Raw genomic sequence first — 112300 nt, forward strand, 5'->3', positions numbered from 1 at the left:
CAATGACCGAACGCGTGATCGCGCCGCCACCCCAGGCGGCGGCCAAAAAAGACCCCAAGCTCGCCAACAACTGGAAGACCAAATCCGCCGAGCAGCTGACAGACGACGAAGTCAAGGCCATGCCCGACTCCGAGTACATGAATGAAAAGCAGCTGGCCTTCTTCCGCCACAAGCTGTCGGTGCTCAAGCAGGACATCCACAACAGCGCCGGCGAAACCACCGAGCACCTGCGCGAGGACACCGTCGTGGTGCCCGACCCGGCGGACCGCGCCACCATCGAGGAAGAGCACGCCCTCGAATTGCGCACCCGCGACCGCGAGCGCAAGCTGCTCAAGAAAATCGAGCAATCGATCGCCCGCATCGACTCCGGCGACTACGGCTACTGCGACGAAACCGGCGAGCCCATCGGCGTGGGCCGGCTGATCGCCCGCCCGACGGCCAACCTGTCCCTGGAAGCCCAGCAGCGCCGCGAACTCAAGCAAAAGATGTTTGGCGATTGACGCCAGGCTGCCGAATGAAGTATTTTTAGTCGTCCTCCCATGTCCAAAGAAGATACCGCTTCAGGCCTGCTGTCCAAGATGGTGAAGTTCGTCCGGAATCCGGCCACGAACTGGGCCGACCTGGACGCGGCCCCCACGGACCGGGACGAAGCCATGAGCAAGCAGTTGCTCAAGGAAATGATAGAGCGCAAGCGGCAGAACGACTTCGTGCGCAAGCGCGAATTTGACATGCTGCGCAAGATGCGAAAGCGCGAAGCCATGGTCGGCGTCGGCCAGGATCCGGGCGGGCGGCCTTCGTTCTTCCAGAGCAGCATGCCGTCCAAGCCCGACGACAGGGCCACCACGCTCAAGAAGATCGACGAGATCGAAGCGCAGATGTCCATGCAGTGGTGGAAAACCAAGAATGGCGGCATCCCCGACAGCACGCCGCCGCATGCCTCGCCTACGGGCGCCAGGAATCCCTCGGTCCAGGCGCCCCTGCTGGACAACGCCTTGCCGACGGCCTACAGGGCCACGGCCCCGGCGGGCCTGAGCCATAAAAAACCCGAACCAACCACGGAGGCCTCTCCGCTGGACGCCTCGCCTACCGCGCCCGACTCCCTGTCCATCGCTCTCGCGGAGGCGCGCGCCGGCGGCGCGCCGGCGGCCAAGCCGCCCGCTCCGGCGGTCAAGCCGCCCGCTCCGGCGCCGGTGGGCTTGCCTGGCGGGCTGGCGGGCATCAACCGCAGCGACGAAGGCGGCAGTTCCGGCTTTTCGCATTCCAAATTCAGCGCCGTCGATGTGGACGAAGGGGTCGAGCATGACGCCGAACTCGAAGAGGCGGCCATCCGCTTTGCCAACGGCGACGATGCCGGTGCCGAAGCCGGCCTGCTGGAAATCCTCGCCCCGAACGGTTCGCGCACCGGCCATGCGGACACCTGGCTGACGCTGTTCGACCTGTACCGCGCCACGGCCCAGCAGGACAAGTTTGAAACCGCCGCGATCCAGTTCGTCGAGCGGTTTGACCGGTCGGCGCCGCAGTGGTTCTCCATGCCCGACATGGTGAAAAAACTCAGTGAGCCTGCAAGCGGCAAAGCCGCCAATGGGCCCGCGGCCGACTGGGTATGCCCCTCGGTGCTGGGTATACAGACGGTGGCCGCGCTCAAGGCGGCCATGGCCAAGGCCCCGATGCCGTGGCGGCTGGACTGGAAAAACATCAAGTCCATTGAGGCCGCTGCGGTGGAGCCGCTGTACAAGGTTTTCAGCGGCTGGGCCGCCCAGCCCGTCCAGCTGCGCTTCATGGGCGATGCGCAGCTGCAGAAGGTATTGCAGGACGCCACACCCTCGGGTAGCCGCGACACGGCCCAGAACTGGTGGCTTTTGCGCATGGAGGCGCTGCGCGTCACGCACCGCCCCGACGACTTTGAGCTGGCGGCGCTCGACTTCTGCGTCACCTATGAAGTTTCCCCTCCGGCCTGGGACAGCGCGCGCTGTGAATACAAGCCCATAGACGCCCAGGGCGGCGTTATGAGCGGCCAGGCCATCATCGGCGACGTCTACCGTGACTCGATGTCTTCCAGCCTCAGTTCCATCGAAGGCGACACCCAGATGGATGCGCCGAGCTCTCAGATGAGCAACCTGTTGTCGGTGGAACTGTCCGGCCAGGTGCAGGGCGATGCGATCGCGGTGCTCGACAAGCTCGAAGCCAAGCTGATGGGCGCCGACATGATGCTGATCTCCTGCTCCAAGCTGATCCGCGTGGATTTTTCCGCCGCGGGGACGCTGCTCAACTGGGTGTCGGCCCGCGAGGCCGAGAACCGCGCGGTGCAGTTCTCCGACGTTAACCGCCTCGTGGCCGCCTTCTTCAATGTGATCGGCATCACCGAGCACGCCAGGGTCATGGTCCGCGTCGACTGACGCGGTCCGCGCCCACTTCGGCCCCGTGCAGCGGGGCCGTTTTCAATCGGTTTTTACCTCCCGCATTTCATCGGCCAACGGGCGCATCACTGCCCATGGTCCACCGCCTGCGCACGCCAGCTGACGTGAGCGTGCTGTTGTGCCCTGTGCGAATTGGCCAGATCGCTATGGTTTCTATAGCGAGCCCTGCCGTCATGCGCGTGGCGCCGATGTGAGAAGAGGGAAATAGTCCCGCTTTTCACCTTGCCTTCACCGGCCAGGCACTGTTGCCTTAAAGCAATACTTTCATTGCATCGTCTAAGTGCTTAATTTAGAACGCTTTTTGATTTTCCCTTTTGCATCCACAGACGCTTCTAAGTCCTTGATTTCATTGAAAAAATTTGTTTCAAATCCCTTGTTTGCAAATGGTTTCCTGCTAAAGTGGGAGGAAGTGCAATTTAGTGGTGAAAAGTGTTCTCTAAAGGTTTTTAGCAGTGTTTCAAGGCGCCTCATCGTTAGCTCTCGATACCAAAGGTCGGCTCTCCGTGCCGACCCGGCATCGTGACGTGCTGAGCGCCACTGCTTCCGGCCAACTCACCATCACCAAACACCCACACGGCTGCCTCATGATTTTCCCTCGCAACGAGTGGGAAAAATTCCGTGACCGCATTGCCTCCCTGCCGATGCAGGCACAGTGGTGGAAACGCATCTTTCTCGGCAACGCCATGGACGTCGACATGGACGCCACCGGCCGCGTGCTGGTGTCGCCCGAACTGCGCGCGGCGGCGGGCATCAGCAAGGACACGGTGCTGCTCGGCATGGGCAGCTACTTCGAACTCTGGGATGCCGCCACTTACGCGGCACAGGAAGCCGAACAGATGAAGGGCGAGATGCCCGATGTCTTCAGAGACTTTTCGTTCTGAAAGAAGACGGTGAACGGCACATGGATACACCGCACCGTCCTGTTGAACGAAGCCATAGAGGCGCTTCTTGTCAACCCGGACGGCCACTACGTCGACGCGACCTTCGGGCGCGGCGGACACTCGCGGCTGTTGCTGTCGCGGCTCTCGCCCCAGGGGCGGCTCACCGCCTTCGACAAAGACCTCGACGCCATCGCCGAGGCGCAGACCATCACCGACCCGCGTTTTTCGATACGCCACGAGGGTTTTATGCACCTGGGCCAGCTGCCCGCCGCCAGCGCGGCCGGCGTGCTGATGGACCTGGGCGTGAGCTCGCCGCAGATCGACAACCCGGTGCGCGGTTTTTCGTTTCGGCAGGAGGGGCCGCTCGACATGCGCATGGACACCACGCGTGGCCAGAGCGTGGCCGAGTGGCTGGTGGATGCATCCATAGAAACCATGGCGGAGGTGATTCGTGAATATGGCGAAGAACGGTTTGCTCAACAGATTGCAAAGGCGATTGATCGTCGCCGACAGGAACGGGGCCCTCTTCGAACCACCGCTGAGCTGGCCGAAGTCGTGGCTGGCGCGGTCAAAACCCGCGAGCCGGGCAAGGACCCTGCAACGCGCACATTTCAGGCTCTTCGGATTTTCATCAACGCCGAGCTTGAAGAGCTGCAACAGGCGCTAGCCGCGTCACTGAAAGTTCTCCAACCGGGAGGCCGTCTGGTGGTGATCAGTTTTCATTCGCTCGAAGACCGCATCGTCAAGCAGTTCATCGCCACGCATTCGCGCGAGGTGTTCGACCGTCGCGCGCCTTTTGCCGAACCCAAGGCCATGCAGCTCAAGGCCCTCGGCCGCACCAAACCCAGCGAAGAGGAAGTCGACGGCAACCCGCGCTCGCGCAGCGCCGTGATGCGTGTCGCCGAGCGCACAGAGGTGGCCGCATGAATGCCGGAGCACAGTCATGGCGCGCTTGAACCTCGTGCTGCTTCTTGCTGTGCTGGCCAGCGCGCTTTACCTCGTGCGCACCCAGTACGAGTCGCGCCGCTTGTATGTCGAGCTTGAGAAGGCGACGGCCGAGGCACGCAAAATCGAAATGGACAACGAGCGCCTGCAGGTGGAAAAGCGCGCGCAGGCCACGCCCCTGAAGGTCGAGAAACTGGCCAAGGAAAAGCTGCAGATGCGCACGGTGACGCCCGCCATCACGCAGTACGTGACCCACAAGGACGCCCCGGCCGCACCGGCTTCCGCGGCTGAGGGCGCCAGGCCATGAGCCGCAGCGTTCTTTATTCGTCCAGCCCCTTGCTGGCCAGCAAGACACCCGTCTGGCGCAGCAAATTCATCGTGGCCGGCATCGCGCTGGCCTTTGCCGGGCTGGCCGGCCGCGCGGCTTATATCCAGATTTTCGGCAATGAATTTTTCCAGCGCCAGGGTGAAGTGCGCTTTGCCCGCACGCTGGAGCTGCCCGCCAACCGAGGCCGCATCCTGGACCGCAACGGCCTGATCCTCGCGTCCAGCGTGCCGGCATCCAGCATCTGGGCCATTCCCGAAGACGTTGAAGCCAGCAAGCCGCAACTGGCCGAACTGGCCCTGCTGCTGGAAATGCCACTGGCCGAGCTCAGCAAGAAACTGGGTGACGAAGACAAGACTTTTGTCTGGCTCAAGCGCCAGGTCGACGAGCCGGTGGCGAAAAGAATCCACGCCATGGGCATCAAGGGCATTTACCAGCGCAAGGAATACAAGCGCCAGTACCCCGAAGGCGAAACCGTGGCCCACGTGGTCGGCTTTACCAACGTCGAGGACCGCGGCCAGGAGGGCATTGAGCTGGCCTTCAACAAGGACCTGGCGGGCAAGGCCGGTTCGCGCCGCGTGATCAAGGACCGCCTGGGCCGTGTCGTCGAGGATGTCGGCGAGCAGATGCCGCCCGTCGAAGGCAAGGACATCCAGCTGAGCATAGACAGCAAGGTGCAGTTCTTCGCCTACCAGAAGCTGCGCGACGCGGTCATCGCGCGCAAGGCCAAGGCCGGCAGCGTCGTCGTGCTGGACTCCACCACCGGCGAGGTGCTGGCGCTGGCGAACTACCCGAGCTACGTGCCCGACCGGCGGAAAAACCTGACCGGCGAGCAGTTGCGCAACCGGGCGCTCACGGACACCTTCGAGCCCGGCTCCACGATGAAACCGATCACGGTGGCCATGGCGCTCGAGGCCGGGCGCATCAAGCCGCAGACCATCATCGAAACCGGGCCCGGCCGCTACAGCATCGGCGGCTTCACCATCAGCGACACCCACAACTACGGCACGCTGACGGTGGAGGGCGTGATCCAGAAGTCCAGCAACGTCGGCGCGCTGAAGATCGCGCAAAAGATGAGCGCGCAGGAAATGTGGGACACCTACATGGCGTTGGGCTACGGGCAAAAACCGCAGATACAGTTCCCCGGTGCCGTCACGGGGCGTGTGCGGCCCTGGAAAACCTGGCGCCCCGTGGAGCAGGCGACGATGGCCTATGGCTACGGGCTGTCGGCCTCGCTGTTCCAGATGGCGCACTCCTACACGGCCTTCGCGCACGACGGCCAGATCATTCCCGTGACCATGCTCAAGAGCAGCGAGCCGGCCGTGGGCGTCAAGGTTTTTTCCGCCGAGAACGCGCATGCCGTCCGCCGCATGCTGCAGATGGCCGCCGCTCCCGGCGGCACGGGTCCGCTGGCGCAGACCGTCGGCTATTCGGTAGGCGGCAAGTCCGGCACAGCGCACAAGCAGGTTGGAAAAGGTTACGCCACCAACAAATACCGCGCCTGGTTTACCGGCATGGCGCCCATCGAGGCTCCGCGCATCATCGTCGGCGTGATGATCGACGAGCCCGGCGACGGCAACTACTTCGGCGGCGTGGCCGCCGCGCCTGTTTTCAGCGAGGTCGTGCAGCAGACGCTGCGCATGATGGGCGTGCAGCCCGACATGAGCGTGAAACCGCAGATCACCACTCAGGCCGTGGAGGAGTCGTTTTGAGCACGCAACTCCATACCCCTGAACAAGCGGCCGGCTGGTTGCGCGAACGCGTGAGCGGCAGCCTGCGTACGGACAGCCGCAGGCTGGCCCCGGGTGACGGCTTTATCGCCTGGCCCGGTGCTGCGACAGACGGGCGCAAGTTTGTGGGCGGCGCGCTGGATGCGGGCGCCACGGCCTGCCTGGTCGAACAGGAAGGCGCGGCCGCCTATGCTTTTGAAGACGGAAAAGTCGCCGAATACGCCGGCCTCAAGGCCGCGACCGGCCCCATCGCCGCCGTCTATTTCAAGGAACCGAGCCGGCAGCTGCGGATTTCCGCCGTCACCGGCACCAACGGAAAAACCTCGACCGCCTGGTGGCTGGCGCAGGCCCTGGGCCGGCTGGGGCGCAAGTGCGGCCTCATCGGTACGCTGGGCATTGGCGAGCCGGGCGCCATGGTTTCCAACGGCCTGACCACGCCCGACCCGGTGCTGCTGCAGCAAGAACTGCGGCGCTTCGCCGACGAGGGCTTTGTCGCCTGCGCGCTGGAAGCCTCCTCCGTCGGCGTGGTCGAGCACCGCCTGGACGCGACCGCCATCGAGGTCGCCATCTTCACCAATTTCACGCAGGACCATCTCGACTACCACGCGTCGATGCAGGCCTACTGGGAGGCCAAGGCCGCGCTGTTCGGCTGGCCGGGGCTGAAGGCGGCGGTCATCAACATCGACGACGCCAAGGGCGCCGAACTCAGGGACACCCTTGCCGGCAGCGGCCTGGATGTCTGGACCGTCTCCTGCGTGGAACCGGCGCGCCTGCAGGCGCGCAACATCGAGCACGGCACCGATGCGCTGAGTTTTGAAGTGGCCGAGGGCGCCGAAAGCCACACGCTGGCCGCCCGGCTGGTGGGTCAGTACAACGTGTCCAACCTCCTCGGCGTGCTGGGGGCCTTGCGTGCCATGGGTGTGCCGTTGGCCGATGCGGTGAAGGCCTGCGCCGGCCTGCTGCCCGTGCCCGGCCGCACCGAGACCCTGGCCGTTCCGGGGCGGCCGCTGGTGGTCATCGATTACGCCCACACGCCCGACGCGCTCGAGAAAGTGCTGCTCGCCCTGCGGCCGGCGGCGGCGCACCGCGGCGGCCAGCTGTGGTGTGTGTTCGGCTGCGGCGGTGACCGCGACGCGACCAAGCGCCCATTGATGGCGGCAGTCGCTGAAAAGAACGCCGACCAGGTGGTGGTCACCAGCGACAACCCGCGCAGCGAGAACCCGCTGGCCATCATCTGCCAGGTGCTGCTGGGCCTGAGCCACCGCGATGCCGTGCATGTGCAGGCGGACAGGGCCGCCGCCATCACGCACGCCCTGAGTCTGGCCGGCCCCGAAGATGTGGTGCTGCTCGCGGGCAAAGGCCACGAGAGTTTTCAGGAAGTGGGCGGCGCCAAGCTTCCCTTCTCCGACCGCGAACATGCGCAGGCGGCGCTTGATGCTTTGGCCGCGCCCCGGCAAGGAGCGCAATCATGATGCGCCTGCAGCAAGCCCTCGATTGGCTGCCCGGCGCCCGCCTCGTGGGTGACGGCGGTGTGCAGGCCTTGCGCGTCAACACCGACACGCGCAGCCTGCAGGCCGGCGACCTGTTCGTGGCGCTCAAGGGCGAGCGTTTCGACGCCCATGATTTCCTCGCGCAGGCCAAGGTGCAAGGCGCGGTCGCGGCGATTGCCCACCACGGGCTGGCGCAAGCCGGCCTGCCGGGGCTGGAAGTGGCCGACACGCGCCTGGCGCTGGGGCGGCTGGCGGCAGGCTGGCGTTCGCAATTTCGCCTGCCGCTGGTGGCGGTCACGGGCAGCAACGGCAAAACCACCGTCACGCAGATGATCGCCTCGATACTGCGCGCCTGGAAGGCCGACAAGGCCTTCGCCACCGAAGGCAACCTCAACAACGACATCGGCGTGCCGCTCACGCTGCTGCGCCTGTTGGCCGCGCATGAAGTGGGTGTGGTCGAACTCGGCATGAACCACCCCGGCGAGATCGCCTACCTGGCCGAACTCACCAGGCCTGCCGTCGCGCTGGTCAACAACGCGCAGCGCGAGCACCTCGAATTCATGGCCACGGTGGAAGCGGTGGCGCGTGAGAACGGCTCGGTGTTCCAGTCGCTGGATGCGGCCGGCACGGCGGTCTTTCCGGCCGACGACGACTACACCCCGCTATGGCGCGAGCTGGTCGGCAAGCGCAAGGTGATGACCTTCGCGCTCTCGGGCGCCGCCGACGTCACCGGCACCGCGCAATGGGAGGGCGGCTGCTGGAAGGTGGCCGCATCCACTCCGGCGGGCAGCACCGATTTCTCACTGCACATCGCCGGCCGGCACAACGTCAAGAACGCGCTGGCCGCCGCCGCCTGCGCACTGGCGGCGGGTGTGCCACTGGCCGCTATCTCCGCGGGCCTCTCGGCCTTTGTGCCAGTCAAGGGCCGCTCCCGCGCCATCGCCGTGGCCTTGCCGGGCCGGGTGCTGACGCTGGTCGACGACAGCTACAACGCCAATCCCGACTCCATGCGCGCCGCGCTGGAAGTCCTCGCCGAACTACCCGGCCCGCGCCTGATGGTGATGGGTGACATGGGCGAGGTCGGCGACCAGGGCCCGCAGTTCCACGACGAGGCCGGGCGCCACGCGCGCGCGCTGGGCATTGAAAAACTCTTCACGCTGGGCGAGCAGTCCAGGCAGGCGGCGGCCGGTTTCGGCGGCGCGCAAATTTTCGGCGGCATGGACGAACTCGCCGCCGCCGTGCTGGCGGAGCTGCCCCACACCGGCAGCGTGCTGGTCAAGGGTTCTCGCTTCATGAAGATGGAACGTGTGGTCCAGGCCATCACGGCCCATGCACAAGATCAAGATCAAGATCAAGCTCAACACAAGCAAAACCATAAGGAAGAGCCTCATGCTGCTTAGTCTGGCCCAGTGGCTCCAGTCGCTTTCCCCCGAGTTCGGGTTCTTCAGGGTGTTCCAGTACCTGACCTTCCGCGCCGTCATGGCCGCGCTCACCGCGCTGCTCATCGGCCTGCTGGCCGGGCCCTTTGTGATCCGGCGGCTCATCTCGCTGAAGATCGGCCAGCCCATCCGCCAGTACGCAATGCAGACGCACTTGAGCAAGAGCGGCACGCCCACCATGGGCGGTGTGCTGATCCTGCTGGCCATCGGCATCTCCACGCTCCTGTGGTTCGACCTGTCCAACCGCTTTGTCTGGATCGTCCTCATCGTCACGCTGGGCTTCGGCGCCATCGGCTGGGCCGACGACTGGCGCAAAGTGGTGCTCAAGGACCCGGAAGGCATGCGCTCGCGCGAGAAATACCTCTGGCAGTCCCTCATCGGCTTGGTTGCGGCGCTGTACCTGGTATTCAGCATTTCCGAGAGCTCCAACCTGCGCGTGCTCGAGCTGTTCTTCAGCTGGGTGCAGTCGGGCTTTGACGTGAACCTGCCGCCCAAGGCCGGCCTGTTGGTGCCTTTCGTCAAGGAAGTCAGCTACCCGCTGGGTGTTTTCGGGTTTGTGATCCTGACCTACCTCGTGATCGTCGGCTCCAGCAACGCCGTCAACCTGACCGACGGCCTGGACGGCCTGGCCATCATGCCGGTGGTCATGGTGGGCTCCGCGCTGGGCGTCTTTGCCTATGTCACCGGCAGCTCGGTCTATTCCAAGTACCTGCTTTTCCCGCACATCCCTGGCTCGGGCGAACTGCTCATCTTCTGCTCGGCCATGGCCGGCGCGGGCCTGGCCTTCCTGTGGTTCAACACACACCCGGCCCAGGTCTTCATGGGCGACGTGGGCGCGCTGGCGCTGGGCGCAGCGCTGGGCACCATCGCCGTCATCGTGCGCCAGGAGATCGTGCTGGCCATCATGGGCGGCATCTTCGTGGTCGAAGCGCTTTCCGTGATGATGCAGGTGACCTGGTTCAAATACACCAAGAAGCGCTACGGCGAAGGCCGCCGCGTCCTCAAGATGGCGCCGCTGCACCATCACTTCGAGAAAAGCGGCTGGAAAGAAACGCAGGTGGTCGTCCGTTTCTGGATCATCACCATGCTGCTGTGCCTCATCGGCCTCTCCACCTTGAAACTCAGGTAACAGGCATGCGGCATTTACAAGACCAAACCGTGTTGATCCTGGGCCTGGGCGCGTCCGGCCTGGCCATGGCGCGCTGGTGCGCCCGCCACGGAGCGCATGTGACGGTTGCCGACACGCGCGAAGCACCGCCCCTGCTCGCCACGCTGCGCGAGGAACTGCCGGGCGTCGCTTTTGTCGGCGGTGCGTTCACGCCGGAGCTGGTGCAAGGCACGGCCGTGCGCGCCGTCTACCGTTCGCCCGGCCTGGCGCCGGCGACCATCGCCCACGTGGCCGATGCCGCGCGCGCCATGGGCCTGCCTGTGGGCGGTGAGCTCGACCTGTTTGCGCGGGCGTTGGCGGATTTGCGCGAGCCGCCGGCTGCCGAAACGGCCGAGGCAACTGCCGAAGCACCTGCATCGCCCGAGGTGCTGGGCGAAGCAGCTTTGCCTGACGCACTCGACGCGCCCGATATGCCTGAGGCGGTCGACGCGCTTGACGAAAGCGATGCGGCCCTGGATGGATCTGATGCCTCTGGTGTGTCTGATGCACCGGAAGGCGAAGCCGCCCTGGCGGCCGATGCCTCTGGCGATATTCATGAAGCAGTCGCAGCGCTCGTCCCGGACACCGCGCCTGTGCCCGACGAAGCCGGCGAAGAATCGGCGCTGCCCGCCTTGCTGGCGCTGGCCCAGGCCGAACCCGAGCCGGGCTACCGGCCGGCAGTGCTGGCCATCACGGGCACCAACGGCAAGACCACGGTGACTTCGCTGCTGGGCCAGTTGGTGCAGCGCGCCGGCAAAACCGTTGCCGTGGCCGGCAACATAGGCCCGACGCTGCTGGACACGCTGTCGGCCCACATGGATGCGCAAACCCTGCCGCAGGTCTGGGTGCTGGAACTGTCCAGCTTCCAGCTGGCCGACGTGCAGGGCTTTGAGCCGACGGCCGCCGTGGTGCTCAACATTACACAAGACCACCTGGACTGGCACGGCGACATGGACGCCTACACCGCGGCCAAGGCCAGGGTGTTCGGCGCCGGCACCTTCATGCTGCTCAACCGCGACGACGCGCGTGTGATGGCCATGCTGCCGCCGCCCGTCAAGGTGCGCCTGAAGCCGCCGCAACTGCGCCCGCACGCCACCTTCGGCGCCGGCGAGCCGCAGCGCCCCGGCGACTACGGCATTGAAACCGTCAACGGCATGACTTGGCTGGTGCGCGCGGCCGAGGCCGACGAAACCATCAAGCGCCGCAAGGATGAAGAGGTGGAGCTGCATGTGCAGCGCCTGATGCCCATCGAGGCCTTGCGCATACGCGGACGCCACAACGCCACCAACGCCCTGGCGGCGCTGGGCCTGGCCGTGGCCGCGGGCTGCACCCTGGCGCCCATGCTGCACGGCCTGCGCGAATACCGCGGCGAGCCTCACCGCGTGGAGTCGGTGGCCGTCGTCAAAGACGTCGAGTACTTCGACGACAGCAAGGGCACCAACGTAGGGGCCACCGTGGCGGCGCTCACGGGCCTGGGACTGGAGCGCAAGCTGGTGCTGATCCTGGGCGGCGAAGGCAAAGGGCAGGATTTTTCGCCGCTGGCCGACCCGGTCCAGCGCCATGTGCGGGCCGTGGTGCTGATAGGCCGCGACGCGCCCCTCATCAAAGAGGTCCTGCCGCGCAACATCCCGATGTTTGACGCCGCTTCGATGGAAGAAGCCGTCACCCTGGCGGCGCAGCAGGCCCAGACCGGCGACGCCGTGCTGATGTCGCCGGCCTGCGCCAGCTTCGACATGTTCGACAACTACGAGCACCGCGCCCGCGTCTTTTGCGAAGCGGTGCAGGCCTTGGCCCGCGACCAGGGGGAGGTGCTGTGACGGTAGCCGCGCGTCTTTCAGGCTGGTTCGCCGGCTTCGGCAAGGCCGCGGCCGATGTGTTGCCCGTCCGGCTGGGTGGGCAGAGCCTGTCGCGCACGCTGGCGGCGCCGCCCGTGCGCATGGCCGGGTTCGACCAGGCACTGCTCTGGGTCACCGTGGCCTTGCTGATGTGGGGCCTGGTCATGGTGTATTCGGCCTCGGTGGCCATGCCCGACAACCCCAAGTTCGCGCGTTATGCCCACACCCATTTTGTGACGCGCCATGTGCTGTCGCTGGTGGTCGCCTTCATCGTCGCCGTGCTGGCCTTCCAGGTGCCGCTCGCGACCTGGGAAAAGCTCGCACCCTGGTTGTTCGTCATTTCCCTGCTGCTGCTGATTCTGGTGCTGGTGCCCTTCATCGGCAAGGGCGTCAACGGCGCCCGCCGCTGGATTTCCATCGGCATCATGAACTTCCAGCCCTCGGAACTCGCGAAGTTCGCGGTGTTGCTGTACGCGGCCGACTACATGGTGCGCAAGATGGAAGTCAAGGAGCGCTTCTTCCGCGCCGTGATGCCCATGGCCATCGCCATCGCCATCGTCGGCCTGCTGTTGCTGGCCGAGCCCGACATGGGCGCTTTCATGGTGATCTCGGTCATCGCCATGGGCATACTTTTCCTGGGCGGCGTCAATGCGCGCATGTTCTTCGTCATCGCGGCCGTGGTGGTGGTCGCCTTCAGCCTGATGGTGATGCTCAGCGAATGGCGGCGCGAGCGGATCTTTGCTTACCTGGATCCCTGGAGCGACAAATATTCCATGGGCAAGGGCTACCAGCTTTCGCATTCGCTGATCGCCTTCGGCCGCGGCGAGATCTTCGGCGTCGGCCTGGGCGGCAGCATCGAAAAACTGCACTGGCTGCCAGAGGCGCACACCGACTTCCTGATGGCCGTGATCGGCGAGGAGTTCGGCCTGCTGGGCGTGCTGGCCGTGATCGGCCTCTTCATGTGGATGACGCGCCGCATCATGCACATAGGCCGCCAGTCGATCGCGCTGGACCGCCTCTTCGCCGGCCTGGTCGCTCAGGGCGTGGGTATCTGGATAGGTTTCCAGACCTTCATCAACATCGGCGTGAACCTGGGCGCCTTGCCGACCAAGGGGCTGACCTTGCCGCTGATGAGCTATGGCGGCTCGGCGATTTTGATGAATCTGATTTCGCTGGCGGTGGTTTTGAGAATCGATTATGAGAACCGCTTGCTGATGCGGGGAGGGCGCGCATGAGCGGGCAACGTTGCGCCCTGGTCATGGCTGGTGGAACCGGCGGCCACATCTTCCCCGGCCTGGCCGTGGCTGAGGCCCTGCGCGAGCGCGGCTGGCGTGTGCACTGGCTGGGCGGCCTGGGCAGCGCGAGCCGTCCCAGCATGGAAAGCCAGTTGGTGCCGCCGCGCGGCTTTGCTTTCGAGCACATCGATTTTTCCGGCGTGCGCGGCAAGGGCCCGGCCACGCTGGTGTTCCTGCCGCTGCGCCTGCTCAAGGCCTTCTGGCAAAGCATCCAGGTGGTGCGCCGCGTCAAGCCCGATGTGGTGGTCGGCCTGGGCGGCTACATCAGCTTTCCGGCCGGCATGATGAGCGTGCTGCTGGGCAAGCCGCTGGTGCTGCATGAGCAGAACTCGGTCGCGGGCATGGTCAACAAGGTGCTGGCCGGTGTGGCCGACCGTGTCTTCACCGCTTTTCCCGGCGTGTTCCGCAAGGGCGAATGGATAGGCAACCCGCTGCGCCCGGCCTTCACGCGCCAGCCCGGCCCGGTCGAGCGTTTTGCCGACCGCGGCGGGCCGCTCAAGCTGCTGGTGGTGGGCGGCAGCCTGGGCGCGCGCGGGCTCAACGACATCGTGCCCAAGGCGCTGGCGCTGATTCCCGCCGGCGAGCGCCCGCAGGTCCGGCACCAGAGCGGCGCCCAGCAGATCGACGCGCTGCGCGCCAACTACGCGGCAGCCGGCGTGCAGGCCGAACTCACGCCCTTTATTGAAGACACCGCGCAGGCTTTTGCCGATGCCGACCTCATCATCTGCCGCGCCGGCGCCAGCACCGTGACCGAGATCGCGGCGGTCGGCGCCGCGGCGATCTTCGTGCCTTTCCCGGCAGCCGTTGATGACCACCAGACCAGCAATGCGAAATTCCTGGTGGACCAGGGCGGCGGCTGGCTGATCCAGCAGCGCGACCTCACGGCGGAGAAGCTGGCCAACATTCTGACAACAACCGGGCGCTACACCCTGCTGGAGCGCGCCCTACAGGCCAAGACCATGCAAAAAACCGATGCCACCGCACGCGTGGTGGCCGCCTGCGAGGAGCTGGCGACATGAAACACGCCATCAAGAACATCCATTTCATCGGCCTGGGCGGCGCCGGCATGTCCGGCATTGCCGAGGTGCTGCACAACCTCGGTTACGCCATCTCGGGTTCCGACCTGTCGGACAGCGCCACGCTGCAGCGCCTGGCAAAGCTCGGCATCAAGACCTTTGTCGGGCATGCGGCGGGCAACCTGGCCAAAGTCGACGCGGTCGTGACCTCCACCGCGGTGCAGGCCGACAACCCCGAGGTGCTGGCGGCTCGCGAGAAACGCATTCCCGTGGTGCCGCGCGCGCTGATGCTGGCCGAACTGATGCGCCTCAAGCAAGGCATCGCCATCGCGGGAACGCACGGCAAGACCACCACCACCAGCCTGGTCGCCAGCGTGCTGGCCGAAGGCGGCCTGGACCCGACCTTTGTGATCGGCGGTCGGCTGAACAGCGCGGGCGCCAACGCCAAGCTCGGCTCGGGCGACTACATCGTGGTCGAGGCCGATGAGTCGGACGCTTCCTTCCTGAACCTGCTGCCCGTGATGGCCGTTGTCACCAACATCGACGCCGACCACATGGAAACCTACGGCCATGATTTCGGCAACCTCAAGAAGGCCTTTGTCGACTTCCTGCACCGCATGCCGTTTTATGGCACGGCGATCCTGTGCACCGACGATCCGGCCGTGCGCGACATCGTGCCGCAAGTCTCCTGCCCCATCACCAGCTACGGTTTCGGCGAGGACGCGCAGGTGCGCGCCGTCAACGTGCGGCCGGTGGGCGCGCAGATGCATTTCACGGCGCAGCGGCGCAACGGCGTTACGCTGCCCGACCTGGAGGTGGTGCTCAACCTGGCCGGCGAGCACAACGTGCTCAATGCCCTGTCGGCGATTGCCATCGCGGTCGAGCTCAACGTGCCCGACGCGGCGGTGCAAAAAGCCCTGGCCGATTTCCGCGGCGTGGGCCGGCGCTTCCAGAGCTACGGCGACATGCCTGCCAAGGGTGGCGGGCACTTCACCGTGATCGAGGACTACGGCCACCACCCGGTCGAGATGGCCGCGACGCTGGCCGCCGCGCGCGGCGCATTTCCGGGCCGGCGCCTGGTGCTGGCCTTCCAGCCGCACCGCTACACGCGCACCCGCGACTGCTTTGAGGATTTCGTCAAGGTCATAGGCCAGGCCGACGCGGTGCTGCTGTCCGAAGTCTACGCCGCGGGCGAGCCGCCCATCGTGGCGGCCGACGGCCGTTCGCTGGCGCGCGCGCTGCGCGTGGCCGGCAAGCTCGAACCCGTCTTCGTCGATGAGATCGAGGCCATGCCGCAGGCGATCGTGGACAACGCCTTGGGCGGCGACGTCGTGATGTGCATGGGCGCCGGCTCCATAGGCCAGGTGCCCGCCCGGGTGGTCGAGATGCTGGAACAGGCAGGACACCCCAAGACCACAGGAGCCCCGGCATGAAACAGAACGAGAACACCTCCCAATTCGGCAAGGTCGCCGTCCTGATGGGCGGCATGTCGGCAGAGCGCGAAGTTTCGCTGATGTCGGGCAGCGGCGTGCTCAAGGCCCTGCGCTCGCGCGGTGTGGATGCCCATGCCTTCGACCCGGCCGAGCGCGACCTTTCCCAGCTCAAGAAAGACGGTTTTGCGCGCTGCTTTATCGCCTTGCACGGCCGCTTCGGCGAAGACGGCACGGTGCAGGGCGCGCTGGAGCTGCTGGGCATCCCCTATACCGGCTCCGGCGTCATGGCCTCCAGCATGGCCATCGACAAGGTCATGACCAAACGCGTGATGATTTCCGAGGGGCTGCCGACGCCGCAATACCGGCTGCTGCGCCGCGGCGCTTATGGCGCGGCCGACATCGCCGCCGTGCCTGACGCGTTGGGCCTGCCGCTGATCGTCAAGCCCGCGCGCGAGGGGTCTTCCATTGGCCTCACCAAGGTCACCAGCCGGGAGGGCATGGCCGAGGCGGTGGCACAGGCTGAAAAGCTCGATGCCGACGTGCTCTGCGAGCAGTTCATCAGCGGCGACGAGGTGACCTGCCCAGTGCTGGGGACCGGCGCCGGGGCGCACGCGCTGCCGGTGATCCGCATCGTGGCGCCTGACGGCAATTACGACTACCAGAACAAATACTTCACCGACACCACGCAATACCTGGTGCCCTGCGGGCTTCCCGAAGGCGAAGAAGCCGTCATCCAGCAGCTGGTGCTGGACGCCTTCCGCATCCTCAACTGCCGCGGCTGGGCGCGCGCCGACGTGATGATCGACAAGGCCACGCGCAAACCCTACCTGCTGGAAATCAACACCTCGCCCGGCATGACGGGCCACTCGCTGGTGCCCATGTCCGCGCGCGCGGCCGGCATCTCCTACGAAGACCTGTGCGTCGAAGTGCTCAAGACCGCCACGCTGGACCACCAGAAACAGGGGGAGGCGTAATTTGAACCGCAGAACGCCCAAACCCATCGCCATGCCGCTGGACGTCAAGCTCATGAACACCTTCTCGGTGGTCCTGGGCCTGGCGTTTGCCGCCATGGTCGTGGCGTTGGGCGTCGCCTGGGTGTTGCGCCAGTCGCTGTTCAGCCTGAGCGCGATCCGCGTGCAGGGCGACCTGATACACAACAACGCGGTCACGCTGCGCGCCAACGTGGCGCCCCGGCTGGCCGGCAACTTTTTCACGGTGGACCTGGCCGCCACGCGCGCGGTGTTCGAGTCCGTGCCCTGGGTGCGGCGGGCGCTGGTGCAGCGCGAGTTCCCGAACCGCCTCAAGGTGGTGCTGCAGGAACACAAGCCGGTGGCCTTCTGGGGCGCCGAAAGCGACGCGCGCCTGGTCAACAACTTTGGCGAGGTGTTCGAAGCCAACCAGGGCGAGGTCGAGGCGGAGGTCCTGCCGGTGCTGAACGGCCCGCAAGGCCAGGCGCCGCTGGTGCTGCAGGCCTACCAGGTGCTTTCGCCCCTGTTTGATGAGACGGATGCCTCGCTGGAGCAACTGCAACTGAGCGGCCAGGGCAGCTGGCGCGCCCAGCTCGACAACGGCGCCGTGATCGAACTCGGCCACGGGTCGCCGCAGGAGATCGAGGCGCGCACGCGCCTTTTTCTCGCCACGGTGACGCAGGTGTCGTCGCGCTACGGACGGGACCTGGAGTCCGCCGACCTGCGCTACGGCAACGGCTATGCAATCAGGCTCAGGGGTGTCACCACGGGAAACCCCGCTGACAAAGACGACGGAAAGAAAAAAAGGTAAACATATGGCCAAGGAATACAAAGATCTGGTGGTTGGGCTGGACATCGGCACCAGCAAGGTCATGGCCGTGGTGGCCGAGGTCATGCCGGGCGGCGAGCTCAAGCTCGCGGGCCTGGGCATCGCGGCGAGCAACGGCCTCAAGCGCGGCGTGGTGGTCAACATCGACGCCACGGTGCAGAGCATCCAGCAGGCCTTGAAAGAGGCTGAATTGATGGCCGACTGCAAGATCGCCCGCGTCTACACCGGCATCACCGGCAGCCACATACGCGGCATCAATTCCAGCGGCATGGTGGCGGTCAAGGACAAGGAAGTCACGCAGGCCGACGTGGCGCGCGTGATCGAAACCGCCAAGGCCATCAACATCTCGACCGACCAGCGCCTGCTGCTGGTCGAGCCGCAGGAGTTCGTCATCGACGGCCAGGACGTGCGCGAGCCCATAGGCATGAGCGGCATACGCCTGGAAGCCAAGGTGCACATCGTGACCGGCGCGCAGAGCGCGGCCGAGAACATCATCAAGTGCGTGCGGCGCTGCGGCCTGGAAGTGGACCAGCTGATGCTCAACCCGCTGGCCTCCAGCCTGGCGGTGCTCACGCAGGACGAGCAGGAGCTCGGCGTGGCGCTGGTCGACATAGGCGCCGGCACCACCGACGTCGCCATCTTCACCGGCGGCGCCATCCGGCATACCGCGGTGATCCCGATCGCCGGCGACCTGATCACCAGCGACATCGCCATGGCGCTGCGCACGCCCACCAAGGACGCCGAGGACATCAAGGTGGAAAGCGGCTATGCCAAGCAGTTGCTGGCCGACCCGGACCAGCAGGTGGAGGTGCCCGGCCTTGGCGACCGCGGCCCGCGCATGCTGAGCAAACAGGCGCTGGCTGGCGTGATCGAGCCGCGCATCGAAGAGATTTTTTCACTGGTACAGCAGGTGATACGCGAGTCGGGCTATGAAGAGGTGTTGTCGTCCGGCATCGTCATCACCGGCGGCAGCGCCGTCATGCCCGGCATGGTGGAACTCGGCGAGGACATTTTCCTCAAGCCGGTGCGGCGCGGCATACCGCGCTACTCCAGCGCGCTGTCCGACATGGTGGCCCAGGCCCGTGCCGCCACCGTGATGGGCCTGCTCGAAGAGGCCCGCCTGGCCCGCATGCGCGGCTACAAGGTGTCGCAGAAGGCGGGCAGCGTGCACAACGCATTCGGCAAGGTCAAAGACTGGTTTGTGGGGAATTTCTGACCATGAAAACCTATTCCACTTTTATCGGCAGGCCCTCGCGTTGCATGCATTCCGGCGGGGCGGACCCCCCTGCGTGAGAAAGCCATGTCAACCATAAATACAAATTTCCGATTATTGGCAACTGCAGTTTATTGATTAGGAGGCTCCCAATGAGCATCGAAATGATTGAAATCGAAGAATTCAACCAGGGCACACAGATCAAGGTGATCGGTGTCGGCGGCGGCGGCGGCAATGCCGTCGGGCACATGATCGAATGCGGCGTGCAAGGCGTCGAATTCATCTGCGCCAACACGGACGCGCAGGCGCTCAGCCGCGGCAGCGCCCACAAGACCATCCAGCTGGGCAGCAGCGGCCTGGGCGCGGGCAGCAAGCCCGACAAGGGCCGCGATGCGGCCGAGCTGGCGGCGGACGACATTCGCAGCGCGATTGACGGCGCGCACATGCTGTTCATCACCGCCGGCATGGGCGGCGGCACCGGCACCGGCGCTGCGCCCGTGATCGCGCGCATCGCCAAGGAGATGGGCATCCTGACGGTCGGCGTGGTGACCAAGCCCTTCGAATTCGAAGGCGGCCGCCGCATGACCAACGCCGACCTCGGCCTGGCCGAGCTCGAAGCCAATGTCGACTCGCTGATCGTGGTGCTGAACGAAAAGCTGCTCGAAGTGCTGGGCGACGACGTGACGCAGGACGAGGCTTTTGCGCATGCCAACGACGTGCTGAAAAACGCCGTGGGCGGCATTGCCGAAATCATCAACGTGCCCGGCCATGTGAACGTCGACTTTGAGGACGTGCGCACCGTGATGGGCGAGCCCGGCAAAGCCATGATGGGCACGGCCAAGGCCAACGGGCCGGACCGCGCGCGCATCGCCGCCGAGCAGGCCGTGGCCTGCCCGCTGCTCGAAGGCATCGACCTGTCGGGCGCCAAGGGCGTGCTGGTGCTGATCTCGGCGGCCAAGGGCTCGCTCAAGCTGAGCGAATCCAAGCTGGCGATGAATACCATCCGCGCTTATGCCTCGCCCGATGCGCACGTGATCTACGGCACGGCCTATGACGATGTGCTGGGCGATGAGATCCGCGTGACCGTGGTCGCGACGGGTTTGTCGCGCCAGGGCGTGCGCCGCCATGCGCCGCCGCTGCAGGTGCTGCGCACCGGTACCGACAACGTGCCTTTCAACGTACCTACGCTGAATACAACGGCCGGCGCCGGCGGTGCAACGCAGATGGGCGCGGGTTCGGCCCAGCCAGACTACGGCAATATGGCGGTACCTAGTGTTTGGCGTACCAATCGGACGCAGGCTGCGGCCAAGGTGGATGCGCTGGCTTCCGGCGGGATGGACGACTTCGAAATCCCGGCCTTTCTCCGCAAACAAGCCGATTAATCGCTTAATGGGTGTAAAGCTACTGCGCAACCCGATCTTGAGGCTGTGGTGCTCACCGTACCTGAGTACGGTTCCGCTCCTCGCCTCAACCTCGGGCTGCTCGCTACGCTTTCCATCCCATTAATCTCCGTTAAGGGGCACGCTTCGCTTCCCTTGCTTGCATTCGATTAATCGCCGTTGGGTAGTGGAGCGGGCGCGCGTCGCTGGGTTGCTGGTTTGCGCCCTAATTCACTCTGCCTATGCCCGGCATTGCTATCCCCTACCCTTGAAATGGCCTTGCGCCAACTAAAATAGAGCCCATGCTTGCCCAAAGAACCCTTAAATCCCTGACCAAAGCCGTGGGCGTGGGCCTGCACAGTGGACAGCGGGTGGAACTGACCTTGCGCCCCGCGGCGCCGGATACGGGCATTGTGTTTCGCCGGGTCGATTTGCCGCAACCGGTGGACATTCCTATCTCGGCGCAGGCGGTGACGGACACGCGGCTGGCGTCGACGATTTCCAGCGGCAGTGCCAAGGTGCACACGGTGGAGCATTTGATGTCGGCCTGTGCGGGCCTGGGCATCGACAACCTTTACGTCGACATCACGGCCGAGGAAGTGCCCATCCTGGATGGTTCGGCTTCGTCGTTTGTGTTCCTGCTGCAGTCGGCCGGCATCGAGCTGCAAGCCGCGCCCAAGCGCTTTATCCGCGTGATCAAGCCGGTGGAAGTGCGGGACGGCGAGGGTGCGAACACCAAGTGGGCGCGCCTGAGCCCCTATGAGGGTTACAAGCTCAGTTTTGAAATCGATTTCGACCACCCGGCGGTGGACTCCACCGGCCAGCGCGTGGAGTTCGACATGGGCTCGGGCGCTTACTCGCGCGACATCGCGCGGGCGCGCACCTTCGGCTTCACCAAGGACGTCGAAATGATGCGCGCCAACGGCCTGGCCCTGGGCGGCGGGCTGGACAACGCCATCGTGATGGACGACTACAAGGTGCTCAACAGCGACGGCCTGCGCTACAACGACGAGTTCGTGAAGCACAAGATCCTCGATGCCATGGGCGACCTGTATCTGCTGGGCAAGCCGCTGCTGGCCGCCTACAGCGCATTTCGCTCCGGCCATGCGATGAACAACAAGCTGCTGCGCGAGCTGCTGGCGCACAAGGACGCCTACGAAGTCGTCACCTTCGCGGACGAGAAAAAAGCGCCCCGGGGCTTTGCCACGCTGGCACGCGCCTGGTAGCTGCAGAACAGGGCATCTCCATGCTGCTGTTTCGCTGGCTCATCCTGCTGTTTTTGCTGGCCGCTGTGGTGGCCTTCATGTTTTACGCCGGCACCGGCCAAGCGCGTTACAAGCGCTTTGGCCTGATCATCCTCAAGTGGACGCTGATCTCCGCCTTCGGTTTCTTCGCGGTGCTGATTCTCGAGCGCGTGGCCTAACGGCCTTTCACATTCCCAGCCGCGTCAGCGGCTGCGTCCGCCGCGGTAATTCTTCGTCATGCCTGCACCCGTGCCGCCGGCTGCTTGCGCCAGCCGTGCCATGGCACTGCCCACGTGGGCGTGGGTGATTGCCAGGCCTAGCGCGTCGGCCGCATCCTTGCCGGGCAGCGAAGGCAGCTTGAGCAGTCGCATCACCATTTCCTGCACCTCGGCCTTGCCGGCCTTGCCGTAGCCGGCCACGGCTTTTTTGAGCTGCAGGGCCGTGTACTCGGCCACCGCCAGTTCGCGCGAGACCAGTGCTGTGATGCAGGCGCCGCGCGCCTGGCCCAGCAGCAGGGTCGCCTGCGGGTTGACGTTCACGAAGATGATTTCGACCGAGGCCGTGTCGGGCTGGTAACGCTCCACCACCTCGCACACGCCTTCGAACAGCACCTTTAGGCGGCCGGGAAGGTCGGCGCGCTCCAGGTGCGTGGTCTTGATGGTGCCGCTGGCGACATAGCGCAGGTGCGAGCCGTCCACGTCCACCACACCGAAGCCGGAGGTTTGCAGGCCGGGGTCTATGCCGAGGATGCGCATCGATGCTGCCCGGCCTCAGAGGCCGAAATACCAGCGGACCGAATGGAAGAAGATGGGCGCGCCGAAGCACAGCGCATCGACGCGGTCCAGCAGGCCGCTGGCGCCGGTCACGCCCACGCCGCGCTTGCCCCAGTTGGGAATGCCGCGGTCGCGCTTGAGCGCTTTCATCACCAGGTGGCCCAGCGAGCCGGAGACGCAGGCGATAAAGGCCATGGCCACGGCCTGCGCCGGCTTGAAGGGTGTCAGGCCCGCCAGCAGGCCGCCCAGCAGGCTGGCCGCCACGACGGCGATCAGCCAGCTGGTCCAGTTGAAGCTCTTGCTCACGTTGGGCGCGCTGGGCGGGCGCTTCAGCCTGCGGCCGACCACGTACTCCACGATCATGCAGCTTTGCACCACGAACACCAGGAAGAACACCAGGAAGGCGTTCTTGCCTTCATAGTTGGGAAACTTCAACAGCATCAGCGCGGGCACATGGCTGATGCCGTAGACGCAGACCATGATGCCCCATTGCAGCTTGGCATTGCGCTCCAGGAAGCGCTGCGGGTCGTCGGCCAGTGCGCTGACCACCGGAATCGCCAGGAACACGTAAACCGGGATGAACACGGTGATGAGGTCGAAGCGCTGCGCGATCACCAGCGCGAACTGCACCGGCAGCACTACAAAGAAAGCCAGCACCAGGCTGCGGTGGTCGCCCTGGCGCGTGGGCGAGAGCGTGATGAACTCGCGCAGCGCAAAAAAAGCGACCAGCCCGAACAGCACGGTGGCCACGGTTTCGCCCAGCGTCCAGCCTATCCAGAACACGGTGGACATCAACCAGGAGGTGCGCAGGACGCCGTTGAATTCCTTGAGCTTCTCGGTGTGCAGGTCGTCCTCGTGGGTGTCCCTGAGCGACATCACGAAGGCGGCGACACTGATGGCGGCCAGGATGCCGAAGACCAGCACGAACAGCAGGCCGACCTGGTGCGAAGGCGAAAGATTGCGCAGGAAAGTGTTCATCAGGACTCTCGCAGATCCATCACGGCCTGGCGCGCGCGGGCCAGGAATTCGCCGCGATCTTCACCGGCGCCCAGGGCGATGGGCGCGCCGAAGGTGACCGAGCACAGGATGGGCACCGGCACGACCTCGCCCTTGGGCATGACGCGCTGCACGTTGTTGATCCAGGCGGGCACCAGCACCACGCCGGGGAATTTGAGCGCCAGGTTGTAGAGGCCGGCCTTGAATTTCTGCGGCTCCTCGTGGTTGCCGCGCGTGCCTTCGGGGAACAGGATGATGGAGTCGCCGTTGGTCAGTGCCTCGATCAGCGGTTCCAGCGGGTCCTGGTCGCCGGTCTTGGCGCGGTCCACGTAAATCGCGTTGAACACCGCCGTGGTGATCCATTGCTTGAAGGGCGTCTTGGTCCAGTAATCTTTGGCCGCGATGGGCCGCGTGATGCTGCGCAGCTCTTCGGGCAGGGCCGCCCACATCAGCACCAGGTCGGCATGGCTCTGGTGGTTGGCGAAATAAATCCGCTGCTCGGCCTTGGGCGGGCAGCCCTGCCAGCGCGCCTGGGCGCCGGTCAGCGTGCGGATCAGGCCCAGCAGGAACAAGCCCATGAGCTTGGCCAGCACGGGAGAAAGCTTGTCATTCATGGGCCGCTTGCCTTTTTTGCCTCAAGGCAGTTCGACGCCGCCCATGCGGGCCGCGATGGTGCCGGCGCGCGAAGCTAGGTAGCCTGAGCCGGGCCGGGTTTCGAAATACTTGGGCCGCGGCAGCATCACGGCCAGGCGTGCGGCCTCATAGGCACCCAGCTTTGCCGCGGGCTTGCGGTAGTAATGCTGGGCCGCCGCCTCGGCGCCGAACACGCCTTCGCCCCATTCCACGTTGTTGAGGTAGATCTCCAGGATGCGCTCCTTGTTCAGCAGCGCTTCCAGCAGCAGTGTCAGCACCAGTTCCTGGCCCTTGCGCAGCAGCGTGCGCTCGCCCGACAGGAACAGGTTTTTGGCCAGCTGCTGCGTGATGGTGGAACCGCCCACGATCTTCACGGGCCTGGCCGCCGCTTTGGCGGGCGCCAGCCGGCTGGCCGACTGCGCGGCGCGCTGCTCGGCCTTGGCATTTTTGTCCCAGGCTCTTTCCAGCGCCTCCATGTCCACGCCGTCGTGCTCGGCAAAGCTGGCGTCCTCGGACGCGATGACCGCGCGCTTGAGGGTATCGGGCAGTTCGTCGTAGGGCACCCATTGCTGCCGCCATTTGAGGCTGCCGGTGTTACGCGCGACCAGGTAGGCCTCCGAGCGCTGGAAGGCGGTGGACTCCGGGTCGACCACGGCCATCACGGCGATGCGCGCCACAAAAAAGAGTTGCAGGGCCAAGCCGGCCAGCAGGCCCAGGCCGACCAGCCTGAACAGCGCTTTCATGCCAGCAGCGCCCGCATTTCCCGCAGCACCTGCGCGGAAGGGGGGCGTACCTTGCGCCACAGCTCGAAGGCCTCGGCGGCTTGCTCCACCAGCATGCCCAGGCCGTCGCGCGGCGTGGCGCCATTTTCCTGGGCCCAGGCCATGAAGCCGGCCGCGGCCGGGCCGTACATCATGTCGCAGGCCAGCGCGCCGGGTTTGAGCACACTGGCGGAGACCGGCACGCCGGTGCCCGCCAGGCTGCTCGCGCTGGCGTTGATGACCACGTCGAAAGCGCCTTGCAGCCCTTGCAGGTCTTCGGCCAGAAGTTCGGTTTTCTGGAGCAGGCCCTGCAGGGAGGCGTGCGCCTTGTGCCGCGCGACCAGCGCGTCGGCCTTGGTTCGCGTGCGGTTGACCAGCACCAGCCGGCGCGGCCCGGCGGCCAGCAGCGGCGCCAGCGCACCGGCGCCCGCGCCGCCCGCGCCTATCAGCAGCACGTCACGACCGGCCAGTGAAACGCCGGCGTTGTTCTGGATGTCGTTCACCAGGCCCACGCCATCGGTGTTGTCGGCGTGGACGGCGCCGCCTTGCAGCACCAGGGTGTTGGCGGCCTGTGCCAGCTGGGCCCGGTCGCTGCGCGTGGCGGCGGCGCCGAAGGCGTCGAGCTTGAAGGGAACGGTGACGTTGCAGCCCTTCACGCCATCACGCAGCAGCTGGGCCAGGGTGGCGGCGAAGGATTCCAGCGGCACCAGCAGGCGCTCGTAGCGCAGCGCCTGCCCGGTGAGTTCGGCAAAGCGCGCGTGGATCAGCGGCGACTTGCTGTGCGCGATCGGGTTGCCCAGGACGTAATACTGATCCATGACGCTTGTGCGGGCTTCAGCGGCTGGTGAGCTTGGTCTCTAGCGTGTCGTCGCGTGTGAACTTGAAGCGCGACACCACGACGATCTGGTCGGCCTTGCGGCGCATGGCATCGCTGAATTTTCCGAAGGGCCCGGTGCCGCGCACGATGCTTTGCGCGCGCCGGTCCAGCGTCAGGTTGCCCGAGGTTTGCACCACTTCCGTGTCCAGCACGGTGCCGTCGAAGTTGACGGTGACGATCATGGTGAGTTCGCCGTAGAGCTTTTTGCCGGCCTGCTCGGGGAAGTTCACGGTGCCCCGGTCTTCAATCCTGCGGCGCAGCTCGTCGTAATAAACGGCGTAGACCTCTTCGCGCGTGGCCGGGCTGATGTAGCGTTTTTTGGGCCGGGCGTTTTCTTCGTTGATGCGGCGCTCGATCTCGGCCAGGATCTTGACCAGCGCCTTGCGCTTTTCCTCGCGCTCGGCCTGGGCCGGGCTGTTGGCGGGCTGGGTCAGGTCGGGCGGCGGCATGGAGGCCAGCTGTTTTTTGATCTGCGCCAGCAATTGGGTCTGCTGCTCCTGCAGCGATTCGACCTTGCGCTGCGCGTCTTCCGTCGCGTCGCCGAGTTCCATCAGGGCCGAAGGCGGCAGGGGAGAGGTCGCCCGGCCTTTTTCGGCCTCGCCGCCGCCGGCCAGCGAGGCCTGGGCGATGGCCTTGGCGAAGTCGGGCTTCTCATTGGACTTGGCGTTGACCAGGATCACCTCGAGCGGGGTGTCCTGGAACACGCGGTTGAAGCGCTCGGGGTCGACAAAACGCACCGTCAGCAATACCACGTGAACGGCGATGGAGACGCCGAGGGCGATTTGCAGTGTGCTGGGGTTCTTCACAGAAAGAGATTATCGGTGTTTATGCGCGAAATACGGCGTCAACCGGCCACCGGAGCCGCGGCGGCGGCATCGGTTTGTGGCTCATTGACATCGACCGCGATCGAGATCGGGCCGGCGGCCATCTCGGTCTCGCCGTCGTCCTCGCCGAGCGGGTCGGGCGACTCGTCGAGTTCCACGTCCAGCCGCTCGGTGACCGTGCCCGACACGTCGAGCGTGATTTCGTCAATCTCGCCCAGCCGCACGCGCACTTTCGCGCCGCGCGGCAGGCCCTGCGCACCCACCGCCGGCAACACCAGCGGCAGCTCGTCGGCACGCACCAGGTTGTCCTTGAAGGCGGTGGCCGTCAGTTCGGTGATGCCGTTTTGCTGCAGGTATTTGAGCGTCCAGTAGCGCTCTATGCCGGCCTGGAAGCCGTTATAGGCGCTGTAGGCGGCGTCAAAACCCGAGATGATGGAGAACAGCTCGGCATCCTTGGGCTTGAAGGGCGCGGCCAGCGCGGCCGTGCGGCCGTGGCGCGCGCAGGCAATGATCTGCCACTGGTTGACCAGGTCGGTGTAACGGCGCAGCGGCGAGGTGCTCCAGGCATAACTTTTGACGCCCAGGCCCGCGTGCGGCAAGGCCTTGGTGCCCATGCGCACCTTGACGCCGGGCGCCAGGCTGGCCTGGCTGCGGTAGATGCCGGGCACGCCGTGCTCGGCCAGCCACTGGCCCCAGGTGCTGTTGGCCAAAATCATCGCTTCGGCCACGATCAGGTCCAGCGGCGCACCGCGCTGGCGCGTGCTGATGCTGACGGCCTCGTCGCCCTGGGGCTCGCCGCCCGTGGGGTTGTCGAGGCGGAAGTTGTAATCGGGCCGGTTGAAGTTCTCAGGCTTGCCGCGCGCGATTTCGCGCTGCGCCTTGAGGTGCCTGGCCAGCCGGTGCAGGAATGTCAGTTCCACACCCCAAGGCACGCCGGTGGGCAGGCTGCTTTGCGCGGCTTCAAAAAAGGCCTCGGTGAAGGTGCTGTCCAGTACGTCGTGGCGCAGGTTGCTGACGATGGGCACCTGCTCGAGCCGGGTGGCGCTTTCCTTGATCTCGAGCGTTGCTTCGTCGAGCGTGAGGTACAGCGACAGTGAGGGGCAATTGCGGCCTTCCTGCAGCGTGTAGCTTTTGACGATCTCGTCGGGCAGCATGGTCAGCTTGTAGCCGGGCATGTAGACGGTGGACAGCCGGGCGCGGCCCACGGTGTCAATCGGGCTGCCCGGCAGCACGGCCAGGCCGGGCGCGGCGATGTGTATGCCCAGGGTGACGGTGCCGCTACCCAGGCCTTGCACCGACAGCGCGTCGTCGATTTCGGTGGTGGCCGAGTCGTCGATGGAAAACGCCTTCACGTCGGCCAGCGGCAGTTCGTCCTTGACCTCGGGTGCCTGCAGCGCCGGAAAGCCCGTGCCCTTGGGGAAGTTCTCGAACAGGAAGCGCTTCCAGTGGAACTGGTAAGGCGAGGCGATGGCGCCGGCCTTTTGCAGCAAATCGAGCGGCGCGGTGTGCGTGGCGCGCGAGGCCTCGACCACGGCCTTGTATTCGGCGCTGTTCTTGTCGGGCTTGAACAGTATTTTGTAGAGCTGCTCGCGCACCGGCGCCGGGCATTCGCGGCGGCCCAATTCTTCGGCCCATGCGGTGATCTGCGCCGCCACCTGCTTTTTCTTCTCGATAGCGGCCAGTGCCTGCTGCAAAATTTCCGCGGGCGCCTTCTTGAAGCGGCCCTTGCCGGCGCGGCGGAAGTAATGCGGCGCGTCGTAGAGGCGGAACAGCGCGGCGGCCTGTTGCTCCAGCGTGGCGGGTTTGCCGTCGGCGCTGAAATAGTCGCGGGCCAGGTCGGCAAAGCCGAATTCGCCTTCGCCGGCGAATTCCCAGGCCAGGTCCAACTCAATGTCGTTGCTCAGTTTCTGCCCGGCGGCCATCAGCTCGGCGGGCGCGGGCTTCTCGAATTTCAGCAGGGCGTTGACGCCCTTGACCTTGACGCGCTTGCCCGAGTCGAGCTCCACCTGCAGCGAGGCATCGCTCTCGGACAAAATGCGGCCGGCCAGAAACTTGCCGGCTTCTTCAAACAATACAAACAAAACGGGATCCCTTTGGTGTCTTTGATGACGTGGGGCTAGTGTAATCAGGCCATGTTGGGGGAATGTTTTCAGGCCAGCGCCAGGAAATCGAGGATTTCCGGCACATGCGTGTCAAAGTCGCTCAGCGCATGGTCGCCGCCTTCGAGGATTCGCAGGTGTGCGCCTGCATAGCGGCCCGCCATTTCGCGCCAGTCCAGCACCTCGTCGCCCTTGGCGATGATGGTCAGGTAGTTTTCAGGCGCCTGGAGCGGCCCCACGTGCTGCGCCTTGAGTTCGTCGACAAAACGCGGCTCAAAGAAAAAATGCTCGTCCGGGTTGTGCCAGGCGGTCTGCTCGCCGATGTAGCGGGCCAGGTCGCGCGCCGGCTCCACCGCCGGGTTGAGCAGCACGGCTTTGCAGCCGGTGCGCTCGGCCACGGCGGTGGCATAAAAACCGCCCAGCGAGGAGCCGACCACGGCCAGGCTTTGGTAACCGGCTTCAAGCGGCCAGCGAGCGATTTCGTCCATCACCCCGCGCAGCGCGGCCTCGGGCGACGGCGGCAATTGCGGGCACCACCAGTGCACCGCCGGGTGGCGTTGCGTCACGATGGCCGCCATTTTTTGGGCTTTCATGGACTGCGGCGAGGAACGAAAGCCGTGCAGGTAGAGCAGGTGGGTGGTTCGCATGCCGCCATGGTAGACGGGAGTCCACGGTCTTTGGGCCCGGGCCGCGGGCCCTGGCGGATAATCCCCGGCATGTCAGCCGTTTTCGACAAACCCTCTCTTTACCAGCGAACTTTGCCCCTGCTGCAGGGTTTTGACGGCCTGCTGGCGTTTGCCGTCTTCCTGCTGGCCTGCGCGGGCCTGCTGATCATGTATTCCTCGGGCTACGACCACGGCAGCCGCTTTGTGGACCACGGCCGCAACATGCTGATCGCCGGGGCCATCATGTTCGTGGTGGCGCAGGTGCCGCCGCAGCGCCTGATGGCCTTTGCCGTGCCGCTGTATATCGCGGGCGTAAGCCTGCTGGTGGCCGTCGCGATTTTCGGCCTGACCAAAAAAGGCGCCAGGCGCTGGCTCAATGTGGGCGTGGTGATCCAGCCCAGCGAAATCCTCAAGATCGCCATGCCGCTGATGCTGGCCTGGTGGTTCCAGAAGCGCGAGGGCCAGCTGCGCCCGCTGGACTTCGTGGCCGCCGTGCTGCTGCTGGCCATGCCGGTGGGCCTGATCATGAAACAGCCCGACCTGGGCACCTCGCTGCTGGTGTTGGCCGCAGGCCTGGCGGTGATCTTTTTCGCGGGCCTGAGCTGGAAGCTGATCCTGCCGCCCGTGCTGCTGGGCCTGGTCGGCGTGTTCCTGGTGGTGTGGTTCGAGCCGCAGATCTGTGCCGACGGCGTGCGCTGGCCAATCCTGCACGACTACCAGCAGCAGCGCATCTGCACTTTGCTGGACCCGTCGCGCGACCCGCTGGGCAAAGGCTTTCACATCATCCAGGGCATGATCGCCATCGGTTCGGGCGGCATCACTGGCAAAGGCTTCATGGCCGGCACGCAGACGCACCTGGAATTCATTCCCGAGCGCACCACCGACTTCATCTTCGCCGCCTATTCCGAAGAATTCGGACTGCTGGGCAACCTGCTGCTGATCGCCGGCTTCATCTTCCTGATCCTGCGCGGGCTGGCCATCGCGCTGGAGGCCTCGACCCTGTTCGCGCGCCTGTTGGCGGGGGCGCTGACCATGATTTTTTTCACCTACGCCTTCGTCAACATGGGCATGGTCAGCGGCATCCTGCCGGTGGTGGGCGTGCCGCTGCCCTTCATCAGCTACGGCGGCACGGCCATGGTCACGCTGGGCCTGGCCATAGGCATGCTGATGTCGATCGCCAAGGCCAAGCGCCTGGTGCAGACCTGAGAGGCCGGCTGCTTTGAACGCCCGCATCGTGACCGTGATCGGGGTGGGCAATATGGGCGGCGGCATGGCGGCCAACCTGCTGGGCAAAGGCTGGGACGTCCGCGTTTGCGACGTCGATGCGGCCAAGGTCGCGGCCATGGCGCAACTGGGCGCCACGGCCATTGCCCATCCCGCCGATGCCGCGGCGGAATCCCAGGCTTTTATCGTCTGCGTGGTCGATGCGGCGCAAACCGAAGACGTGCTGTTTGGCGAGCGCGGCCTGGCCGGCATGCTGCGGCCCGGCCATGCCGTGATGCTGTGCCCGACGATCGCACCGCAAGACGTCGAATCCTTCGCCGCCCGGCTGGCCGAGCGCGGCGTGCACACGCTGGATGCGCCCATGTCGGGCGGGCCGGCCCGGGCGCGCGACGGCTCCATGAGCCTGATGCTGGCCTGCGAACAGGCTGTGCAGGAACAGCAGGCCGGCTTGCTGCGGGACTTGTCGGCCAAGGTGTTCCACATCAGCGAAAAGCCCGGCGACGGCGCCCGCACCAAGCTGGTCAACAACCTGCTGGCGGGCATCAACCTCGTGGGCGCGGCCGAGGCGCTGGCGCTGGCCGGCCGCCTGGGGCTGGACCTGGCGAAAACCCTGGACGTGATCGAGCAGTCCAGCGGGCAGAGCTGGATAGGCTCGGACCGCATGCGCCGGGCGATTGCCGGTGACTATGCACCGCGCGCCCATGTGACGCTGCTGGAAAAAGACACGCGGCTGGCCGTGGCGGCGGCCCGCGCGGCCGGTTTCGACGGCCCGCTGGGCGAACGCGCCAGCCGGGTCTTCGCCGAGGCCCACCAGGCCGGGCTGGCGGCGGAGGACGACGCCGCGCTGTTCAAGCATCTGGACAGCAAGGGCGGCTGAGCGGGCTTTTCGGGACTGTTTCACCACGGTTGCGGGCAAAACCCCGCTGCCCCGCCGCAAAGGCAGACTGCCTACAATGGCCGTATGACCTCACTTCGCTCCACCACCGCCTCCGCCCCCAACAAGTCCACGGCCTCATCGTCCGCCCGGCCGACGGTGGAGTCGACCTCGGGGCGCCTGGAGATCGCGCAAAAACTGCTGCTGGCGCCTTTCGGCCTCACGCAGGCGCATTTGAGCCGCGCGCTCGGTGAAATCACCTCGCACGGCGCCGACGACGCCGACCTCTATTTCCAGTACACCCGCAGCGAAGGCTGGAGCCTGGAAGAAGGCATCGTGAAGACCGGCTCCTTCAGCATCGACCAGGGCGTGGGCGTGCGCGCCGTGAGCGGCGAGAAAACCGCTTTTGCCTATTCCGACGACATTTCCGAAGCCTCGCTGCTCGACGCGGCACGCACTGTGCGCAGCATTTCCGCCGGCGGCAAGAGCGCCCGCGCCAAGACGCCGGCCGGCCGCATCGCCGGCAGCCGCTCGCTCTACCAGGGACTGGACCCCATCGCCACGCTGGACAGCACCGCCAAGGTCCAGCTGCTCGAGAAAGTGGAAAAGCTCGCCAAGGCCAAGGATCCGCGCATCGTGCAGGTCATGGCCGGGCTGGCCAGCGAATACGACGTGGTGATGGTGGCGCGCGCCGACGGCACGCTGGCCGCCGACGTACGCCCGCTGGTGCGCCTGAGCGTGACCGTGATCGCCGAGCAAAAAGGCCGGCGCGAAGTCGGCTCGGGCGGCGGCGGCGGGCGTTTCGGCCTGGCCTATTTTGACGACGCGCAGATCGCCGAATACGTGAACGACGCGGTAAAAGCCGCCCTGACCAACCTCGACGCGCGTCCCGCGCCGGCCGGCGAGATGACGGTGGTGCTGGGCTCGGGCTGGCCCGGCATCCTGCTGCACGAAGCCATAGGCCACGGCCTGGAAGGCGACTTCAACCGCAAGGGTTCCAGCGCGTTTTCCGGCAAGATCGGCCAGCGTGTGGCGGCCAAGGGCGTCACGGTGCTGGACGACGGCACCATCGCCGACCGCCGCGGCTCGCTCAATGTCGACGATGAAGGCAACGCCAGCCAGCGCAACGTGCTGATCGAAGACGGCATCTTGAAGGGCTACATCCAGGATTCGCTGAATGCCCGCCTGATGAAGGTCAAGCCCACCGGCAACGGCCGGCGCGAAAGCTACGCCCACGTGCCCATGCCGCGCATGACCAACACCTACATGCTGGGCGGCGACAAGCAGCCCGAGGAAATCGTGGCCAGCATCAAGAAGGGCCTGTACGCCACCAACTTCGGCGGCGGCCAGGTCGACATCACTTCGGGCAAATTCGTATTTTCGGCCAGCGAAGCCTTCTGGGTCGAAAACGGCAAGATCCTCTACCCCGTCAAGGGCGCGACGATCGTCGGCAACGGCCCCGACGCGCTGACCCGCGTCACCATGATGGGCAACGACATGGCGCTCGATAGCGGCGTGGGCACCTGCGGCAAGGAAGGCCAGAGCGTGCCGGTGGGCGTCGGCCAGCCGACCCTGCGCATCGACGGCCTGACCGTCGGCGGAACGGCCTGAAACGGGCCGGTTCTGGGCTTTTCCCGGGCTTTTTGAGACCTGTGCTACATTCCACCTTATGAATTCCGCCAAGTTTTACTTTGGTTACTTTTGGTTCTCGAGCGCTTCCGGCGGTAGAGAGATCATGGCGTGACCCGATAAAACGCACCGACTCTCCAAAAAACCGCCGGCTCCCCGGCGGTTTTTTTTTGCCCGTTTTGTTTGCTGAATGTTTGTACTGAAACCTGAATTGCCTGACTGACACCTAGAAAAGGAAGACTGCGATGAATGCCAAAGCCACCTCCGCCAGCGACAACTGGTATGCGACCGTCGAAAAAACCAGCCAGACCGACGACGAACGCATCAAGGACATCACCGTGCTACCCCCTCCCGAGCATCTCATCCGCTTCTTCCCCATCCGCGGCACCGCCGTCGAGACGCTGATCAGCAAGACCCGCAAGAGCATCCACAACATCATCCAGGGCAAGGACGACCGCCTGCTGGTCGTCGTCGGCCCCTGTTCCATCCACGATCCCATGGCGGCGTTGGACTATGCCCGCAAGCTGGTCGAGCAGCGCAAGAAGTACGAAGGCACGCTGGAAATCGTGATGCGCGTCTACTTCGAAAAGCCGCGCACCACGGTTGGCTGGAAGGGCCTGATCAACGACCCCTACCTCGATGAGACCTTCCGCATCGACGAAGGCCTGCGCATCGCGCGCCAGCTTTTGATCGACATCAACCGTCTGGGCCTGCCTGCCGGCAGCGAGTTCCTGGACGTGATCTCGCCGCAGTACATCGGCGACCTGATCTCCTGGGGCGCGATCGGCGCGCGCACCACCGAAAGCCAGGTGCACCGCGAACTGGCCTCGGGCCTGTCGGCGCCCATAGGCTTCAAGAATGGCACGGACGGCAACATCCGCATCGCCACCGACGCCATCCAGGCGGCGGCGCGCGGCCACCATTTCCTGTCGGTGCACAAAAACGGCCAGGTCGCGATCGTGCAGACCAACGGCAACAAGGATTGCCACGTGATCCTGCGCGGCGGCAAGGCGCCCAATTACGACGCGGCCAGCGTCGCGGCGGCCTGCAAGGAGTTGGAAGCCTCGAAGCTGCCGGCCACGTTGATGGTGGACTGCAGCCACGCCAACAGCTCCAAGCAGCACGAAAAGCAGGTCGAGGTGGCGCGCGACATCGCGGGCCAGGTGGCCGGCGGCTCGCGCCACGTGTTCGGCCTGATGGTGGAAAGCCACCTCACTGCCGGCGCGCAGAAGTTCACCCCAGGCAAGGACGACTCGAAAGCGCTGGAATACGGCAAAAGCATCACCGATGCCTGCCTGGGCTGGAACGATTCACTGGACGTGCTGGAAATCCTGTCGGCCGCTGTGCTCAAGCGCCGCACGGCGAAGTAAAGCTGCTTGCGGGTTTGTGCGAATAGCCGCCACACCCGCAAGTCGCCGACCATGGGCACCTGATCAGGAGCACATCATCATCATGCGCAGCGAAGTCAGTGTGAGCTTCAAGGACAGCCCGCCCGTGCGGCTGGACCTCAACGAAGTGCAGCCCATGCCGCACGACGTGGCACGCTGGTGGCTGGACGACCAGTTCACGCAGATGGGCTGCGAGCCGTTGCGGCCCACCGGCAAGCTGCTGACCGCCGACAAGGTCGTGGTGGTGGCCCAGGCCGCCGGGCCGGCGAAGTTCGCCGAGGCCAAATGGGCGCAGGAGTTTGCCCGCGCGACCAGCGCGGCGCTGGCCAAGCCGGTCGTGCACATCGACGTGGCCGCTCTCACCATCAGCTACTAATTAGATAGAGCTCGGCGCTCAGGCCTTGAGCGCCTCCAGCAATTTGGCGTGAATCCCGCCAAAGCCCCCGTTGCTCATGCACAGCAAATGGTCGCCAGGCCGGGCCGCCGCCTTGACCTGGTCGAGGAGCTGGTCAATGGTGCCGGCGACCTGGGCGCGTTCGCCCATGGGCGCCAGCGCGGCGCGCGCGTCCCAGTCCAGCCCGCCGGCGTGGCAGAAGGCCAGGTCGGCCTGCTCCAGGCTCCAGGGCAGCTGGGCCGTCATGGCGCCCAGCTTCATGGTGTTGCTGCGCGGCTCGAAGATGGCGAGTATGCGTTCGGCGCCCCGGCCGGCGCTTTGCAGCTGGCGGCGCAGGCCGTCCACCGTCGTGTGGATGGCGGTGGGGTGGTGGGCGAAGTCGTCATAGACGGTGATGTCGCCACCTTTGCGCGGGATCACGCCGCGCACTTCCATGCGGCGCTTCACGTTCTGGAATTCCGCCAGCGCCAGTGCCGCAGCCTCGGGCGCCACGCCCACATGCTCGGCTGCGGCGATGGCGGCCAGGGCATTGAGCTGGTTGTGCACGCCGCTGATGCCCCATTTCACATGGGCCACGGCCTCGCCGGCCTTGAGCACGTGGAAGTCATGCGGCTCGCCATGGGCCGTGAAGCCGGCTTTGTTCAGCAGGCCGTTGCCGAAGAGCAACTGCTCACTCCAGCAGCCCTGGGCCAGCACGCGCTGCAGGCTGGCCTCGGCCGCGTTGACGACCACGCGGCCCTGCGAAGGCACGGTGCGCACCAGGTGGTGGAACTGCCGTTCGATGGCCGCAAGGTCATCAAAAATGTCGGCGTGGTCGAACTCAAGGTTGTTCAGCACGGCGGTGCGTGGCCGGTAGTGCACAAACTTGCTGCGTTTGTCGAAAAACGCAGTGTCGTACTCGTCGGCCTCGATCACAAAGGTGTTGCCCTCACCGAGACGGGCCGAGACACCGAAATTGAGCGGCACGCCGCCGACCAGGAAACCCGGCTTCAGCCCGGCATGCTCGAGGATCCAGGCCAGCATGGCCGTGGTGGTGGTCTTGCCGTGCGTGCCGGCCACGGCCAGCACGTGGCGCGGGCCGGTTGCGTGGTGCGTGGGGTGGTGCAGAACATGGCCCGATAGCCATTGCGGGCCGCTGGTATACGGCTTGCCGCTGTTCAAGATAGCTTCCATCAGCGGGTATTTGGGCGTTCCATCGGCCAGCCGGGCGCGCGAGATCACGTTGCCGACCACAAACACGTCGGGCTCGAAGGCCATCTGGTCGGCGCCGTAGCCCTCGATCAGCTCAATCCCCAGGCCGCGCAGCTGGTCGCTCATGGGCGGGTAGACGCCGGTGTCGCAACCCGTGACTTTGTGCCCCGCCTCCCGCGCCAGGGCGGCCAGGCCGCCCATGAAGGTGCCGCAGATTCCCAGAATATGTATGTGCATGGGCCTGTATTCTAGGCAGGGCTTTTTGCCGGCCCGGTGCCGCCGGGCCGTTGGCTGCGGCGGGCGGTGAACTTTAGGGCCAAGCGGGCCCCTAACCGGGGCACAATTGCTTCGCCGTCTTCGTATCTCTTCTGGCCTCCTGGGCCTGCCGACCGTGATCCCACACACCCTCAAATCCGAAATCGCCGCTACAGCCGCCGCAATGGTGGTCGAAGAAGGACTCGAATACGGCCCCGCCAAACGCCGCGCCGTCAAACAGATGGCGCTGCCGGCGCGCACCGAACTGCCCGGCAACGATGAACTCGAAGACGCGGTGCGCGAATACATCGCGCTTTTCTGCGCCGACACCCAGCCGACTGAGCTGGCCGCCCTGCGCGAGCTGGCCCTGGTCTGGATGGAGCGCCTGGCGCAATTCCGGCCTTACCTGGGCGGCGCGGTGTGGCATGGCACGGCGACACGGCTGTCCGACATCTACATCCAGCTTTTCTGCGATGACCCCAAATCGGCTGAAATCGCGCTGATTGAGCACAATGTGGACTACGAGCCGCGCACCGTGACCGGCTTCACCGGCGACAGCGTGGAGGCGCTCAGCTTGCGAAGTGTGTGCAAACCTTTGAATGAGACGGTGGGTGTGCACCTGATGGTCTACGACCATGACGACTTGCGCGGCGCCCTCAAACCCGACGCCAAGGGCCGCACGCCACGGGGCGACCTCGCCGCCGTGCAAAAATTATTGATTTCCCAAGCCGGAGCTTCAGACACGTGAATCGCAGAAACATGCTTTATGGCGGCGCCGCCGCCATCGCCGGGATTGCCGGCGCCACCATGGCTTGGTGGAAATTCCAGCCGCACCAGGTGGACGCCAGCCCGGCTGGGGCGGGTGTCGTCGGCACGGCGGGCGGCGCATCCGACGCCTTCTGGAGCCTGAACTTCGACACGCCCGACGGCAAGAACCTGTCCATGAGCAGCTTCCGCGGCAAGCTCTTGCTGGTGAATTTCTGGGCCACCTGGTGCCCGCCCTGTGTCGAGGAATTGCCGCTATTGGATTATTTCTACCAGGAAAATCGCGATAAAAACCTGCAAATAGTCGGTTTGGCCGTCGACCAGCCGAGCGCGGTGCGGACCTGGCTGCAAAGCAAGCCCCTGCATTTTCCGGTCGGCATGGCCGGCCTGGGCGGGACGGAACTCAGCAAATCGCTGGGCAACATCGCCGGCAGCCTGCCCTTCACGGCGGTGTTCAGCGCGTCGGGCGAACTGCTGCATCGCAAGATCGGCAAGGTCCTGCCTGAAGACCTGGCGCAGTGGGCCAAGCTCACCTAGCGGCCTGTTACGGCTTTCGCCGCGAAACCCTTGTTAACCTGCGGTAACAAGCTTCTAACAGCAATATCTGGGCCCCATCCAGGGAAGTGAATCCAGCCGCCGGACGGTTTGGAATGGCCTCCGGCTTGATGTACACTCTGCGCTTTCCCGGGGAAAGCCCACTTGGCCGCTCCCCGCAGTAATTAACTGATAAGCGCTTTAAAGCGTAAAAGCAGAAAGTAAGTGAAAAAAGAAGGAAGATCGGTGGCCGCGTCAAGTGCGCCCTGTTTCCGGCCTTTCAGTCAAAAGCTGCGCCGAGATCCCGCGCCAGCATCTACCGTCGTTGGAGAGAACCCATGGATTTAAGAAAACTCAAAACCCTGATCGACCTTGTCTCGGAGTCCAACGTCTCCGAACTGGAGATCACCGAAGCCGAAGGCAAGGTTCGTATCGTCAAATCCAGCGGCGCCCCCGTCGTGATGCAGCAGCCCGTTGCCATGGTAGCAGCTCCCGCGGCGGCCCCGGCCGCCGGTGCGCCGGCCGCTCCCGCCGCCGATGCGGCGCCCGCAGCCCCGGCCGGCCATGCCGTCAAGTCGCCCATGGTGGGCACCTTTTACCGCTCGGCCAGCCCCGGCGCCAAGCCTTTTGTCGAACTCGGCAGTGTGGTCAAGGAAGGCGAAACCATCTGCATCATCGAGGCCATGAAGATCCTCAACGAGATCGAAGCCGACAAGTCGGGCACGGTCACCAAGATCCTTTCGGAAAACGGCCAGGCTGTCGAATACGGCCAACCCCTCTTCATCATTGAATAAGCGGGGCTGAGCGCCTCCTTTTCAAACCAGGCTTACCGACGCATGTTCAAGAAAATACTGATCGCCAACCGCGGGGAGATCGCTTTGCGCATCCAGCGCGCCTGCCGCGAGCTCGGCGTGAAGGCCGTGATGGTCTATTCCGAGGCCGACCGCGAAGCCAAATACATCAAGCTGGCGGACGAATCGGTCTGCATAGGCCCGGCGCCCTCCAAAGACAGCTACCTCAACATGCCCGCCATCATCTCGGCGGCCGAGGTGACGGATGCCGAAGCCATCCACCCCGGCTACGGCTTCCTGAGCGAAAACGCTGACTTCGCTGAACGGGTGGAGAAAAGCGGCTTCAAATTCATCGGCCCCTCGCCCGAATCCATCCGCATCATGGGCGACAAGGTTTCGGCCAAGCAGACCATGATCAAGGCCGGCGTACCCTGCGTGCCCGGCTCCGAGGGCGCCTTGCCTGACGACCCGGTCGTCATCAAGCGCACCGCCAAGCAGGTCGGCTACCCCGTCATCATCAAGGCGGCGGGCGGCGGCGGTGGGCGCGGCATGCGCGTGGTGCACACCGAGGCGGCCCTGCTGCATGCGGTGCAAACCACCAAAGCAGAGGCCGGCGCGGCCTTCGGCAATCCCGAGGTCTACATGGAGAAGTTCCTGCAGAATCCGCGGCACATCGAAATCCAGATCCTGGCCGACCAGCACAAGAACGCGGTCTGGCTGGGCGAGCGCGACTGCTCCATGCAGCGCCGCCACCAGAAAGTCATTGAAGAAGCGCCGGCGCCCGGCATTCCGCGCAAGCTGATCGAGCGCATCGGCGAGCGCTGCGTCGCGGCCGTCAAGAAGATAGGCTACCGCGGCGCGGGCACCTTCGAGTTCCTCTACGAAAACGGCGAGTTCTACTTTATCGAGATGAACACCCGCGTGCAGGTGGAGCATCCGGTCACCGAGTGGATCACCGGCGTGGACATCGTGCGCACCCAGATCATGGTGGCGGCCGGCGAAAAACTGCCGTTCGCCCAGCGCGACATCGAACTCAAGGGCCATTCCATCGAATGCCGCATCAATGCGGAAGACCCCTACAAGTTCGTTCCCTCGCCGGGGCGCATCACGACCTGGCACACCCCCGGCGGGCCGGGCGTGCGCGTGGATTCGCACATTTACGCCAACTATTTCGTGCCCCCCAACTACGACTCCATGATCGGCAAGATCATCGTGCACGGCGACACGCGCGAGCAGGCCCTGGCCCGCATGAGCACGGCGCTGGCCGAAACCGTGGTTGAAGGCATCAACACCAACATCCCGCTGCACCGCGAACTGATGGTGGACGCCAAGTTCATGGACGGCGGCACGAACATCCACTATCTAGAAGAGTGGTTGTCGAAACGTGAGCGCTGAGCACTTCCCGGGCGCGCGATGAGTTTGTTCGAACTGGTCCTTCTGGCCCCCGTCGATGAGGTGGAAACCCTCAGCGAGGCGCTGGACGCGCTCGATGCGCTCAGCGTGTCGGTGGAAGACGCCGACGCCCAGACACCGGCCGAACAGGCGCTGTTCGGCGAACCGGACATGCCGCCGCCCAAGGCGGGCTGGGAACGCTCTCGCATCGTTTCATTATTTGCCACCGAAGCCCTGGCGCGTGACGCGGCCGGCGTGCTGGCAGCCCAGGATTTTTTCGCGGGCTGCCGCGTGGTCGCCATCCAGCCCGTGCCCGAGCAAGACTGGGTGCGCCTGACGCAGTCGCAGTTCGAGCCGGTGGACATCACGCCCGAATTCTGGATCGTGCCGACCTGGCATGAACCGCCCGCCGAGGCCAAACAGGTGATTCGCCTGGACCCGGGCCTGGCTTTCGGAACGGGAACGCACCCGACCACACGCATGTGCCTGCGCTGGATCGCAAGCAGGGCCGGCCAGGACCTGGGGCGCGTCCTCGACTATGGTTGCGGCTCGGGCATCCTGGCCATTGGCGCGGCGAAGTTCGGCGCAACCGACATCGACGCCGTCGACATTGATCCGGCCGCCGTCGAATCGACGCGCGCCAATGCCGAGGCCAACCATGTGGCGCTCAATGCCGGCTTGCCCGAAAGAGCCTTGGGCCAGTACCGCACCGTGCTGGCCAATATCCTGGCCACGCCGCTCAAGGTGCTGGCGCCGCTGCTGTGCGCGCACGTCGAGAAAGGCGGTCACCTGGTGCTCGCCGGCATCCTGGAGCGCCAGGCCGACGAGCTCAAGGAAGCCTACGCTCCTTATTGCCAGCTCAGCGTGCATGACACGCAAGAGGGCTGGATCCTGATGACCGCCCGCTTCTGAGCCGGCACCGGCCGTCGCGTATGGCGGTTTCCGGGCCGTCGGCGGCAGGCGCCACCCCTACAATACAGCGCTAAATGAGCCTGATTACGCGCTGCCCCGCCTGCGGCACGATGTTCAAAGTCGTGACCGACCAACTCAAAGTCTCACAAGGCTGGGTGCGATGCGGGCATTGCGCTGAAGTGTTCGATGCGTCGGCCCATCTGTTGCCGCGCGACATGTCCTCGCTGACCGCTCCCGCAGCCGCGCTGCTCGACTCGGTGGCCGATACGACCGCCGCGCCCCTTCCGGTGTTTGACGCGCCGACCCAGCCCCAAAGCCTGCCCGAGGCCGATCCACCGGTGGCGCCGTCCCGGCAGGAATGGGCACCGGCCCGCTCGTTTGCCGACAGGGCACCGCTCAGGCCTTCCAGCCCCGGCTGGGAAGATGCCCAGGACAGCGCCGCCGATTTTGATCCCGTGCGCTGGAAGCAGGCTCAGCAGGAACGCCAACACGACCCGCTGGAGCTGCCCGCCGAATCACTGCCCGACGCGCCGCTGCCGCGCCAGTCCGCCGTGGTGCGCGAGGAGGCCATCGAGGACGATTCCAGCTTCGCCTATTCGGACGTGGATTCCGGCATGCCGGGACGGCCCGTGGAACACGACGTGTCTTTTGTGCGGGAAGCGCGGCGCAAGGCCTTCTGGCGAAAGCCGCTGACGCGCTGGTCGCTGGCCCTGCTCTCCTTGCTGCTGCTGGCCACACTGGTGGCGCAATGGGCGGTCCAGCAAAGGAATACGCTGGCCGCGCTGGAGCCGGGGCTGTTGCCGGCGCTGCAGGCGCTGTGCGGCCCGCTGCACTGTGAGGTCCGCCCGCCGCGCCACGTCGAGGCGCTGGTCATCGACAGCTCCAGCTTCAACCGGATAGGCCCCGACGCCTACCGCCTGAGCTTCACGCTCAAGAATACCGGCGTGACGGTGCTGGAAATGCCCTCGCTGGAAGTGACCCTGACCGATACCCAGGACCAGGCCGTAGTGCGCCGCGTCCTGGCGCCGGCGCAGTTCGGCGCCAAGGCCGCGACGCTGGCGGCGCAGTCCGAACTGGCGGGCCTGGTCATCATGAAAGTCACGGGTGATGCTCCCGCGTCGTCCCCTTCCTCCGCTTCGTCCTCTCCTTCCGCGCCCGCAACCCTGCGGGTGGCGGGCTACCGTGTCCTGGTTTTTTATCCCTGATTGAAACGAGAAAATCAATGTCCGCTGTTATCTGTGGTTCCCTGGCGTTTGACACCATCATGAGCTTTGAGGGGCGCTTTTCCGAGCAGATCCTGCCCGACCAGCTGCACATCCTCAATGTGTCTTTCCTGGTGCCGGCGCTGCGCCGCGAATTCGGCGGCTGCGCCGGCAACATCGCCTACAGCCTGCGGCAGCTGGGCGGCACCGCCCTGCCGATGGCGACGGTCGGCAGCGACGGCGCAGAGTATGTGGAGCGCATGAATACCCTGGGCATCAGCACTGAGTTCGTGCGCCAGGTCGGCGACACCTACACCGCGCAGGCCATGATCATGACCGACCGCGACAACAACCAGATCACGGCGTTTCACCCCGGCGCGATGATGCAGGCCCACGTGACGCGCATCGCGGCGCGCGGCGACATCAAGCTGGGCATCATCTCGCCCGACGGGCGCGACGCCATGCTGCAGCATGCCGAGCAGTTCAAGGCGGCCGGCATCCCCTTTGTGTTTGACCCGGGCCAGGGCCTGCCCATGTTCGACGGCAAGGAACTCTCGCATTTCGTCGAGCTGGCCACCTGGGTCACGGTCAACGACTACGAAGCCAAAATGCTCTGCGACCGCACCGGCCTGTCCTGCGCTGAATTGTCCCGGCGCGTGCAGGGCCTGGTGGTGACGCTGGGCGCCGAAGGCTGCGAAGTCTGGATTGACGGCGAGAAAACCCTGGTGCCGCCCGTGAAGGCCGAGGCCGTGGTGGACCCGACCGGCTGCGGCGACGCCTTTCGCGGGGCGCTGCTGTTCGGCCTGGAGCAGGGCTGGCCGCTGGCGCGTTGCGCCGCGCTGGGCAATCGGGTCGGTGCACTGAAGATCGCGACGCGCGGCGGCCAGAACTACACGCTGACGGCCGCCCAGATCGCGGGCTGAACCTCGCCTCTTCTCATCAACCAGGCGAGCCATCCTCGCCCGCCGCTTTCACCAAGACATCCCACGCGGCCCGGCCGACCGCCGCGGCGCTCACGCGCAACTGCTTGCGCCGGGAGGTCTCTCCGCGCGCCAATGTGACCGCCTGCTGTGGAATGCCCAGGCTGACGGCCAGCCATTTCACAAGCGCCTGGTTGGCCTTGCCGTCCACGGGAGGCGCCTGCAGCCGCAGGCGCAGTGCCTGCCGGCCGGTTTCGCCGTGCAGGCCCGCAGCCTGGGTTCTGGCGGCATTTGGCATCACGTGCACGTCGACCAGCACGTCGCCATTCTTTTCCGTCCGCAGAAAAGCAAGGTCAGGCGGTGGCGTGGGCGAGGTCATGGCGGTCTTGGATGAGCAGGGGCAGGCAATCGGGTGGAGGAGGGAGTGGGCCGGGCATGAAAAAAGCCCGACATCTTTCGATATCGGGCTCTAAGCAGAATTACCTTACTGCTTACGGCTTGCTGGCTGTCGGAAACGGCCAGGCCGCTTGCGGGTTCAGAGTCGTCTGAGCCGCAGGCGCAGCCGCGGCAGCGGGCGCCTTGGCAGCAGGTTTTTTCGCGGCTTTCTTCGCAGCGGGCTTTTTCGCTGCTTTCTTGGCGGCAGGCTTCTTCGCAGCGGCTTTCTTGGCCGCTGGTTTCTTCGCTACCTTCTTCGCGGCCTTCTTGGCTGCTGGCTTTTTCGCAGCGGCTTTCTTCGCCGCTGGCTTCTTGGCCGCTACCTTCTTGGCTGCTGGCTTTTTCGCTGGCGATTTTTTCGCAGCTGGCTTTTTGGCCGCTACTTTTTTCGCTGGAGCTTTTTTAGCCGGAGCTTTTTTCGCTGCTGCTTTTTTCGCAGGAGCCTTCTTAGCCGCTACTTTTTTCGCAGGGGCTTTCTTCGGAGCAGCTTTTTTAGCCGCAGTTTTTTTCGCAGTTGCCATAGTTTTCTCCTTGATCACGTTGCAAAGAGCACTTCACGGTTGGAGTACGTAAAGCGATTCACGGCGTTGGGCCCCGGATAAACCGGTCCCAGCGCCGCGAACACAGGAGCAAAGCCCAACGCGCACTCTGCGGTGCTGTCATTGGTCATTGCAATTCTAGAAATCATTGTCGGCTTGTGTTGCGCGTCTTGTTCAATCAATCCCAGGAAAGGGCACCACCGGACTGGTACTCGATCACGCGGGTTTCAAAGAAATTGCGTTCTTTTTTCAGGTCGATCATTTCGCTCATCCACGGGAATGGATTCTCCTCGTTGGGGAAGAGAGTTTCAAGTCCGATCTGCGTGGCGCGGCGATTGGCGATGTAGCGGAGGTAGCCCTTGAACATGGAAGCGTTGAGGCCGAGCACGCCGCGCGGCATGGTGTCTTCGGCGTAGCGGTATTCCAGTTCGACGGCCTTCATGAACAGGGCCTTGATCTCGGCCTTGAACTCCGCCGTCCAGAGATGGGGGTTCTCGAGCTTGAGCTGGTTGATCAGGTCGATGCCGAAATTGCAGTGCATGGACTCGTCGCGCAGGATGTACTGGTACTGTTCTGCGGCGCCGGTCATCTTGTTCTGGCGGCCCAGGGCAAGGATCTGCGTGAAGCCGACGTAGAAGAACAGGCCTTCCATCAGGCAGGCGAAGACGATCAGCGACTTGAGCAGGGTCTGGTCGGCTTCGGTGGTGCCGGTCTTGAAGTGCGGGTCGGAGATGACTTCAATGAAAGGGATCAGGAACTGGTCCTTGTCTTTGATGGACTGGACTTCGTTATAGGCATTGAAAATCTCGGCTTCGTCCAGGCCCAGCGACTCGGTGATGTACTGGTAGGCGTGGGTGTGGATGGCTTCCTCGAAAGCCTGGCGCAACAGGAACTGGCGGCACTCGGGCGCCGTGATGTGGCGGTAGGTGCCCAGCACGATGTTGTTGGCGGCCAGCGAATCGGCGGTCACGAAGAAACCCAGGTTGCGCTTGACCAGGCGGCGTTCGTCTTCGGTCAGGCCGTTCGGGTCTTTCCAGAGGGCGATGTCGCGCGTCATGTTCACTTCCTGCGGCATCCAGTGGTTGGCGCAGGTGGCGAGGTATTTTTCCCAGGCCCATTTGTACTTGAACGGCACCAGCTGGTTGACGTCGGTCTGGCCGTTGATGATGCGTTTGTCGGAAGCTTTGACGCGCTGTGCCTTGGCGGGTTCTGCAGAGACAGGAGCCGAAGGGGCTGCGGCTTGCGCAGGTGTGAAGGCACCGTCGTTGAGCATGCGCACTTGCGCCTGGGGTTGCTCAACAGCGTTAAAAGAAAGAGGCGGAAGTTCCATCGAGCGGCCTTCGGGCGAGCCGCTGTTTTGAGATGTTTGCAACGATGGTTTGACTTCTTCGTCCCAGGTCAACATAGAGGTTTCCAATACTGTGGGATTATGAAAGCAGCGATACAAAATGAAAAGTGTTCATTCACATCGCTACAAAATTGTGTTGCTCATATACATCGAATCGCGGGGCCGGGTGGCCACGCGATCCGGTGTTTTTATTGGCAGGCCTCGCATCCCGGATCATCGATCGCGCAGAACTTGATGTCGGTGGCAGGCGTTGCATTCATCTGTGCCTGTGCTGCTGCGGCGGCCGCTTCGAGCGCGCTCATGCCGCTGGCGGCGGGTGCGGAGCCGGATGACACCGAGTTCATCTTGCCCGCGGTCACGGTCGATTTCTCGGCGTGCGTCGCGCTCTGCGTGCGCAGGTAATAGGTGGTCTTCAGGCCACGCAGCCAGGCGAGCTTGTAGGTGTCGTCGAGCTTCTTGCCCGAAGCGCCCGCCATGTAGATATTGAGCGATTGCGCCTGGTCTATCCATTTCTGGCGGCGAGCCGCCGCTTCGACGATCCAGGAGGTCTCGATTTCAAACGCCGTGGCGTACAGCGACTTGACGTCCTGCGGCACGCGGTCGATGGGGCGCAGCGAACCGTCAAAGTGCTTGAGGTCCACCACCATCACGTCGTCCCACAGGTTCAGGCGCTTGAGGTCGCGCACCAGGTAGTGGTTGATGACCGTGAATTCACCGGACAGGTTGGATTTGACCGAGAGGTTGCCGAAGCAGGGCTCGATGCAGGCGTCCACGCCGATGATGTTGGAGATGGTGGCGGTCGGGGCGATGGCGACGCAATTGGAGTTGCGCATGCCGTCCTGGGCGATCTTTTTGCGCAGGGCGTCCCAGTCCAGCGTGGCGGAACGGTCGACTTCGATGTAGCCGCCGCGCTGCTCGGCCAGCATGTCCAGCGTGTCCAGCGGCAGGATGCCCTTGTCCCAGAGCGAGCCCTTGTAGCTGGCGTACTTGCCGCGTTCCTTGGCCAGTTCGGTGGAAGCCCAGTAGGCGTGGTAGCAGACGGCTTCCATGGACTTGTCGGCGAATTCGACAGCTTCCTGGGAGGCGTAAGGCACGCGCAGCTCGTACAGGCAGTCCTGGAAGCCCATGATGCCCAGGCCCACGGGGCGATGGCGCATGTTGGAATCGCGGGCCTTCTTGACGGCGTAGTAATTGATGTCGATCACGTTGTCCAGCATGCGCATGGCCGTGGTGATGGTCTTCTTGAGCTTTTCGTGGTCGACCGCGCCGTCCTTCAGGTGCTGGACGAGGTTGACCGAGCCCAGGTTGCAGACGGCGGTTTCGGTGTCGCTGGTGTTGAGCGTGATCTCGGTGCACAGGTTGGACGAGTGCACGACGCCGGTGTGCTGCTGCGGCGAGCGCACGTTGCAGGCGTCCTTGAAGGTGATCCAGGGGTGGCCGGTTTCAAACAGCATCGAAAGCATCTTGCGCCACATGTCGGTGGCCTGCAGCTTGCGGGACGGCTTGATCTCGCCGCGCTCGGCCTTGGCTTCGTAGGCGGTGTAGATCTTTTCGAAGTCCTTGCCGAACTTGTCGTGCAGGTCGGGCGTGTCGGACGGCGAGAACAGGGTCCAGCTGCCTTTTTCCATCACGCGGCGCATGAAGAGGTCGGGAATCCAGTTGGCGGTGTTCATGTCGTGCGTGCGGCGGCGGTCGTCGCCGGTGTTCTTGCGCAGTTCCAGAAACTCTTCGATGTCCAGGTGCCAGGTCTCCAGGTAGGCGCAGACGGCGCCCTTGCGCTTGCCGCCCTGGTTGACGGCAACGGCGGTGTCGTTGACGACCTTCAGGAAAGGCACCACGCCTTGCGATTCGCCGTTGGTGCCCTTGATATGGGCGCCCAGGGCGCGCACGGGCGTCCAGTCATTGCCCAGGCCGCCGGCAAACTTGGAAAGCAGGGCGTTTTCCTTGATGGCGTCGTAGATGCCGCCAAGGTCGTCGGCGACCGTGGTCAGGTAGCAGGACGACAGCTGCGAACGCAGGGTGCCGGCGTTGAACAGGGTAGGCGTGCTCGACATGAAGTCGAAGGACGACAGGATCTCGTAGAACTCGATGGCGCGCTCTTCGCGGTTGATCTCGTTGAGCGACAGGCCCATGGCCACGCGCATGAAGAAAGCCTGGGGCAGTTCGATGCGCTGCTTGCGCACGTGCAGGAAGTAGCGGTCAAACAGGGTCTGCAGGCCGAGGTAGTCGAACTTCAGGTCGCGCTCGGGCTTGAGCGCGGCGCCCAGGCGGGCCAGGTCGAACTGCTGCAGCTTTTCGTCGAGCAGCTCGTTCTGCACGCCCTTGGCGATGAATTGCGGGAAGTATTCGGCATAGCGGACGGCCATGTCTTCCTGGTTGACTTCTTCGCCCAGCACTTCGCGGCGGATGGTGTGCATCAGCAGGCGCGCGGTGGCATAGGTGTAGTCGGGGTCTTTTTCAATCAGGGTGCGCGCCGCCAGGATGGACGCTTTGTAGACCTCGTCGATGGGAACGCCGTCGTAGAGGTTGCGCATGGTTTCCGCGACGATGGGGTCGGGCTTGACATCGGCGCCCAGGTCGGCGCAGGAGGCCTCGATCAGCGCCTGCAGGTTGCGGATGTCCAGGGCGATGCGGTTGCCGCGGTCGGTGACGTGAATCAGGGGCGCTGCCGGCGCCTGGGTTTGCGGCTGGCGGGCGCGCTCCTGCGTGCGCTTTTCGCGGTACAGCACGTAGGCGCGGGCAATCTCGTGGTGGCCGCCGCGCATCAGGCCGAGTTCGACCTGGTCCTGCACGTCTTCTATATGAAAGGTGCCGCCGCCCGGGCGCGAGCGCATCAGGGCGCGGATGACCGCCTGGGTCAGGCCGTCGACCGTTTCGCGCACGCTGGCCGAGGCCGCGCCCTGCGTGCCGTGAACGGCCAGGAAGGCCTTCATCATGGCCACGGCGATCTTGTTGGGCTCGAAAGGCACGACGCCGCCGTTGCGGCGAATGATCTGGTAGTGGGCGAGGGGACTGGGCTGGGTGTTGGTATCGCTGGCTGCCGGATTGCCGGCGGCAACGCTGGACGTTGCGGGCACTGCGTGCTGTGCTGTTTGCATGACTTCCTCTTTGCTTTGTTTTGTGACTGGCTTGATGTGCTGTTGCGGGCAACCGTTTTGGCGGAAGGCGTTCAAAAGCATGAACCAATTCCTCGCCGCCGGGGCCCGAATTACATCAAACTGAATTAGGGCTTAGACACTATACCTAGGGTATCGGGGGAATACAAGCCACTACAGGTAGTGTATCGCCCTATGAATGCACCGTTACGTTTTGTGGCTTTTTCAGGCCCATGCGAGCGCCGTTATCAGGCCCTCACCTCAGCCCCTTCAAGCTCGCGGCAAAGCCTGATTCCATCAGGCTTGCGCAGCCCCGGCAACGCTGCGGCGCGCTTTGTCGCGGGCTTTGGCCCGCCAACACAAGCCCATGTTAGCGCGGTAAAAATACCGTGAAATTTCCAGCTGCAAAGCGCACCACCTCGGTGTGGTTTTGCGCGCGTGAGCCTCAGGCGGTCTCGGGAAAATACCTAGCCGGCAACGCCAGCGAGTCTTGCAGCAGGGACCACTCAAAACCCGGACCGGGGTCTTGCTTGCGGCCGGGCGCGATGTGTTCGTGTCCCGCGATGTGGGCAATGGGATAGGCCTGGAGCAGCGAGGCGCAGAGCCCGGCCAGGGTCTCGTACTGGGGCGTTTCGAACGCGCCGCCTTCCAGGCCCTCAAGCTCGATGCCGACGGAGTCGTCGTTGCAGTTGCCGCGTCCGCGGTAGTTCGACTCCCCGGCATGCCAGGCCCGGTCGCCGCAGCCGACGAACTGCCACAAGGCGCCGGAGCGGGCAATGAAGAAGTGCGACGACACCTGCAGGCCGCGTATGCCCTGGAAGTAAGCGTGGGCTTCCCAATCGAGCTGGTTGGTGAAGAGGCGCTGCACGTTGCCGTTGCCGAATTCGCCGGGCGGCAGGCTGATGGAGTGGATGACGACGAGGTCGATCAGCGCGCCCTCGGGCCGCGGCCCGAAATTGGGAGAGGCCAGCGCACGCGCATAGCGGTACCAGCCGTCCCGCCACAGGGGCTGCGGGGTGCCGGCGCCCCGGCTTTCAGGCGGGGTCATCGGCGGCGTCGAGTTCATCGGCGGGGTCTTCGCTGCCCGGTGTCACGATGTTCAGGCGCGCAATGCGGTAGCGGATCTGGCGCAAGCTCAGTCCCAGCCTGGCGGCGGCCGCGGTTCGGTTGAAGCCGTTTTCCAGCAGCACTTTCGTGAGGATGCTGCGCTCCTGCCTGTCCAGGTACTCCTGCAGGTTTTCCGGAACGGCGACCTGCTCCTCGGCCGGCGCGTCGAAATGCAGTTCGCTGCCGTCGCCGAGCGCCACCGCGCGGTGCAGGGTGTTTTCCAGCTCCCTGACGTTGCCGTTGAAAGGCAGGGCGCGCAGCTGTCCCATCACGGAATCGGTCAGCTCGGGTACCGGGAAGCCGGACTCATGGCAAATTCTGGCCAGCAGGGCTTTGCACAGGGCTGGCAGGTCTTCCCGGCGCTCGCGCAGGGCGGGCACGTGAATCTCGATCACATTGAGCCGGTAATAAAGATCCTGGCGGAAAGTCCCGGCCTGGACTTCGGCAACCAGGTCCTTGTGGGTGGCGCTGACGATGCGCACGTCCACCGAGTCCTCCTGCGCGGAGCCCAGCGGCCGCACGGTGCGTTCCTGGATGGCCCGCAGGAGCTTGGACTGCATGGCCAGGGGCAGGTCGCCGATTTCGTCGAGAAAGAGGGTCCCGCCCTTGGCCGCCTGGAAGTAGCCCTGCCGGTCTTGCGCCGAACCGGTGTAGGCGCCTTTGCGCGCGCCGAAGAACTCGGCTTCCAGGAGGTTCTCGGGGATGGCGCTGCAATTGACCGCCACGAACGGGCCCGCCGCGCGGTGGCTGCAGCCGTGAACGGCGCGCGCGACCAGTTCCTTGCCGGTGCCCGACTCGCCCTGGATCAGCACCGGGGCCATGCTGCCGGCCACCTTGACGATGCGCGACTTGACCGCGCGCATGACAGCTGACTCACCGACCAGCTTCTGCAAAATCAGCGGGGCTTCGGCGGCCACCGGCAGGGGCAGCGACAAGGGCGTGATGCCGGAATCCGGTGCGACGCGCTCGGTTTTGCCGGTGGCCGGCGCTGCTTGCCTGGCGCCCTGCACGGCCGATGCCACCACGCTGCGGAACTGCTTGAGGTCGACCGGCTTGGTGAGGTAGTCGAAGGCGCCGGCTTTGAGGGCCTCGACCGCGTTTTCGGCGGAGCCGTGGGCCGTGATGACGACGCAGCGTTCGCTGCGCTGCTGGCTCACCATGTCGCGCAGCAGTTCCAGGCCCAGGCCGTCCGGCAGGCGCATGTCGGTGATGACCGCATCGAAGCGGTTTTCACTGAGCTGCTGGCGGGCCTGCAGCAAATCGCCGGCGGCCTCCACCCGGTAGCCCTCCCTGAGCAGGGTCAGTTCGTACAGGGTTCGCAGGTCCGGCTCGTCGTCGATGACGAGGATGCGGGCTTGCTGGGGAACGGGGTTTTGCATGCTCATGGTGTCAGGTGGGCATTGTGGCAAAAGACGGCGCGGAGATGTTCGGGGATTGCGCGGAGGGCGCGAACATCACGAAAAATTCGTTGCCCTCGGTGCCTTCGCGCTGCACGCGCTGGTAGCCGATCATGGCGCCGTAGCGTTCGCACAGTTCACGGCAGATATACAGGCCCAGCCCGCTGGACCGGCTTTCCGACGAAAAGAAAGGTTCGAACAGGTGGCTTTGCACGGTCTGCTCCAGGGGCTGGCCGTCGCTCCAGACGGACAGGCGCGACTGCCCCGGCGCCACGGCCTGGGTCGCGACGTCGATCGCGCCTGCGGAGTCGCTGGCGTAGCGCAAGGCGTTGTCCAGCAGGTTGATCATCAGGCGCCGCAAATGCTCGGGCTCAAAAATCACGACGGCGTTGTCCGAGTCCGCCGTGATGCGCGTGCGCCCGGAGGCCGCGGTCTGTTCCGCCCAGTCGGATGTGATCTTCCGGACGGTGTCGTCCAGCGGCAATGTGGTGGTTTGCGGCGAAGGCAACTGCGCCTGTGCGCGCGAAATATTCAGCACCTCGTCCACGATGCGGGCCAGGCGCTGGGCGTTTTGCCTGACCATGGCGGTGAGCCGGCGCTGCCCCGGGTCCTGCAGGTCTTCTTCGAGCAGCGCGTTGGCCTGCGAAATGGCGGCCAGCGGGTTGCGGATTTCATGGGCCACCGCTGCCGACATGCGGCCCATGGCCGCCATTTTTTCGGTCCGCACGCGCGCTTCCATTTCACGCAGGTCTTCCAGGAACATCACGCACAGGCTCTCATGCGAGCCGTTCGGCGAAGCGGCCAGCCGCGTGCGCACGTGCAGCCGCCGGGTATGGCCGCCCGCGTTGTCCAGGCTGACGTCGGATTCCTGCGGCGATTGCGCCGCGAAGGTGCGGTGCGTCAGCTCGGCAAGAGGCTGCCAGGCGGCTTCCGTGGCCAGGATGAAGGGGGCGCTGCGCACGGAATCGCCGGCCGCCAGAAGGCGCCGTGAGGCCGGATTGGCCGAGCGCACGATGCCGTTGACGTCGACCACCAGCACGCCGTCAGCCAGGGCTTCGATCACCAGTTCATTCACCTGCGTTTGCATGCGGGCGGCGGACTGGCTGCGTTTGGCAAGCTGCTCTTCCCTGGCCAGGCGCAGGGCCAGGTGGTTGGCGAGCAGCGCGACGAGAAAGAAGCCGGAGCCGCTCAGGCCTGATTGAAGGAAACGCGCGTTGGCGTCGCCCAGGCCCTGCAGCGAGTTCCACCAGGCGTCGGCCAGCAGCAGCAGCGTCACGCTGGCGGCTGTGCCAAAGGCCAGCAATATCGGGCCCAGGATGGAGGCCAGCAGCACCGGCAGCGCGAACAACGGGGTGTAATTGATGCCACCGGATTGCAGGAAGTTCAGCGCTGAGAAGGCGATGACGTCCACGCCGATGGTGAGCACCCATTGCGCGTCAAAGGTGCTGCCGGGTGGTCGGGGCCGTGACCAGAGCCGCACCGCCAACGTGGCGCACAGGTAAGCGATACAGGTCGCGATGGACCAGCGGTTGGTGGTGTTGCCCAGCGCATAAATGAATGCCTGCAGGATGACCAGCACCGCGGCGATGGCGACGCGTGCGGTCATGAAAACATGCCACAGGCGGCCGAAGGAGCCCGGCCCGGACGTGATTTCCCAGCCGCCTGAGCCCTTGTCGCCGCCTGTTTCAAACCAGTGGGACGGCGTGCTCATTTAACCCCCTGCCTGGCGCCGGTGCGCGTCGCTGCAGTAAATGCCTTTGTTGCCGATCAGCGCTTCCGTTTTCGGCAAATGCAAGCCGCAAACTTCGCAGGCGACGATTTCAGTGATGGCCGTTCCCGGTTTTTGCGGGGCTGGCGGACGGGCGGGCGCCGCATCACGCCGTTCCGTTTCACGGTTGTGCCGCCAGATCCAGAACACCACCAGCACCAGGGCCATGACCAGCAGGTATTTCATGCTCGCCTCAGGATGACTTCGAGCACAAAGCGCGAGCCGGCATAGCCCAATAGCAGCAGGCCTGAGCCCAGGTAGAGCACATGGACCGCCTTGCGGCCGCGCCAGCCCAGGCGCGCACGACCGATCAGCAGGCCGGCAAAGGTCAGCCAGGCCAGGACCGAGAACACGGTTTTGTGATTCCATTTCCAGGCCAGGCCCGGCCCGTACAGGGTTTCGGCGAACAGCCAGCCCACGAACAAGGTGGCCGACAGCAGCACGAAGCCGGCCTCCACGAAGCGGAAGGTCAGGCGCTCCAGCGTCAGCAGGGGCACGCCGGCGTCGGTTTGCGCGGCTAGCCGGATGGAGCGTTCGGAGCGCGTCATGAGCCAGCCGTGCACCACCGCCGCGGCAAACAGCCCATACGACGCAATGCCCAGGGCCCAGTGCAGCGGCAGCCAGGGCGAGGCGATAGCGTGGTAAGTGGTGCCCGGGAAAATGGCCGCCAGGATGACCGCCACGCTGCCCAGCCCCGCCAGCGCCCAATGGGCCTGCATCTGCGGGAAGAGGCGGCTTTCGACCGCGTAAACCGTCAGCACCAGCCAGACGGTCATGGACAGCGCGGGCGCAAAACCGAAGCGGGCCGGCTCGCCGAGCAGGCCGTCGGCCAGCGCCAACGCGTGCAGCAGCCAGGCGGCGAGCAGCATGCCGCGTATGGTGCCGGCGCCCAGGCGCGGCGTGGCCAGCGCCAGGACGGCATAGGCGACAGCGGCGCCGGCTGCCGCGGCAAGACCCCACCAGTCGCTCAAAGCTAAAATCATGGCTAGAGTTTAGCCTTACTGCTTTCGCGGCGGCTTTCCCCGCCGGCCCCATCGCAGCCCTTCCTTCCTTACCTAACTGCCCCACGCCCGTGGCGCCTTCCCATGGCTTCAGCCCTTACCGACAAGTTATCCCGCCTCGTCAAGGAAATGCGAGGCCAGGCCCGCATCACCGAATCCAATGTGCAGGACATGCTGCGCGAGGTGCGCATGGCGCTGCTGGAGGCCGACGTGGCCTTGCCGGTGGTGCGCGACTTCGTCGCCCGGGTCAAGGAAAAAGCGCTGGGCCAGGAGGTGATGGGCTCGCTCTCGCCGGGCCAGGCGCTGGTCGGCATCGTCAACCGCGAACTCGCCGCCACCATGGGCGAAGGCGTGAGCGACATCAACCTGGCGGCCCAGCCGCCGGCGGTCATCCTGATGGCCGGCCTGCAGGGCGCGGGTAAAACCACCACGACGGCCAAGCTGGCCAAGCACCTGATCGAAAAGCGCAAGAAGAAGGTGCTGACGGTGTCGGGCGACGTTTACCGCCCCGCGGCCATCGAGCAGCTCAAGACAGTCACCAAACAGGCCGGCGCCGAATGGTTTCCCAGCACGCCCGACCAGAAACCGGCCGACATCGCCCGGGCCGCGATCGACTACGCCCGCAGGCATTTCTTCGACGTGCTGCTGGTCGACACGGCCGGCCGCCTGGCGATTGATGAAGCCCTGATGGCGGAAATCAAGGAGCTGCATGCCATCCTGAACCCGGTCGAAACCCTGTTCGTCGTCGACGCCATGCAAGGCCAGGACGCGGTCAACACCGCCAAGGCCTTCAAGGAAGCGCTGCCGCTGACCGGCATCATCCTGACCAAGACCGACGGCGATTCGCGCGGCGGCGCGGCGCTCAGCGTGCGCCAGATCACCGGCGCGCCCATCAAGTTCTCTGGCACCAGCGAGAAGATCGACGGCCTGGAGGTGTTCGACGCCGAACGCCATGCCGGCCGCATCCTGGGCATGGGCGACATCGTTGCGCTGGTCGAGCAGGTGGCAGCCGGCGTGGACATGGCTTCCGCCCAGAAGCTCGCGGCCAAGATCAAGTCGGGCGACGCCTTTGACCTCAACGACTTCCTGGGCCAGCTGCAGCAGATGAAGAACATGGGTGGCCTGTCCAGCCTGCTGGACAAGCTGCCCGCGCAGATGAGCGCCAAGGCCGGCCAGGTCGACATGGACAAGGCCGAGAGAGACATCAAGCGCAAGGAAGGCATCATCCAGAGCATGACGCCGCTGGAGCGCCGCAAGCCCGAGCTCATCAAGGCCACGCGCAAGCGCCGCATCGCCGCCGGTTCAGGCGTGCACGTTCAGGAAGTCAACCGCCTCCTCAACGAATTCGAGCAGATGCAGGGCATGATGAAAAAGATGAAGGGCAGCGGCATGATGAAGATGATGAAGCGCATGGGCGGCATGAAGGGAATGCCGAAGTTCTAAAAGAGCTGTTGCTGTTGCCCAATAAAAAAGCCGCTTGAAGCGGCTTTTTTCATGGGTGTTCCGGACTCAGGCCGTGTTCAGCAGCGGCTTGGCCAGCCGGCTGGCATGCAGCCAGGCGCGGCGCAGCACCGCCGGTGAGCGGGTTTCTTCCGGAATCAGCAGGTAGTTTTGCGCGCGCAGTGCCGTGCCCACGCCGACCTTGCTGGTGAGCACCGTCATCGGGATGGACAGCAGCAATGGCAGGCCCACCGGGATCAGCCAGACCAGCGCGCGCGCGTCGATCACGGCGATTCCGACGGCCAGCAGCGCGATCACGCCGGACATGGGCGCCAGCTGCGCCAGCGCGTGGCGCCAGGGCACGGCGGCCGCTTCCCGCGGGGGCGACTTCCATTCGAGCTTCAGGCCGGTCAGCGCCACCACCACGAACAGCGAGTGCGCCAGCATGCGGATGGGCGCCTGCAGCAGGGCGATCAGGGTTTCCAGCAGCGCGCTGCGCAGCAGGCTGGCGGTGCCACCGTAGGACTGCTGCTGGCGGTTGATCAGCACGGCGGCAATGCCCAGGATGCGCGGCAGGAACAGCATGCACAGCGTCCAGGCCCACAGCGACATCAGCTCACCGGGCAGCAGGGTCCAGTCGGCGATCATGGGCGAGCCGGACAGCCACAGCGCGGTGCCCAGGGTCAGGAAGCACAGCCACAGCGGCGCCGACAGGTAGGCCATGGCGCCGGTGCCGAACATCGAGCGGTGCACCGGGTGTATGCCCGGCTCGGCGATCAGGCGCGAGTTCTGCAGGTTGCCCTGGCACCAGCGGCGGTCGCGCTGCAGTTCGGCCAGCAGGTCGGGCGGCTGCTGCTCGTAGCTGCCGACCAGGTCGCCCACCAGCCAGACGTGGTAGCCGGCGCGGCGCATCAGCGCGGCTTCGACGAAGTCGTGCGACATGATGCTGCCGGCCATGCCGCCTGTGCCCGGGATGTGGGCCAGCGCGCAATGCTTCATGAAGGGCTCGATCCGGATGATGGCATTGTGGCCCCAGTAGTGGGACTCGCCCATCTGCCAGAACTGCATGCCCAGCGTGAACAGGCGGCCCGTCACGCGCGAGGCGAATTGCTGCGCGCGCGCATGCAGCGTCACGTGGCCGATGGCCTGGGTGGCGGTCTGGATGATGCCGGCCCTGGGGTTGGCTTCCATCAGCTTGACCATGGAGACCAGGCAGTCGCCGCTCATCACGCTGTCGGCGTCCAGCACCACCATGTAGCGGTAGTCCTTGCCCCAGCGGCGGCAGAAGTCGGCCACGTTGCCGGCCTTGCGGTCGGTGCGGCGTTTGCGCAGGCGGTAGTAGACCTCGATCTGCGGCTGGTCCGGATGGCCGGCCAGCTGGGTGCGCAGGTCTTCCCAGGCGGCGCGCTCGGCCTTGATGATGGCCGGGTTGTTGCTGTCCGACAGCACGAACACGTCGAAGCTCTGCACATGGCCGGTCATCGCGACCGACTCGCAGGTCGCGCGCAGGCCGGCGAACACGGTGCGTACGTCCTCATTACAGATGGGCATGATGATCGCGGTGCGCGTGGACGCATCCAGCGGAACATGCTGGACTTTTTTGGCCGACAGCGCGTGCTTGTCGCCGTAGATCGTCACGTAAAAACCCATCATGGCGGTCATGAAACCGGTCACCACCCAGGCCGACAGCAGCGCGAACAGGCTGATCTGGCCGTACTGCAGCCAGGCGTTGTCGTAGTCGGGCTGCATGTCGGCAAAGATGCTGGTCGCCAGCACCGTGCTGACCAGCGTGAGCAGCAGGAACACCGCGCGGCGGCGCCTGGCCGCGCGCTGCCAGGGCTCGGGCCGGGCGGCGGGCAGCGGGCGCGAAGCCGCCGGGTCGCCGGCCTTGAATATTGACACCAGCGGCAGCAAAAGCGCTGTCGCCATGCTGTTCCAGAAGCCGCGCCAGGGGCGCGGCGCCATGGAGCCGCGGTTCAGCGGCGGCGCCGTGACCGAGTTCGGATGACGTTCCTCGCGCAGCAGGCTGCGTGCGCCGGACGGTATCAGGGTGTGATCAGGTTGGTCCATGTTTCGCTCACGGTGTGGTTGTCATGTTTAAGAAAGGCGCGCAGCTCAACCGGCTGGGCCGGGTTCAGCCGCTGCAGGCGTAGCGTCATGCGCCATGCGCCGGTGACGGGGTTTTTGTAAGCCAGGCTTTCCAGCACGCGGCCGTTGGCGTCGGCGCTGGAAATCGCTTCGACCTTGGCGTCCTCGGGCAGGGCGTCCAGTACCGGGCCGGCAAAGTCGACGACGAACTGGACCTGGCCTGTAAGGTCGGTGCCCGGTTTTGAAAAGCCGATCCCGCGGCGCGATTGCGTGGCCCAACCGTTGGGCGGCAGTTGCTGGTTCTTGCCCTGCCAGCTGACTTGCCAGGCGATGTCCAGCGACTGCCCGGGGGCCGGCATTTTTTCGGGCACCCAGTAGGCCGCCACGTTGTCGTGCGTCTCGTCGGGCGTGTTGAATTGCAGCAGCTCGACGCGGCCCGGACCCCAGTCACCGACAGGCGTGACCCAGGCGCTGGGCCGCAGTTCATAGCGGGCTTCGGTGTCTTCGTAGCTGGCGAAGCTGCGGTCGCGCTGCATCAGGCCGAAGCCCTTGAGCGACTTCATGCTGAAGGAGGTGGTCACCGTGGCCGACGGGTTCTGCAGCGGCCGCCACAGCCATTCACCGTCGCCGGTAGCCATCATCAGGCCGTCGGAGTCGTGCACCTCGGGGCGGAAGTCGCCGGACCGGGGCTGGTTCTCGCCGGCGAAAAACATGCTGGTCAGCGGGGCGATGCCCAGGGTGGCCACCGGCGCACTGTTGCCGCTGGTGGCGGCCGGGCGCATGAAAATGCGCGCCTGAACCCTGGTGGTGCTCTGCTCGCCGGGCGTGATGTCGAAGCGGTAGGCGCCCGTCATGCGCTCCGAATCCATCAGCGCGTAGACCGTCAACTGTTTCGCGTCGGCGGCGGGTTTTTCAAGCCAGAAATCGGTGAAACGCGGAAATTCTTCCTTGCCGCCGCCCACCGTGTCCACCGCCAGGCCGCGCGCCGACAGGCCGTAGCGCTGGCCGCTGCCCAGGGCCCGGAAATACGTGGCGCCGGTGAAAACCACCAACTCGTCCTTGTAGGTGGGTGAATTGAGGTTGCTGAAGAAGCGCACGCCGCCATGGCCCAGGTCGCCCCAGGTCTGGGGTGACAATTTGTTTTTACCGAAATTGAATGTGGCCGGGTCGTAAGGCAGGGGCTTCACGCCCGCTGTCGTGATTTCGTGAATGCGGACCGAATCGCCGTGCCGGCCGACGTGGAAAAAGTTCGCCTCATAAGGCAGTTTGTCGGCGCGCCAGAGCGTGCTGGCGGCATTGAAACGGATGTCCCGGTAGTCGTCGTAGCCCATCTTGGCGAGTTCGGCAGGCACGGCGTGGGAAGCCTCGCGCCAGGGCGTTTGCGAGCGCTGGCGCGCCTTGGCGGCCACATCGTCGAGCCCGAAGGCCTGCGCCTGGCCCGCTGCGAGCGTCAATACTGCCAGGCTTGCGCAGACCGCAATTCGAGCCCGCACCACAAAGTTGGCGCTGCGCTTGAGGCCCACAGAGGCGTCAAAAAAAGGCAGGAAAAAAGCTGGCATGCCATGACTAGGGCAAACCCTGTGCCAGCTTGAAAAAACTGTTTTAAATCAACAGCTTAGGCGTGATACTTGACTTAACAAAATGTAATGCGGCCCAGAAGCACCAGAAATCGCTATTTTTGTCGCCAATCAGCGACAGGATCTGCGGGTGCTTTGATTAAATCGTTTTAAATCAAGGGTTTATGCCTGTCGCTGGTCGGCGACGGCACGCAACGGCAGAGCGACAAGTTCTCGGGCTCACGCCTTGAAGTGGCCCGGTGTGAGCCCGTGTTTTTGCATCAGGCGGTAAAACTCGGTGCGGTTGCGGTCCGCCAAGCGCGCCGCGTCGGCCACGTTGCCGTCGGTCAATTTGAGCAAGCCCACCAGGTAGTCGCGCTCGAAATGCTGTTTGGCTTCGGCAAATGTCAGCACCTGCACGCTGGGCGAGCGCAGCGCCCGCTGCACCAGGGCCAGCGGCACCAGCGGCGTGGTCGACAGCGCGCAGACCTGTTCCACCACGTTGAAGAGCTGCCGCACGTTGCCGGGCCAGGCGGCGGTGCTCAGGGCCTTGAGGGCTTCGGGCGCGAAGCCGCTCAGGCGCTTGTCGTATTTGGCGGCCAGCTTCAACAGGAAGTGGTTGGCCAGCAGGGGAATGTCCTCGCGGCGCTCCGACAGCGGCGGCAGGGTCAGCGTGACGACGTTGAGCCGGTAATAAAGGTCGGCGCGGAACTGGCCCTCGGCCATGGCGGCGTCCAGATCGCGGTGGGTGGCCGAGATGATGCGGACATCCACGGGAATCGACTGGCTGGAGCCCAGCGGCCGCACCACGCGTTCCTGCAGCACGCGCAGCAGTTTGATCTGCAACGCCGGCGGCATGTCACCGATTTCGTCGAGCAGCAGCGTGCCGCCGTCGGCCGCCTGGAACAGCCCCTTGTGGTTGGCCACCGCGTCGGTGAAGGCGCCCTTGACGTGGCCGAACAGTTCGGACTCAAGCAAGGCCTCGGGGATGGCGCCGCAGTTCACCGCGACGAAGGGCTTGCCGGCGCGCGGGCTGGCCTGGTGGATGGCCTGGGCCAGCAGTTCCTTGCCGGTGCCGCTTTCACCGCGCAGCAGCACGCTGGCGTCGGACTGCGCCACCATGCGCGCCTCGGCCAGCGCCTCGGCCATGCGGCTGGAGCGGCTGATGATCTGGCTTTGCCAGGCTTCAGGGCTGCCGCGCCTGGCCGGGGTGGCGGGCGCGCTCAAGGCCAGGGCCTGGGCGATCTTGTCGAGCAGGCCCTTGCCGTCAAACGGCTTGGTGAGGTAGGTGAACACGCCGCGCTCGGTGGCTTCCACGGCGTCGGGAATGGTGCCGTGCGCGGTCAGCAGGATCACCGGCAGGGAGGGATGTTGCTTCCTGATGTCGTCGAACAGCGCCAGGCCGTCCCGGCCGGGCAGGCGCACGTCGCTGAGCACCAGCTGCGGCCGCTCGATGTGAAGCTGGGTCAGCGCCGCTTCGGCCGAGGCCACGGCCGTGACCCGGTAGCCGGCCGCTGTGAGCCGCATGGTGAGCAGGCGCAGCATGTCCGCATCGTCGTCCACGACGAGCAGGTGGGGCGAAATAGCGCTGGCGGTGTCGCTCATCATGGGGCGGCGCGGGGCCGGCTGGCGGCGGGGGCCGAGGCGGGTGCCGCGGGCGGGCGGCTCGTCAGGCTGCGTTCAATCGCCTTGAGCGCTTCGAGGCGTTCGTTGGTCTGGTCCAGCCGGCGCTGCACGTCGCGCAACTGCTGGTTCTGCTTGTCGAGTTGCTCTTCAAGGCGGCGCTGCTCGGCATAGCGCGACGCCAGCAAGCGGGCCAGCGGGTGCAATGGCTGGGCGTCGGCGTTGCCCAGCACGCGGGCCAGCAACTCCTGGGCGCGTATCAGCTCGGGCAACTGGCGCAGCTGGCTCAGCACCAGCGACAGCTGGATCTGGGCCTCGGGACTGGCGGCGTCGCCCAGCCGCGCGGCTTCCTGCGTGAGTTCGGCCGGCGGCATGACGCGCACGCGCTCGGCGTAGGCCAGCATGCGCAGCGTCATGCCGCTGGCGAACACCACCGCCTCGGGGAGCGGCGCGGCGGGCTGGCTGGTGCTGGGCCGTGCAGCCTGGGCGGCGGAGACCGCGGCCCGAGCCGCCTGGGCGGCCGCAGTGTCGGCGCCGCGCTCAGGGGCCGGGCCGCCGCTGCTGCACGCGGCCAGCAGGGCCGACGCCAGCAGGGCCGGCAGCAGGCCGCGGCCGGGGACGCGGGCCGCAGGCCGTGGGGGAAGGAAATCAGTACTTGGAAGCATGGGGAAGCTCTATTCTGAAGTGTGCACCAGGTTGGTCGGGCATCAGGGTGATGCTTCCGCCGTGTGCGGCAATGTATTCGTGAACGATGGAAAGGCCGATGCCGCTGCCGCGAACCACGTCGGCCGGCTGGCGCTCGCCGCGGTAAAAGGGCTCGAAAATCCGCTCGCGGTCGGCTTGCGCCACGCCCACGCCCTGGTCGTGGATGTCGATGCGCACAAACCCCCGCAGCGGGCTGAGTTCGAGCCGGATCTGGCCTTTGGCCGGTGAATAGCGGATGGCGTTGGACAGCAGGTTGGCGATCGCGGTGCCGATTTTCTCGGCGTCTATTTCCATCACCAGCGATTCGCCCGCGACGGTGACCGTCAGTTCGCGCGCGCGCCACTGCAGGCGCTGCGCGTAGACCTGCTCTTCCATGAGCTGCAGCAGGTCCACGCTTTGCCGGTGCAACTGGCGCGCCTCGAAGGCCGCGGTGTTGAAGCGCAGCAGGTCCTCGATCTGGCTTTGCAGCACGCCGGTGTTGTGCCTGAGGATTTGCGCGATCTCGCGCTGGTCGTTGCTCAGCTCGCCGGCCACGCCGTCTTCCAGCAGGGACACGCCCTCGCGCAGCGAGGCCAGCGGCGTCTTGAGTTCGTGCGAGATATGGCGCAGAAAACGCGACTTGTCGGCGTCCAGTTCGACCAGGCGCAGGCGCAGCCAGTTCAGCCGCTGTCCGACCAGTGCCAGATCGGCCGGTCCCTGGATGGCGATCACCTGGTCGAGCCGGTTTTCACCCAGGCCCACGATGGCGTTTTCGAGGCGCCGAAGCGGCAGGGTGAACCACACGCCGAAGGCCAGCGCCATGGCGACGGCCAGCACAATGGCCCAGGTCACCTGCTGCGCCAGTCGCTGGCGGCTGGCCTCCAGCTTGCCTTCGAGCGACTTGTTGCGCTGCTGGATGGCCTGCTGCACCTGCACCGCGATGGCGGCGTTGATGCTTTCCAGCTCGCGGAACTCCTGCGCCAGCTGGCGCTCGCGGTCCAGTGCGGTGTCGGGCGGACCCGTCAGCAGGCCGGCAATCGTCTGCAGGTGGGCGCGCCACTGGCGGGCCCTGACGACGGGGATGTCCTCGCGGGCCAGGGTCGCCAGGATGTCGCCGGCTTCCCGCAGTTCTTCGGAAAAGCGCTCCCTGAGCACCCGGTCGTCGAGCACCACCGACTGCCGCGAGGTGCGCTCCATGGACACGCTGCGTTCGCTGAGCGATTGCGCCGCGCCGCTGAGTTCCAGCGCCCGGGCAGCGTTGTCGCGGCTTTGCAGCGAAAGGTCTTCCAGGGTGAACAGCGCGCGCAGCGAGGCGGCGCCCAGCAGGGCGGCGATCAGCAGGAAAGCGATCACCAGCAGTTGCCGGAACGAAAATCGTTGCAGCATGCGCGTGGAGTACCTGAGCAAGGGCGGCGGCCTCAGGCCGCGACGGCGACGTCCCGCGTCAGGACTTCGCCGCGCAGCGAGCGCTGCGTGGCCTGGGTGATGGTGATGTCCAGCATCTGGCCGATCAGCCGGGGCTGGCCCTTGAAGTTGACCACGCGGTTGCATTCCGTGCGGCCCATGAGTTCGGTCGGGTCCTTGCGCGAAGCGCCTTCGACCAGGATGCGCTGCACCGTGCCCTGGCGGCTGGCGCTGATGGCGCGCACGCTGTCGTCGATGGTGGCCTGCAGGTGCTGTAGCCGCCGCAGCTTGACCTCGTGCGGCGTGTCGTCGTGCAGCGCGGCGGCCGGCGTGCCGGGGCGCGGGCTGTAGATGAAGCTGAAGGAGGTGTCGTAGCCGATCTCGTCGATCAGCTTCATCAGCTTGTTGAAGTCGTCCTCGGTTTCGCCGGGGAAACCCACGATGAAATCGCTGCTCATGGCCAGGTCGGGGCGGATGGCGCGCAGCTTGCGCACGGTGCTCTTGTATTCCATGGCGGTGTAGCCGCGCTTCATCGCCATCAGGATGCGGTCGGAGCCGTGCTGCACCGGCAGGTGCAGGTGGTTCACAAGCTTGGGCAGTTTCGCGTAGGCGTCGATCAGGCTCTGCGTGAACTCGTTGGGGTGGCTGGTGATGTAGCGGATGCGCTCAATGCCCGGAATGTCGGACACGTATTCGAGCAGCGTCGCGAAATCGGCGATCTCGGCGGTACCGCCCATGGGCCCGCGGTAGGCGTTGACGTTCTGTCCGAGCAGGGTGACTTCCTTGACGCCCTGGTCGGCCAGGCCGGCGACCTCGACCAGCACGTCCTCAAAGGGGCGCGAGACCTCCTCGCCGCGGGTGTAGGGCACCACGCAGTAGCTGCAGTACTTCGAGCAGCCTTCCATGATGCTCACGAAAGCGCTGGCGCCTTCGACGCGCGCCGGCGGCAGGTGGTCGAATTTTTCGATCTCAGGGAAGCTGATGTCGACTTGCGGCTTGCCCAGGCGTGCCCGGCTGGCCAGCAACTGCGGTAGGCGGTGCAAGGTTTGCGGGCCGAACACCACATCCACGTAAGGCGCGCGCTGGATGATGGCCGCGCCTTCCTGGCTGGCCACGCAGCCGCCCACGCCGATCAGCACGCCTTTTTCCTTGAGGTGCTTGACGCGGCCCAGGTCGCTGAAGACTTTTTCCTGGGCTTTTTCGCGCACAGAGCAGGTGTTGAACAGGATCAGGTCGGCCTGTTCCATGTCCTGCGTGGGCTCGTAGCCCTCGGCCGCGCGGAGCACGTCGGACATCTTGTCCGAGTCGTACTCGTTCATCTGGCAACCAAAGGTTTTGATAAAGACTTTTTTACTCATGATCTGCTGGCGTGGCGGTTGGCCGCTGGATTCGCTGTTGAATGGATGCTTGCCGGAGTTCTGCCGGGAGGACGAAATGCGGTTGCGCGCCGGGGATTCCCGGCGCGGCGCGAATCAGCGCTGGTAGGCTGGCAGCTGGCGGTACGGCGTCTTGCCGTTGTCCGCGGGCGTCTTGGAGGCGCTGTCGGTGGTGAAGTTGAACAGCGTGGCGGTGCCGCCGGGCCGCTTTTCCTTGGCCTCTTCCGCGTTGAGGATCCAGACCTCATGCACCAGGCCGGTGTTGTCGCGCACGTAGTTCACCAGCACCGGCTTGTTCAGCAGGGGCGCGGACAGCGTGAACTGGTTGTTGGCGTCGCGTATGCGCGCGCCCACCGAGAGCCGCTCCCGCTTGCCGTCCATGGAAATCACCGGCGGCGCCAGCACCACCATTTCGCCGCGGACGGCCTTGGCCGGGAACTGCCTGACGTTGGGCTTGGCCGCTTCGGTGGACGAAGTGGCCTGGACGGTCTGGGTGCTCTGGTCGGTCTGGGCCAGGGCGGGCAGGCCCAGCAAACCGGCGGAGGCGGCCAGTGCCAGGAGGAGGGGAGTCAGACGGAAGTTGCAGCGGTTCATGGTATGTGTCCAGAGGCTGTTGAATATCAAAAGGATAGCAAAGAATGGCCGGAGCGCGCCATAAAAAGAACCCGCAAGGCCCAGAACACAAAGAACAAAGCCCCAGGGGAGGGAACCCTCTGGGGCTTTGAAAGCATTCTTGGTGGTCGTAGGTGGACTTGAACCACCGACATCAGCATTATGAATGCTGCGCTCTAACCAACTGAGCTATACGACCGAAACCCAAGATTATAACTATAAAACCACCCCCGTCCAGGCTCACTGCGTGTAGCCTGTTCCCCCCTCGAGGGGGCGGCGCCTGCGGTCTGGCAAAGCCAGTCCCGCGGCCCCTACTGGTTGGGGTTCACCGGTGTTTAAAGACCGGTTTGCGTTTGTTCACAAAGGCATCCATGCCTTCTTTTTGGTCTTCGGTGGAAAACAGCGAATGGAACAGGCGCCGTTCGAACATCACGCCGTCGCTGAGTCCGCTTTCAAACGCCCGGTTCACGGCCTCCTTGGCGGCCATGACGCTGGGCTGGCCGAAACCGCAGATCAACAGGGCGGCGCCCAGGGCTTCGTCCATCAGCTTGTCCAGCGGCACGACGCGGCTGACCAGGCCCGAACGCTCGGCCTCCGCGGCATCCATCATGCGGCCGGTCAGGGCCATGTCCATGGCCTTGGACTTGCCTACCGCGCGCGGCAGGCGTTGCGTGCCGCCGGCGCCGGGGATGATGCCCAGCTTGATCTCGGGCTGGCCGAAACGCGCGTTGTCGGCGGCGATGATGAAATCGCACATCATGGCCAGTTCGCAGCCGCCGCCCAGGGCGAAGCCGCTGACAGCGGCGATCACCGGTTTGCGCACGCTGCGGATCTGCTCCCAGTTGCGGCTGATGTAGTCCTTGTTGTAGACGTCGGCAAAGGTGTAGCCTGCCATGGCGCCTATGTCGGCGCCGGCGGCGAAGGCCTTTTCGCTGCCGGTCAGGATGATGCAGCCTATGCCGTCGTCGGCGTCGAAGCCCTTGAGCGCCAGGCCCAGTTCGTCCATCAACTGGTCGTTCAGGGCGTTGAGCTGCTTGGGCCGGTTCAGCGTGACGATGCCCACCTTGCGGCCGTCCGGGCCCTCGGTGCGGGTTTCAATGGTTTCGTAGCTCATGGAAGAAGTCCTTTGGCGGGAATGCGGGGGAAGCTGGAGAAATGCCTGGGGCAATGATGCCATGAGCCGGGCTGCGCCCGGCAGCGCCGCAGGTGCTAGATTCGAGGCAGGAGACTCCCCTCTATGACCGATTCCGCTTCCCTCGCCGGCACCGGCGACGCCACTGTTTTGTACGCCACGGAAGGCAGCGTGGCTGTCATCACGCTGAACCGGCCGCAGGCCCTCAACAGTTTCACCCGGCGGATGCACCGCGAGCTGTGGGACGCGCTGGACCGGGCCGAGGCCGATGCGCAGGTTCGCGCCCTGGTGGTCACCGGCGCGGGCCGCGGCTTTTGCGCCGGCGCCGACCTCTCGGAATTTGATTTTTCGCCCGGCCCCGGCCTCGTCGAACGCGCCGACCCGGGCCCGCTGATCGACCAGGCCTTCAACCCCACGGCGCGCCGTTTGCTGCAGCTGCGCATGCCCACGGTGGCTGCCGTCAACGGCGTGGCCGCGGGCGCCGGTGCCTCGCTGGCCATGAGCTGCGACATGGCGGTGGCCGCGCCCGGCGCCAGTTTTATCCAGGCCTTCAGCAAGATCGGCCTGGTGCCCGACGCGGGCAGCAGCTGGCTGCTGGTGCAAAAGCTGGGCCTGGCCCGTGCCATGGGCCTGGCGCTCACGGGCGACAAATTGCCCGCGGCGCAGGCCAGGGAATGGGGCCTGATCTGGGACGTGGCGGACGAGCCGGTGGCCGCCGCCATGGCCCTGGCGCAGCGGCTGGCCGCGCTGCCGACGCTTGCCCTGGTGGCGACACGGCAGCTGATGCGCGAGGGCGTCACCCGCACGCTGCACCAGCAGCTCGATGCCGAGCGCGACATGCAGTCGGCCCTGGGCCGCACGCATGACTACTTTGAGGGGGTGGCCGCCTTCCTGGAAAAACGACCGGCGGTTTTCACGGGGGAATAAGCCGTCAGGCTTGGGGGCCGAGCCAGTGGTCCATCAGCGCGGCATCCTGCACCGCCAGGCGCCAGGTGGTCAGCGGTGGGGGCATGGCGAGTTCCAGCCGCATCAGGCGTTTGTCGCGCGACACCAGGGCGATGACTTTTTTTGCGTCGCCGGCGTAGTGCGTGAGGTCGTCGAGCCGGCTCATGCGCCAGCCGCCGCCCGTACCCCGTGCCGCGGCTTTCGTGGCGGGCTCCAGCCCCAGCCATTCGTCACCGGCCGCGAAGCCGGCGCGCTCGGCGACACCGCCGCGCAAGACGGTTTTGACCTGCACACTGCCCTGGCTTTCGCCCACGCGCAGGCCCAGCCGGTGGGCCAGTTGCGCGGGCTCTTCCAGCACCGCCACGCCGTGGTGCTGCAGCAGCGCCTTGACCGGCAGTTCGTCCCGGCCATGGACCCAGCGGGCGAGTTCCGCCGCATACGGCCTGTGTCCGGCCGCCGCGAGCTCTTCCGCGAAATCGGCCTCGCGCATGGGGCCGGCCTTGCAGCGCAACCAAAGGGCGCGCATCACGTCGTCCAGCGTTCCGGCTTTGGCGCGGCGGTGCTCCCTGGCTTCCGTGCGCAGCGTGAGGTCAAAGCACAGCGCCACCAGTGAACCCTTGGTGTAGTAGCTCACGGTGGCGTTGGGCGTGTTTTCATCCTGGCGGTAGTACTTCACCCAGGCATCGAAGCTGGCCTCGGCCACCGACTGGACCAGGCGTCCCGGGGTTTGCATGACCTGGTTGATGGTCTTGTTGAGCAGCTTGAGGTAGCCGGCGTTGTCCAGCAGCCCGGCGCGGCGCAGCAGGAGATCGTCGTAGTAGCTGGTGAAACCCTCGAAAAACCACAGCATGCGGGTGTAGTTCTCGCTGGAGTAGTCGTAACTTTCAAATTCTGCGGGACGCAGGCGTTTGACATTCCAGGTGTGGAAGTATTCGTGGCTGATCAACCCGCGCAGGGTGGTGTAGCCCTCGGTGCTGCGGGGCTCGCCTACGCGCGGCAGGTCCTGGCGCTTGCAGATCAGCGCAGTGGAGTTGCGGTGCTCCAGCCCGCCGTAGCCATCGTCGACGGCATTGAGCATGAACAGGTAATTCTGGAAGGGCGGTTTTCTGGCGCCGTGCCAGAAGCGGATTTCGGCCTCGCAAATTTTGTGCGTATCGGCCAGCAGCCTGTCGCCGTCGAAGCCGGCCGCGGCGCCCGCCACCACCACGCGATGCGGCACGCCGCGCGCCGTGAAGCTGCCGCTCCAGAAAGTGCCCATTTCCACCGGGCAATCGACAAGTTCGTCGTAGTCGGCCGCCACGTAGCTGCCGAAGCCCTGTCTGCTGGTTTCGCGCGCCGCCAGGCCGGTGGCCAGCGACCAGCCTTTGAGGGCCTTGGGCGCGGGAACCTCGAGCACGTGCTCAGCCTTTTCACGGCCCTGCACCTTCAAACACAGACTGGTGCCGTTGAAAAACCCCCGGTGCGCATCAAGCCAGGCGGTGCGCACCGAGTTGTCGTTGGCATACACCTCGTAGCGCAGCACCAGCGGCCTGGCCGGCGAGCATTGAACCTGCCAGGTGCATTTGTCGAGTTGCTCCACGGACAGCGGCATGCCCACGGCCTGCCGGGCCTCGAGCTTTTGCAGGTTTTTCGAGAATTCCCGCACCAGATAGCTGCCGGGAATCCAGACGGGCAAGGAAACCCGCTGCAGCGCGTCGGGCTGGGCGATGGTGAGGGTGACGCGAAAGAGATGGGCGTGAAGATCGCCGATTTCGACGCGGTAGTGGACTGGGGGGCGGGTGTTTCGTGTGGGGCCTGGCATCTTGCGCACAGAATACCCCAGGTCCGGGCCCGGCCGTTTTAGCGCTTGGCGGCAGCCAGTTGCTGCTCGACCTGCTGCGCGTTGATCGCGCCGGGGATGCGGGAGCCGTCTTCAAAAAACAGGGTGGGCGTGCCGGTGATCTTGTGTTTCCTGCCCAGGGCCAGGTTGCGGTCCAGCACCGAGGTGTCGCAGTTGCCCTTTGCGACCGCCTGGTCGCGCACCATCAGGTCAAGCCAGGCTTTGCCCTGGTCCTTGGCACACCAGATGTTTTTTGCCTTGTCGGTGGAATCCGCGCTCAGGATGGGGAAGAGAAACATGTACACCGTGACGTCGTTGACTTTTTGCAGGTCGCGCTCGAAGCGTTTGCAATAACCGCAATTGGGGTCCTCAAACACCGCCAGCTTGCGCTTGCCGTTGCCGCGCACGACGGTGAAGGCATCCTTGATGGGCAGGGCGGAAAAGTCGATGGCGCTGAGTTTTTCCACGCGCTCTTCGGTGAGGTTGCGTTTGGCACGCACGTCGATCAGGTTGCCCTGGATCAGGAAGTTGCCTTCGGCGTCGGTGTAAAAAATATCGCTCTCGTTGATCCGGATTTCGTAGAGGCCGTTGATGGGCGTCTTGCTGACCTCATCGATCTTGGCGAAAGCGGGCATTCTTTCCGCCAGGTTTTTGCGAATCGCGGCTTCCTGCGCGAACGCGGAACCCAGGCTGCAGGCCAGCAGGCCCAGAACGGTGACAGCTTTCAGAAATCTCATGGTTATTCCCGGTGTTTCGGCATTTTTCGGCCGGCCCATTTCACAAACTCAATTATTCATAAACCCGCGGCTTGCCGCGTCAGCCAGTTTTTCAGGAAACCGCTGCGTTCAAAGCCCTTCATACCCCAATTGCGCAAAGCCTGCCAGCGCCCGTCGGTTTGCGCGAACAGCCCGTGCAAGCCGTCGGTCACCGCGCCCATGGCCGCCACGTCGGCCCTGCGGGCTCTTTCGTAGCGGCGCAGCAGTTTTTCGTCGCCCAGCCCGCGCCAGTACTCGCGCTGCGCCAGCACGCCGGCCAGGCAGGCCGCATCGGCCAGGCCCAGGTTCAGGCCCTGGCCCGCCAGCGGGTGCACCGTGTGCGCCGCATCGCCTGCCAGGGCCCAGCCCGGGCCCACCCAATGGCCGGCGCTGGACAGGGCCAGCGGCCAACTCGCCCGCTCGCTGGTCAGCCGCAGGCCGCCGGTTTCGGGGCCGCACAATGCCTGCAGGGCCTTGCAGAACTCCTCAGGCGGCAGTTTCTCCAGCGCGCCGGCGCGTTCCACAGAGACTGACCATACCAGCGCCGCCAAGTTCCCCTGGGCGCCGGATAAAGGCAGGAGCGCCAGGATATCGCCGCCCGCAAACCACTGGCGCGCCACGCCGCCGTGGGGATTTTCCAATTCCAGGCGGGCGGCAATGGCTTTCTGCGGATAGGGCTTGACCGTCCAATTGACAGGTCGCTGCTGCCCTAGCTCGTCGCGGCTGGCGCTTGCCCGGCCTTCGCAGATCACCTGGAGCGCGGCCTTGGCTGGCTCGGTCACGGTTTCAATCTGCGGCTGGTAGCGCACCGCCTGGGCCAGCTGCTGCTCCAGCGCGGGGACGTCAACGATCCAGGCCAGCGCCTCCTGGCCCACGCTGTGGGCGGTGAAATCGAGCTTGCCGCCGTCGTCGCCCCAGACCTGCATTTCGAGCACGGGTGTGGCGAAGGCCGGCTCGGGCCAGGCGCGCAGGGCCTCCAGCACGCCGCGCGAGGCGCTATTCAGCGCGTAAGCACGTACATCGGCAGCTTGCGCGCCCGCGGCTTTTTCGGGGCGGGTGACCAGCGCCACGCGCAGACGTTCGCGCGCCAGCAGCAGGGCCAGCGTGCGGCCCACCACGCCGTCGCCGCGAATACAGACATCAAAGGTCTTGGACATGCCTCATTCTAGAAGGCAGTGCAAAATCGGCCTTTCGGGCCGGCCCTTTTTCCATGTTTTCCCGCGCTTCCCCGCATTCACAAGGATTTGACGACGTGAGCCACGCATTGAACGACATCCCCGCAGCCGCCGAAACGGCCGGCACCGCTTTCGACCTCAACGCGGTGATCTCGCGCCTGTATGTGTATCCGGTCAAATCCTGCGCCGGCGTGCAGGTGCAGGATGTCCTGCTGACCGAGACCGGGCTGGAGTTCGACCGTGCCTGGATGGTGGTGGACGACAAGGGCAGCTTTCTCACGCAGCGCGAATTGCCGCGCATGGCGCTGATCAAGCCGCAGCTCAGGCACCACGACATGATCCTGCGCGCCCCCGGCATGCTCGCCCTGCACATTGCCCTGGACCAGGTGGAAGAGCCGGTGCGCGTGAGGGTCTGGAAGGATGAAGTCCAGGCCTACGACATGGGCCCCATCGCCGCCCAGTGGTTCACCGACTTCCTGGGGCAGACGGCGCGCCTGGTGCGCTTCGACCCCGAGCACAAGCGCGTCTGCAACACCGAGTGGACCGGCGGCCTGGAAGCGCTCAACCAGTTCAGCGACGGTTATTCGCTGCTGGTGCTCAGCGAAGCCTCGCTGGCGCAATTCAATGAAAAACTGGCGGCCGCGGGTGTGGCGCCGGTGGGCATGGAGCGTTTTCGCCCCAACCTCGTGCTGGGCGACGCGCCGGGAGCCGACGGCCTGGCGCCGCATGACGAGGACCGCGTCGACCTGCTGCAGATCACGACGGAGCAGGGCCCCGCGCAGCTCAAACCGGTCAAACCCTGCCCGCGCTGCCCGATTCCCAATATCGACCCGGCCACCGCGACCAGCAGCCCTGAGGTGAATGACATGCTGCAGACCTACCGGCAGGATCCGCGCGTCAACGGCGCGCTGACCTTCGGCATGAACGCCATCGTGCTGGCCGGCGTGGACCACCAGCTCAAGGTGGGCCAGGCCGTGGGCGCCAACTACCGGTTTGAATGACTTTTGACCGCCCGCAGCGGCGGCGGGGCGTGCGCCTGCACGGGTGCATGGAGTGTCTGCGGTGCCTGCGGGCCGCTGGAGAGGCTGTCCAGCGTTGATTCCGTGTCCAGCGGCATGGGGTGTGTCGACTCCGGCTCGAGAAAGCGGATGGGCCGGCGGGTGCGCGCCGCCATGCTGTGCAGCAGGTCGGCCAGGGCCGTGGAAATTTCTTCGTGGCTGCCAAGGCGCTCGCTCAGCACCACGCCCGCGACATGGAATTGCAAAACCACCTCCGGCTTGAGGCCCTTGAGCGGCATGAGCCCGGCCGCGATCAGGCGCGCCGACAGGTCTGTGACGGGTGCGCGCGACGAAACACCTTCAAGAATCAGGCCGAAACGCGCTTCATCGATACGCCCCACGGTGTTGACATCGCGCAGCAGCCGGCGCAGCTTGATGACGCTTCGCAGCAGGCTTTGCTCGGCCACTGCCGTGCCCCAGGTTTTCTTGATGTAGCGGTAGTTGACCAGTTCGATGTACACCACGGCGGCGGGCTCCTTGTGGCGCTGCGCCCGTCCCACAACCTGCTTGAAGCGGTCGTGGAAAAGGTGCGCGGCGAGAAGGCCGGTGAGGGCGTCTTGGCTGGACATGGCCTGCTCGCGCGCTTCCACCGCGTGGCGCTCGTGTGAACGCGTGTTCAGCGCGACCAGCAGCAGCGGCACCTCGATGGTCAGCGCCGCCATCAGGCCGTAGTGATACAGCCACGAAATCGAAAAAAGGCCGAGGATGCTAGTGACGATGAGGAGCGTGACCAGCCCCAGCGGAGAGAAAGCCGCCAGTACCCAGAAGCCCACGACGTCCTGGCGTCGCCACGTCATGTAGGCCCGGCTTGTTCCCAGCGCGACAACGACAACCAGGTAAGCGCCGAGAAGGGCCACGCCCAGGCCGCGCTCCATAAAAAGGTAAGCCATCGCCAGCGGCACCCCGGCCATGCCGGTCCGATAGGCGAGCCGCTCAAACCACTTGTGGCGTGAACCGGTACCGCAGAGGTGATGCACAACCAGCAGCGCCGAGCCGCCGCCCAGAATGGCCAGGAAGCCCTGGGCCATGTTGTTCCAGGTGCTGAAACTACCCCAGAGAAAATGCCCTGCCACGCCCGTCCACGCCGCCACGACGAGGGCCATGATGACCGCGTACACGGAATACCAGCCGTAGGCCCGGTCGCGGTAGACCCAGCTCTGGACGACGCAGGCAATGATCAGCAGCACCAGCGCGCCGAACACCACGCCGATGGCCAGGTATTCCAGTTGCAGGCGCTGCGCCTGGTAGTTGCGGGTGCTGATCCGCACCGGAATGCTGACTTCTGTCTGGTGCTGAATGCGCACGTAGACGTCGTGCACGCCGTTGTCCGGCAGCTTGAGTTCGAACTGCCCGTAGCGGCCGGGCTCGGGCCAGCTGGAAACCGCCACAGTGTCCCCGGCAGTCTGGGAAGTCCAGGCGCCTGCGGCCGTGCGCTGATACACCGTCGCCAGGTCCAGCAGGGGCAGGGGAAAGGCCAGCAGCCAGTCCTGGCGTGAGCCCGATGATTTGGCGACCCGGTAATGCAGCCACAGCGCCGCGCGCGGGCCCAGCGAATAAATGGTGTCGGCCGCGGCGGGTGCGAAGGCCGGGCCGCCCTTGGCGGCCGCCACCTGCTCAATGCCGGCCTGGCCTTCCGCGTCTATCCAGCTCTGGGCGTCGGCGCGCGCGTCCGTGACGGGATTCGCGTCGTCCAGTGCCAGCACCGGCTGGGCCTGCGCCGGCCCGGCCTGCAATAGCAAAGACCCGCCCAGCAAAAGGGTGGCGAATACCTGCCGCAAAGTCTCCCAACCCCGGCCGGGCGCGCATCGAATACACTTCTCAGCCTGTTTTTGAAGGTTTCTCATGAGTTTGAAGTGCGGCATTGTAGGCTTGCCTAACGTCGGAAAATCCACCCTTTTTAATGCGCTGACCAAAGCGGGGATCGCGGCTGAAAACTACCCCTTTTGCACGATTGAGCCGAATGTCGGCATCGTGGAAGTGCCTGATCCGAGGTTGGCCCAATTGGCGGAGATCGTCAAGCCCGAACGCATTGTTCCGGCCATCGTCGAGTTTGTGGACATCGCCGGCCTGGTGGCGGGCGCCAGCACGGGCGAAGGCCTGGGCAACAAATTCCTCGCCCACATCCGCGAAACCGACGCCACGATCAACGTGGTGCGTTGTTTTGAAGACGACAACGTGATCCACGTCGCCGGCAAGGTGGACCCGATCTCCGACATCGAAGTCATCCAGACCGAACTCTGCCTGGCCGACCTGGCCGCCGTCGAAAAAGCTCTGCACCGCGTGACCAAGACGGCGCGCTCCGGCGACAAGGAGTCCGCCAAGCTGGTCACCATCCTCGAGAAATGCCAGGCCGCCCTCAACGAGGGCAAGCCGGTGCGCACCCTGGAGTTCAGCAAGGAAGAGCTGCCGCTGCTGACGCAGTTTTTCCTGATCACCGCCAAACCCGCCATGTTCGTGGCCAACGTGGCCGAAGACGGCTTCGACAACAACCCGCTGCTGGACCGCCTGAAAGCCTACGCCGACGCCCAGAAGGCGCCGGTGGTCGCGATCTGCGCCAAGATGGAGGCCGAAATGGCCGACATGGAAGAGGAAGACAAGAAGATGTTCCTCGCCGAGATCGGCCAGGACGAGCCGGGCCTGAACCGCCTGATCCTGGCGGCCTACAAGCTGCTGGGCTTGCAGACCTATTTCACCGCGGGCGTCAAGGAAGTGCGCGCCTGGACCATCCACGTGGGCGACACCGGCCCGCAGGCCGCAGGCGTGATCCACACCGATTTCGAAAAAGGCTACATCCGCGCCCAGACCATCGCCTTTGCCGACTACATCAGCTACAAGGGTGAGCAGGGCGCCAAGGATGCCGGCAAGATGCGCAGCGAAGGCAAGGAATACGTCGTCAAGGATGGCGACGTGATGAACTTCCTGTTCAGCAGCTGAGTTACGGCGCACCCCGGCTTGTCCCGGGCCTCCCGGGCCAGGCCCGCGCATCATGGGCTGCGGCTGTTTGAGATATCGTCCCCGTTAACACACACGTTTTGAAAGAGAACACCATGTCCATCCAGCGCATCGAAACCGGCCCACGCATGTCCCAGGCCGTCATCCACAACAAAACCGTTTACCTCGCAGGCCAGGTGGCCGGCGATGACGCCGGCGCCGGCGTGTACGAAGAGACCCGCAGCATCCTGGCCAACATCGACCGTTTGCTGGCCGCCGCCGGGAGCGACAAGTCGCGCCTGCTGAGCGCCACCATCTGGCTGACCGACATGGACAGCTTCGCCGACATGAACCGCGCCTGGGAAGCCTGGGTGGTGCCCGGCGCCACGCCGGCGCGCGCCACGGTCATGAGCCCGCGCCTGGCGGCTGCCAAGTACCACGTGGAAATCGGCGTGGTGGCGGCGCAAAGCTGATCGCTCCTTAACGCCGGCCCGCCGCGATGACAGAACCTGTTCGCCTCGCCAAGCGCCTGGCCGAAATGCTGGCCTGCTCGCGCCGCGAGGCCGAGCAATACATCGAGGGCGGCTGGGTCAGCGTCGACGGCGTGGTGATTGAAGAGCCGCAGTTCCGTGTGCTCGACCAGGCCATCACCGTCGACAAGGACGCCAGCCTGCTGGCGCTGGTGCCGGTGACTTTGCTGCTGCACAAGCCCGCAGGCTATGAGGCCGGACCAGACGGCGGGGCGGCCTCCCTGGCCCCCTTGCTGTCGGCCGCCACGCGCTCATCCGGTGACAGTTCAGGCATCCGCCCGTTGAAAAAACATTTTTCGTCCGTGGAGCTGGTGACGCCGCTGGCCACGCCGGCCAGCGGGCTGGTGGTGCTGACACAGGACTGGCGCGTGACGCGCAAGCTGCGCGAAGATGCGCGTGTGATGGAGCATGAGGTCGTCGTCGACGTCAGCGGCGACATCAAGCCCGGCGGCCTGGATCGGCTCAACCGCGTGGACCACGGTTTCACCCACAAGGGCATACTGCTGCCGCCGGCCAAGGTCAGCTGGCAAAGCGAAACGCGTTTGCGTTTTGCCCTCAAGGGCGAGGTGCCGGGGCAGATCGCCTACATGTGCGAGAGCGTGGGCCTGAAGGTCGAGGGCATGAAGCGGTTGCGCATAGGCCGCGTCGCGATGAGCCAGTTGCAGCCCGGCCAGTGGCGTTACCTGCTGCCGCACGAACGCTTCTGATCCTTCTGGTTTTCTAGCCGGTCACGACGCCGGGAAATGCCCAGATCAGGCTGCCCGTCATCAAAAAATAACGCGCGAATTTTCCGACCGCCATATAGGCCAGGCAGGGCCAGAACGGGAACTTGAGCCAGCCCGCCACCGCGCACAGCGGGTCGCCCACCACCGGCAGCCAGGCCAGCAAGCAGGCTTTGGGGCCAAGCTTTTCCAGCCAGCGCACGGCACGGCCGTGGTGTGATGAATGCTGGTATTTATCCACCACCTTGTGGGCGCCATAGCCCATCCACCAGTCGAGCGCGCCACCCAGCGTGTTGCCCGCGGTGGCGACCAGCACGGCCGGCCAGAACATCGCAGGGTTGAGTTTGACCAGGCCGAAGACCACGGGTTCCGAGCCCAGCGGCAGCAAGGTGGCCGAAATGAAAGACACCAGGAACACCGTGCTCAGGCCGTATTCGGGCAAGGCCAAAAGTTCTATCAGGCGGTGAATCCAGGCTTCCATATATGCATTCGAGTATAGGCAGGACGGGCGGCCGACCTTGTCAGCAAGATGCTTACAAGTCCATGTGCGGATTTCAATTGCTGAAATTTTGGGCAGGTACAATCGTGCCTCCTTTTTCAGCAAGCCCCAGCCACCCTTCCCATGAACATCGGCCCCTATGCTCTGGCAAACAACCTGTTTGTCGCGCCCATGGCCGGCGTGACCGACCGGCCGTTTCGCCAGCTCAGCAAAAAGCTGGGTGCGGGATACGCCGTCAGCGAGATGGTGACCTCGCGCAAGGACCTGTGGGACAGCCTGAAGACTTCGCGCCGCGCCAACCATGAAGGCGAGGCCGCGCCCATCGCCGTGCAGATCGCCGGCACCGACGCGCAGATGATGGCCGAGGCCGCGGCCTACAACATAGACCGCGGCGCACAGATCATCGACATCAACATGGGCTGCCCGGCCAAGAAGGTCTGCAACAAATGGGCCGGCTCGGCGCTGATGCAGGACGAAACCCTGGCGCTGCAGATCGTTGATGCCGTGGTCGCCGCATGCGCGCCGCGCAATGTCCCCGTCACGCTCAAGATGCGCACCGGCTGGTGCCAAGCCGAAAAGAACGCGCTGGCGATCGCGCGCGCCGCCGAAAGCGCCGGCGTGCAGATGGTCACCGTGCACGGCCGCACGCGCGAGCAGGGCTACAAAGGTGCGGCCGAATACGACACTATCGCCGCCGTCAAGGCCGCCCTGCGCATTCCGGTGGTGGCCAACGGCGACATCAGCAGCCCCGAGAAAGCCCGCGACGTGTTGGCTTACACCGGCGCCGACGCCGTGATGATTGGCCGCGCGGCCCAGGGCCGGCCCTGGATTTTCCGCGAAGTGGCGCATTTCCTGGCCACAGGCACGCATCTTGCGCCGCCTCTGGTGGCCGAAGTCGAGCGTCTGCTGGTCGACCATTTGCGCGACCATTACGACTTGTACGGTGAGTTCACCGGCGTGCGCACGGCGCGCAAGCACATCGGCTGGTATGTGAAGACCTTGCCCGGCGGCGAGGCCTTTCGCGCGCGCATGAACTTGCTGGAAGACTGCGAAGCGCAACTGCGCGCGGTCAGTGGTTTTTTTGAGGGGCTGGGCGAGCACATGGACCGGATTCCGGCCAGTGCCGCCGAAGACGGCGAAGAGAACGAAGAGGGCGTGCCGGGGCAGGCACGGGCGAACAAAGATAAAAATCAGGAAAATCAGGAAGAAGCTGCTGCATGAGCAAGAAACACATCGAAGAGTGCGTACGCACCAGCCTGGAAGGCTATTTCAAGGACCTGCGCGGCACCGAGCCCGACGGCATGTATGACATGATGGTCAAGGTGGTCGAAAAGCCGCTGCTGGAGGTCGTCATGCAACATGCCGAGCAGAACCAGTCGCGCGCCGCCGAATGGCTGGGCCTGAACCGCAACACCCTGCGCAAGAAGCTGGTCGAGCACAAGCTCATCAAATAACAATTTCCCGTCCGGCCTTCCGGCATCCATCGGACTTTTGAACCGGCTCCCTTGTGGGCTTTTGAGAACACCACCATGAACGCACTGATTTCCGTTTCCGACAAAACCGGCATCCTCGAATTCGCGCAGGCGCTGCACGCCCTGGGCATCAAGCTGCTGTCCACCGGCGGCACGGCCAAGCTGCTGGCCGACGCCGGCCTGCCGGTGACCGAAGTCGCCGACCACACCGGCTTTCCTGAAATGCTGGATGGCCGCGTCAAGACGCTGCACCCCAAGATCCACGGCGGCCTGCTGGCCCGGCGCGATGTGCCCGAACACATGACGGCGCTCAAAACCCACGGCATAGACACCATAGACCTGCTGGTGGTCAACCTCTATCCGTTTGAATCCACCGTCGCCAAGCCCGGCTGCACGCTGGAAGACGCGATCGAGAACATCGACATCGGCGGCCCGGCCATGGTGCGCTCCGCCGCCAAGAACTGGAAGGACGTCGGCGTGCTGACCGACGCCTCGCAGTACGCGGGCGTGCTCGATGAACTGAAAGCCGGCGGCAAGCTCAGTGACAAGACCAAGTTCGCCCTGTCGGTGGCCGCGTTCAACCGCATCAGCCAGTACGACGGCGCCATCAGCGACTACCTCTCCGGCATCCAGGCCGACGGCAGCCACGGCATGTTCCCCGGCCAGGCCAACGGCCGCTTCGTCAAGGTGCAGGACCTGCGCTACGGCGAAAACTCGCACCAGCAGGCCGCGCTGTACCGCGACCTTTACCCCGCGCCCGGCTCGCTGGTGACGGCCAAGCAACTGCAGGGCAAGGAACTCTCGTACAACAACATCGCCGACGCCGACGCCGCCTGGGAATGCGTCAAGAGCTTCGACCTGATCAAGGACGGCGCCGCCTGCGTGATCGTCAAGCACGCCAATCCCTGTGGCGTGGCTGTCGGCAAGGACGGCCTGGAGGCCTACGGCAAAGCCTTCAAGACCGACCCGACCTCGGCCTTCGGCGGCATCATCGCCCTGAACTGCCCGCTTGACGAACGCGCGGCGCAGCAAATCTCCAAACAGTTTGTCGAGGTGCTGATGGCGCCGGCCTTCACGCCCGAGGCGCTGGAAGTCTTCAAGAGCAAGGTCAATGTGCGCATCCTGCAGATCGACCTGCCGCCCGGCGGCGACACCGCCTGGACGCAGGGCCGCAACCTGATGGACGTCAAACGCGTGGGCTCGGGCCTTTTGATGCAGACCGCCGACAACCACGAACTGGCCATCGGCGACCTCAAGGTCGTCAGCAAGCTGCAGCCCACGCAGGAGCAGCTGCACGACATGCTGTTTGCCTGGAAAGTCGCGAAATACGTCAAATCCAACGCCATCGTGTTCTGCGCCGACGGCATGACCTTGGGTGTGGGCGCCGGCCAGATGAGCCGCATCGATTCGGCCCGCATCGCCTCCATCAAGGCCGCCAATGGCGGCCTGACCCTGCAGGGCTCAGCGGTTGCGAGCGACGCCTTCTTCCCGTTCCGCGACGGCCTCGATGTGGTGGTGGACGCTGGTGCGACTTGCGTGATTCAGCCCGGCGGGAGTATGCGGGATGATGAGGTGATTGCTGCCGCCGATGAGCGGGAAGTGGTGATGGTGCTGACTGGAGTTCGGCACTTCAGGCACTAGGCTGGGGTCTTGCTCCGGCGGCGCGCTCGTTGCTGAGGGTTGCTGGCCGGGGTCGCCCGGCATGCGACTCACTTTCTTTTGGCGAAGCAAAAGAAAGTTACTTGCTGCCGGGCAATCCCCGGCCAGCAGAACCAAGCAGAGAACCCAACCGCTAGGAAGCAGCAAAAAACCTGGCTGCCGCCTCAACAGTAGCCTCAATATCCCCAGCAGTGTGAGCCGAGCTGACAAACCCGGCTTCATATAACGCAGGCGCGTAATAAACCCCGCTGTCCAACATCGCATGGAAGAAGCGATTGAACGACGGCCCGTCGGTGGTCATCACCGTGGCGTAGTTCTGCGGCAATTGCCCCAGCAGGAAAAAGCCGAACATGCCGCCTTCGCTGTCGCCGCAAAACGGCACGCCGGCTTTGGCGGCCGCCTGCGTGAGGCCGGCGACCAGGCTGCGCGTGCGCTCGCCCAGGGCTTCGTAAAAACCCGGTTTGGAGATCTCACGCAAGGTTGCCAGGCCGCAGGCGGTGGCAACCGGGTTGCCGGAGAGCGTGCCGGCCTGGTAGACCGGGCCCAGGGGCGCTAGTTGTTCCATCACGGCGCGGGTGCCGCCAAAGGCCGCCAGCGGCATGCCGCCGCCAATGACCTTGCCCATGACCGTCATGTCGGGCTTGAAGCCGGGAATGCCGCGGGCATAAACGCTTTGCGCGCCGCCCAGGGCCACGCGAAAACCGGTCATGACCTCGTCGAACACCAGCAGCGCGCCATGCTGCGTGCACAGTTCGCGGCAGCGCTTCATGAAGGGCAGGCTGGCGCGCACGAAATTCATGTTGCCGGCGATGGGTTCGATCATCAGGCAGGCGATGTCCTTGCCGTGCAGGGCAAAAGCTTCTTCGAGCTGGGCGATGTGGTTGTATTCGAGCACCAGGGTGTGCTGCACCACTTCGGGCGGCACGCCGGCGCTGGTCGGGTTACCGAAGGTGGCCAGGCCGGAACCTGCCTTGACCAGCAGGGCGTCGGCATGGCCGTGGTAGCAGCCCTCGAACTTGATGATCTTGCTGCGCCCGGTGGCGCCGCGCGCCAGGCGGATGGCGCTCATGGCCGCTTCGGTGCCTGAACTCACCAGCCGCACCATTTCGAGCGAGGGCACCAGCCGCACGATTTCCTCGGCCAGCTCGACCTCGCGTTCTGTGGGCGCGCCGTAGGAAAAGCCCTCCAGCGCGGCCTTTTGCACGGCCTCGAGCACCGCCGGGTGGCCGTGGCCCAGGATCATGGGGCCCCAGGAGCCGATGTAGTCGATGTAGCGCTTGCCGTCGGCATCCCAGAAATAAGCGCCTTGCGCGCGCTGCACGAAGCGCGGTGTGCCGCCCACGGCCTTGAAGGCCCGGACCGGGGAATTGACCCCGCCGGGGATCAGTTTTTTGGCGCGTTCAAAGAGGGCGTCGTTGCGGGAGACTGTCTGGGAAGCGGCGGGCGGCTTAGTGTTTGGTTGTTCCATTGGGGGGCAGGTCAAGAGAGGGTTTGGACGTCAGCTCGACGTCGTCGTTGGCATCGCCCGCTTCTTCCCCGGATTCATCTTCCGGGTCGACGTCGGCCTGCGCCCAGAACAGGCGGTCCGGCACGATGTTGCCCATGCCGGGATGAAAGCCGGCGTCCAGGCTGTGGTCCAGGAAGGTCAGGGCTTCGGCGGTGGCCGCTTGCAGGTCGTGGCCGTTGGCCAGCAGGGCGCAGAGGGCGGCGGACAGGGTGTCGCCGGCGCCGGCAAAAACCGCCTCGAAGCGCTCGAAGCGCTCGCTGTAGAGCACCGCTTGCGGCGTGGCCAGCACGTTGTCGATGAACTGCTCGGGCATGGGGATGCCTGTGACAAGGGTGTAGGGCACGCCCAGGTCGGCGGCGGCTTTGGCAATGTCGCGGGCGGTGGGGTTGCGCTCGCCGGGCCAGTCGGGAAGCAGCCAGCGCCACAGGCTGCTGTGGTTGCCGACCAACACCGTGGTTTGCGGCAGCATGAGCTCGCGAAAGGCGTCCAGGTAGCTGTCGATTTCGCTTTCTTCCCACCAGGAAAGGTTGGGCATGTAGGCGATCAGCGGCACATCGGCATAATCCGAGGCGATTTCGGCGATGGTGGAAATGTTTTCGGGACTGCCGACGAAGCCGACCTTGATGGCCGAGACCGGCATGTCTTCGAGCGCGGAGCGGGCCTGGTCTGTTACAGCCTCTTCATCGAAGGCGAAGTGATCGAAGATCTCGGCCGTGTCGCGCACATAGGCGCCTGTTACAACCGCCAGTGCGTGGGCGCCGGCCGAGGTGATGGAGGCGATATCCGCTGTCAACCCGCCGGCTCCGCTGGGGTCGTTGGCATTGAATGTCATGACGCAGGCCGGTGATGCGTCGGTGTCCTCGATTTGGAGCTGTCGGCTGTCCAGTTGAGGTGTTTTGGGGTTTGCCATAGGCTGCGATTTTGCCTTGTACGCGAATAAGCAACGCCGCCTCGATACAATTGTTGCATTCTATTCGAAGGCAACTTAAGCTGTGACTCAATCAACGACGTGGATGTGTTTAATTTGTGGCTGGATTTATGACGAAGCTGCCGGCGCGCCCGAACATGGCATTGCACCCGGGACGCCATGGGCCCAAGTGCCCATGAACTGGACCTGCCCCGAATGTGGGGCGCGCAAGGAAGACTTTGAAATGGTTCAGATCTAAGTGCCCGGCTACCAGCCTGGACAATCGCAGACCGGCGCCAACCGCCGGCGCCTGCAACATGAGGAGCATAGGCAGTGAGCATTCCCAGTTCCGGACTGAAGGTTTTGGTCATCGATGACAGCAATACCATCCGGCGTAGCGCCGAGATATTTCTGAAGCAGGGCGGGCATGAAGTGTTGCTGGCCGAGGATGGGTTCGACGCCCTTTCCAAGGTCAACGACTACGAGCCCCATCTGATTTTTTGCGACATCTTGATGCCGCGCCTCGACGGCTATCAAACCTGTGCGATTATCAAGCGCAATGTGAAGTTCTCTAACGTTCCCATTGTGATGCTGTCCTCCAAGGACGGCGTGTTCGACAAGGCGCGCGGTCGCATGGTGGGGTCGCAAGACTACCTGACCAAGCCTTTTACCAAAGATCAGCTGCTGCAGACCGTTCAGGAACTGGGCAGCGCCAAACAAGGAGTAGTGTGATGGCAATCAAGAAAATACTGGTAGTTGACGACTCCAAAACCGAATTGATGTTTCTGACCGATCTGCTGGTCAAGAATGGTTTCACGGTCAAAACTGCTGAAAATGCTGAAGATGCGTTCCGGCGCCTCGCAGAAGACAAACCCGAGCTGATCCTCATGGATGTGGTGATGCCGGGCCAGAACGGCTTCCAGCTCACGCGTGCCATCACGCGCGACCCGCTGTATTCCGATATTCCCATCATGATGTGCACCAGCAAGAACCAGGAAACTGACCGGGTCTGGGGCATGCGCCAGGGCGCCCGCGACTACATCACCAAACCGGTGGATGCGGATGAGCTGATGGCCAAGATCAAGGCCCTCGGCTGATTTACGGCGTAAAACCAAAGCATGGCGAATAGACAAGCCCTTAGAGAACTACAAACCCGGCTGGCCGACAGGTTGCAGATTGCGCGTACGCAAGGCGTTGCCGCGTCCTGGCTGGCCGTGGAGGCGGGCGGGAAAAAGTACCTGTTTCCGCTGAGCCAGTCCGGTGAAATTTTCCCCTGGGTCAGCACGCAGCCGGTTCCGTACACGCAAAACTGGTTCGCCGGCGTTGCCAATCTGCGGGGCGGCCTGTTTGGCGTGGTGGATCTCGCCAGTTACGTGAGCGGCCAGGCGCCGCCTCCCAAAAATGAACTCGCGCGGACCGACTCCCGTCTCGTGGCGCTCAACAGCGCCCTGGAGGTCAACTGCGCGCTGCTGATCGACAAGCTCTCCGGGCTGCGCAACCAGGACGCGTTCAGCGATTTCTCCGAAAAAGCGCCCGACGCGCCGGATTTCTTTGGCAACCAGTATGTTGACCTCAACGGTGCAACCTGGCAGGAAATCAACCTTCAGTTGCTTGCCCAGCAAGCGCATTTTTTGACGATAGGCGCATAGCGCACACTGTTTCCCCCCGGAAGGCTCACCATGTCTGTAATTGAAAATATCCAGAAGCTGTTTAAAACCAAGTCCGTCCAGCCCGAGGACAGCATGGACATGGCTTCCGTCGGCACGCCGGACCCGCTGGCAACCGGCGCCATGGATGAAGCCTCCCTCCAGACCGCGGCAGCGCGGCGTGCGGACGGCAATGACGATGCCTTCGGGTCCAGCCGTATCGCGTCGGCCGAAGAATCGGCATCCGTCGCCAACCCCGAGCTCCTGTACCTGCCCATGCTGGGCCGCAAGACCATGGGTCAGCACCAGCGGTTTCTGGTGTTTTTCCTGGCTGTTTTCGTGATTGTTCTGGGTACGGTGACCTTCCTTGCGCTGAACCAGGCGGACAAAATCGCTCAACAGGTGGCGGCGACCGGCCAGTCCCTGATGCAGTCGCAGCGACTGGCGAAATCGGTGTCGCAGGCGCTGGTGGGCAGCGCCCAGGCTTTCCCCGACGTGCGCGAAAGCTCCGACGTGCTGGCCAAGACCGTGCGCGGCCTGAAGGCCGGCGAAGACAGCCTGCGCCTGGCGCCGGTGAGCGAGGAACTGCAGCCCGACGTGGAAAAGGTGACTCCTTTCATGGAGCGTGCCGAAAAGAACGCCAAAACCGTGATGGGCCAGCAGAACATCCTGACCCAGGTGGGTAACGCTCTGCGCACCATCAATCGCCAGTCTTCGGACTTGCTGGAAATCGCCGAAACCGTGTCCTCGCTCAAGCTCCAGCAAAATGCGGCTCCGGCGGAAATTTCCGCCTCCGGCCAGCTGGTGATGTTGACCCAGCGTATCGGTAAATCCGCCAACGAATTCCTGACCATGGAAGGCGTGAGCCCCGAGGCCGTGTTCCTGCTGGGCAAGGACTTGAACTCGTTCAAGGAAATCGCCCAGGGCCTGCAGGAGGGCAGCCCCGAACTGCGCCTGGCCGGCTCCAAGGACCCGCAGACCCGTGAACGCCTGGAGGCGCTGATGGCGCTCTATGAGCAGACGCGTGTTCAGGCCGGCGCCATTCTGGGCAACTTGCAGGGCCTGGTGTCCGCCCGCGAAGCGCAATCCTCCATCATTGCCGACAGCGAGCCGCTTCGCCGCGGCCTGGAAGATCTGCAGGGCAAGCTGTCTTCGCAAACCGGCCTGAGCGTGGTTTCGCTGGGTATTCTGGCGGGCGCCGCCGCGCTTGCGCTGCTCTGCGCGGGCGGCCTGGCCCGTCTGCAGGTGCTGGACAGCCAGCAGCGCCAAGCGGTTGCGGAAACCCAGCGCCAGGAAGCAAAGGGCCAGGAACAGGACGCCAAGCGCGTCAACGACGCCAACCAGGCCGCCATTTTGCGTTTGATGAATGAGTTGCAGACAGTGGCTGAAGGCGATCTGACGCAGGAAGCGACCGTGACCGAGGACATTACCGGCGCTATCGCCGACTCGGTGAACTACACGGTGGAGGAGTTGCGCCAGCTGGTGGGTAACGTACAGAACACGGCTACCCGGGTTGCGCAAACGACGGCCCAGGTGGAAAGCACCTCCACCGAGCTGCTGGCGGCGTCCACCGAACAGCTGCGCGAGATTCGTGAAACCGGCCAGTCGGTGCTCGACATGGCGTCCCGAATCAATGAGGTGTCCACGCAGGCGCAGGAATCATCCCAGGTGGCGCGCCAATCGCTGACCGCCGCGGAATCCGGCCTGCAGGCCGTGCAGAACGCCATCGGCGGTATGAACTCCATCCGCGACCAGATCCAGGAAACCTCGAAACGGATCAAGCGGCTGGGCGAATCGTCCCAGGAGATTGGTGAAATTACCGAGCTGATCTCGGACATTACCGAACAGACCAACGTGCTGGCGCTGAACGCGGCCATCCAGGCGGCGTCAGCCGGTGAAGCCGGACGAGGCTTCTCGGTGGTTGCGGAAGAAGTGCAGCGACTGGCTGAGCGTTCCGCCGATGCGACGCGTCAGATTTCGGCCCTGGTGAAAGCCATTCAGACCGACACGCAGGATGCCGTGGCCGCTATGGAACGCTCCACGCAGGGTGTGGTGGAAGGGGCCAAACTGTCCGATAACGCGGGTACCGCGCTGACCGAGATTGACCAGGTGTCACGACGCCTCGCCGACCTGATTGAGCAGATTTCCAACTCCGCCTCACGCGAAGCCGCTTCGGCCAACGTGGTGGCCGGCAACATCCAGCACATTTTCGCGGTGACGGAGCAAACCGGAGAAGGTACCCGTTCCACGGCGCAGCAGGTGCGCGATCTTTCCCGCATGGCTGAAGAGCTTCGCCAGTCGGTGTCTCGATTCAAGATCGCCTGATGCCAGTTTGCCCGTCGTGCGCTGACCGCCGCCTTAGCCTCTGACACCGATTCCTGAACCGGCCCGCCATTTATGCAATCCAACGTCCCGAACTCAACCGCTGCCGAGCTCGATCTTGCGGTCAACGATCTAGGCCCCCTCGCATGGGTGCTTGACGAGCTTCGCAAGTCGCTGGACGGCGCTGCCAAGGCGCTCAAGCGTTTCGTGCGGGACGCGGAAGCCGCCCGCGGTTCCGATCTCACGGCCATCGATGCCAGCCAGCTGCGGATTGCCCGCCAGCAACTGCACCAGGCCGTGGGTGCGCTCGAGATGGTCGGCCTTGCGGGGCCCGCACTGGTGCTGCGCGCGATGGAGGCCGCGGTGCAGAAGTTTGTGCAGCAGCCCGAGCAATGCAACCAGGACGCCGCCGGCAAGATTGAACGGGCCAGCTTCGCGCTGACGGAATACCTCGAAGGCGTGCTGGCCGACAAACGCGTTTCGGCCGTATCCCTGTTTCCCCAATACCGCGATGTGCAGGAACTGGTCCGCGCCGACCGTATCCATCCCGCCGACCTGTGGCCTTTCGAATGGCGCTGGCTGGAGCCCGAACTCCCGGCCACGGCCGAACCGCGCAACTACGATGACAGCGCGCGCGCCGTGCTGGACCAATCGGTGCTGCAGGTCATGAAGGGCAAAGCGCCGCAGGCCGCTAAAAACCTCAAGGAACTCAGCCTTGGATTTGCCGCACGGCAGGCCGATCGCCAGCCCCGTATCTTCTGGAAAATAGCCGCGGCCTACTTTGAAGCGGTCGCCAATGAACTGCTCGGCTCGGACCTGTATGTCAAGCGCGCCGCTTCCCGCATCCTGATGCAGTACGCGTCGCTGGCCAAAGGCGACACGGGTGTGTCGGACCGCCTGGCGCAGGACCTGCTGTTTTTCTGCTCGCAGGCGGTTTCCGCGCGCGCCAGCGACACGCCGGTGCTGTCGGCCGTGCGCTCGGCCTACGGCCTGAATCGCTTCAAGCCCGTCGATTACGAACTCGTCCAGTTCGGGCGTTTTGACCCGGCCCTGCTGGCGCAGGCCCGCAAGCGCATCACTTCGGCCAAGGAAACCTGGTCGTCACTGTCCGCCGGGGACGCCAATAAATTCAAGACGGTCAGCGACCAGTTCAGCCTGGTGACCGATTCCCTGCTCAAACTCCATCCGCCCAGCGAGCCGCTGGCGCAGGCCCTGAGCCGGGCCGTGGAAACCACGGTGCGCTCGGGCCATGCCCCGGGCATTGAACTGGCGATGGAAGTGGCCACTTCGGTGCTGTACCTGGAAGCCGCGTTTGACGACCTGGACCCCAACGATCCGCAACTGGCGGTGCGCACGGCCAACCTCGCCGAGCGTCTGGAAGGCGTCAGGGCCGGCGGGCAACCCCAGCCGCTGGAAGGCTGGATGGAAGAGCTGTACCGGCGCGTCAGCGACAAGCAGACCATGGGCAGCGTGGTGGGCGAATTGCGCATCTCGCTGGGCGAGCTTGAAAAATCACTGGACGTGTTCTTCCGCAATCCGCAGGACAAGGTGACGCTGCAAGCCGTTCCCGGGCAGCTCTCGCAGATGCGCGGCGTGCTGTCCGTGCTGGGGCTGGACCAGGCCTCCCACGCGGTGCTGCGCATGCGCGACAGCGTCGAGCAGATGCTGGTCACCGAAGTCGACGAGCAGCAGGCGCGCGCCGCGGGCACGTTCGAACACCTGGGCAACAACCTGGGTGCCCTGAGCTTCCTGATCGACATGCTGAACTACCAGCCCGCGCTGGCGAAGAAGCTCTTTGTCTACGACGACGAAAAAGGCGAGCTCCGGCCGCTGATGGGGCGCGCGCAGAATGCGGCGAGCGCCGCTTCGGCCGTTACCGTCAACAGCGACATGCTGTCCCAGGAAGTCATTTCCGTGGTGCAGGATGCCGGCCAGGGCGAAACCGACGCCAACCTCACCATCAAGCTCGATGCCCTGGCGACCCATGCGGCGCTGGCCGAACAGCCGGCTTTGGCCCAAACCGCGCGTGACGCCGCTGTTGCCGTGTCCGCAAGCGATGCCGACGCCGCCGCAACCGCAATGACGACGCTGGCGTTCACCGTGGCGCCGGCACCGGCCGCGCCTGCAAGCCCGGCCGCGTCCGACGACTTTGAAGAAGACGACCTGCGCGACATTTTCCTGGAGGAAGCGCGCGAAGTGATCGGCAACGGCCAGGAAGCCCTGGCCGCGCTGGCCTCGGATCCAGGCGACATTTCGCAGCTCACCGTCCTGCGGCGCGCTTTTCACACCCTCAAAGGCAGCTCGCGCATGGTCGGGCTCAACGAGTTTGGTGAAGCCGCTTGGTCGCTGGAGCAGATGCTCAACACCTGGCTGGCCGACCAGAAGCCCACCACCGACGAATTCAGGGCCCTGTCTTCGGAAGCCATGAGCGGTTTCGCCGACTGGATCGCGGACATCGCCGCAAACCAGGACGGCGCCTGGGCGGCCTCCACCTTCCGCGCCAGCGCCGACGCGATGCGCACCGAAGGTCGCTACAGCCCGCTGGTCCCGGCCGCCAAAGCCGGCGTTGCGGATGTGCCTGCCGTTGCAGCCGTTGTTGAAGTTGCGCCCGCCGCCGAGGCTTTCTCCATGCCTGACTTTGAGCTGGACGCCGGCACGCCCGTAGCCGCGAGCGCGGCACCTGTCGAAGCGCAGGCGACCGCGACCGACCTGGACTTTGACCTGGTGTTTGACGACCTGGACGCCGCCGCGCCAGCCAAGCCCGCCGAGCCGGTGATTGCGCCCGCGGCCGAGATCGCCGGCATCGACTTCGAAAGCCTGTCGGCGATTTCCGCGGACGCCGGTGTTCCTGTGGCCGCCGATGCCAGCCCGGCGCTGGAACTGGACGCGGCCGAAGCCATCGAGCTGTCTGACGCGGACTTCGACAAGCATTTCCATGCCGAAGCAGCCGAACCGGTAGCAACCGACCTGAATTTCGATCTTTCTGCACCTGCACAGCCGCTCGCAGCGGCACAGGCCCCCGCTTTCGACGAACCCGTTCCCGTCCAGGAGCTGGATGCACTGGATCGCGTGGAAGCGACCGACAGCGCCATGTCCGCAGACGGCAGCGGCGATGAGCAGGTCAAGGTCATAGGTACTTTGCGCATCGGCATCCCGCTCTACAACGTCTACCTGAACGAGGCCGACGAATGGTCGCGCAGGCTGGTGACGGAAGTGAGCGAGTGGTCGCTGGAGCGTAACCAGCCGGTTAGCGACTCCACCGTGGCCCTGGCGCATTCCCTGGCCGGCAGCTCCGCCACGGTCGGTTTCGACGCGCTGTCCGAAATGGCCCGCGCACTGGAGCAGGCACTGCAGCAATCCCGCGCGCATCACCGCAACGGCGCCGCCAAGTACGGCCAGATCTTTGTGGACGCGGCGGAAGATATACGCCGCCTGCTGCACCAGTTCGCCGCGGGCTTCCTCAAGGAGCCGGATGCCGGCGTGCTTGACCGCTTGAGGCAACTTGATTTCTCCGACTCGGTCCTGCCGCCCGGCACCGATTTTTCCGACTACGATTTCGCGCCCGAAGAGCCGGTCCTGGACTCCGCTCCCTTGCCTGAGCCCGAACCGGAATTTGACCCGGTGCTCATGCAGGCCGTCGAGGAAGCCCCTGTCATCGAAGTGCCCGCACCCGCACCCGCCCCAGTACCTGTGCAGGCCGCGCCTGTGCCGCCGCCCGCCGCGTTTGTCGCGCCGCCGGTGGCTGTCGCCCCGCCGGTGCGGCTGGTCACGCCTGCTGCGCCTGCTGCGCAGAATTTCGGCGACGAAGAGGACGAGGAAATCGATGCGGTCGACGCGATCGATCCCGACCTGTTCCCGATTTTTGAAGAAGAAGGCGCCGAACTGATGCCCCAGCTGGGCGGTGCGCTTCGGCAGTGGTCCGCGCGGCCCGACAACCAGGGCGCGCGCATGGAGGTGCTGCGTGCGCTTCATACGCTCAAGGGCAGCGCCCGGCTCGCCGGCGCCCTGCGCCTCGGCGAAATGGCGCACCGGATCGAATCCGAAATTGAGTTCCTCGGCTCCGACGCCGCGGCCTCGGCCGAGTTCGAACCCCTGATCAACCGTTTTGACGCGATGGAAGCGGCTTTTGAAGCGCTGCGCAACGCCGATGCGGCGGCTGCCGCCGCGCCCGTGGTGCTGGCGCCCCTTGCCGCTGCCGAGCCCGAACCGGCCGCCGCGACTGTCGAAGCTGCCGCCACGCCCGGCGCTACTGAAACGGCGGCGGAAAGCGCCGCGCCGGTTGCTGCCGCGGCTGCGCCTTCCGGCTCGCGCAAACTCTCCGTACCGGCGCCGCAGACCATGGCCATGCAGCCCTTGCGGCAAGCAGCCAATGCCTCGATACGCGTGCGCTCCCAGCTGCTGGACCGCATGGTCAACCAGGCCGGTGAGGTCATGATCACGCGCTCGCGCCTGGAAGCCGAGCTCAGCCAACTGCGCGGTTCGCTGAACGACATGAGCGGTAACTTGAACCGCTTGCGCCAGCAGTTGCGCGACATCGAACTGCAGGCCGAAACCCAGATGCAATCGCGCCTCGCGCAGGCCAAAGAAGCCCAGGCCGGTTTCGACCCGCTCGAGTTCGACCGTTTCACCCGCGTGCAGGAACTGACGCGCATGATGGCCGAATCCGTGAATGACGTGGCGACCGTGCAGCGCACCTTGCAGCGCACGGTGGAAGCCACTGAGGACGACTTGATCGCCCAGGCCCGCCAGACCCGCGAGCTGCAGCGCGACCTGCTGCGCACGCGCATGGTGGAGTTTGAAGGCATTTCCGAGCGTCTGTACCGCGTGGTGCGCCAGGCATCCAAGGAAACCGGCAAACAGGTGAAGCTGGACCTGCTGGGCGGCACCATCGAGATGGACCGCGGCATGCTGGACCGCATGACCCCCGCCTTCGAACACCTGCTGCGCAACTGCGTGGCCCACGGCATTGAAAGCACCGAGACCCGGACCAACGCGGGCAAGGACCCGGTCGGCCTGATCACCGTCCATCTGCGCCAGGAAGGCAACGACGTTTCAGTCGACTTCAGCGATGACGGCGCCGGCCTGGACCTGCGCCGCATCCGCGAAAAAGCAATCAGCCTCGGCATGATCTCGCCGGACCAGACCCTGGAAGACAGCGACGCCGCCAACTTGATCTTCATGCCCGGCTTCTCCACCGCCGCCCAGGTGACCGAACTGGCCGGCCGCGGCATCGGCATGGACGTGGTCCGCTCCGAGGTCAACTCGCTGGGCGGCCGGATTGAAACTTCCACCGTGACAGGCAAAGGCACCCACTTCAAGCTGGTGCTGCCGCTGACCACGGCCGTGACGCAGGTGGTGATGATCCGCGCCGGCAACCTCTCGGTGGGCGTGCCCGCCAACGTGGTTGAAACCGTGCGCCGCGCGTCCGCCAAGGAACTGCAGCAGGCCTACAACACCGGCACGATGGAGATCGCCGGCGAATCCATGCCTTTCTTCTGGTCGGGCGCCCTGCTGCAAGCTTCGCACCACAGCGGCGAAGTCCAGGGCAAGACCACGCCTGTCGTGATTTTCCGAAGCGCCGCGCAGCGCATCGCCCTGCACGTCGATGAAGTTCTGGGCAACCAGGAAGTTGTGGTGAAGAATCTCGGGCCGCAGCTGTCGCGCCTGCCGGGCCTCGCCGGCATGTCCGTGCTGGCATCCGGCGCCGTTGTGCTGATCTACAACCCGGTCGCGCTGGCTTCGGTGTACGGGCAGCAAGCCCGCGCCTGGAGCACCGACCGCGCCGAGCCGCATGTGCTCGAAGGAGCCGGCGCTACGGCGGCGGGCGGCGCCGCGAAAGCCCCGGCCTTGATACCTTCCGCGCCGCAGATTCCGCTGATTCTGGTGGTCGATGATTCCATCACGGTGCGCCGTGTCACGCAGCGCCTGCTGCAACGCGAAGGCTACCGTGTCTCCATGGCGGCCGACGGCCTGCAGGCCCTTGAGCGCCTGCAGGAAGAGCGGCCGGCGGTGGTGCTGTCGGACATCGAAATGCCGCGCATGGACGGCTTCGACCTGGCGCGCAATATCCGCGCCGACGTGCGCCTGAATAACCTGCCCATCATCATGATCACTTCGCGCATCGCTGAAAAGCATCGCGAACACGCCAAGGAACTCGGCGTTGACCACTACCTGGGCAAGCCGTTCTCCGAAGAAGAGCTGATGAGCCTGGTGCGGCACTACTGCGCCGCCGAGGCCGCGATCTCCGCCTGAGTTTGCAGGCTTCCGCCTGCAACGCAGGGGGAATCTGCGCAGGCCGCTCTCGTCAGGAGAGCGGCCGTCTCAGGTTCTTGCCTCAGGCTTTTTTCACCACCGCATAGCGCCGCAGCGTCAGCGCACGGGCTTCGTCGTGCTGCACGATGGGCAAGGGGTAGTCCTGGCCGAGCACCACGCCCGCGGCGGCCAGTTCCAGCGGCCCGGCCAGCCAGGGGCTGTGGATGGCAGGGGCGGGCAGCTTTGCCAGCGCTGGCACATACCGGCGGATGAAGCTGCCGTCCGCATCGAACTTTTCGCTCTGGCTGACCGGGTTGAAGATCCGGAAGTAGGGCTGCGCATCGCAGCCGGTGCTTGCCGCCCATTGCCAGCCGCCGTTGTTGGCCGACAGGTCGAAGTCATTGAGATTTTCGGCAAAGTAGCGCTCGCCCCGGCGCCAGTCGATGCCCAGGTCTTTCACCAGGAAGCTCGCCGTCACCATGCGCAGGCGGTTGTGCATATAGCCGGTCTGGTTGATCTGTGCCATCGCGGCATCGACCAGCGGGTAGCCTGTGCGGCCCCCGCACCACGCCTCGAACAGCCTGTCGACCTTGTCGCCGCTTTCCCAGAGGATCGCATCGTATTCAAGTTTGAACGCGCTGCGCACGGCGTGCGGGAAGTTGCCCAGAATCTGCGCGTAAAAATCCCGCCAGATCAATTCACTGAGCCAGGTCGCGGCGCCTTCGCTGCCCTTGTGTTCCGGGCTCAGCGCCGCGGCGGCCAGGCGCCGGATCGACACCGTGCCGAAGCGCAGGTGCACGCCCAGGTAGCTGGGCCCCTTGATGGCGGGGAAGTCGCGCGCCGACTTGTAGTTCGCCATACGGCCTTTGAATTCCTCAAAAAGCCGGTCGGCACCTTCGCTGCCGGTGGGTATCCTGAGCGCCGACAGATTGGTTTTCTCGAACCCAAGTTCGGCCAGCGAGGGAATGGCGTGCTTTTCATCGGGTACGGGAGCCAGTGCTGCCGCGTAACGCTCCACCGGGTAAGGCTTGAGGTAAAAATCGTCCACCTTTTTGAGCCAGGCGTTCTTATAGGGCGTGAACACCGTGTAAGGCCAGCCCGCCAGCGTCAATACCTCCTGGCGCTCGAAGATCACGTGGTCCTTGAAGCTGTGAAAGGCCACACCCCGGCTTTCCAGCGTGGCCTGCACGGCGGCGTCGCGCGAGAGGGATTGGGGTTCATCGTCATGGTTGGCGAACACTGCGTCAACGGACAGCTCCGCAGCCAGCCTCGGCACGGCCTCGCCAGCATGGCCGCGCACCATGATGAGGCCCGCATTCGGCTTGCCGTTCGCGGCGCCCAGCCGCTGCAGCTGGCCGCCCAGGCTCAGCACGGATTCGTGTATGAATTCCACGCGGCGGTCGGCCCGGGGCAGGGTGTCCAGGATGTCCCGGTCGAACACGAAGACACAAAACACCTGCTTACAAGCCTTCAGCGCGTGGTGCAGCGCGGCGTTGTCCTGGGCCCGCAGGTCGCGCCTGAACCACATCAGGCCGGCCCGGTATTTCTTTTGCATGGTGGGATGGTAGCGAAAGGCCCGCATGCCGTGACCCAGGCCCCCAGTGCGCGTAAAATCCCGACATGGCCACGGATTCCGCATCGATCAACCTCACGCATCACTTCCTCATCGCCATGCCGGGGATGGACGACGAAGCTTTCGCCAAAAGCGTGGTCTATATGTGCGAACACAGCGACCGCGGCGCGCTGGGGCTGGTCATCAACAAGCCCAGCGACATCAACCTCAAGAACCTGTTTGACAAAGTCGAGCTGCCATTGCGCCGCGACGACCTCACGCAAGCCCCGGTGTTCCAGGGCGGCCCGGTGCAGACCGAGCGCGGTTTTGTGCTCCACGAATCCATGATGCCCGGCAATGAATCGGTCTATGCCTCGACCATGACGATTCCCGGCGGCCTCGAAATGACCACCTCCAAAGACGTGCTGGAAGCCCTCTCTACGGGCGCCGGCCCGCGCCGGGTGTTTGTCTCGCTCGGCTACTCGGCCTGGGGCGAAGGCCAGCTCGAATCGGAAATCTCCGACAACAGCTGGCTCACCGTCGCCGCCGACGTCGGCGTGATCTTCGACACGCCGGTCGAGCAGCGCTACGACAAGGCACTGATGCTGCTGGGCCTCCAGAGCTGGATGCTCTCTCCCGAGGCCGGCCACGCATGAGCCTCGCGGCCATGCCTTTTTCACAGGCCACCGGCCTCCAAACCTTTCTGGCTTTCGACTTCGGTCTCAAGCGTACCGGCGTGGCCACCGGCAATGTGCTGACGCGCACCGCCTCGCCGCAAGCCACCATCGCCGCCGAGGGCAGTGATGCCCGCCTCAAGGCCGTGGAAGCGCGCATCAAGGAATGGCAGCCCGATGCGCTGGTGGTCGGTATCCCTTTTCATCCCGACGGCGCCAGCCACGACAATACCTTGCGCGCGCAGAAGTTCGCCCGCCAGCTGCGCGGTCGCTTCGGCCTGCAGGTCTTCGAAGTCGATGAGCGCTACAGCACCACCGAGGCCTTGGCCGGCGGCGCGCTTGACGCCGACGCCGCTTCGGCCTGCATCATCCTCGAGCAGTTTTTAAGGAGTCTTCCATGAGCAGCCTGACATTGGACGCGGAGGCGCTGTATAGCGACCTGCTGCGCGGCATGCGCCAGCAGCTGGCGTCCTATCCCCAGCCTCCTTTTCTGGTCGGAGTGGCCTCGGGCGGCGCCTGGCTGGCGCAGCGCCTGCAAAAAGACCTTGGCCTGGCCGGTGAGGCCGGAATTTTGTCGTCTTCCATGCACCGCGACGATTTTTCGCAGCGCGGCCTGGCCTCCAGCGGGCAGACCCTGCTGCCCTTCGACGTGAACGGCACCCACCTTATCGTGGTCGACGACGTGCTCTACACCGGCCGCACCATACGCGCGGTGCTCAACGAACTGTTTGACTACGGGCGCCCCGCCAGCGTCAAGCTGGTGGTGCTGGTGGACCGCGGCGGGCGCGAGTTGCCCGTGCAGCCCGACCTCGCCGTGGCGCGGGTGGCCCTGCCGGCCTCGCAGTCGCTGGAACTGGCGCGTGCCGAAGACGGCAAGTTCAGCTTCCAGGTGCAGGAACACCTGGCCTGAGCCCGAGACCCAAGACCCAAGACCCAAGAGCAGACCCAAGAACACAACGAGACCCATAAGAGAACAAGAGGAGTCCACACCGTGCTGTACCGACGAAACCCGCAACTCAACAAGAACGGCGAGCTGATCCACCTGCTGTCCATCGAAGGCCTGCCAAAGGCCACGCTGACGCAAATCCTCGACACCGCCGCCAACTTCGTCAGCGTCAACAACCGCGAAGTCAAAAAAGTCCCGCTGCTGCGCGGCAAGAGCGTTTTCAACCTGTTCTTTGAAAACTCCACGCGCACCCGCACGACCTTCGAGATCGCCGCCACGCGCCTGTCGGCCGACGTCATCAACCTGGACATCGCGCGCTCTTCGGCCTCCAAGGGCGAGTCCCTGCTGGACACCATCGCCAACCTGAGCGCCATGGCGGCCGACCTGTTTGTGGTGCGCCACAGCGAATCGGGCGCGCCCTACCTGATCGCCCAACACGTGGCTCCGCACGTGCACGTGATCAACGCCGGCGACGGCCGCCACGCGCATCCCACGCAGGGCTTGCTGGACATGTACACCATACGGCACTACAAAAAGGACTTCAGCAATCTCACGGTTGCCATCGTCGGCGACGTGCTGCACTCCCGCGTGGCGCGCTCCGACATCCACGCGCTGACCACGCTGGGCTGCCCCGAGGTGCGGGTGGTCGGCCCCAAGACCCTGGTGCCGGCCGACATGGCGCAGATGGGGGTGCGTGTCTGCAACACGCTCGAAGAAGGCATCAAGGGTGCCGACGTGATCATCATGCTGCGCCTGCAGAACGAACGCATGTCGGGCGCGCTGCTGCCCAGCAGCCAGGAGTTCTTCAAGAGCTTCGGCCTTACCACCGAGAAGCTGCAACTGGCCAAACCCGACGCCATCGTCATGCACCCGGGCCCCATCAACCGCGGCGTCGAGATCGACTCGGCGGTGGTCGACGGCACGCAGAGCGTGATCCTGCCGCAGGTCACCTTCGGCATTGCGGTCCGCATGGCGGTCATGAGCATAGTTGCCGGAAACGAAGCCTGAACACGCGCGGAGAAAAAGAATGAAGATACTCATAAAAAACGGCCGCGTCATCGACCCCGGCTCCGCTTTCGACGAAACCTGCGACGTGGCCATCGCGGCCGGCCGCATCGTCTCGCTCAAAAACACACCCGTCGATTTCGCGCCCAACAAGACCATAGACGCCACGGGCTGCATCGTCGCGCCCGGCCTTATCGACCTGTCGGCCCGGTTGCGCGAGCCCGGGCATGAACACGAAGGCATGCTTGAAAGCGAGCTGGCCGCAGCCGTCGCCGGCGGCGTGACCAGCCTGGTCTGCCCGCCCGACACCGACCCGGTGCTCGACGAGCCGGGTCTCGTGGAGATGCTCAAGTTCCGCGCCGAAAAACTGCACCAGTCACGCGTATTCCCGCTGGGCGCGCTGACCCGCGCGCTCAAGGGCGAAACGCTGACAGAGATGGCCGAGTTGACAGAGGCGGGCTGTGTCGGTTTCAGCCAGGCCGAAGTGCCGCTGGCCAACACCCAGGTCATGATGCGCGCGCTGCAATACGCCTCGACCTTCGGCTACACCGTGTGGCTGCGGCCGCAGGAGCTCTACCTGGGCCAGGGCGTGGCCGCCAGCGGCGCGCTGGCCACGCGCCTGGGCCTGAGCGGCGTGTCCGTCGCTGCCGAGACCATTGCACTGCACACGATTTTTGAACTGGTGCGCGCCACCGGCGCGCGTGTGCACCTGTGCCGCATCAGCAGCGCCGCGGGCGTGGCACTGGTCGCCAGGGCCAAGGCCGAGGGCTTGGCCGTGAGTTGCGACGTGAGCATCAACAGCCTGCACCTGACCGACGTGGACATCGGCTACTTCGACAGCCGCATGCGGCTGGACCCGCCGCTGCGCCAGCAACGGGACCGCGACGCCATACGCCAGGGCCTGGCCGACGGCACCATCGATGCGCTGGTGTCCGACCACACGCCGGTCGACGAAGATGCCAAGACTTTGCCCTTCGCCGAGGCCGAACCGGGCGCCACGGGCCTGGAACTGCTGCTGGGCCTGGCCTGCAAGTGGGGCAGCGACAGCGGCGCCGGGCTGGTCCGCGCGCTGGCGGTGCTGACCAGCGAGCCCGCACGCGTGCTGGGTGATGCACTGGGCACCTTGCAGGGCAGTTCGGGGCGGCTGGTCAAGGGCGGCGTGGCCGATCTTTGCGTGTTCGACCCCAAGGGTGAATGGACGGTCGAGCCGGCCGCGCTGCGCAGCCAGGGCAAGCACACGCCATTCTCCGGCCACCAGATGCCGGTGCGCGTGCGCTGGACCGTGGTGGGCGGGCAGCTCGCCTATGAAGCTTCGCACTGAGGCGCGCGCAAATCCATGAGGTGGCTTCGCTTCTGCTGGACGCTGCTGCGCGCCGCCGTGCACGCGGTGCAGGGCTTCTGGACGATCAAAACACTGTTTCCCAAGCTGGACCAGGCCGACCAGGAGGCGCGCGTGCAGGTATGGGCCGGGGCCATGCTGCGCATCGTCGGCATCGAACTGGTCGTCAAGGGCACACCGCCCGCCGGCGGCCCCATGCTGCTGGTGGCCAACCATATCTCCTGGCTGGACATCCTGGTGATGCACGCCTCGCGCCACTGCCGTTTTGTCTCGAAAGCGGACGTGCGTGACTGGCCTTTCGTGCGCACGCTGTCCGACGGCGCCGGCTCGCTGTACATCGAGCGTGAATCGCGGCGCGACGCGCACCGGGTGGTTACGCAGATGGCCGAGCGCCTGCAGGCCGGCGACATCCTGGCGGTGTTTCCCGAAGGCACGACGGGCGACGGCATCACCCTCAAGCACTTCCATGCCAACCTGATCCAGGCGGCCATCGAGGCCTCGGTGCCGGTGCAGCCGGTGGCGCTGAAATTCATCGACGCGGCCAGCGGCGCCGTCAGCTTCGCGCCCAGCTATGTCGATGACGAGACCCTGGCCGGTTCGATTTGGCGCACCCTTACCGCTCCGCCGCTCAAGGCGGTGGTGGTTTTTGGCGAGCCGCAGCAGCCTCAGGGGCAGACGCGGCGGGTGTGGGCGCAGACGCTGCGCGAAGACATCGAAGCGCTGCGGCAGCAGGCTTAAGGCGCCGCACTTTCTTCGCGAGGGAAGGTCACGACGTGGTCGACTTCCGCGCGTATGCCTATCCATTCGCCCAGCGCGTGGTTGTGGTGTGAAGGCACATGCGCCATCACCGTCTCGCCGGTCTGCAGCTTGAGCGTGTACAAAAACTCCGACCCGCGAAAGGCCTTGCGCTGGATCTGCGCTTTGACCGGGGCGTTGTCGTCGTGCACGATGTCGTCGGCCCGCAGCAGCACGTCGCACAGGCCGCCGGCATAGGCGCCCGGCAGGGGGCATTCCAGCATGTCCGTGAGGTCGCCGAGCGCGGTGTGCACCACCACCTCGTCGCCGAGCTGCTCGATATGGGCTTGCGCGAACACCCCATGGCCGATGAAGTCGGCCACAAAGCGCGTGGCGGGGCGGTGATATAGCGCGTAAGCCTCGTCCCACTGGTGCAGCCGGCCCTGGTGCATCACGCCGATGCGGTCGCCGATGGCGAAGGCCTCGAGCTGGTCGTGCGTGACGAACAGCGCCGTCGCCCCGGCGGCCTTGAGGATGCCACGCACCTCGTGCGCCAGGCGTTCCCGCAGGTCCACGTCGAGGTTGGAAAAGGGTTCGTCCAGCAGCAGCAGGCGCGGCTGCGGCGCGAGCGCCCGTGCCAGCGCCACGCGCTGCTGCTGGCCGCCCGAGAGCTCATGCGGGAAACGCTTGTGCACGTTGCCCAGGCCGACGAGTTCCAGCACCTCGCCCACGCGCTGCTGCCGCTGGGCGGCGGGCAGGTGAGTCAGGCCGAAAGCGACGTTGTGGGCGGCGTCAAGATGGGGAAACAGCGCGTAATCCTGGAACACCATGCCGATGCGGCGGGATTCGGCCGGAATGTGGACGTCGGCGCTGCTGACGAGCTGCCGGGCCAGCGTGATGCTGCCGGCATTGGCGCGCTCCAGGCCGGCGACGGCCCGCAGCAGGGTGGTCTTGCCGCAGCCCGAAGGGCCGATCAGGACCCCGATCTCCCCCGCCTGGAGGCTGAAGGACACGCCGTCGACCGCGGGCTTGGAACGGCCGGCATAGTGCACGCCCAGCTGGGAGATATCCAGAAACATGGGCTCGATTGTAGGGCCCTGGATGCTTACAATTCTCATTTGCAGTGACCGCTGCAACACCACGGCGCGCGCAGCGAGGGGAGGGCCTCTTTCTGCAGAGGCCTTTTTCCGGGTCTACATGCTGCGCCGCCTGATTTCCACAGTTCCTTCCGCCGTGCTCTTTTTGTTGGTGGGCCTGCTCACCTTGCCGGTCGTGGCCGTGGCACTGTCCTGGCTGCAGTTCGACGCCCAGGCGCAGTCCATCCTGCTGCAGATGCTGCAGACGGTGCTGCCCGACTACACCACCACCTCCCTGCTGCTGTGCATCAGCGTGGCCTTCGGCGTGGCGGTGGTGGGCATGGCGACGGCCAGCGCGGTGACCTTGTTCGAGTTTCCGGGCCGCCGGGTGTTTGAATGGGCGCTGCTGTTGCCGTTGGCCATGCCGGCCTATGTACTGGCCTATGCGTACACCGACTTCCTGCAGTACGCCGGCCCGCTGCAAAGCTGGCTGCGTGCGTCTTTCGGCCTGCAGGGGCGGCTGCTGCCCGAGGTGCGCAGCCTGGGCGGCGCGGTGCTGGTGTTCACCGTCGCGCTTTACCCGTATGTCTATTTGCTCGCGCGCACGGCCTTGTCAGAGCGCGCCGTTCACCTGATGGAAGCGGCCCGGTTGCTGGGCGCGCCGCTGTCGCGTCGCATACGCGGTGTGGCGCTGCCGCTGGCGCGCCCGGCTGTGGCCGCCGGCGTCGCGCTGGCGCTGATGGAAACGCTGGCCGATTTCGGCGTTTCCAGCTACTTCGGAATTCAGACCTTCACCGCCGGTATTTACAAAGCCTGGCTGTCCATGGACAACCGCATCGCCGCCGCCCAGCTGGCCACGGTGCTGCTGTTTTTTGTCGCGCTGCTGCTGTGGATAGAACACGGCGCACAAAAGCGCATGCGTTTCGCCACCGGGCGCGGTGCGCGCGCCGGCGCGCAGGATGCGGCGCCGGTGCAGTTGCGGGGCCTGCGCGCCCTGTCGGCCTGGGCGGTGTGCGCCGTGCCGATCGCGCTGGGTTTTGTGCTGCCGGTGCTGTTCATGCTGCGCCCGCTGGCGCTGGGCTGGGACAACTTGCTCTGGGACAAATTCTTCGGCTGGGCCTTGAACAGCGTCTGGCTGGCGGGCCTGAGCGCGCTGCTGGCCACCGGCCTGGCACTGGGCCTGGCCTTCGCGGTGCGTCGCAAGCCCCGGCTGCTGACCCGGGCGGCGGTGCAGCTGGCAAGCCTGGGTTATGCGGTGCCGGGCGCTGTCATCGTGGTCGGCCTGCTGCTGCCCGTGGGCTGGCTGCAGGCGGCCGCGCCGCAAACCGGCGCGGGTTACTGGGTCACGGCGACGGTGCTGGGCATTGTCTGGGCCTACCTGGTGCGCTTCAGCGCCGTGGCCCTGCAAAGCCTGCAAAGCGGTTATTCGCGTATCCCCGCCAGCTTTGACGACAGTGCGCGCATGCTGGGCACGCCCGGCCTGGGCATACTCGCGCGCGTGCACTGGCCGCTGCTCAAGCGATCCGTCGCGGCGGCCGGCCTGCTGGTGTTTGTCGACGTCATGAAAGAGCTGCCCGCCACGCTGGTGCTGCGGCCCTTCAACAGTGACACCCTGGCGGTCGTGACCTACCAGCTGGCGCGCGACGAGCGCCTCGGCGAGGCCGCCCTGCCGGCGCTGGCCCTGGTGCTGGTCGGCCTGTTGCCGGTGGCGCTGCTGAGCCGCACCCTGCGCTCAAAGTAACGCGCAGTCCTCAGGCCTTTGCCTTGATGTAGCGGTATTCCTGGGTGAGTCCGCCGAAGCCGTAAGCCTCGGCGCGCACGTCGTGCACGTAGATGTAGCTTTCATCGTGCACATTGCCCAGCAGCTTGCTGAAGGCGGCAAAGGCCTCGGCCACGTACTGCGCTTTCTCGTCCTTGGTGTTGGTGCCGTCCACCACCTTGATGTCGAAATAAAAACTGTTCTTGCCCTGGCTGGCCAGCGTGCTGCCGCCCACAATCCAGTGTTCGGGCGGAACGAAGTCGATGGCGATGGCGGTGAGCTCGCGTTTTTTGCGCAGGATGCGCGTGGTCAGCTCCAGCAGGGTTTCGGCGATGGCGTTCGTCAGTTGGGGGCTGGCGGGCTGGCTGACTTTGACATTGAGGATGGGCATGTGATTTCTCCGGTGGGTTGAAAATTAATAGTTAGCTATGCAACTATATGGGCAAAAAAAGGAATAAAAAAGCGTTTCGTGCGCTTCATTTCAGCGCGGAAGACACGCTCCTGACACGGGCTACGGTTTCATCGAAGTTCTCCTTTCCGATCTGTTGCTGGATGCGGCGTGTCACGTCGCCGCTGGCTTTGTTGATGCCGGCATGCATTGCCTCGGCCTCGGCGGTGGGAAACACGGCCCAGTGGCGGCCGTCGGATTCCAGGCTCCTGCGTTCAATCAGCCCCAGTGCCTGCAGGCCGTCGAGCAGGCGCGTGGCGGTGGGGCGCGAGATCGTCAGCTCATCGGCAATCTCGTGCTGCGGCATGCCGGGCTGCTTGAGCACCAGCCGCAGCATGAAACCCTGCGAGGGCGTGACGCCGAAGGGCTTGAAAGCCAGCGTCCACTCCTTGTCGACCAGGCGGGCCAGCGCGGTGGTATTGAAATAAAGGCAGTGGTCAAACATGGATGCACTGTAGCGGAAATTAATTAGCTATGCAACTAGTTGCGAAAAGCCGCACCCCGCAGGAGGCGTGGGGGCCCTTCCGCAGGCGCCGCCATCGGGCTGTAAGCATGAGCCTACGCCCATCGAATACGCGGGCCTACGGCGGGTGCATGGCTTCCGCCGTAAGGTGAATTCAAGTCCGTTGCCCGCAGGCCTCGTGCTTGTGGCCACTGGGCGAATCACCCATTTTTATGAGGAAAACACCATGAACCACGACCGCATGGAAGGCAATTGGCGCCAGTTCAAGGGCAAGGTCAAGGAGCAGTGGGGCAAGCTCACCGACGACGACCTTGACGTGATCGCCGGCAAGCGTGAACAGCTGCTTGGCAAGATCCAGGAACGCCACGGCCTTAGCAAGGAAGAAGCCGAAAAGCAGGTTGCCGTGTGGAAGGACCGCAACCCGACGGACTTCTTCGAACGCTATTGAGCCGCCTTCCTCCATCCGCAAGCGCCCGCAACGAATACAACGATTCACACCATCCCAAGGAGCCACCCATGAAAACCACCAAAACCAGACTGCTCATGCTGACCGCCGTGATGTCCTGCGCTTTTGCCGGCAACGCCATGGCAATGACCAAGGAAGAGTACAAGGCCCAGGAAGACCGCATCTCGGCCGACTACAAGGCCAGCCGCGACAAATGCGGCACCCTGAAGGACAACGCCAAGGACATCTGCGTCTCGGAAGCCAAGGGTGTTGAGAAGGTCGCCAAGGCCGAACTCGAAGCCCAGTACAAGCCCGGCCCCCGCAATACCGAGAAAGTAGCCTTCGCCAAAGCCGACGCCGCCTATGACACCGCCAAGGAAAAGTGCGACGACCAGAAGGGCAATGCCAAGGACGTCTGCATCAAGGACGCTAAGGCAGCCCACGTCAAAGCCAAGGAAGACGCCAAGGTGGTGAAGACTGCGGCCGACACCAGCAAGGACAAGAGCGAAAAAATGGCCGACACCCGCAAGGAGGCCGGTTCCGAGAAACGCGATGCCGAATACAAGGCCGCCAAGGAACGCTGCGATGCACTAACGGGCGCCGCCAAGGACGGCTGCCAGAACGATGCCAAGGCCAAGTACGGCATGAAATAGTGTGAGGCCGCGCCAGCGGCACTCACCAGCTCACGGACACCTGGAAATCCCGGCCATGCACCTGCATGCCGGGATTTCTCATTTTCGTCACCCTTTCCCAAGGACAGCACTGGGGCAAGGTAGCCGCTCCGGCGGCTATTCCGTAGGCGCTCCTAAAATAAGCGCTGCGCGGCAGCCGTACCGACCGCCCGCTTAATAACAAAGGTCCGCATGCTTGTTCAGGATGGTTTGCCCGCGCGCGAGCGCACGCGTGCGTTGCTGGTCATCATTCTGGGCATCGTCATGGCGGTGCTCGACGGCACCATCGTCAACCTCGCGCTGCCCGACATCACGCGCGAACTCAATGCCACCGCCGCGCAGTCCATCTGGGTCATCAACGCCTACCAGGTCGCCACGCTGGCGCTGTTGTTGCCGCTGGCCTCGCTGGGCGATATCGTCGGCTACCGCCGCGTCTACCTGGTCGGCCTTTCGGTCTTCACACTGGCTTCTGCCGCCTGCGCGATGGCCGATTCGCTGACCACGCTGGCGCTGGCCCGCGTGCTGCAGGGCCTGGGCGCGGCCGGCCTGATGAGCGTGAACACGGCGCTGGTGCGCCTCATCTACCCCAAACACCTGCTGGGCCGCGGCATCGCCATCAACTCGCTGGTGGTGGCCACGGCCTCGGTGGCCGGGCCCTCGATCGCGGCGGCCATCCTCTCCGTGGCTTCCTGGCCCTGGCTGTTCGCGCTCAACGTGCCTTTCGGCCTGTTGTCGGTGTGGCTGGGCCGCAAGGCCTTGCCTGACAACCACGCCAAGGCCGCGGGCCGGCTGTCAGCGATCGACGTGACGCTCAACGCGCTGATGTTCGGACTGGTGTTTCTGGGCGTCGACGGCCTGGGCGTCCGCATTGAAACCGCGCCCGGCGGCGCGCCTGCCGGCTCGTTGTGGCTGCCGCTGGCCGAACTCGCGGCGGGCATCGTTATCGGCGTGGTGTATGTGCGGCGCCAGCTGGCCCAGCCGCTGCCGCTGTTCCCGCTGGACTTGCTGCGCATACCCGTCTTCGCGCTGTCCATGGGCACGTCCATAGGCGCTTTTTGCGCGCAGACCCTGGCCTATGTGAGCCTGCCCTTCCTGCTGCTGGGCAACTACGGCTTCACCCACCTGCAGGCCGGTTTGCTGCTGACGGCCTGGCCGCTGGCCATTGTGGTGACTTCGCCCGTGGTGGGACGGCTGATAGGGCGCTATTCCGGTGGTGTGCTGGGCGGTATCGGCATGGCGCTGCTCTGTCTGGGCCTGGTTTTGCTGGCGGTGCTGCCGCCGCACCCGTCGCAGCTCGACATCGTCTGGCGCATGGCGCTGTGCGGCATAGGCTACGGCCTGTTCCAGTCACCCAACAACCACACCATCATCACCTCGGCGCCACCCCACCGCAGCGGCGGCGCCAGCGGCATGCTGGGCACGGCGCGGCTGACCGGCCAGACGCTGGGCGCAGTCCTGCTCGCGATGATCTTTGCGATGTTCGACCCGCAGGGTGGGCATGGTTCTTTTGTGGCGCTGTGGCTGGCGGCCGGCTTTGCGGCCGTCGCAGGTGTATGCAGCGTTTTGCGGATGCGCCAGCCCTAGAGCCGCTCAAAAACCCTCCTGGCGTTGTTGCGCCGCCTTGCCGTACCGGTGTACTGTCTGCGGCGTCGCGCCTAGCCAGGACCGCTCCGCTGGGTTTTATGAGCGGCTCTAAAACCCAAGAAAGCGTTTAAGACAAGCGAGCTACGGCTGCGGCTTGCTGAATGCTTTGCAAGGTCACGCGACCCAGGGGCTTGCCCTCCGCATCCACAATCGCGGCCTCATTCGCGCCGGCGTCCAGCATGGCCGACAGCGCATCACGCAATGGCGTCACGGCCGGCAGGCGCGGCGCATTGGCGGCGGGCGTGCCGCTTTCCACATAGGGGCCGGCCGTCAGCAAAGCCAGCCGCTTGAGTGAGCGATCGCCGCCCACAAAGGCTTCGACGAAGGCATCCGCCGGGTGCGCGAGTATGCGTTCGGGCGTGTCGTACTGCACCACCTTGCCGTTGCGCAGGATCGCGATGCGCGAGCCCATGCGAATGGCTTCGTCGATGTCGTGTGTGACAAACACAATGGTCTTGCCAAGCTCGCGCAGGATGCGCAGGAACTCGTCCTGCAGGCGCGCGCGCGTGATCGGGTCTATGGCGCCGAAGGGTTCGTCCATCAGCATCACCGGCGGGTCCGCCGCCAGCGCGCGCGCCACGCCCACACGCTGTTTCTGCCCGCCCGAGAGCTCGCGCGGAAAGCGGTTGCGGTAGATAGCCGGGTCCATATGGACCAGCGCCAGCAGTTCATCCACACGTTTGGCGATGCGCGCCGAATCCCAGCCCAGCATTTTGGGCACGGTGGCCACGTTCTCGGCCAGCGTCATGTGCGGAAACAGGCCCACCTGCTGGATCACATAGCCGATGGAGCGGCGTAGCTCTACCGCATCCATCTTGGTGACGTCGCGCCCACCCACTTCGATGCGCCCCGAATCAGGCTCGACCATGCGGTTGATCATGCGCATGGTGGTGGTCTTGCCGCAACCCGAGGGGCCAATCAGCACGCAGATCTCGCCGGTGTTGACGGTCAGCGACAAGCCGTCTACAGCCGACTGGGCACTGCCGCCGAAGGACTTGGTGAGGCGGTCGAGTGTGATCATGCGCGAAGCCCTTGGGGAGTCATGCGGCGCTGCAGCGCGCCAAAAAGAAAGTCGGTGCCCAGCGCCAGCAGCGCCACGGGGATGGCGCCCACCAGCAACTGGGGAACGGCCATCATCGCGATGCCCGCGGTGATGAAGTCGCCGAGCCCGCCGCCGCCGATGAAGGCGGCCAGCACGGCGCCCGAAATGATCTGCACCGCAGCCGTGCGCAGGCCCGCGAAGATGACCGGCATGGCCATGGGCAGCTCCACCTGCCACAGCAAGGCGGCGCGCGTCATGCCCATGCCGATGGCGGCGTCCACCGCGTCGGCATCCACGCCGCGCATGCCGACGATGGTGTGCGTCACGATGGGCGGCAGCGCGATCAGCGTGAGAGCAAAGAGGGCGGGCGTAAAACCGGTGCCCAAAATCGGCATCACCAGCGCCAGTACGGCCAGCGAGGGCAGGGTGCGGCCCACGTTGGCCGCGTTGACCACGGCCAGCGACAGGCCGTTCCTGCGCGCCACGGCAATGCCGGCCGGAATGCAGATCAGCGCGGCGATCAGCAGGGCCGATGCCGACAGCGCGACGTGCACGCCCAGCGCGCGGTAAAACTGCGCGGGATGGGCAAGGACATAGTTCCAGGCGTCGGCAAGCATCAGGGCCTCTTGGGTTTCAGGCTGCGCGCCGGTTTTTCAGGCGCCGCTCGAGCAGGGCGAGCGCCAGGTCGACGACGACGGACAGCGCGCAGACCGTCAGCGCGCCGGTCCAGATCTTGGCCGGATGGTCGCTTGCGATGCCATTGAAGATCAGCGTGCCCAGGCCACCCGCATTGACGTAAGCCGCCACCACCGTCACGCTGATCACGGTGACGGCCGAGACGCGCAAGCCCGCCACAATCAGCGGCAGGGCCAGCGGAAGCTCGATGCGCCGCATGATTTGCGCCTTGTTCATGCCCATGCCACGCGCCGCGTCGATGATGTCGGCTGGCACCTCACGGATGCCGGTGGCCACGCTACGGATCAAGATCATCAGCGAAAATGCCACCATGGTGATGATGGCGTTGGTGCGGCCCAGGCCCACCACGGGAATCAGGAAGGCCAGGAAAGCCAGCGTCGGGATGGTGTACAGAAAACCCGAGATGGTCATGACCGCGCCGTAGAGCTTTTCACGCCGCGCGGCCACGACGCCGATGACCAGCGACAGTGCGAAAGCAATCACCAGCGCCGTCAGCGAAATCGCGACGTGCTCCCACAGTGAATACAGCACGTCGGGCCAGTTGCGCAGAAACCAGCTCATGCCGCGCCCTGGCGAGCGGTTTCAAGGCCGAACACGCCCGCGGCGACGGCGGCCTGGATGCGGTCTATGTCGGGGCCCAGCGGGCGGTCTTCGTCCAGCACAGGAACCAGCTTGCGCACTTGCGCAAAGGTGCGCCGCGCGCCTTCGCCCATCTGCGCAGGGTCCAGTTCGCGCAGATCCACCGCCTGGGCGGCCACCAGCAGTTCGATGGCGATCAGGTAGTGCACGCGCTCCACCAGTTCGCCCAGTTTTTCCGCCACGCCCAGCGCCATGCAGGCATGGTCTTCCAGCGCTTCGGACACCGGCAGGTAATCGAGCGACCCGGGGTTGGCGCGCAGCCGCACCTCGGCCCAAAGCGCAGTCAGGGTTTTCTGCACCGTAGCAAAACCCGAATGGGCCGGGCCGTGGCGCGTGAGCTGCAGCGGCAGGCCGGTGAGAGCCGGTGACATGAAACGCTGGCTGCGCGACACCGACATGCTGGCCGCCTGGGCCAGCGCAATCGCCGAGGCGTCCAGCGCCAATGCCAGGGCCGGCACGTGGAAGTTGCCGTTGGAGAGCATCAGCCCTTCCTCGGCCAGCACCAGCGGGCTGTCGGCCGCGCTGTTGAGTTCAATCTCGACCTGCGCGCAGGCCGCGTCCACCATGTCGCGCGCGGCGCCGTGCACCTGCGGCACCACGCGCATGGACACCGGGTCCTGCACACGTCGTGCGGCGCCGGGCTCCAGCAGGGCGCTGCCCTTGAGGAGTTCGCGCAATTGGCGTGCCACCTCGACCTGGCCCGCTGCCGGCCTGGCTGCCACCGCACCAGGGTGCAGCGGCGACAGGTTGGCCCTGAAACCTTCATAACCGAGCGCCACGGCGGCCAGCCAGGCGTCCAGCGCCACATGGGCGTCATGCAGCACCAGCGCGGCACGGGCCGTGGTGGCGGCGTTGGAACTGATCAAGGCGAGACCGTCCTTGGCGCCCAAGGTCACGGGCTGCAAGCCGGCGCGTTCGAGCGCGGCGGCACCGTCCAGTATTTCACCGCGCACCTCGGCCTGGCCTTCGCCGAACAGCGGCAAGGCCAGGTGCGAAAGCTGGGGCAGGTCGGCCACGCCGATGGAGCCGAAGCGCGGCACCACCGGATGCACCTGGGAGTTCAGCATTGCGATGCAGGCGTCCAGCACGGCGGGCGAGACGCCCGAGCCGCCGCGCGACAGGCCGGCGATGCGGGCGAACTGCATGGCGCGCACCGAGGCCTTGTCATAGGCCGGGCCCACGGCCACGGCCCGGGCGCGCACGGCGCGGCGCTGGTAGTCTTCAAGATCGCCTTCGGCCAGCACCGCGCCGGTGTTGGCGCCCAGCGCCGAATTGAGGCCGTAGATGGCCTGGCCCGAAGTGGCCAGCCGCATGACCAGCTCACGCGCCGCGACTACGTGTTCACGCGCCTGCGGTGCCAGTGAAACCGGCTCACCACCGCGCGCCACGCGCACCAGGTCATGGATGCCCAGCCATTGTTCCCCGACCGCGAGTGTCATGACGTGCAAGCTTTCACGGTGAGGGTGCGGGCGAGCGCCGGGAGATGCGTATTACTTGACCAGTCCCTTGGACTTCAGGAAATCGCGGGCCACGTCCTTGGGTTCGAGCTTTTCGCCGTCGACCTGGAAGTTCATCTGGGCCATGGAGGTTTCGTCGAGCAGGGCGCTCACGCGGTTCAGCACTTCACCGATCTTGGGGTTGGCATCCAGCGCTTCCTTGCGGATCACGGGCACCACGAAATAAGGCGGCCACAGGCTCTTGTCGTCGCGCAGGCGCTTGAGCTTGAGCGCGCTGATCATGCCGTCGGTGGAGTAGCCGTTGACGACCTGGATCTGGTCGTTCTTCAGCGCCTGGTAGCGCAGGCCGATGGCCATCTGCAGGTCTTCACCGAAGACCATGTCGTACTTGGCCTTGAGGCCCGGCAGGCCGTCTTTGCGGTCGCGGAACTCGGGGCCGGCGCCGACCTTCAGGTCCTTGGCGGCCCTGGCCAGGTCGGACAGGGTTTCGAGCTTGAGCTTCTGGGCGGTGTCGGCGCGCACCACCATCACATAGCCGTTGTTCAGGTTGGACTGGTTCAGCACCACAAAGCCCATCTTGGCATAGGCGTCCTTGACCTTGTCGTACACGGCCTTGGCGTCCGTCATGGGCTCCTGCTTGAGCACGGCCAGCAGCATGGTGCCGGTGTATTCAGGGTAGAAATCGATCTGCTTTTCTTCCATCGCCTTCTGGGCGATCAGCGTGCCGCCCAGGTTGAGCTTCTTCTCGGTCTTGATGCCGGCGGCCTCAAGCGCCTGCGCGTAGATTTCGGCCAGCACGAACTGCTCGGTGAAGTTTTTGGAGCCGACACGCACGGCCTGCTGGGCGTGCGAGGCGAGCGGCGCGAAGGCGGCCAGCGCGAAAGCGGACAGGGCCAAAAGTTTGCTGATCTTCATGGTGATCTCCGAATAGGTTGCGGCGAACTGAAACAAGGAATCTTCCGGCCCGTTGCATGCACATCCCGTGCCTGGAAACCGCGCCATCCTGGTGCTTCCGGCGCTTCAACTTGTATATACAACCTAATAATAGTAGCATATGGAAATAGCGTGTGCAAGACGGAAAATCACCCGGTGATCCCTGTTTTCCGCATAAACAAAACAACAACCGGAAGCCTGGCCGCCGGTGCCTTTTCCGCCTTACCCCGGCCTCACCGCCGGTTCCGCCTCCCGTGTCCTTTCTTCCTTCCGTCTCTCTCCTGAAGGCCAGCGTGCCCGGCGCCATGGTGTGTGTGGTCATCGCCCTGGCCGCGACCTTTCTGTCCGAACACTACGGCGGGCCCCAGCTGCTGTATGCCTTGCTGATAGGCCTGGCCTTTCACTTCCTCAACAGCAACCCCAAGGTCAAGACCGGCGTCGATTTTTGCGGCCGCACCCTGCTGCGTGTCGGTGTCGCCCTGCTGGGCGCGCGCATCACGCTGACGCAGGTCGCCAAGCTCGGCGTCGAGACCGCGCTGGTCATCGTCGTCGCGGTGGCGCTCACCATCGGGTTCGGCTTGCTGCTCGCGAAATGGCTGAAACGCCCGCGTGAGGAAGGCGTGCTCTCGGGCGGCGCGGTTGCCATCTGCGGCGCATCCGCCGCGCTGGCGATTTCCTCGGTGCTGCCGCAGACCAAAGAAAACGAACGCTTCACCCTGCTGGCCGTGGTCGGCGTCACGGTGCTCTCCACCTTGAGCATGATTCTTTACCCCTTCGCCCTGAAGCTGATAGGGCTAGCGCCCGCGCAGGGCGGCATCTTCCTGGGCGGCACCATCCACGACGTGGCGCAGGTGGTGGCGGCCGGCATGATGCTGGGCCCCGAGGTCGGCGATACCGCCACCGTGGTCAAACTGTTTCGCGTGATGCTGCTGATGCCCATCGTGCTGCTCATCGCCATCAGCTACCGCAAGCACCCCGACGCCAAGGCGGTAGACGAGGAAGTCCCGCTGGTGCCCGGCTTCCTGCTGGCCTTCATCGTGCTCGTGCTGCTGGCCACCATAGGCGCTTTCACGCCGGCCATGACGCAGGCCGCCAGCGACACCTCGCGCTGGCTGCTGGTCACGGCCATCGCGGCGGCCGGCATCAAGACCAGCTTTGAAGATCTCATGAAACTGGGCTGGCAGCCCGTGGCCATGCTGGTCGGAGAGACGATTTTGATCGCCGCGCTGGTGCTGGGCGCGGTGATTGTGCTGCGGCTCGGGCTGTAAAGAAGCTAAGCGGCAGGCGCTTGCAGCCCTGCCGCGCGGTGCACTTCCACGCGGATCTCTTCCGTCAGCCGCGCCTTGAGTTCGGTGAACACCGGCGTCGTCTTGACCGAGTAGTGGCGTGGGTGCGCCAGCGGCACGGCGATGTCGCACTTGATGCGGCCCGGCCGCGCGCTCATCACCACCACGCGGTTGCCCATGAAGATGGCCTCGTCGATGTCGTGCGTCACGAAGAGCACGGTTTTCTGCTCGGCTTCCCAGATGCCTTGCAACAGCTCTTGCATCAGCTCGCGCGTCTGGTGATCCAGCGCGCCGAAGGGCTCGTCCATCAGCAGGATGCGCGGGTTGTTGGCCAGGGCCCGTGCCAGCGCGGTGCGCTGCTGCATGCCGCCCGACAGCTGCTTGGGGAAGTGGTTTTCAAAACCCTGCAGGCCGACTTTCTTGATGAACTGGTGGGCGATGTCGAGTTGCGCATCCAGCGCCAGGCCTTTTTCACGCAGGCCGAAGCAGACGTTTTGCAGGATGCTGAGCCAGGGGAACAGCGTGTAGCTCTGGAACACCATGCCGCGGTCGGCGCCCGGGCCGGCGATGGGTTTGCCGTCCAGCACGATGCTGCCGCTGGTCGGTGTGTCCAGCCCGGCCACCATGCGCAGCAGCGTGGACTTGCCGCAACCCGAGGGGCCGAGGATGGTGATGAAGTCGTTCTCGGCGACGCTCAGGTCGGTGGCCTGCAGCGCCACCGTGCCTGGGCCCTTGTTGGTGGTGAAGGTTTTCGACAGCTGCGTGACGGTCAGGATGGGATTGGAGGCAGTCATCAATAAGGTGCTCTTAATCTTGCTCCTTCCCCCTCTGGGGGAAGGTAGGGATGGGGCCCGCGGCAATCGATTGACAGGCTGGCGTGGAACGGACAAGCCGGGGCGGCCCCCATCCCAGCCTTCCCCCAGAGGGGGAAGGAGCGACTGCGCCAAAGTGCGAGCTCACAGCCGCGCCCAGGGAAAGAGTTTGCGATTGAGCGCCTTGAAGGCCAGGTCGGTGACGAGGCCAAACACGCCGATCACGATGATGCCGAAGATGATCTGGTCGGTCGCCAGCAGCGCCTGGCTGTCGGTGATCATGTGGCCTATGCCGCTGGATGCGCCTATCAGTTCCGCGACGATCACATAGGTCCAGGCCCAGCCCAGCACCATGCGCAGGGTCTCGGCGATCTCGGGCGCGGCGCTGGGCAGCAGCACACGCACCACGATGCCGCGGTCGGCCGCGCCCAGGGTGTAGGCCGCCTCCACCAGGTCGCGCCGCGTGTTGCCCACGCTCACGGCAATCATCAGCACCAACTGGAAGAAAGAGCCGATAAAAATCACCGAGAGCTTTTGCGTCTCGCCAATGCCGGCCCACAGGATCAGCAGGGGAATGAAGGCCGATGCGGGCAGGTAGCGCGCAAAGCTCACAAAGGGTTCGAAGAAGGCTTCAACCGGTTTGTAGGCGCCCATCATCACACCCAGCGGCACCGCCAACAGCGCCGCCACGGCAAAGCCGCCCAGCACCCGCCAGACCGTCATGCCGATGTCCTTGATGAAACCCTGGTTCGCCAGCAGGTCGTAGCCCGATCTCACCATGGTGATGGGATCGGCTAAAAAGGTCTTGGAGACGTAGCCGCCCAGCGTGAAGACGGCCCACACGGCAAAGAAGAGAACGAAGAAACTGATGCCCAGCGCGATGCGCGCGCCGGGTGAGACGGGTTGCAGGGGCCGCATGCAGTCGCCGGCTTACTTGAGAAAACGCGTATCAGCCAGCTTGCCCATGTCAGGCAGCGACTTGATGATGCCCGCTTCCATCAGCAGTTCGGCGGCTTCCTTGCTGAAGGCAGCATGCTCACCGGCAAAGAATTTCTGGTTGGCCGCGCGGTCCTGCCAGCGCAGGTATTTGGACGAGGCCTCAAAGGCTTCGCCGCTCTGCTTCACGTCGGCACCCATGATTTCGAAGCTCTTCTTCGGCTCTTTCTGGATCATCTCGACGGCATCGAAA

At 65.1% G+C, this 112300-nt stretch carries 103 protein-coding genes and 1 tRNA gene (2 of these 104 cut by a window edge); 57 read left to right on the forward strand and 47 right to left on the reverse strand.

Annotated features, from left to right (window positions below; genetic code table 11):
* The 19 genes from dksA to AC1D0O_RS07870 form a co-directional block, all read left to right on the forward strand.
* On the forward strand, window positions 1-500 hold the 3' portion of the coding sequence (dksA, locus tag AC1D0O_RS07780) for an RNA polymerase-binding protein DksA (protein WP_477652972.1). Its footprint begins 544 nt before the window's first position; the window shows 500 of its 1044 coding nt (coding positions 545-1044); its start codon lies beyond the left edge, outside the window; the stop codon is at window positions 498-500.
* 39 nt (window positions 501-539) lie between these two features.
* Window positions 540-2396, forward strand: a complete 1857-nt coding sequence (locus AC1D0O_RS07785; protein ID WP_477652973.1) for an STAS domain-containing protein — start codon at window positions 540-542, stop codon at window positions 2394-2396.
* A 473-nt stretch (window positions 2397-2869) separates the two neighbouring features.
* Complete coding sequence (mraZ, locus tag AC1D0O_RS07790; protein WP_411877957.1) at window positions 2870-3298, forward strand: division/cell wall cluster transcriptional repressor MraZ; 429 nt, start codon at window positions 2870-2872, stop codon at window positions 3296-3298.
* A 9-nt stretch (window positions 3299-3307) separates the two neighbouring features.
* A complete protein-coding gene (rsmH, locus tag AC1D0O_RS07795) occupies window positions 3308-4225 on the forward strand; it encodes a 16S rRNA (cytosine(1402)-N(4))-methyltransferase RsmH (protein ID WP_477652974.1) in 918 nt (305 codons plus the stop codon).
* 16 nt (window positions 4226-4241) lie between these two features.
* Window positions 4242-4550, forward strand: coding sequence for a cell division protein FtsL (ftsL, locus tag AC1D0O_RS07800; RefSeq protein WP_477652975.1), 309 nt, complete (start codon window positions 4242-4244; stop codon window positions 4548-4550).
* Complete coding sequence (locus tag AC1D0O_RS07805; RefSeq protein ID WP_477652976.1) at window positions 4547-6280, forward strand: peptidoglycan D,D-transpeptidase FtsI family protein; 1734 nt, start codon at window positions 4547-4549, stop codon at window positions 6278-6280. Before ftsL ends, AC1D0O_RS07805 begins: the two co-directional genes overlap by 4 nt.
* A complete protein-coding gene (locus AC1D0O_RS07810; RefSeq protein WP_477652977.1) occupies window positions 6277-7770 on the forward strand; it encodes a UDP-N-acetylmuramoyl-L-alanyl-D-glutamate--2,6-diaminopimelate ligase in 1494 nt (497 codons plus the stop codon). The genes AC1D0O_RS07805 and AC1D0O_RS07810 overlap by 4 nt, the downstream gene beginning before the upstream one ends.
* Window positions 7767-9188, forward strand: a complete 1422-nt coding sequence (locus AC1D0O_RS07815; RefSeq protein ID WP_477652978.1) for a UDP-N-acetylmuramoyl-tripeptide--D-alanyl-D-alanine ligase — start codon at window positions 7767-7769, stop codon at window positions 9186-9188. Before AC1D0O_RS07810 ends, AC1D0O_RS07815 begins: the two co-directional genes overlap by 4 nt.
* Entirely contained in the window at window positions 9178-10356 is a 1179-nt protein-coding gene (gene mraY, locus AC1D0O_RS07820) for a phospho-N-acetylmuramoyl-pentapeptide-transferase (RefSeq protein ID WP_477652979.1), read from the forward strand. The genes AC1D0O_RS07815 and mraY overlap by 11 nt, the downstream gene beginning before the upstream one ends.
* Window positions 10357-10361: 5 nt before the next feature.
* Complete coding sequence (murD, locus tag AC1D0O_RS07825) at window positions 10362-12191, forward strand: UDP-N-acetylmuramoyl-L-alanine--D-glutamate ligase (RefSeq protein ID WP_477652980.1); 1830 nt, start codon at window positions 10362-10364, stop codon at window positions 12189-12191.
* A complete protein-coding gene (ftsW, locus tag AC1D0O_RS07830; protein ID WP_477652981.1) occupies window positions 12188-13444 on the forward strand; it encodes a putative lipid II flippase FtsW in 1257 nt (418 codons plus the stop codon). Before murD ends, ftsW begins: the two co-directional genes overlap by 4 nt.
* A complete protein-coding gene (gene murG, locus AC1D0O_RS07835) occupies window positions 13441-14523 on the forward strand; it encodes an undecaprenyldiphospho-muramoylpentapeptide beta-N-acetylglucosaminyltransferase (RefSeq protein WP_477652982.1) in 1083 nt (360 codons plus the stop codon). The genes ftsW and murG overlap by 4 nt, the downstream gene beginning before the upstream one ends.
* On the forward strand, window positions 14520-15953 hold the full coding sequence (gene murC / locus AC1D0O_RS07840) for a UDP-N-acetylmuramate--L-alanine ligase (protein ID WP_477652983.1): 1434 nt from the start codon (window positions 14520-14522) through the stop codon (window positions 15951-15953). Before murG ends, murC begins: the two co-directional genes overlap by 4 nt.
* A complete protein-coding gene (locus tag AC1D0O_RS07845; RefSeq protein WP_477652984.1) occupies window positions 15950-16927 on the forward strand; it encodes a D-alanine--D-alanine ligase in 978 nt (325 codons plus the stop codon). Before murC ends, AC1D0O_RS07845 begins: the two co-directional genes overlap by 4 nt.
* A 31-nt stretch (window positions 16928-16958) precedes the next feature.
* On the forward strand, window positions 16959-17732 hold the full coding sequence (locus AC1D0O_RS07850; RefSeq protein ID WP_477653307.1) for a cell division protein FtsQ/DivIB: 774 nt from the start codon (window positions 16959-16961) through the stop codon (window positions 17730-17732).
* Window positions 17733-17736: 4 nt separating this feature from the next.
* Window positions 17737-18966, forward strand: coding sequence for a cell division protein FtsA (gene ftsA, locus AC1D0O_RS07855; RefSeq protein WP_436156423.1), 1230 nt, complete (start codon window positions 17737-17739; stop codon window positions 18964-18966).
* 149 nt (window positions 18967-19115) lie between these two features.
* Window positions 19116-20345: a cell division protein FtsZ gene (gene ftsZ / locus AC1D0O_RS07860; protein ID WP_477652985.1), complete on the forward strand. Its 1230-nt coding sequence runs from the start codon at window positions 19116-19118 to the stop codon at window positions 20343-20345.
* A 299-nt stretch (window positions 20346-20644) separates the two neighbouring features.
* Window positions 20645-21568 carry a UDP-3-O-acyl-N-acetylglucosamine deacetylase gene (lpxC, locus tag AC1D0O_RS07865; protein WP_477652986.1) on the forward strand — a complete coding sequence of 308 codons (924 nt, stop codon included), beginning with the start codon at window positions 20645-20647 and terminating at the stop codon, window positions 21566-21568.
* A 20-nt stretch (window positions 21569-21588) separates the two neighbouring features.
* A complete protein-coding gene (locus AC1D0O_RS07870) occupies window positions 21589-21765 on the forward strand; it encodes a hypothetical protein (protein ID WP_477652987.1) in 177 nt (58 codons plus the stop codon).
* 24 nt (window positions 21766-21789) lie between these two features.
* On the opposite strand, the gene ruvC is transcribed toward AC1D0O_RS07870, so the two are convergent.
* The 8 genes from ruvC to AC1D0O_RS07910 all read right to left on the reverse strand — a co-directional run bounded on the left by ruvC (window position 21790) and on the right by AC1D0O_RS07910 (window position 29196).
* Window positions 21790-22341 (reverse strand): crossover junction endodeoxyribonuclease RuvC, encoded by a 552-nt coding sequence (ruvC, locus tag AC1D0O_RS07875; protein ID WP_477652988.1) that lies wholly within the window; start codon window positions 22339-22341, stop codon window positions 21790-21792.
* 15 nt (window positions 22342-22356) lie between these two features.
* Complete coding sequence (locus tag AC1D0O_RS07880) at window positions 22357-23337, reverse strand: phosphatidate cytidylyltransferase (RefSeq protein WP_477652989.1); 981 nt, start codon at window positions 23335-23337, stop codon at window positions 22357-22359.
* Window positions 23337-23969 (reverse strand): lysophospholipid acyltransferase family protein, encoded by a 633-nt coding sequence (locus AC1D0O_RS07885; RefSeq protein ID WP_477652990.1) that lies wholly within the window; start codon window positions 23967-23969, stop codon window positions 23337-23339. The genes AC1D0O_RS07880 and AC1D0O_RS07885 overlap by 1 nt, the downstream gene beginning before the upstream one ends.
* Before the next feature lie 21 nt (window positions 23970-23990).
* Window positions 23991-24731, reverse strand: coding sequence for a monofunctional biosynthetic peptidoglycan transglycosylase (gene mtgA, locus AC1D0O_RS07890; RefSeq protein ID WP_477652991.1), 741 nt, complete (start codon window positions 24729-24731; stop codon window positions 23991-23993).
* Window positions 24728-25567 (reverse strand): shikimate dehydrogenase, encoded by an 840-nt coding sequence (gene aroE, locus AC1D0O_RS07895; protein ID WP_477652992.1) that lies wholly within the window; start codon window positions 25565-25567, stop codon window positions 24728-24730. The genes mtgA and aroE overlap by 4 nt, the downstream gene beginning before the upstream one ends.
* A 16-nt stretch (window positions 25568-25583) precedes the next feature.
* Complete coding sequence (locus AC1D0O_RS07900) at window positions 25584-26432, reverse strand: TonB family protein (protein WP_477652993.1); 849 nt, start codon at window positions 26430-26432, stop codon at window positions 25584-25586.
* Window positions 26433-26470: 38 nt separating this feature from the next.
* Window positions 26471-28531: a ribonuclease catalytic domain-containing protein gene (locus tag AC1D0O_RS07905; RefSeq protein WP_477652994.1), complete on the reverse strand. Its 2061-nt coding sequence runs from the start codon at window positions 28529-28531 to the stop codon at window positions 26471-26473.
* Between the two features lie 68 nt (window positions 28532-28599).
* Entirely contained in the window at window positions 28600-29196 is a 597-nt protein-coding gene (locus AC1D0O_RS07910; RefSeq protein ID WP_477652995.1) for a YqiA/YcfP family alpha/beta fold hydrolase, read from the reverse strand.
* A 69-nt stretch (window positions 29197-29265) separates the two neighbouring features.
* Between AC1D0O_RS07910 and rodA the strand changes: the two genes are divergently transcribed.
* The 5 genes from rodA to AC1D0O_RS07935 all read left to right on the forward strand — a co-directional run bounded on the left by rodA (window position 29266) and on the right by AC1D0O_RS07935 (window position 34705).
* Complete coding sequence (gene rodA / locus AC1D0O_RS07915) at window positions 29266-30420, forward strand: rod shape-determining protein RodA (RefSeq protein WP_477652997.1); 1155 nt, start codon at window positions 29266-29268, stop codon at window positions 30418-30420.
* Window positions 30421-30433: 13 nt separating this feature from the next.
* Window positions 30434-31315 carry an NAD(P)-dependent oxidoreductase gene (locus tag AC1D0O_RS07920; RefSeq protein ID WP_477652998.1) on the forward strand — a complete coding sequence of 294 codons (882 nt, stop codon included), beginning with the start codon at window positions 30434-30436 and terminating at the stop codon, window positions 31313-31315.
* Between the two features lie 84 nt (window positions 31316-31399).
* Window positions 31400-32923 (forward strand): metalloprotease TldD, encoded by a 1524-nt coding sequence (tldD, locus tag AC1D0O_RS07925; RefSeq protein WP_477652999.1) that lies wholly within the window; start codon window positions 31400-31402, stop codon window positions 32921-32923.
* Between the two features lie 263 nt (window positions 32924-33186).
* Window positions 33187-34311 (forward strand): 3-deoxy-7-phosphoheptulonate synthase, encoded by a 1125-nt coding sequence (locus AC1D0O_RS07930; protein WP_477653000.1) that lies wholly within the window; start codon window positions 33187-33189, stop codon window positions 34309-34311.
* Window positions 34312-34393: 82 nt separating this feature from the next.
* Window positions 34394-34705, forward strand: a complete 312-nt coding sequence (locus AC1D0O_RS07935; RefSeq protein ID WP_477653001.1) for a hypothetical protein — start codon at window positions 34394-34396, stop codon at window positions 34703-34705.
* Between the two features lie 18 nt (window positions 34706-34723).
* Here the strand turns inward: AC1D0O_RS07935 and mpl are convergent, their stop codons facing one another.
* The gene (gene mpl, locus AC1D0O_RS07940) at window positions 34724-36151 is read right to left on the reverse strand and encodes a UDP-N-acetylmuramate:L-alanyl-gamma-D-glutamyl-meso-diaminopimelate ligase (RefSeq protein ID WP_477653002.1); all 1428 of its coding nucleotides are present in this window, start codon (window positions 36149-36151) and stop codon (window positions 34724-34726) included.
* Between the two features lie 202 nt (window positions 36152-36353).
* Here mpl and AC1D0O_RS07945 point away from each other — a divergent pair, with 202 nt between their 5' ends.
* The 7 genes from AC1D0O_RS07945 (at window position 36354) to AC1D0O_RS07975 (ending at window position 42688) form a co-directional block, all read left to right on the forward strand.
* Window positions 36354-36917 carry a hypothetical protein gene (locus AC1D0O_RS07945; RefSeq protein ID WP_477653308.1) on the forward strand — a complete coding sequence of 188 codons (564 nt, stop codon included), beginning with the start codon at window positions 36354-36356 and terminating at the stop codon, window positions 36915-36917.
* A complete protein-coding gene (locus AC1D0O_RS07950) occupies window positions 36914-37471 on the forward strand; it encodes a TlpA disulfide reductase family protein (RefSeq protein ID WP_477653003.1) in 558 nt (185 codons plus the stop codon). The genes AC1D0O_RS07945 and AC1D0O_RS07950 overlap by 4 nt, the downstream gene beginning before the upstream one ends.
* A 335-nt stretch (window positions 37472-37806) precedes the next feature.
* Window positions 37807-38262, forward strand: a complete 456-nt coding sequence (gene accB / locus AC1D0O_RS07955) for an acetyl-CoA carboxylase biotin carboxyl carrier protein (protein ID WP_477653004.1) — start codon at window positions 37807-37809, stop codon at window positions 38260-38262.
* A gap of 42 nt (window positions 38263-38304) precedes the next feature.
* Window positions 38305-39654, forward strand: a complete 1350-nt coding sequence (gene accC, locus AC1D0O_RS07960) for an acetyl-CoA carboxylase biotin carboxylase subunit (RefSeq protein WP_411877990.1) — start codon at window positions 38305-38307, stop codon at window positions 39652-39654.
* Between the two features lie 24 nt (window positions 39655-39678).
* Complete coding sequence (gene prmA / locus AC1D0O_RS07965) at window positions 39679-40563, forward strand: 50S ribosomal protein L11 methyltransferase (RefSeq protein WP_477653309.1); 885 nt, start codon at window positions 39679-39681, stop codon at window positions 40561-40563.
* 74 nt (window positions 40564-40637) lie between these two features.
* The gene (locus AC1D0O_RS07970; protein WP_477653005.1) at window positions 40638-41768 is read left to right on the forward strand and encodes a DUF3426 domain-containing protein; all 1131 of its coding nucleotides are present in this window, start codon (window positions 40638-40640) and stop codon (window positions 41766-41768) included.
* 17 nt (window positions 41769-41785) lie between these two features.
* A complete protein-coding gene (locus AC1D0O_RS07975) occupies window positions 41786-42688 on the forward strand; it encodes a carbohydrate kinase family protein (RefSeq protein WP_477653006.1) in 903 nt (300 codons plus the stop codon).
* Window positions 42689-42704: 16 nt separating this feature from the next.
* Here AC1D0O_RS07975 and AC1D0O_RS07980 read toward each other — a convergent pair whose 3' ends face one another.
* From AC1D0O_RS07980 to AC1D0O_RS08025, 10 genes are all read right to left on the reverse strand, one after another.
* Entirely contained in the window at window positions 42705-43064 is a 360-nt protein-coding gene (locus AC1D0O_RS07980) for a DUF167 domain-containing protein (protein ID WP_477653007.1), read from the reverse strand.
* A 112-nt stretch (window positions 43065-43176) separates the two neighbouring features.
* The gene (locus AC1D0O_RS07985; RefSeq protein WP_436156449.1) at window positions 43177-43641 is read right to left on the reverse strand and encodes a histone H1-like DNA-binding protein; all 465 of its coding nucleotides are present in this window, start codon (window positions 43639-43641) and stop codon (window positions 43177-43179) included.
* 14 nt (window positions 43642-43655) lie between these two features.
* Window positions 43656-43790 (reverse strand): hypothetical protein, encoded by a 135-nt coding sequence (locus AC1D0O_RS07990; RefSeq protein WP_436156450.1) that lies wholly within the window; start codon window positions 43788-43790, stop codon window positions 43656-43658.
* A 47-nt stretch (window positions 43791-43837) separates the two neighbouring features.
* Window positions 43838-45064: a ribonucleotide-diphosphate reductase subunit beta gene (locus AC1D0O_RS07995; RefSeq protein ID WP_477653008.1), complete on the reverse strand. Its 1227-nt coding sequence runs from the start codon at window positions 45062-45064 to the stop codon at window positions 43838-43840.
* A 131-nt stretch (window positions 45065-45195) separates the two neighbouring features.
* Window positions 45196-48105 (reverse strand): ribonucleoside-diphosphate reductase subunit alpha, encoded by a 2910-nt coding sequence (locus AC1D0O_RS08000; RefSeq protein WP_477653009.1) that lies wholly within the window; start codon window positions 48103-48105, stop codon window positions 45196-45198.
* 442 nt (window positions 48106-48547) lie between these two features.
* Window positions 48548-49150, reverse strand: a complete 603-nt coding sequence (gene ampD, locus AC1D0O_RS08005) for a 1,6-anhydro-N-acetylmuramyl-L-alanine amidase AmpD (protein WP_477653010.1) — start codon at window positions 49148-49150, stop codon at window positions 48548-48550.
* Window positions 49137-50594, reverse strand: a complete 1458-nt coding sequence (locus AC1D0O_RS08010) for a sigma-54-dependent transcriptional regulator (RefSeq protein WP_477653011.1) — start codon at window positions 50592-50594, stop codon at window positions 49137-49139. The genes ampD and AC1D0O_RS08010 overlap by 14 nt, the downstream gene beginning before the upstream one ends.
* A gap of 4 nt (window positions 50595-50598) precedes the next feature.
* Complete coding sequence (locus AC1D0O_RS08015) at window positions 50599-52317, reverse strand: sensor histidine kinase (protein ID WP_477653012.1); 1719 nt, start codon at window positions 52315-52317, stop codon at window positions 50599-50601.
* The gene (locus AC1D0O_RS08020) at window positions 52318-52560 is read right to left on the reverse strand and encodes a PP0621 family protein (protein WP_477653013.1); all 243 of its coding nucleotides are present in this window, start codon (window positions 52558-52560) and stop codon (window positions 52318-52320) included. It lies immediately after the preceding gene.
* Window positions 52557-53357: a cytochrome C assembly family protein gene (locus AC1D0O_RS08025; RefSeq protein WP_477653014.1), complete on the reverse strand. Its 801-nt coding sequence runs from the start codon at window positions 53355-53357 to the stop codon at window positions 52557-52559. Before AC1D0O_RS08025 ends, AC1D0O_RS08020 begins: the two co-directional genes overlap by 4 nt.
* Before the next feature lie 102 nt (window positions 53358-53459).
* Here AC1D0O_RS08025 and ffh point away from each other — a divergent pair, with 102 nt between their 5' ends.
* Window positions 53460-54818 (forward strand): signal recognition particle protein, encoded by a 1359-nt coding sequence (gene ffh / locus AC1D0O_RS08030; protein WP_477653015.1) that lies wholly within the window; start codon window positions 53460-53462, stop codon window positions 54816-54818.
* 66 nt (window positions 54819-54884) lie between these two features.
* Here ffh and mdoH read toward each other — a convergent pair whose 3' ends face one another.
* The 9 genes from mdoH to AC1D0O_RS08075 form a co-directional block, all read right to left on the reverse strand.
* Window positions 54885-56885 (reverse strand): glucans biosynthesis glucosyltransferase MdoH, encoded by a 2001-nt coding sequence (mdoH, locus tag AC1D0O_RS08035; protein ID WP_477653016.1) that lies wholly within the window; start codon window positions 56883-56885, stop codon window positions 54885-54887.
* Window positions 56861-58462 (reverse strand): glucan biosynthesis protein G, encoded by a 1602-nt coding sequence (locus tag AC1D0O_RS08040; RefSeq protein WP_477653017.1) that lies wholly within the window; start codon window positions 58460-58462, stop codon window positions 56861-56863. Before AC1D0O_RS08040 ends, mdoH begins: the two co-directional genes overlap by 25 nt.
* 237 nt (window positions 58463-58699) lie before the next feature.
* Entirely contained in the window at window positions 58700-60064 is a 1365-nt protein-coding gene (locus AC1D0O_RS08045) for a sigma 54-interacting transcriptional regulator (protein ID WP_477653310.1), read from the reverse strand.
* Window positions 60064-60747 (reverse strand): hypothetical protein, encoded by a 684-nt coding sequence (locus AC1D0O_RS08050; protein WP_477653018.1) that lies wholly within the window; start codon window positions 60745-60747, stop codon window positions 60064-60066. Before AC1D0O_RS08050 ends, AC1D0O_RS08045 begins: the two co-directional genes overlap by 1 nt.
* Window positions 60731-62152 carry a sensor histidine kinase gene (locus tag AC1D0O_RS08055; protein WP_477653019.1) on the reverse strand — a complete coding sequence of 474 codons (1422 nt, stop codon included), beginning with the start codon at window positions 62150-62152 and terminating at the stop codon, window positions 60731-60733. The genes AC1D0O_RS08050 and AC1D0O_RS08055 overlap by 17 nt, the downstream gene beginning before the upstream one ends.
* Window positions 62153-62184: 32 nt before the next feature.
* Window positions 62185-63528, reverse strand: coding sequence for a tRNA (N6-isopentenyl adenosine(37)-C2)-methylthiotransferase MiaB (gene miaB, locus AC1D0O_RS08060; RefSeq protein WP_477653020.1), 1344 nt, complete (start codon window positions 63526-63528; stop codon window positions 62185-62187).
* Window positions 63529-63642: 114 nt separating this feature from the next.
* A complete protein-coding gene (locus AC1D0O_RS08065) occupies window positions 63643-64140 on the reverse strand; it encodes a hypothetical protein (RefSeq protein ID WP_477653021.1) in 498 nt (165 codons plus the stop codon).
* 140 nt (window positions 64141-64280) lie between these two features.
* Window positions 64281-64357: transfer RNA gene (locus tag AC1D0O_RS08070), tRNA-Met, on the reverse strand.
* Window positions 64358-64483: 126 nt separating this feature from the next.
* The gene (locus tag AC1D0O_RS08075) at window positions 64484-65272 is read right to left on the reverse strand and encodes an enoyl-CoA hydratase (RefSeq protein WP_477653022.1); all 789 of its coding nucleotides are present in this window, start codon (window positions 65270-65272) and stop codon (window positions 64484-64486) included.
* A gap of 123 nt (window positions 65273-65395) precedes the next feature.
* Between AC1D0O_RS08075 and AC1D0O_RS08080 the strand changes: the two genes are divergently transcribed.
* Window positions 65396-66217: an enoyl-CoA hydratase-related protein gene (locus AC1D0O_RS08080; protein ID WP_477653023.1), complete on the forward strand. Its 822-nt coding sequence runs from the start codon at window positions 65396-65398 to the stop codon at window positions 66215-66217.
* A gap of 4 nt (window positions 66218-66221) precedes the next feature.
* Here AC1D0O_RS08080 and AC1D0O_RS08085 read toward each other — a convergent pair whose 3' ends face one another.
* From AC1D0O_RS08085 to AC1D0O_RS08095, 3 genes are read right to left on the reverse strand one after another with little or no spacing between them, the layout of a single operon-like run.
* Complete coding sequence (locus tag AC1D0O_RS08085; protein ID WP_477653311.1) at window positions 66222-68036, reverse strand: M61 family metallopeptidase; 1815 nt, start codon at window positions 68034-68036, stop codon at window positions 66222-66224.
* A 38-nt stretch (window positions 68037-68074) separates the two neighbouring features.
* Window positions 68075-68791, reverse strand: a complete 717-nt coding sequence (locus tag AC1D0O_RS08090) for a DsbC family protein (RefSeq protein WP_477653024.1) — start codon at window positions 68789-68791, stop codon at window positions 68075-68077.
* 56 nt (window positions 68792-68847) lie between these two features.
* Window positions 68848-69966, reverse strand: a complete 1119-nt coding sequence (locus AC1D0O_RS08095; RefSeq protein WP_477653025.1) for an FAD-dependent monooxygenase — start codon at window positions 69964-69966, stop codon at window positions 68848-68850.
* A 95-nt stretch (window positions 69967-70061) separates the two neighbouring features.
* Between AC1D0O_RS08095 and AC1D0O_RS08100 the strand changes: the two genes are divergently transcribed.
* Window positions 70062-70985: an MOSC domain-containing protein gene (locus tag AC1D0O_RS08100; protein WP_477653026.1), complete on the forward strand. Its 924-nt coding sequence runs from the start codon at window positions 70062-70064 to the stop codon at window positions 70983-70985.
* Here AC1D0O_RS08100 and AC1D0O_RS08105 read toward each other — a convergent pair.
* Window positions 70970-72820 carry a sensor domain-containing diguanylate cyclase gene (locus AC1D0O_RS08105; protein ID WP_477653027.1) on the reverse strand — a complete coding sequence of 617 codons (1851 nt, stop codon included), beginning with the start codon at window positions 72818-72820 and terminating at the stop codon, window positions 70970-70972. The genes AC1D0O_RS08100 and AC1D0O_RS08105 overlap by 16 nt on opposite strands.
* Window positions 72821-72884: 64 nt before the next feature.
* On the opposite strand from AC1D0O_RS08105, the gene ychF reads away from it, so the two are divergent.
* The 3 genes from ychF (at window position 72885) to AC1D0O_RS08120 (ending at window position 75210) form a co-directional block, all read left to right on the forward strand.
* The gene (gene ychF, locus AC1D0O_RS08110; RefSeq protein ID WP_477653028.1) at window positions 72885-73976 is read left to right on the forward strand and encodes a redox-regulated ATPase YchF; all 1092 of its coding nucleotides are present in this window, start codon (window positions 72885-72887) and stop codon (window positions 73974-73976) included.
* Between the two features lie 113 nt (window positions 73977-74089).
* A complete protein-coding gene (locus tag AC1D0O_RS08115) occupies window positions 74090-74446 on the forward strand; it encodes a RidA family protein (RefSeq protein WP_477653029.1) in 357 nt (118 codons plus the stop codon).
* A gap of 26 nt (window positions 74447-74472) precedes the next feature.
* Window positions 74473-75210, forward strand: a complete 738-nt coding sequence (locus AC1D0O_RS08120) for an rRNA pseudouridine synthase (protein WP_477653030.1) — start codon at window positions 74473-74475, stop codon at window positions 75208-75210.
* Between the two features lie 13 nt (window positions 75211-75223).
* On the opposite strand, the gene AC1D0O_RS08125 is transcribed toward AC1D0O_RS08120, so the two are convergent.
* Window positions 75224-75706, reverse strand: a complete 483-nt coding sequence (locus AC1D0O_RS08125) for a YqaA family protein (RefSeq protein ID WP_477653031.1) — start codon at window positions 75704-75706, stop codon at window positions 75224-75226.
* A 141-nt stretch (window positions 75707-75847) separates the two neighbouring features.
* Between AC1D0O_RS08125 and dusB the strand changes: the two genes are divergently transcribed.
* From dusB to purH, 3 genes are all read left to right on the forward strand, one after another.
* Complete coding sequence (gene dusB / locus AC1D0O_RS08130) at window positions 75848-76945, forward strand: tRNA dihydrouridine synthase DusB (RefSeq protein ID WP_477653032.1); 1098 nt, start codon at window positions 75848-75850, stop codon at window positions 76943-76945.
* Window positions 76942-77178, forward strand: coding sequence for a Fis family transcriptional regulator (locus AC1D0O_RS08135; protein ID WP_007864972.1), 237 nt, complete (start codon window positions 76942-76944; stop codon window positions 77176-77178). Before dusB ends, AC1D0O_RS08135 begins: the two co-directional genes overlap by 4 nt.
* A gap of 75 nt (window positions 77179-77253) precedes the next feature.
* The gene (purH, locus tag AC1D0O_RS08140; RefSeq protein WP_477653033.1) at window positions 77254-78837 is read left to right on the forward strand and encodes a bifunctional phosphoribosylaminoimidazolecarboxamide formyltransferase/IMP cyclohydrolase; all 1584 of its coding nucleotides are present in this window, start codon (window positions 77254-77256) and stop codon (window positions 78835-78837) included.
* Window positions 78838-78988: 151 nt separating this feature from the next.
* Here purH and hemL read toward each other — a convergent pair whose 3' ends face one another.
* Window positions 78989-80323 carry a glutamate-1-semialdehyde 2,1-aminomutase gene (gene hemL, locus AC1D0O_RS08145; protein ID WP_477653034.1) on the reverse strand — a complete coding sequence of 445 codons (1335 nt, stop codon included), beginning with the start codon at window positions 80321-80323 and terminating at the stop codon, window positions 78989-78991.
* Window positions 80304-81272, reverse strand: a complete 969-nt coding sequence (gene thiD / locus AC1D0O_RS08150; RefSeq protein ID WP_477653035.1) for a bifunctional hydroxymethylpyrimidine kinase/phosphomethylpyrimidine kinase — start codon at window positions 81270-81272, stop codon at window positions 80304-80306. Before thiD ends, hemL begins: the two co-directional genes overlap by 20 nt.
* Before the next feature lie 82 nt (window positions 81273-81354).
* Between thiD and AC1D0O_RS08155 the strand changes: the two genes are divergently transcribed.
* The 6 genes from AC1D0O_RS08155 to AC1D0O_RS08180 all read left to right on the forward strand — a co-directional run bounded on the left by AC1D0O_RS08155 (window position 81355) and on the right by AC1D0O_RS08180 (window position 91489).
* Window positions 81355-81528, forward strand: coding sequence for a rubredoxin (locus AC1D0O_RS08155; RefSeq protein WP_074576308.1), 174 nt, complete (start codon window positions 81355-81357; stop codon window positions 81526-81528).
* A 74-nt stretch (window positions 81529-81602) separates the two neighbouring features.
* Window positions 81603-82001 carry a response regulator gene (locus tag AC1D0O_RS08160; protein WP_007864980.1) on the forward strand — a complete coding sequence of 133 codons (399 nt, stop codon included), beginning with the start codon at window positions 81603-81605 and terminating at the stop codon, window positions 81999-82001.
* Complete coding sequence (locus AC1D0O_RS08165; RefSeq protein WP_007864987.1) at window positions 82001-82366, forward strand: response regulator transcription factor; 366 nt, start codon at window positions 82001-82003, stop codon at window positions 82364-82366. Before AC1D0O_RS08160 ends, AC1D0O_RS08165 begins: the two co-directional genes overlap by 1 nt.
* A 21-nt stretch (window positions 82367-82387) precedes the next feature.
* Window positions 82388-82918: a chemotaxis protein CheW gene (locus tag AC1D0O_RS08170; protein WP_436156479.1), complete on the forward strand. Its 531-nt coding sequence runs from the start codon at window positions 82388-82390 to the stop codon at window positions 82916-82918.
* A gap of 30 nt (window positions 82919-82948) precedes the next feature.
* Window positions 82949-85240 (forward strand): methyl-accepting chemotaxis protein, encoded by a 2292-nt coding sequence (locus tag AC1D0O_RS08175; RefSeq protein WP_477653036.1) that lies wholly within the window; start codon window positions 82949-82951, stop codon window positions 85238-85240.
* Between the two features lie 72 nt (window positions 85241-85312).
* On the forward strand, window positions 85313-91489 hold the full coding sequence (locus AC1D0O_RS08180; RefSeq protein ID WP_477653037.1) for a hybrid sensor histidine kinase/response regulator: 6177 nt from the start codon (window positions 85313-85315) through the stop codon (window positions 91487-91489).
* Between the two features lie 82 nt (window positions 91490-91571).
* On the opposite strand, the gene AC1D0O_RS08185 is transcribed toward AC1D0O_RS08180, so the two are convergent.
* Window positions 91572-93044: a cryptochrome/photolyase family protein gene (locus AC1D0O_RS08185; protein WP_477653038.1), complete on the reverse strand. Its 1473-nt coding sequence runs from the start codon at window positions 93042-93044 to the stop codon at window positions 91572-91574.
* A 65-nt stretch (window positions 93045-93109) separates the two neighbouring features.
* On the opposite strand from AC1D0O_RS08185, the gene AC1D0O_RS08190 reads away from it, so the two are divergent.
* The 6 genes from AC1D0O_RS08190 (at window position 93110) to AC1D0O_RS08215 (ending at window position 97743) form a co-directional block, all read left to right on the forward strand.
* Entirely contained in the window at window positions 93110-93697 is a 588-nt protein-coding gene (locus tag AC1D0O_RS08190) for a YqgE/AlgH family protein (RefSeq protein WP_007864998.1), read from the forward strand.
* Complete coding sequence (gene ruvX, locus AC1D0O_RS08195) at window positions 93694-94116, forward strand: Holliday junction resolvase RuvX (protein ID WP_477653039.1); 423 nt, start codon at window positions 93694-93696, stop codon at window positions 94114-94116. The genes AC1D0O_RS08190 and ruvX overlap by 4 nt, the downstream gene beginning before the upstream one ends.
* Window positions 94113-94625, forward strand: a complete 513-nt coding sequence (pyrR, locus tag AC1D0O_RS08200; protein ID WP_477653040.1) for a bifunctional pyr operon transcriptional regulator/uracil phosphoribosyltransferase PyrR — start codon at window positions 94113-94115, stop codon at window positions 94623-94625. The genes ruvX and pyrR overlap by 4 nt, the downstream gene beginning before the upstream one ends.
* Window positions 94626-94706: 81 nt before the next feature.
* Entirely contained in the window at window positions 94707-95669 is a 963-nt protein-coding gene (locus AC1D0O_RS08205; protein ID WP_411878034.1) for an aspartate carbamoyltransferase catalytic subunit, read from the forward strand.
* Between the two features lie 19 nt (window positions 95670-95688).
* Window positions 95689-96987, forward strand: a complete 1299-nt coding sequence (locus AC1D0O_RS08210) for a dihydroorotase (protein WP_477653041.1) — start codon at window positions 95689-95691, stop codon at window positions 96985-96987.
* Window positions 96988-97002: 15 nt separating this feature from the next.
* The gene (locus AC1D0O_RS08215; protein ID WP_477653042.1) at window positions 97003-97743 is read left to right on the forward strand and encodes a lysophospholipid acyltransferase family protein; all 741 of its coding nucleotides are present in this window, start codon (window positions 97003-97005) and stop codon (window positions 97741-97743) included.
* On the opposite strand, the gene AC1D0O_RS08220 is transcribed toward AC1D0O_RS08215, so the two are convergent.
* A complete protein-coding gene (locus AC1D0O_RS08220; protein WP_477653043.1) occupies window positions 97740-98819 on the reverse strand; it encodes an ABC transporter ATP-binding protein in 1080 nt (359 codons plus the stop codon). The genes AC1D0O_RS08215 and AC1D0O_RS08220 overlap by 4 nt on opposite strands.
* Window positions 98820-98937: 118 nt before the next feature.
* Between AC1D0O_RS08220 and AC1D0O_RS08225 the strand changes: the two genes are divergently transcribed.
* Window positions 98938-100557, forward strand: coding sequence for an ABC transporter permease (locus AC1D0O_RS08225; protein ID WP_477653044.1), 1620 nt, complete (start codon window positions 98938-98940; stop codon window positions 100555-100557).
* A 10-nt stretch (window positions 100558-100567) separates the two neighbouring features.
* Here the strand turns inward: AC1D0O_RS08225 and AC1D0O_RS08230 are convergent, their stop codons facing one another.
* Entirely contained in the window at window positions 100568-100966 is a 399-nt protein-coding gene (locus AC1D0O_RS08230) for a tautomerase family protein (protein ID WP_477653045.1), read from the reverse strand.
* Window positions 100967-101051: 85 nt separating this feature from the next.
* Window positions 101052-101468 (reverse strand): MarR family winged helix-turn-helix transcriptional regulator, encoded by a 417-nt coding sequence (locus AC1D0O_RS08235; protein WP_477653046.1) that lies wholly within the window; start codon window positions 101466-101468, stop codon window positions 101052-101054.
* Between the two features lie 244 nt (window positions 101469-101712).
* Here AC1D0O_RS08235 and AC1D0O_RS08240 point away from each other — a divergent pair, with 244 nt between their 5' ends.
* The 3 genes from AC1D0O_RS08240 to AC1D0O_RS08250 all read left to right on the forward strand — a co-directional run bounded on the left by AC1D0O_RS08240 (window position 101713) and on the right by AC1D0O_RS08250 (window position 104186).
* Window positions 101713-101934, forward strand: coding sequence for a CsbD family protein (locus tag AC1D0O_RS08240; protein ID WP_477653047.1), 222 nt, complete (start codon window positions 101713-101715; stop codon window positions 101932-101934).
* Window positions 101935-102002: 68 nt separating this feature from the next.
* Window positions 102003-102584 carry a hypothetical protein gene (locus AC1D0O_RS08245; protein WP_477653048.1) on the forward strand — a complete coding sequence of 194 codons (582 nt, stop codon included), beginning with the start codon at window positions 102003-102005 and terminating at the stop codon, window positions 102582-102584.
* A gap of 210 nt (window positions 102585-102794) precedes the next feature.
* Window positions 102795-104186: an MFS transporter gene (locus AC1D0O_RS08250; protein WP_477653049.1), complete on the forward strand. Its 1392-nt coding sequence runs from the start codon at window positions 102795-102797 to the stop codon at window positions 104184-104186.
* Between the two features lie 127 nt (window positions 104187-104313).
* Here AC1D0O_RS08250 and AC1D0O_RS08255 read toward each other — a convergent pair whose 3' ends face one another.
* From AC1D0O_RS08255 to AC1D0O_RS08275, 5 genes are read right to left on the reverse strand one after another with little or no spacing between them, the layout of a single operon-like run.
* Window positions 104314-105267, reverse strand: coding sequence for an ABC transporter ATP-binding protein (locus AC1D0O_RS08255; protein ID WP_477653050.1), 954 nt, complete (start codon window positions 105265-105267; stop codon window positions 104314-104316).
* Entirely contained in the window at window positions 105264-105905 is a 642-nt protein-coding gene (locus AC1D0O_RS08260) for an ABC transporter permease (RefSeq protein ID WP_477653051.1), read from the reverse strand. Before AC1D0O_RS08260 ends, AC1D0O_RS08255 begins: the two co-directional genes overlap by 4 nt.
* Window positions 105906-105921: 16 nt before the next feature.
* On the reverse strand, window positions 105922-106545 hold the full coding sequence (locus AC1D0O_RS08265; protein ID WP_477653052.1) for an ABC transporter permease: 624 nt from the start codon (window positions 106543-106545) through the stop codon (window positions 105922-105924).
* The gene (locus AC1D0O_RS08270) at window positions 106542-108062 is read right to left on the reverse strand and encodes an HAL/PAL/TAL family ammonia-lyase (protein WP_477653053.1); all 1521 of its coding nucleotides are present in this window, start codon (window positions 108060-108062) and stop codon (window positions 106542-106544) included. The genes AC1D0O_RS08265 and AC1D0O_RS08270 overlap by 4 nt, the downstream gene beginning before the upstream one ends.
* A 51-nt stretch (window positions 108063-108113) precedes the next feature.
* Window positions 108114-108995, reverse strand: a complete 882-nt coding sequence (locus AC1D0O_RS08275; protein WP_477653054.1) for a glycine betaine ABC transporter substrate-binding protein — start codon at window positions 108993-108995, stop codon at window positions 108114-108116.
* Between the two features lie 323 nt (window positions 108996-109318).
* On the opposite strand from AC1D0O_RS08275, the gene AC1D0O_RS08280 reads away from it, so the two are divergent.
* Complete coding sequence (locus tag AC1D0O_RS08280; RefSeq protein WP_477653312.1) at window positions 109319-110281, forward strand: YeiH family protein; 963 nt, start codon at window positions 109319-109321, stop codon at window positions 110279-110281.
* Between the two features lie 5 nt (window positions 110282-110286).
* Here the strand turns inward: AC1D0O_RS08280 and AC1D0O_RS08285 are convergent, their stop codons facing one another.
* The 3 genes from AC1D0O_RS08285 to AC1D0O_RS08295 all read right to left on the reverse strand — a co-directional run.
* Window positions 110287-111093 carry an ABC transporter ATP-binding protein gene (locus AC1D0O_RS08285; protein ID WP_477653055.1) on the reverse strand — a complete coding sequence of 269 codons (807 nt, stop codon included), beginning with the start codon at window positions 111091-111093 and terminating at the stop codon, window positions 110287-110289.
* A 162-nt stretch (window positions 111094-111255) separates the two neighbouring features.
* Complete coding sequence (locus AC1D0O_RS08290) at window positions 111256-112029, reverse strand: ABC transporter permease (protein WP_477653056.1); 774 nt, start codon at window positions 112027-112029, stop codon at window positions 111256-111258.
* A 12-nt stretch (window positions 112030-112041) separates the two neighbouring features.
* Window positions 112042-112300: the end of an ABC transporter substrate-binding protein gene (locus AC1D0O_RS08295; RefSeq protein ID WP_477653057.1), read on the reverse strand. 698 nt of this gene lie beyond the right edge of the window; 259 of the gene's 957 nt are visible here — the last part of the coding sequence; its start codon lies beyond the right edge, outside the window — the gene reads right to left on this strand; it ends in the stop codon at window positions 112042-112044.

Source organism: Polaromonas sp. P1_F2, assembly GCF_056405735.1.

Excerpts from the sequence above, each read along its gene's own strand:
- AC1D0O_RS08055 (WP_477653019.1), bottom strand. The coding sequence starts at position 62,152 with ATGCTGCAACGATTTTCGTTCCGGCAACTGCTGGTGATCGCTTTCCTG.
- ruvX (WP_477653039.1), top strand. The coding sequence starts at position 93,694 with ATGAGCCTCGCGGCCATGCCTTTTTCACAGGCCACCGGCCTCCAAACC.
- dusB (WP_477653032.1), top strand. The coding sequence starts at position 75,848 with ATGAACATCGGCCCCTATGCTCTGGCAAACAACCTGTTTGTCGCGCCC.
- AC1D0O_RS07845 (WP_477652984.1), top strand. The coding sequence starts at position 15,950 with ATGAAACAGAACGAGAACACCTCCCAATTCGGCAAGGTCGCCGTCCTG.
- AC1D0O_RS08175 (WP_477653036.1), top strand. The coding sequence starts at position 82,949 with ATGTCTGTAATTGAAAATATCCAGAAGCTGTTTAAAACCAAGTCCGTC.
- AC1D0O_RS08000 (WP_477653009.1), bottom strand. The coding sequence starts at position 48,105 with ATGCAAACAGCACAGCACGCAGTGCCCGCAACGTCCAGCGTTGCCGCC.
- rodA (WP_477652997.1), top strand. The coding sequence starts at position 29,266 with ATGTCAGCCGTTTTCGACAAACCCTCTCTTTACCAGCGAACTTTGCCC.
- mraY (WP_477652979.1), top strand. The coding sequence starts at position 9,178 with ATGCTGCTTAGTCTGGCCCAGTGGCTCCAGTCGCTTTCCCCCGAGTTC.
- purH (WP_477653033.1), top strand. The coding sequence starts at position 77,254 with ATGAACGCACTGATTTCCGTTTCCGACAAAACCGGCATCCTCGAATTC.
- AC1D0O_RS08235 (WP_477653046.1), bottom strand. The coding sequence starts at position 101,468 with ATGTTTGACCACTGCCTTTATTTCAATACCACCGCGCTGGCCCGCCTG.
- mpl (WP_477653002.1), bottom strand. The coding sequence starts at position 36,151 with ATGCACATACATATTCTGGGAATCTGCGGCACCTTCATGGGCGGCCTG.
- AC1D0O_RS08120 (WP_477653030.1), top strand. The coding sequence starts at position 74,473 with ATGACAGAACCTGTTCGCCTCGCCAAGCGCCTGGCCGAAATGCTGGCC.
- lpxC (WP_477652986.1), top strand. The coding sequence starts at position 20,645 with ATGCTTGCCCAAAGAACCCTTAAATCCCTGACCAAAGCCGTGGGCGTG.
- ftsA (WP_436156423.1), top strand. The coding sequence starts at position 17,737 with ATGGCCAAGGAATACAAAGATCTGGTGGTTGGGCTGGACATCGGCACC.
- mdoH (WP_477653016.1), bottom strand. The coding sequence starts at position 56,885 with ATGGACCAACCTGATCACACCCTGATACCGTCCGGCGCACGCAGCCTG.
- murD (WP_477652980.1), top strand. The coding sequence starts at position 10,362 with ATGCGGCATTTACAAGACCAAACCGTGTTGATCCTGGGCCTGGGCGCG.
- AC1D0O_RS08265 (WP_477653052.1), bottom strand. The coding sequence starts at position 106,545 with ATGAGCTGGTTTCTGCGCAACTGGCCCGACGTGCTGTATTCACTGTGG.
- AC1D0O_RS07850 (WP_477653307.1), top strand. The coding sequence starts at position 16,959 with ATGCCGCTGGACGTCAAGCTCATGAACACCTTCTCGGTGGTCCTGGGC.
- AC1D0O_RS08260 (WP_477653051.1), bottom strand. The coding sequence starts at position 105,905 with ATGCTTGCCGACGCCTGGAACTATGTCCTTGCCCATCCCGCGCAGTTT.
- murC (WP_477652983.1), top strand. The coding sequence starts at position 14,520 with ATGAAACACGCCATCAAGAACATCCATTTCATCGGCCTGGGCGGCGCC.
- AC1D0O_RS07975 (WP_477653006.1), top strand. The coding sequence starts at position 41,786 with ATGTCCGCTGTTATCTGTGGTTCCCTGGCGTTTGACACCATCATGAGC.
- ychF (WP_477653028.1), top strand. The coding sequence starts at position 72,885 with ATGAGTTTGAAGTGCGGCATTGTAGGCTTGCCTAACGTCGGAAAATCC.
- AC1D0O_RS08135 (WP_007864972.1), top strand. The coding sequence starts at position 76,942 with ATGAGCAAGAAACACATCGAAGAGTGCGTACGCACCAGCCTGGAAGGC.
- AC1D0O_RS07990 (WP_436156450.1), bottom strand. The coding sequence starts at position 43,790 with ATGACCAATGACAGCACCGCAGAGTGCGCGTTGGGCTTTGCTCCTGTG.
- AC1D0O_RS08090 (WP_477653024.1), bottom strand. The coding sequence starts at position 68,791 with ATGAGATTTCTGAAAGCTGTCACCGTTCTGGGCCTGCTGGCCTGCAGC.
- AC1D0O_RS08280 (WP_477653312.1), top strand. The coding sequence starts at position 109,319 with ATGGTGTGTGTGGTCATCGCCCTGGCCGCGACCTTTCTGTCCGAACAC.
- AC1D0O_RS07805 (WP_477652976.1), top strand. The coding sequence starts at position 4,547 with ATGAGCCGCAGCGTTCTTTATTCGTCCAGCCCCTTGCTGGCCAGCAAG.
- ampD (WP_477653010.1), bottom strand. The coding sequence starts at position 49,150 with ATGACCCCGCCTGAAAGCCGGGGCGCCGGCACCCCGCAGCCCCTGTGG.
- miaB (WP_477653020.1), bottom strand. The coding sequence starts at position 63,528 with ATGAGTAAAAAAGTCTTTATCAAAACCTTTGGTTGCCAGATGAACGAG.
- AC1D0O_RS08275 (WP_477653054.1), bottom strand. The coding sequence starts at position 108,995 with ATGAAGATCAGCAAACTTTTGGCCCTGTCCGCTTTCGCGCTGGCCGCC.
- AC1D0O_RS08240 (WP_477653047.1), top strand. The coding sequence starts at position 101,713 with ATGAACCACGACCGCATGGAAGGCAATTGGCGCCAGTTCAAGGGCAAG.
- ftsZ (WP_477652985.1), top strand. The coding sequence starts at position 19,116 with ATGAGCATCGAAATGATTGAAATCGAAGAATTCAACCAGGGCACACAG.
- AC1D0O_RS08185 (WP_477653038.1), bottom strand. The coding sequence starts at position 93,044 with ATGCAAAAGAAATACCGGGCCGGCCTGATGTGGTTCAGGCGCGACCTG.
- AC1D0O_RS08085 (WP_477653311.1), bottom strand. The coding sequence starts at position 68,036 with ATGCCAGGCCCCACACGAAACACCCGCCCCCCAGTCCACTACCGCGTC.
- AC1D0O_RS08210 (WP_477653041.1), top strand. The coding sequence starts at position 95,689 with ATGAAGATACTCATAAAAAACGGCCGCGTCATCGACCCCGGCTCCGCT.
- AC1D0O_RS07995 (WP_477653008.1), bottom strand. The coding sequence starts at position 45,064 with ATGTTGACCTGGGACGAAGAAGTCAAACCATCGTTGCAAACATCTCAA.
- AC1D0O_RS07785 (WP_477652973.1), top strand. The coding sequence starts at position 540 with ATGTCCAAAGAAGATACCGCTTCAGGCCTGCTGTCCAAGATGGTGAAG.
- AC1D0O_RS08220 (WP_477653043.1), bottom strand. The coding sequence starts at position 98,819 with ATGTTTCTGGATATCTCCCAGCTGGGCGTGCACTATGCCGGCCGTTCC.
- AC1D0O_RS07910 (WP_477652995.1), bottom strand. The coding sequence starts at position 29,196 with ATGCGAACCACCCACCTGCTCTACCTGCACGGCTTTCGTTCCTCGCCG.
- AC1D0O_RS08015 (WP_477653012.1), bottom strand. The coding sequence starts at position 52,317 with ATGAGCACGCCGTCCCACTGGTTTGAAACAGGCGGCGACAAGGGCTCA.
- AC1D0O_RS07930 (WP_477653000.1), top strand. The coding sequence starts at position 33,187 with ATGAATGCCAAAGCCACCTCCGCCAGCGACAACTGGTATGCGACCGTC.
- AC1D0O_RS07815 (WP_477652978.1), top strand. The coding sequence starts at position 7,767 with ATGATGCGCCTGCAGCAAGCCCTCGATTGGCTGCCCGGCGCCCGCCTC.
- tldD (WP_477652999.1), top strand. The coding sequence starts at position 31,400 with ATGACCTCACTTCGCTCCACCACCGCCTCCGCCCCCAACAAGTCCACG.
- AC1D0O_RS08170 (WP_436156479.1), top strand. The coding sequence starts at position 82,388 with ATGGCGAATAGACAAGCCCTTAGAGAACTACAAACCCGGCTGGCCGAC.
- pyrR (WP_477653040.1), top strand. The coding sequence starts at position 94,113 with ATGAGCAGCCTGACATTGGACGCGGAGGCGCTGTATAGCGACCTGCTG.
- AC1D0O_RS08010 (WP_477653011.1), bottom strand. The coding sequence starts at position 50,594 with ATGAGCATGCAAAACCCCGTTCCCCAGCAAGCCCGCATCCTCGTCATC.
- AC1D0O_RS07945 (WP_477653308.1), top strand. The coding sequence starts at position 36,354 with ATGGTGGTCGAAGAAGGACTCGAATACGGCCCCGCCAAACGCCGCGCC.
- accC (WP_411877990.1), top strand. The coding sequence starts at position 38,305 with ATGTTCAAGAAAATACTGATCGCCAACCGCGGGGAGATCGCTTTGCGC.
- AC1D0O_RS08065 (WP_477653021.1), bottom strand. The coding sequence starts at position 64,140 with ATGAACCGCTGCAACTTCCGTCTGACTCCCCTCCTCCTGGCACTGGCC.
- murG (WP_477652982.1), top strand. The coding sequence starts at position 13,441 with ATGAGCGGGCAACGTTGCGCCCTGGTCATGGCTGGTGGAACCGGCGGC.
- thiD (WP_477653035.1), bottom strand. The coding sequence starts at position 81,272 with ATGGCAAACCCCAAAACACCTCAACTGGACAGCCGACAGCTCCAAATC.
- AC1D0O_RS08190 (WP_007864998.1), top strand. The coding sequence starts at position 93,110 with ATGGCCACGGATTCCGCATCGATCAACCTCACGCATCACTTCCTCATC.
- aroE (WP_477652992.1), bottom strand. The coding sequence starts at position 25,567 with ATGGATCAGTATTACGTCCTGGGCAACCCGATCGCGCACAGCAAGTCG.
- AC1D0O_RS08215 (WP_477653042.1), top strand. The coding sequence starts at position 97,003 with ATGAGGTGGCTTCGCTTCTGCTGGACGCTGCTGCGCGCCGCCGTGCAC.
- AC1D0O_RS07870 (WP_477652987.1), top strand. The coding sequence starts at position 21,589 with ATGCTGCTGTTTCGCTGGCTCATCCTGCTGTTTTTGCTGGCCGCTGTG.
- ffh (WP_477653015.1), top strand. The coding sequence starts at position 53,460 with ATGGCTTCAGCCCTTACCGACAAGTTATCCCGCCTCGTCAAGGAAATG.
- AC1D0O_RS08020 (WP_477653013.1), bottom strand. The coding sequence starts at position 52,560 with ATGAAATACCTGCTGGTCATGGCCCTGGTGCTGGTGGTGTTCTGGATC.
- AC1D0O_RS07935 (WP_477653001.1), top strand. The coding sequence starts at position 34,394 with ATGCGCAGCGAAGTCAGTGTGAGCTTCAAGGACAGCCCGCCCGTGCGG.
- AC1D0O_RS08290 (WP_477653056.1), bottom strand. The coding sequence starts at position 112,029 with ATGCGGCCCCTGCAACCCGTCTCACCCGGCGCGCGCATCGCGCTGGGC.
- AC1D0O_RS08115 (WP_477653029.1), top strand. The coding sequence starts at position 74,090 with ATGTCCATCCAGCGCATCGAAACCGGCCCACGCATGTCCCAGGCCGTC.
- hemL (WP_477653034.1), bottom strand. The coding sequence starts at position 80,323 with ATGGAACAACCAAACACTAAGCCGCCCGCCGCTTCCCAGACAGTCTCC.
- AC1D0O_RS08095 (WP_477653025.1), bottom strand. The coding sequence starts at position 69,966 with ATGTCCAAGACCTTTGATGTCTGTATTCGCGGCGACGGCGTGGTGGGC.
- AC1D0O_RS08125 (WP_477653031.1), bottom strand. The coding sequence starts at position 75,706 with ATGGAAGCCTGGATTCACCGCCTGATAGAACTTTTGGCCTTGCCCGAA.
- AC1D0O_RS08245 (WP_477653048.1), top strand. The coding sequence starts at position 102,003 with ATGAAAACCACCAAAACCAGACTGCTCATGCTGACCGCCGTGATGTCC.
- AC1D0O_RS08165 (WP_007864987.1), top strand. The coding sequence starts at position 82,001 with ATGGCAATCAAGAAAATACTGGTAGTTGACGACTCCAAAACCGAATTG.
- ruvC (WP_477652988.1), bottom strand. The coding sequence starts at position 22,341 with ATGCGCATCCTCGGCATAGACCCCGGCCTGCAAACCTCCGGCTTCGGT.
- AC1D0O_RS08270 (WP_477653053.1), bottom strand. The coding sequence starts at position 108,062 with ATGACACTCGCGGTCGGGGAACAATGGCTGGGCATCCATGACCTGGTG.
- AC1D0O_RS08285 (WP_477653055.1), bottom strand. The coding sequence starts at position 111,093 with ATGACTGCCTCCAATCCCATCCTGACCGTCACGCAGCTGTCGAAAACC.
- AC1D0O_RS07880 (WP_477652989.1), bottom strand. The coding sequence starts at position 23,337 with ATGAACACTTTCCTGCGCAATCTTTCGCCTTCGCACCAGGTCGGCCTG.
- AC1D0O_RS07970 (WP_477653005.1), top strand. The coding sequence starts at position 40,638 with ATGAGCCTGATTACGCGCTGCCCCGCCTGCGGCACGATGTTCAAAGTC.
- AC1D0O_RS08025 (WP_477653014.1), bottom strand. The coding sequence starts at position 53,357 with ATGATTTTAGCTTTGAGCGACTGGTGGGGTCTTGCCGCGGCAGCCGGC.
- AC1D0O_RS07980 (WP_477653007.1), bottom strand. The coding sequence starts at position 43,064 with ATGACCTCGCCCACGCCACCGCCTGACCTTGCTTTTCTGCGGACGGAA.
- AC1D0O_RS08180 (WP_477653037.1), top strand. The coding sequence starts at position 85,313 with ATGCAATCCAACGTCCCGAACTCAACCGCTGCCGAGCTCGATCTTGCG.
- AC1D0O_RS08230 (WP_477653045.1), bottom strand. The coding sequence starts at position 100,966 with ATGCCCATCCTCAATGTCAAAGTCAGCCAGCCCGCCAGCCCCCAACTG.
- mtgA (WP_477652991.1), bottom strand. The coding sequence starts at position 24,731 with ATGAAAGCGCTGTTCAGGCTGGTCGGCCTGGGCCTGCTGGCCGGCTTG.
- AC1D0O_RS08045 (WP_477653310.1), bottom strand. The coding sequence starts at position 60,064 with ATGAGCGACACCGCCAGCGCTATTTCGCCCCACCTGCTCGTCGTGGAC.
- AC1D0O_RS08255 (WP_477653050.1), bottom strand. The coding sequence starts at position 105,267 with ATGATCACACTCGACCGCCTCACCAAGTCCTTCGGCGGCAGTGCCCAG.
- AC1D0O_RS08080 (WP_477653023.1), top strand. The coding sequence starts at position 65,396 with ATGACCGATTCCGCTTCCCTCGCCGGCACCGGCGACGCCACTGTTTTG.
- AC1D0O_RS08250 (WP_477653049.1), top strand. The coding sequence starts at position 102,795 with ATGCTTGTTCAGGATGGTTTGCCCGCGCGCGAGCGCACGCGTGCGTTG.
- AC1D0O_RS08225 (WP_477653044.1), top strand. The coding sequence starts at position 98,938 with ATGCTGCGCCGCCTGATTTCCACAGTTCCTTCCGCCGTGCTCTTTTTG.
- AC1D0O_RS08040 (WP_477653017.1), bottom strand. The coding sequence starts at position 58,462 with ATGCCAGCTTTTTTCCTGCCTTTTTTTGACGCCTCTGTGGGCCTCAAG.
- AC1D0O_RS07885 (WP_477652990.1), bottom strand. The coding sequence starts at position 23,969 with ATGAATGACAAGCTTTCTCCCGTGCTGGCCAAGCTCATGGGCTTGTTC.
- AC1D0O_RS07985 (WP_436156449.1), bottom strand. The coding sequence starts at position 43,641 with ATGGCAACTGCGAAAAAAACTGCGGCTAAAAAAGCTGCTCCGAAGAAA.
- AC1D0O_RS08075 (WP_477653022.1), bottom strand. The coding sequence starts at position 65,272 with ATGAGCTACGAAACCATTGAAACCCGCACCGAGGGCCCGGACGGCCGC.
- AC1D0O_RS08050 (WP_477653018.1), bottom strand. The coding sequence starts at position 60,747 with ATGCTTCCAAGTACTGATTTCCTTCCCCCACGGCCTGCGGCCCGCGTC.
- accB (WP_477653004.1), top strand. The coding sequence starts at position 37,807 with ATGGATTTAAGAAAACTCAAAACCCTGATCGACCTTGTCTCGGAGTCC.
- ftsL (WP_477652975.1), top strand. The coding sequence starts at position 4,242 with ATGGCGCGCTTGAACCTCGTGCTGCTTCTTGCTGTGCTGGCCAGCGCG.